The sequence below is a fragment of the Georgenia sp. Z2081 genome, from assembly GCF_055326445.1.
In genome coordinates, this window is sequence record NZ_JBUZNK010000001.1 from 18530 (window position 1) to 133872 (window position 115343).

Annotated in this window: 102 protein-coding genes, 3 tRNA genes and 2 pseudogenes; 39 read left to right on the plus strand and 68 right to left on the minus strand. The window is 72.6% G+C overall.

Annotated elements, in window-relative coordinates:
• Nucleotides 1–119: 119 nt before the first annotated feature.
• The 8 genes from ACZLKG_RS00105 to ACZLKG_RS00140 form a co-directional block, all read right to left on the minus strand.
• Nucleotides 120–1211: a glycine betaine ABC transporter substrate-binding protein gene (locus ACZLKG_RS00105; RefSeq protein ID WP_463647496.1), complete on the minus strand. Its 1092-nt coding sequence runs from the start codon at nt 1209–1211 to the stop codon at nt 120–122.
• 61 nt (nt 1212–1272) lie between these two features.
• Nucleotides 1273–2145: an ABC transporter permease gene (locus ACZLKG_RS00110; protein ID WP_463647497.1), complete on the minus strand. Its 873-nt coding sequence runs from the start codon at nt 2143–2145 to the stop codon at nt 1273–1275.
• Complete coding sequence (locus ACZLKG_RS00115) at nt 2142–3464, minus strand: quaternary amine ABC transporter ATP-binding protein (protein ID WP_463647498.1); 1323 nt, start codon at nt 3462–3464, stop codon at nt 2142–2144. Before ACZLKG_RS00115 ends, ACZLKG_RS00110 begins: the two co-directional genes overlap by 4 nt.
• Before the next feature lie 347 nt (nt 3465–3811).
• The gene (locus tag ACZLKG_RS00120) at nt 3812–4981 is read right to left on the minus strand and encodes a hypothetical protein (protein ID WP_463647499.1); all 1170 of its coding nucleotides are present in this window, start codon (nt 4979–4981) and stop codon (nt 3812–3814) included.
• 128 nt (nt 4982–5109) lie between these two features.
• A complete protein-coding gene (locus tag ACZLKG_RS00125; RefSeq protein ID WP_425707177.1) occupies nt 5110–6027 on the minus strand; it encodes an ABC transporter permease in 918 nt (305 codons plus the stop codon).
• Entirely contained in the window at nt 6024–6809 is a 786-nt protein-coding gene (locus ACZLKG_RS00130) for an ABC transporter ATP-binding protein (RefSeq protein WP_425707178.1), read from the minus strand. The genes ACZLKG_RS00125 and ACZLKG_RS00130 overlap by 4 nt, the downstream gene beginning before the upstream one ends.
• A 222-nt stretch (nt 6810–7031) precedes the next feature.
• Nucleotides 7032–7793: a hypothetical protein gene (locus tag ACZLKG_RS00135; protein WP_463647500.1), complete on the minus strand. Its 762-nt coding sequence runs from the start codon at nt 7791–7793 to the stop codon at nt 7032–7034.
• A 27-nt stretch (nt 7794–7820) separates the two neighbouring features.
• Nucleotides 7821–8702: an ABC transporter ATP-binding protein gene (locus ACZLKG_RS00140; protein ID WP_425707180.1), complete on the minus strand. Its 882-nt coding sequence runs from the start codon at nt 8700–8702 to the stop codon at nt 7821–7823.
• Nucleotides 8703–8842: 140 nt separating this feature from the next.
• Here ACZLKG_RS00140 and ACZLKG_RS00145 point away from each other — a divergent pair, with 140 nt between their 5' ends.
• From ACZLKG_RS00145 to ACZLKG_RS00155, 3 genes are read left to right on the plus strand one after another with little or no spacing between them, the layout of a single operon-like run.
• Nucleotides 8843–10267 carry a sensor histidine kinase gene (locus tag ACZLKG_RS00145; RefSeq protein WP_463647501.1) on the plus strand — a complete coding sequence of 475 codons (1425 nt, stop codon included), beginning with the start codon at nt 8843–8845 and terminating at the stop codon, nt 10265–10267.
• On the plus strand, nt 10264–10917 hold the full coding sequence (locus ACZLKG_RS00150) for a response regulator (RefSeq protein WP_463647502.1): 654 nt from the start codon (nt 10264–10266) through the stop codon (nt 10915–10917). The genes ACZLKG_RS00145 and ACZLKG_RS00150 overlap by 4 nt, the downstream gene beginning before the upstream one ends.
• A 40-nt stretch (nt 10918–10957) precedes the next feature.
• On the plus strand, nt 10958–11437 hold the full coding sequence (locus ACZLKG_RS00155) for a hypothetical protein (RefSeq protein WP_425707183.1): 480 nt from the start codon (nt 10958–10960) through the stop codon (nt 11435–11437).
• A 10-nt stretch (nt 11438–11447) separates the two neighbouring features.
• Here the strand turns inward: ACZLKG_RS00155 and ACZLKG_RS00160 are convergent, their stop codons facing one another.
• From ACZLKG_RS00160 to ACZLKG_RS00190, 7 genes are all read right to left on the minus strand, one after another.
• Nucleotides 11448–12437, minus strand: a complete 990-nt coding sequence (locus tag ACZLKG_RS00160; RefSeq protein ID WP_463647503.1) for an asparaginase — start codon at nt 12435–12437, stop codon at nt 11448–11450.
• A 153-nt stretch (nt 12438–12590) separates the two neighbouring features.
• Nucleotides 12591–13799: an aggregation-promoting factor C-terminal-like domain-containing protein gene (locus tag ACZLKG_RS00165; protein ID WP_463647504.1), complete on the minus strand. Its 1209-nt coding sequence runs from the start codon at nt 13797–13799 to the stop codon at nt 12591–12593.
• Between the two features lie 367 nt (nt 13800–14166).
• Nucleotides 14167–16323, minus strand: a complete 2157-nt coding sequence (gene nrdE, locus ACZLKG_RS00170) for a class 1b ribonucleoside-diphosphate reductase subunit alpha (RefSeq protein ID WP_463647505.1) — start codon at nt 16321–16323, stop codon at nt 14167–14169.
• On the minus strand, nt 16308–16709 hold the full coding sequence (gene nrdI / locus ACZLKG_RS00175; RefSeq protein WP_425707187.1) for a class Ib ribonucleoside-diphosphate reductase assembly flavoprotein NrdI: 402 nt from the start codon (nt 16707–16709) through the stop codon (nt 16308–16310). The genes nrdE and nrdI overlap by 16 nt, the downstream gene beginning before the upstream one ends.
• Before the next feature lie 22 nt (nt 16710–16731).
• Nucleotides 16732–16977, minus strand: a complete 246-nt coding sequence (gene nrdH / locus ACZLKG_RS00180; protein ID WP_425707188.1) for a glutaredoxin-like protein NrdH — start codon at nt 16975–16977, stop codon at nt 16732–16734.
• A gap of 623 nt (nt 16978–17600) precedes the next feature.
• Nucleotides 17601–18296: a response regulator gene (locus ACZLKG_RS00185; protein WP_463647506.1), complete on the minus strand. Its 696-nt coding sequence runs from the start codon at nt 18294–18296 to the stop codon at nt 17601–17603.
• A 4-nt stretch (nt 18297–18300) separates the two neighbouring features.
• Entirely contained in the window at nt 18301–19884 is a 1584-nt protein-coding gene (locus tag ACZLKG_RS00190; protein ID WP_463647507.1) for a sensor histidine kinase, read from the minus strand.
• A 206-nt stretch (nt 19885–20090) separates the two neighbouring features.
• On the opposite strand from ACZLKG_RS00190, the pseudogene ACZLKG_RS00195 reads away from it, so the two are divergent.
• The 7 genes and pseudogenes from ACZLKG_RS00195 to ACZLKG_RS00225 form a co-directional block, all read left to right on the plus strand.
• A pseudogene (locus ACZLKG_RS00195) lies at nt 20091–20741 on the plus strand (ABC transporter ATP-binding protein); the annotation flags it as partial.
• 65 nt (nt 20742–20806) lie between these two features.
• The gene (locus ACZLKG_RS00200; RefSeq protein WP_463647508.1) at nt 20807–21610 is read left to right on the plus strand and encodes an ABC transporter permease; all 804 of its coding nucleotides are present in this window, start codon (nt 20807–20809) and stop codon (nt 21608–21610) included.
• 437 nt (nt 21611–22047) lie between these two features.
• Nucleotides 22048–22497, plus strand: a pseudogene (locus ACZLKG_RS00205) (S-ribosylhomocysteine lyase); the annotation flags it as partial.
• Between the two features lie 92 nt (nt 22498–22589).
• Nucleotides 22590–23354, plus strand: coding sequence for a 5'-methylthioadenosine/S-adenosylhomocysteine nucleosidase (mtnN, locus tag ACZLKG_RS00210; protein WP_425707193.1), 765 nt, complete (start codon nt 22590–22592; stop codon nt 23352–23354).
• A gap of 72 nt (nt 23355–23426) precedes the next feature.
• Complete coding sequence (locus ACZLKG_RS00215; protein WP_463647509.1) at nt 23427–23639, plus strand: hypothetical protein; 213 nt, start codon at nt 23427–23429, stop codon at nt 23637–23639.
• A gap of 186 nt (nt 23640–23825) precedes the next feature.
• Entirely contained in the window at nt 23826–24335 is a 510-nt protein-coding gene (locus ACZLKG_RS00220) for a hypothetical protein (protein WP_425707195.1), read from the plus strand.
• Between the two features lie 2 nt (nt 24336–24337).
• Entirely contained in the window at nt 24338–24550 is a 213-nt protein-coding gene (locus ACZLKG_RS00225; protein ID WP_425707196.1) for a helix-turn-helix transcriptional regulator, read from the plus strand.
• Here the strand turns inward: ACZLKG_RS00225 and ACZLKG_RS00230 are convergent.
• The 6 genes from ACZLKG_RS00230 to ACZLKG_RS00255 all read right to left on the minus strand — a co-directional run bounded on the left by ACZLKG_RS00230 (nt 24461) and on the right by ACZLKG_RS00255 (nt 33862).
• Nucleotides 24461–25678, minus strand: a complete 1218-nt coding sequence (locus ACZLKG_RS00230) for a YihY/virulence factor BrkB family protein (protein WP_463647510.1) — start codon at nt 25676–25678, stop codon at nt 24461–24463. The two genes, ACZLKG_RS00225 and ACZLKG_RS00230, sit on opposite strands and share 90 nt — an antisense overlap.
• Nucleotides 25679–25799: 121 nt before the next feature.
• Entirely contained in the window at nt 25800–27965 is a 2166-nt protein-coding gene (locus ACZLKG_RS00235) for a S9 family peptidase (protein ID WP_425707198.1), read from the minus strand.
• A 168-nt stretch (nt 27966–28133) separates the two neighbouring features.
• Nucleotides 28134–28559 carry a zinc-ribbon domain-containing protein gene (locus tag ACZLKG_RS00240; RefSeq protein WP_425707199.1) on the minus strand — a complete coding sequence of 142 codons (426 nt, stop codon included), beginning with the start codon at nt 28557–28559 and terminating at the stop codon, nt 28134–28136.
• Nucleotides 28560–28667: 108 nt separating this feature from the next.
• Nucleotides 28668–28877, minus strand: a complete 210-nt coding sequence (locus ACZLKG_RS00245; RefSeq protein WP_425707200.1) for a hypothetical protein — start codon at nt 28875–28877, stop codon at nt 28668–28670.
• Nucleotides 28878–29009: 132 nt separating this feature from the next.
• The gene (locus ACZLKG_RS00250; protein WP_425707201.1) at nt 29010–29330 is read right to left on the minus strand and encodes a putative quinol monooxygenase; all 321 of its coding nucleotides are present in this window, start codon (nt 29328–29330) and stop codon (nt 29010–29012) included.
• Nucleotides 29331–29545: 215 nt separating this feature from the next.
• Complete coding sequence (locus ACZLKG_RS00255) at nt 29546–33862, minus strand: phosphodiester glycosidase family protein (RefSeq protein ID WP_463647511.1); 4317 nt, start codon at nt 33860–33862, stop codon at nt 29546–29548.
• Nucleotides 33863–34226: 364 nt separating this feature from the next.
• Between ACZLKG_RS00255 and ACZLKG_RS00260 the strand changes: the two genes are divergently transcribed.
• Together ACZLKG_RS00260 and ACZLKG_RS00265 are read left to right on the plus strand one after the other, a co-directional pair.
• Complete coding sequence (locus ACZLKG_RS00260; RefSeq protein ID WP_425707203.1) at nt 34227–34994, plus strand: electron transfer flavoprotein subunit beta/FixA family protein; 768 nt, start codon at nt 34227–34229, stop codon at nt 34992–34994.
• Nucleotides 34991–35953 carry an electron transfer flavoprotein subunit alpha/FixB family protein gene (locus ACZLKG_RS00265; RefSeq protein ID WP_463647512.1) on the plus strand — a complete coding sequence of 321 codons (963 nt, stop codon included), beginning with the start codon at nt 34991–34993 and terminating at the stop codon, nt 35951–35953. The genes ACZLKG_RS00260 and ACZLKG_RS00265 overlap by 4 nt, the downstream gene beginning before the upstream one ends.
• A gap of 15 nt (nt 35954–35968) precedes the next feature.
• Here the strand turns inward: ACZLKG_RS00265 and ald are convergent, their stop codons facing one another.
• The 13 genes from ald to ACZLKG_RS00330 form a co-directional block, all read right to left on the minus strand.
• Nucleotides 35969–37096 carry an alanine dehydrogenase gene (gene ald / locus ACZLKG_RS00270; protein ID WP_463647513.1) on the minus strand — a complete coding sequence of 376 codons (1128 nt, stop codon included), beginning with the start codon at nt 37094–37096 and terminating at the stop codon, nt 35969–35971.
• A gap of 179 nt (nt 37097–37275) precedes the next feature.
• Nucleotides 37276–37815, minus strand: coding sequence for a DUF4442 domain-containing protein (locus tag ACZLKG_RS00275; RefSeq protein ID WP_425707206.1), 540 nt, complete (start codon nt 37813–37815; stop codon nt 37276–37278).
• A gap of 47 nt (nt 37816–37862) precedes the next feature.
• Nucleotides 37863–39884 carry an ABC1 kinase family protein gene (locus ACZLKG_RS00280; protein WP_425707207.1) on the minus strand — a complete coding sequence of 674 codons (2022 nt, stop codon included), beginning with the start codon at nt 39882–39884 and terminating at the stop codon, nt 37863–37865.
• 128 nt (nt 39885–40012) lie between these two features.
• Nucleotides 40013–41230 (minus strand): N-methyl-L-tryptophan oxidase, encoded by a 1218-nt coding sequence (gene solA, locus ACZLKG_RS00285; RefSeq protein WP_463647514.1) that lies wholly within the window; start codon nt 41228–41230, stop codon nt 40013–40015.
• A gap of 104 nt (nt 41231–41334) precedes the next feature.
• Nucleotides 41335–41664 (minus strand): ankyrin repeat domain-containing protein, encoded by a 330-nt coding sequence (locus tag ACZLKG_RS00290; protein ID WP_463648058.1) that lies wholly within the window; start codon nt 41662–41664, stop codon nt 41335–41337.
• Between the two features lie 194 nt (nt 41665–41858).
• Nucleotides 41859–42452 (minus strand): hypothetical protein, encoded by a 594-nt coding sequence (locus ACZLKG_RS00295; protein WP_425707209.1) that lies wholly within the window; start codon nt 42450–42452, stop codon nt 41859–41861.
• A 90-nt stretch (nt 42453–42542) separates the two neighbouring features.
• Nucleotides 42543–43496, minus strand: a complete 954-nt coding sequence (locus tag ACZLKG_RS00300) for a DUF429 domain-containing protein (protein ID WP_425707210.1) — start codon at nt 43494–43496, stop codon at nt 42543–42545.
• A gap of 165 nt (nt 43497–43661) precedes the next feature.
• Entirely contained in the window at nt 43662–44447 is a 786-nt protein-coding gene (locus ACZLKG_RS00305; protein ID WP_463647515.1) for a class I SAM-dependent methyltransferase, read from the minus strand.
• A 121-nt stretch (nt 44448–44568) separates the two neighbouring features.
• Nucleotides 44569–44652: transfer RNA gene (locus tag ACZLKG_RS00310), tRNA-Leu, on the minus strand.
• A gap of 364 nt (nt 44653–45016) precedes the next feature.
• On the minus strand, nt 45017–47488 hold the full coding sequence (locus ACZLKG_RS00315; RefSeq protein WP_463647516.1) for a phosphoketolase family protein: 2472 nt from the start codon (nt 47486–47488) through the stop codon (nt 45017–45019).
• Between the two features lie 180 nt (nt 47489–47668).
• Entirely contained in the window at nt 47669–48694 is a 1026-nt protein-coding gene (locus tag ACZLKG_RS00320; protein WP_463647517.1) for a DUF5979 domain-containing protein, read from the minus strand.
• A complete protein-coding gene (locus ACZLKG_RS00325) occupies nt 48691–49662 on the minus strand; it encodes an RAD23 family protein (RefSeq protein ID WP_425707214.1) in 972 nt (323 codons plus the stop codon). Before ACZLKG_RS00325 ends, ACZLKG_RS00320 begins: the two co-directional genes overlap by 4 nt.
• A gap of 439 nt (nt 49663–50101) precedes the next feature.
• The gene (locus tag ACZLKG_RS00330) at nt 50102–50983 is read right to left on the minus strand and encodes a helix-turn-helix transcriptional regulator (protein WP_425707215.1); all 882 of its coding nucleotides are present in this window, start codon (nt 50981–50983) and stop codon (nt 50102–50104) included.
• Nucleotides 50984–51245: 262 nt separating this feature from the next.
• On the opposite strand from ACZLKG_RS00330, the gene ACZLKG_RS00335 reads away from it, so the two are divergent.
• From ACZLKG_RS00335 to pknB, 7 genes are read left to right on the plus strand one after another with little or no spacing between them, the layout of a single operon-like run.
• A complete protein-coding gene (locus tag ACZLKG_RS00335; RefSeq protein ID WP_425707216.1) occupies nt 51246–51944 on the plus strand; it encodes an FhaA domain-containing protein in 699 nt (232 codons plus the stop codon).
• Nucleotides 51945–51948: 4 nt separating this feature from the next.
• Nucleotides 51949–52431: an FHA domain-containing protein FhaB/FipA gene (locus tag ACZLKG_RS00340; protein ID WP_425707217.1), complete on the plus strand. Its 483-nt coding sequence runs from the start codon at nt 51949–51951 to the stop codon at nt 52429–52431.
• A gap of 3 nt (nt 52432–52434) precedes the next feature.
• Nucleotides 52435–53742 (plus strand): PP2C family protein-serine/threonine phosphatase, encoded by a 1308-nt coding sequence (locus tag ACZLKG_RS00345; protein WP_425707218.1) that lies wholly within the window; start codon nt 52435–52437, stop codon nt 53740–53742.
• A 13-nt stretch (nt 53743–53755) separates the two neighbouring features.
• The gene (locus ACZLKG_RS00350) at nt 53756–55594 is read left to right on the plus strand and encodes an FtsW/RodA/SpoVE family cell cycle protein (RefSeq protein WP_463647518.1); all 1839 of its coding nucleotides are present in this window, start codon (nt 53756–53758) and stop codon (nt 55592–55594) included.
• Nucleotides 55591–57045, plus strand: a complete 1455-nt coding sequence (locus ACZLKG_RS00355; protein WP_463647519.1) for a peptidoglycan D,D-transpeptidase FtsI family protein — start codon at nt 55591–55593, stop codon at nt 57043–57045. Before ACZLKG_RS00350 ends, ACZLKG_RS00355 begins: the two co-directional genes overlap by 4 nt.
• Nucleotides 57042–58082 (plus strand): serine/threonine-protein kinase, encoded by a 1041-nt coding sequence (locus tag ACZLKG_RS00360; protein ID WP_463647520.1) that lies wholly within the window; start codon nt 57042–57044, stop codon nt 58080–58082. Before ACZLKG_RS00355 ends, ACZLKG_RS00360 begins: the two co-directional genes overlap by 4 nt.
• Nucleotides 58075–60105, plus strand: coding sequence for a Stk1 family PASTA domain-containing Ser/Thr kinase (pknB, locus tag ACZLKG_RS00365; protein ID WP_463647521.1), 2031 nt, complete (start codon nt 58075–58077; stop codon nt 60103–60105). The genes ACZLKG_RS00360 and pknB overlap by 8 nt, the downstream gene beginning before the upstream one ends.
• Before the next feature lie 36 nt (nt 60106–60141).
• Here pknB and ACZLKG_RS00370 read toward each other — a convergent pair whose 3' ends face one another.
• Genes ACZLKG_RS00370 through ACZLKG_RS00385 form a run of 4 tightly spaced genes read right to left on the minus strand, consistent with a single transcriptional unit; the run spans nt 60142 to nt 62452 of the window.
• On the minus strand, nt 60142–60762 hold the full coding sequence (locus ACZLKG_RS00370) for an anthranilate synthase component II (RefSeq protein WP_463647522.1): 621 nt from the start codon (nt 60760–60762) through the stop codon (nt 60142–60144).
• A 3-nt stretch (nt 60763–60765) separates the two neighbouring features.
• Nucleotides 60766–60921: a hypothetical protein gene (locus ACZLKG_RS00375; protein ID WP_425707224.1), complete on the minus strand. Its 156-nt coding sequence runs from the start codon at nt 60919–60921 to the stop codon at nt 60766–60768.
• A complete protein-coding gene (locus ACZLKG_RS00380; RefSeq protein ID WP_425707225.1) occupies nt 60921–61715 on the minus strand; it encodes a class E sortase in 795 nt (264 codons plus the stop codon). The genes ACZLKG_RS00375 and ACZLKG_RS00380 overlap by 1 nt, the downstream gene beginning before the upstream one ends.
• Nucleotides 61712–62452 (minus strand): DUF881 domain-containing protein, encoded by a 741-nt coding sequence (locus ACZLKG_RS00385; protein WP_425707226.1) that lies wholly within the window; start codon nt 62450–62452, stop codon nt 61712–61714. Before ACZLKG_RS00385 ends, ACZLKG_RS00380 begins: the two co-directional genes overlap by 4 nt.
• Nucleotides 62453–62572: 120 nt before the next feature.
• Between ACZLKG_RS00385 and ACZLKG_RS00390 the strand changes: the two genes are divergently transcribed.
• Nucleotides 62573–62848, plus strand: a complete 276-nt coding sequence (locus ACZLKG_RS00390; protein WP_425707227.1) for a cell division protein CrgA — start codon at nt 62573–62575, stop codon at nt 62846–62848.
• 348 nt (nt 62849–63196) lie between these two features.
• On the opposite strand, the gene ACZLKG_RS00395 is transcribed toward ACZLKG_RS00390, so the two are convergent.
• Nucleotides 63197–64168, minus strand: a complete 972-nt coding sequence (locus ACZLKG_RS00395; protein WP_463647523.1) for a rhomboid family intramembrane serine protease — start codon at nt 64166–64168, stop codon at nt 63197–63199.
• Entirely contained in the window at nt 64165–64686 is a 522-nt protein-coding gene (locus tag ACZLKG_RS00400) for a peptidylprolyl isomerase (protein WP_425707229.1), read from the minus strand. The genes ACZLKG_RS00395 and ACZLKG_RS00400 overlap by 4 nt, the downstream gene beginning before the upstream one ends.
• Before the next feature lie 311 nt (nt 64687–64997).
• On the opposite strand from ACZLKG_RS00400, the gene ACZLKG_RS00405 reads away from it, so the two are divergent.
• Nucleotides 64998–65846 (plus strand): hypothetical protein, encoded by an 849-nt coding sequence (locus ACZLKG_RS00405; protein WP_425707230.1) that lies wholly within the window; start codon nt 64998–65000, stop codon nt 65844–65846.
• Nucleotides 65847–65992: 146 nt separating this feature from the next.
• Here ACZLKG_RS00405 and ACZLKG_RS00410 read toward each other — a convergent pair whose 3' ends face one another.
• Complete coding sequence (locus tag ACZLKG_RS00410) at nt 65993–66616, minus strand: NADPH-dependent F420 reductase (RefSeq protein WP_425707231.1); 624 nt, start codon at nt 66614–66616, stop codon at nt 65993–65995.
• Nucleotides 66617–66728: 112 nt separating this feature from the next.
• Here ACZLKG_RS00410 and ACZLKG_RS00415 point away from each other — a divergent pair, with 112 nt between their 5' ends.
• Nucleotides 66729–67754, plus strand: a complete 1026-nt coding sequence (locus ACZLKG_RS00415) for an LLM class flavin-dependent oxidoreductase (RefSeq protein WP_463647524.1) — start codon at nt 66729–66731, stop codon at nt 67752–67754.
• Between the two features lie 20 nt (nt 67755–67774).
• Here ACZLKG_RS00415 and ACZLKG_RS00420 read toward each other — a convergent pair whose 3' ends face one another.
• From ACZLKG_RS00420 to fdxA, 3 genes are all read right to left on the minus strand, one after another.
• On the minus strand, nt 67775–68326 hold the full coding sequence (locus tag ACZLKG_RS00420) for a hypothetical protein (protein WP_463647525.1): 552 nt from the start codon (nt 68324–68326) through the stop codon (nt 67775–67777).
• Between the two features lie 115 nt (nt 68327–68441).
• Nucleotides 68442–68777 (minus strand): cupin domain-containing protein, encoded by a 336-nt coding sequence (locus ACZLKG_RS00425; protein WP_425707234.1) that lies wholly within the window; start codon nt 68775–68777, stop codon nt 68442–68444.
• Nucleotides 68778–68871: 94 nt separating this feature from the next.
• The gene (fdxA, locus tag ACZLKG_RS00430; protein WP_425707235.1) at nt 68872–69228 is read right to left on the minus strand and encodes a ferredoxin; all 357 of its coding nucleotides are present in this window, start codon (nt 69226–69228) and stop codon (nt 68872–68874) included.
• A 38-nt stretch (nt 69229–69266) separates the two neighbouring features.
• Here fdxA and ACZLKG_RS00435 point away from each other — a divergent pair, with 38 nt between their 5' ends.
• From ACZLKG_RS00435 to ACZLKG_RS00450, 4 genes are all read left to right on the plus strand, one after another.
• Nucleotides 69267–69689: a hypothetical protein gene (locus ACZLKG_RS00435; RefSeq protein ID WP_463647526.1), complete on the plus strand. Its 423-nt coding sequence runs from the start codon at nt 69267–69269 to the stop codon at nt 69687–69689.
• Between the two features lie 232 nt (nt 69690–69921).
• Complete coding sequence (locus ACZLKG_RS00440) at nt 69922–70602, plus strand: hypothetical protein (protein WP_463647527.1); 681 nt, start codon at nt 69922–69924, stop codon at nt 70600–70602.
• Nucleotides 70599–70916, plus strand: a complete 318-nt coding sequence (locus ACZLKG_RS00445; protein WP_425707238.1) for a hypothetical protein — start codon at nt 70599–70601, stop codon at nt 70914–70916. Before ACZLKG_RS00440 ends, ACZLKG_RS00445 begins: the two co-directional genes overlap by 4 nt.
• Before the next feature lie 46 nt (nt 70917–70962).
• Entirely contained in the window at nt 70963–71757 is a 795-nt protein-coding gene (locus ACZLKG_RS00450; protein WP_425707239.1) for a hypothetical protein, read from the plus strand.
• A gap of 24 nt (nt 71758–71781) precedes the next feature.
• Here the strand turns inward: ACZLKG_RS00450 and ACZLKG_RS00455 are convergent, their stop codons facing one another.
• Entirely contained in the window at nt 71782–72204 is a 423-nt protein-coding gene (locus ACZLKG_RS00455; protein ID WP_463647528.1) for a VOC family protein, read from the minus strand.
• 204 nt (nt 72205–72408) lie between these two features.
• On the opposite strand from ACZLKG_RS00455, the gene ACZLKG_RS00460 reads away from it, so the two are divergent.
• The gene (locus ACZLKG_RS00460) at nt 72409–72804 is read left to right on the plus strand and encodes a (R)-mandelonitrile lyase (RefSeq protein ID WP_425707241.1); all 396 of its coding nucleotides are present in this window, start codon (nt 72409–72411) and stop codon (nt 72802–72804) included.
• A gap of 6 nt (nt 72805–72810) precedes the next feature.
• On the opposite strand, the gene ACZLKG_RS00465 is transcribed toward ACZLKG_RS00460, so the two are convergent.
• Together ACZLKG_RS00465 and ACZLKG_RS00470 are read right to left on the minus strand one after the other, a co-directional pair.
• Complete coding sequence (locus tag ACZLKG_RS00465; protein ID WP_463647529.1) at nt 72811–73608, minus strand: ABC transporter permease; 798 nt, start codon at nt 73606–73608, stop codon at nt 72811–72813.
• The gene (locus ACZLKG_RS00470; RefSeq protein WP_463647530.1) at nt 73601–74569 is read right to left on the minus strand and encodes an ABC transporter ATP-binding protein; all 969 of its coding nucleotides are present in this window, start codon (nt 74567–74569) and stop codon (nt 73601–73603) included. Before ACZLKG_RS00470 ends, ACZLKG_RS00465 begins: the two co-directional genes overlap by 8 nt.
• Before the next feature lie 94 nt (nt 74570–74663).
• Between ACZLKG_RS00470 and ACZLKG_RS00475 the strand changes: the two genes are divergently transcribed.
• Nucleotides 74664–75461: a TetR/AcrR family transcriptional regulator gene (locus ACZLKG_RS00475; protein WP_425707244.1), complete on the plus strand. Its 798-nt coding sequence runs from the start codon at nt 74664–74666 to the stop codon at nt 75459–75461.
• A gap of 61 nt (nt 75462–75522) precedes the next feature.
• Nucleotides 75523–76665: a winged helix DNA-binding domain-containing protein gene (locus ACZLKG_RS00480; RefSeq protein WP_463647531.1), complete on the plus strand. Its 1143-nt coding sequence runs from the start codon at nt 75523–75525 to the stop codon at nt 76663–76665.
• Nucleotides 76666–76720: 55 nt separating this feature from the next.
• Here ACZLKG_RS00480 and ACZLKG_RS00485 read toward each other — a convergent pair whose 3' ends face one another.
• The 12 genes from ACZLKG_RS00485 to dnaA all read right to left on the minus strand — a co-directional run bounded on the left by ACZLKG_RS00485 (nt 76721) and on the right by dnaA (nt 89709).
• Entirely contained in the window at nt 76721–77584 is an 864-nt protein-coding gene (locus tag ACZLKG_RS00485; protein ID WP_463647532.1) for a class I SAM-dependent methyltransferase, read from the minus strand.
• Between the two features lie 76 nt (nt 77585–77660).
• Nucleotides 77661–77736: transfer RNA gene (locus ACZLKG_RS00490), tRNA-Ala, on the minus strand.
• 99 nt (nt 77737–77835) lie between these two features.
• Nucleotides 77836–78003: a DLW-39 family protein gene (locus tag ACZLKG_RS00495; RefSeq protein ID WP_425707247.1), complete on the minus strand. Its 168-nt coding sequence runs from the start codon at nt 78001–78003 to the stop codon at nt 77836–77838.
• 36 nt (nt 78004–78039) lie between these two features.
• Nucleotides 78040–78113, minus strand: a tRNA-Ile gene (locus ACZLKG_RS00500).
• A gap of 128 nt (nt 78114–78241) precedes the next feature.
• Nucleotides 78242–78742 (minus strand): DUF3566 domain-containing protein, encoded by a 501-nt coding sequence (locus ACZLKG_RS00505; RefSeq protein ID WP_463647533.1) that lies wholly within the window; start codon nt 78740–78742, stop codon nt 78242–78244.
• The gene (gene gyrA / locus ACZLKG_RS00510; protein ID WP_463648059.1) at nt 78739–81294 is read right to left on the minus strand and encodes a DNA gyrase subunit A; all 2556 of its coding nucleotides are present in this window, start codon (nt 81292–81294) and stop codon (nt 78739–78741) included. Before gyrA ends, ACZLKG_RS00505 begins: the two co-directional genes overlap by 4 nt.
• A 157-nt stretch (nt 81295–81451) precedes the next feature.
• The gene (gyrB, locus tag ACZLKG_RS00515) at nt 81452–83575 is read right to left on the minus strand and encodes a DNA topoisomerase (ATP-hydrolyzing) subunit B (RefSeq protein WP_425707249.1); all 2124 of its coding nucleotides are present in this window, start codon (nt 83573–83575) and stop codon (nt 81452–81454) included.
• 216 nt (nt 83576–83791) lie between these two features.
• On the minus strand, nt 83792–84463 hold the full coding sequence (locus tag ACZLKG_RS00520) for a DciA family protein (protein WP_425707250.1): 672 nt from the start codon (nt 84461–84463) through the stop codon (nt 83792–83794).
• A complete protein-coding gene (gene recF / locus ACZLKG_RS00525) occupies nt 84460–85713 on the minus strand; it encodes a DNA replication/repair protein RecF (protein ID WP_463647534.1) in 1254 nt (417 codons plus the stop codon). The genes ACZLKG_RS00520 and recF overlap by 4 nt, the downstream gene beginning before the upstream one ends.
• A complete protein-coding gene (gnd, locus tag ACZLKG_RS00530; protein ID WP_463647535.1) occupies nt 85714–86640 on the minus strand; it encodes a phosphogluconate dehydrogenase (NAD(+)-dependent, decarboxylating) in 927 nt (308 codons plus the stop codon).
• A gap of 25 nt (nt 86641–86665) precedes the next feature.
• Nucleotides 86666–87793 (minus strand): DNA polymerase III subunit beta, encoded by a 1128-nt coding sequence (gene dnaN / locus ACZLKG_RS00535; RefSeq protein WP_425707253.1) that lies wholly within the window; start codon nt 87791–87793, stop codon nt 86666–86668.
• 434 nt (nt 87794–88227) lie between these two features.
• The gene (gene dnaA / locus ACZLKG_RS00540; protein WP_463647536.1) at nt 88228–89709 is read right to left on the minus strand and encodes a chromosomal replication initiator protein DnaA; all 1482 of its coding nucleotides are present in this window, start codon (nt 89707–89709) and stop codon (nt 88228–88230) included.
• Nucleotides 89710–90090: 381 nt separating this feature from the next.
• On the opposite strand from dnaA, the gene rpmH reads away from it, so the two are divergent.
• The 8 genes from rpmH to ACZLKG_RS00580 all read left to right on the plus strand — a co-directional run bounded on the left by rpmH (nt 90091) and on the right by ACZLKG_RS00580 (nt 97784).
• Nucleotides 90091–90228 (plus strand): 50S ribosomal protein L34, encoded by a 138-nt coding sequence (gene rpmH, locus ACZLKG_RS00545; RefSeq protein WP_425707255.1) that lies wholly within the window; start codon nt 90091–90093, stop codon nt 90226–90228.
• Between the two features lie 3 nt (nt 90229–90231).
• Nucleotides 90232–90660, plus strand: a complete 429-nt coding sequence (gene rnpA, locus ACZLKG_RS00550; RefSeq protein ID WP_425707256.1) for a ribonuclease P protein component — start codon at nt 90232–90234, stop codon at nt 90658–90660.
• A 25-nt stretch (nt 90661–90685) separates the two neighbouring features.
• Nucleotides 90686–91117, plus strand: coding sequence for a membrane protein insertion efficiency factor YidD (gene yidD / locus ACZLKG_RS00555; protein ID WP_463648060.1), 432 nt, complete (start codon nt 90686–90688; stop codon nt 91115–91117).
• A complete protein-coding gene (yidC, locus tag ACZLKG_RS00560) occupies nt 91117–92277 on the plus strand; it encodes a membrane protein insertase YidC (protein WP_463647537.1) in 1161 nt (386 codons plus the stop codon). Before yidD ends, yidC begins: the two co-directional genes overlap by 1 nt.
• Before the next feature lie 264 nt (nt 92278–92541).
• On the plus strand, nt 92542–93012 hold the full coding sequence (locus ACZLKG_RS00565; protein WP_425707622.1) for a Jag family protein: 471 nt from the start codon (nt 92542–92544) through the stop codon (nt 93010–93012).
• 103 nt (nt 93013–93115) lie between these two features.
• Nucleotides 93116–93739, plus strand: coding sequence for a 16S rRNA (guanine(527)-N(7))-methyltransferase RsmG (rsmG, locus tag ACZLKG_RS00570; RefSeq protein WP_463648061.1), 624 nt, complete (start codon nt 93116–93118; stop codon nt 93737–93739).
• Between the two features lie 1780 nt (nt 93740–95519).
• A complete protein-coding gene (locus tag ACZLKG_RS00575) occupies nt 95520–96515 on the plus strand; it encodes a ParA family protein (RefSeq protein ID WP_463647538.1) in 996 nt (331 codons plus the stop codon).
• Between the two features lie 3 nt (nt 96516–96518).
• Nucleotides 96519–97784: a ParB/RepB/Spo0J family partition protein gene (locus ACZLKG_RS00580; RefSeq protein ID WP_463647539.1), complete on the plus strand. Its 1266-nt coding sequence runs from the start codon at nt 96519–96521 to the stop codon at nt 97782–97784.
• 29 nt (nt 97785–97813) lie between these two features.
• On the opposite strand, the gene ACZLKG_RS00585 is transcribed toward ACZLKG_RS00580, so the two are convergent.
• From ACZLKG_RS00585 to ACZLKG_RS00620, 8 genes are all read right to left on the minus strand, one after another.
• Nucleotides 97814–98812 carry a D-alanine--D-alanine ligase family protein gene (locus ACZLKG_RS00585; protein ID WP_463647540.1) on the minus strand — a complete coding sequence of 333 codons (999 nt, stop codon included), beginning with the start codon at nt 98810–98812 and terminating at the stop codon, nt 97814–97816.
• 80 nt (nt 98813–98892) lie between these two features.
• Nucleotides 98893–100260: an aminotransferase-like domain-containing protein gene (locus ACZLKG_RS00590; RefSeq protein ID WP_463647541.1), complete on the minus strand. Its 1368-nt coding sequence runs from the start codon at nt 100258–100260 to the stop codon at nt 98893–98895.
• A gap of 88 nt (nt 100261–100348) precedes the next feature.
• Nucleotides 100349–100678 carry a thioredoxin family protein gene (locus tag ACZLKG_RS00595; protein WP_463647542.1) on the minus strand — a complete coding sequence of 110 codons (330 nt, stop codon included), beginning with the start codon at nt 100676–100678 and terminating at the stop codon, nt 100349–100351.
• Nucleotides 100679–100682: 4 nt separating this feature from the next.
• Entirely contained in the window at nt 100683–101732 is a 1050-nt protein-coding gene (gene trxB / locus ACZLKG_RS00600; protein WP_463647543.1) for a thioredoxin-disulfide reductase, read from the minus strand.
• Nucleotides 101733–101821: 89 nt separating this feature from the next.
• Nucleotides 101822–104428 (minus strand): hypothetical protein, encoded by a 2607-nt coding sequence (locus ACZLKG_RS00605; RefSeq protein ID WP_463647544.1) that lies wholly within the window; start codon nt 104426–104428, stop codon nt 101822–101824.
• 207 nt (nt 104429–104635) lie between these two features.
• Complete coding sequence (gene murJ, locus ACZLKG_RS00610; protein ID WP_463647545.1) at nt 104636–107047, minus strand: murein biosynthesis integral membrane protein MurJ; 2412 nt, start codon at nt 107045–107047, stop codon at nt 104636–104638.
• Nucleotides 107044–109542 carry a DUF6049 family protein gene (locus tag ACZLKG_RS00615; protein WP_463647546.1) on the minus strand — a complete coding sequence of 833 codons (2499 nt, stop codon included), beginning with the start codon at nt 109540–109542 and terminating at the stop codon, nt 107044–107046. Before ACZLKG_RS00615 ends, murJ begins: the two co-directional genes overlap by 4 nt.
• Entirely contained in the window at nt 109539–110045 is a 507-nt protein-coding gene (locus tag ACZLKG_RS00620; RefSeq protein WP_463648062.1) for an NUDIX hydrolase, read from the minus strand. The genes ACZLKG_RS00615 and ACZLKG_RS00620 overlap by 4 nt, the downstream gene beginning before the upstream one ends.
• Before the next feature lie 159 nt (nt 110046–110204).
• Between ACZLKG_RS00620 and ACZLKG_RS00625 the strand changes: the two genes are divergently transcribed.
• Nucleotides 110205–111620, plus strand: coding sequence for a CCA tRNA nucleotidyltransferase (locus tag ACZLKG_RS00625; protein WP_463648063.1), 1416 nt, complete (start codon nt 110205–110207; stop codon nt 111618–111620).
• Between the two features lie 91 nt (nt 111621–111711).
• On the opposite strand, the gene ACZLKG_RS00630 is transcribed toward ACZLKG_RS00625, so the two are convergent.
• Nucleotides 111712–112785, minus strand: coding sequence for an inositol-3-phosphate synthase (locus ACZLKG_RS00630; protein WP_463647547.1), 1074 nt, complete (start codon nt 112783–112785; stop codon nt 111712–111714).
• Between the two features lie 171 nt (nt 112786–112956).
• On the opposite strand from ACZLKG_RS00630, the gene ACZLKG_RS00635 reads away from it, so the two are divergent.
• Complete coding sequence (locus tag ACZLKG_RS00635) at nt 112957–115218, plus strand: transglycosylase domain-containing protein (RefSeq protein WP_463647548.1); 2262 nt, start codon at nt 112957–112959, stop codon at nt 115216–115218.
• Nucleotides 115219–115343 lie beyond the last annotated feature (125 nt).

Here is a 115343-nt window from a genome sequence, read left to right on the forward strand (position 1 = left end):
TTTTGGTGTGCGTTTTTGGCGGTTCCTCGCCCCCATCTTTCGGTTCGGGTTCGCCCCCCGCGTCGTGATCGTGCATGCCGGGTCGCGCCCGGCGGGGCCGCTCGAGGAGCGGCGCCCGGTCAGCTCTCGGTCTCGGCGTCCTCGGAGTCGGTCTCGGAGCCGGCACCCTCGGAGTCGGTCTCGGCACCCGCGGCGTCGGACTCGGTCTCGCCGCCGGCCTCGCCGCCGCCGCTGACGACGGAGTCGATGAAGTCGGGGTTGTCCGCGAGCCACTGCTCGACGGCCTCGTCGTTGGAGTTGCCACCCATCTCGTTGAACATGATGTTCTCGAGCTCGGCGAGGTCCTCGTCACCAAACGTGAAGCCTGCGATCCACTCGGCGACCTCCGGGAACTCCGAGGAGAACTCGGCGTTGCCGTACGTGTAGATGTCGTCCGGCTCGCCGAAGGCGCCCTCGGGGTCCTCGAGGTCGCGGATCGGGAACGCGTCGTAGGCCCAGTGCGGGCGCCACAGGGTGACGACCACGTTGTCACCGGAGTCGATCGCGGCGCTCAGCTCGGAGAGCATCGCCGTGGTCGAGGAGATGACGTACTCCATGTCCTCCAGGCCGTAGGTCGGGATGACCTCGTCCGTGGTGATGCGGGTCAGGCCGGCGCCGGGCTCGATGCCGACGATGCGGTTGCCGAACTCGTCCGCGTTGTCCGCGAGCTCGTCGAGGGACTCGATCGGGGCGTCCTCGTTCACGGCCATCGTCAGCGGCGCGTTCTCGTACCACATGCCGAGCTCTTCGAGGTCGTCGCCGTACTGCTCGATGTAGTCCGAGTGGGTGTTCGGCAGCCACGTGTCGAAGTTGAGGTCGTAGTCGCCCTGGGCGAGGCCCGTGAAGACGACGCCGGCCTCGGCGGTCTCGAGCGTGACGTCGTAGCCCTGCTCCTCGAGGATGGCCTGCCACAGGTGGGAGACGGCGATGCCCTCCTCCCAGCCGGAGTGCACGCCGATGGTGATCTCGCCGCCGGCCGAGCCGGCGTCGCCGCCGTCGCCCTCGCCGCTGTCGCCCTCGCCGCCGGCGTCGCCGCCGTCGCCCTCGGACGTGCCGGTGTCGCCGTTGTCGCCGCCGTTGTCACCCTCGTCGTCCCCGCCGCCGCAGGCGGCGAGGGTGAGTGCGAGGGCCGACACGGTGGCCGCTGTCGTCATGAATCGCTTGGTACGCATGTCTCTCCTTGTGTTCTTCGTAGGGTCGTTTCTGCGCGGGGGCGCGTGCTCGTCCGGCGCGTCAGCTACCGGCCATCCGCTTGGCGCGGTTGACCGCGCCGTGCTGGGCCAGCGATGCCGTGAGCCGGTCGAGGTACATGGCCAGGATGACCACGCCGAGCCCGGCCTCGAAGCCGAGACCGATGTCGATGCGCGTCAGCGCCTGGTAGACCTGCTGCCCGAGGCCGGGGGCCCCGACCATGCCGGAGATGACCACCATCGACAGGGCGAGCATGATCACCTGGTTGACGCCGGCCATGATGGTGGGCTGCGCGAGGGGCAGCTGAATCTGACGGAGGATCCGGCCCGGGGTGGAGCCGAACGCCTGGCCCGCCTCGACGACCTCGCTGTCGACCTGCCGGATGCCGAGCTCGGTCATGCGCACGGCGGGCGGCAGCGAGAAGATGATCGTCGCGACGATGCCCGGGACCTCGCCGACGCGGAAGAGCACCACGGCCGGGATGAGGTAGACGAACGCCGGCAGGGTCTGCATGACGTCGAGGAACGGCCGGATCGCCGCGGACGCTCGTGCACTGAGACCTGCCCAGATGCCGAGGGGGATACCGATGAGCACGGCGATGATGCTGGCCACCAGGACGAGGGCGAGCGACATCATGGCGTTCGTCCACTGGTCCATGCTGTAGATCAGCAGGAGGCCGATCAGTGAGCCCAGCGCCAGCTTCCACCCCTTCGCGAGGAAGGCGGCGGCGACGAGGATCGCCATGATCAGCCAGAACGGCGGGCTGCTGAGGGCGGTCATCAAGAGGTCGTAGGCGCCGCCGAAGACGGTCCCGATGAAGCTGAAGACGGCACTGAGCGTGCTGGTCAGCCAGTCGACGGCGGAGTTGGCCCACTCGCCGACCGGGACGCGGAAGAGCAGATCGTCGTCGTTCATCGCGTCTCCGTCTCGGTCGCGGTGGTCGTGGCGGCGTCGGTCGTGGCCGCGTGGGCGCCGCCCGTCGCGGCGTGGGCACCGCCGGCGTCGTCACCCGCCTCGTCCGGTGGGGAGAGGTCCTCCACCGACCCGCCGGCGTCCTCCAGCTCGCTGGGAACCATCGCCTCCAGGAGCGCCACGCGGGGGACGACGCCGAGAAGCCGGTCCTCGTCGTCCGTCACGGCGACGGCGAGGCGCGCCTCGGCGGCCGGTGCGAAGACGTCCGAGATCGGGGTGTCGACGTTGACCGCGCTGGTGTCCGGGTGGATGTACGGCCCGATCCTGTCCTCCTTGCGCCGCTGCGCCTCGAGGAGCTCCTCGTCGTAGACCGACCCGACGAGCCTCTGACGGCGGTCGATGACGTAGGCCGCGGAGACCTGGCTGTCCCGCAGGGTGCGCAGTGCCTCGCCGGGCCCGTAGTTCGCCCAGACCGTCGTCGTCGGCCGGGTCATCACCGAGCCGGCGGTGATGACGCGTGACCGGTCGACGTCGGCGATGAAGCGGGCGACGTACTCGTCCGCGGGGTCCGACAGGATCTTCTCGCCGGTGTCGATCTGGACGATACGGCCGTCGCGCATGACGGCGATGCGGTCGCCCAGGCGGACGGCCTCGTTGAGGTCGTGGGTGATGAAGACGATGGTCTTGCCCAGCCGGGTCTGGAGCTCGACGAGCTGGTCCTGCATCTCGCGCCGGATGAGCGGGTCGAGCGCCGAGAACGCCTCGTCCATGAGGAGGATCTCGGTGTCCGAGGCGAGGGCGCGAGCCAGGCCGACGCGCTGCTGCATGCCGCCGGAGAGCTGGGCGGGGACGGAGTCCTGCCAGCCGCCGAGACCGGTGAGCTCGACGACCTCGCGGGCGCGCTCGAGCCGCTCGGACCTGCCGACGCCCTGGATCTCCAGGCCGTACGCGGCGTTGTCGAGCACGGTGCGGTGCGGGAGGAGCGCGAAGTGCTGGAAGACCATCGAGACCTTGCGGCGGCGGATCGCCCGCAGCTCGGAGCCCGAGGCCTTCGCGATGTCGGTGCCGCCGATCTCGATGCTGCCCGTGGTCGCGGGGTGCAGCCCGTTGAGCGTGCGGATGAGCGTCGACTTGCCCGAGCCGGACAGGCCCATGACGACGAAGATCTCGCCGGGGTCGACGTCGAAGCTGGCGTCGATGACGGCGGCGGTGCCGAGGTGCTTGATCTCGTCGCGGCTGGCGCCCTTCTCGAGGCGCTCGACCGCACGACGGCCCTGTCGTCCGAAGACCTTGTAGACGTTGCGTGCACTGAGTGCGACCATCTGTCCTCCGTGATCCGAGCCTGTCCGCGGTACCTGGGGGGCGGCACGCGGTGGTCCGCTCGGTGCGCACCAGGCCTGTCGTCGTCACGAGCACGCACCTGGCCGACGCCGCTCCCCGCGAGCGGGGAGTCATGCCCAGGCCCGGTCGTCCCGTTTCCGGGCGCGGCCGAGCAGCGCTGTGACCTCACAAGAGTGGGGGTGTCCGGGGATCTTTGCAAACACCGGGATGACTCCAGAAGCTGCCCGAGAACCACGATACCCGCGGGATCACGCGGAAACATCGCCCTGCACGCGGCCCGGGCATCGTTAACCCATTGTGACCGGACGCCCGGATCCGGTGATTCTGCTCACTCGATCGGGGTGTCGGCCAGGGAGATCGAGTTGTCGATGAACTCGTTCGTGTAGAGCACGTCGGGGTCCAGCTCGTCGAACGCGACCGCACCCTCGTCCACGAGCACCGGCAGGTAGGTGTCGACAATCTCCTGCATCCGCGCCGGGTCGAACGCACCGAACGTCCCCGACGCCGGGTCGTCGTGCACGAGGTCCTCCGCCAGCTGCGTGTTCACCGAGTACTCGGCGACGCCCGCCGAGTAGGTCCACGAGAGCTGGTAGGCGTCGACGAGCTCGAGGATGAGGTCGGTCGCCGGCCCCGGGTCCGCGAGGAAGTCGATCTGTGCCTGCTGGAGCACGGGCACGAGCCGCTCGAGGCAGGGCGAGAGCTCCTCGAGCCGATCGGCGCGCACCGCGACGGGCCCCGGGTAGGTCGAGTGTCCCACCTCGGCGAGCAGGGCGCTCGCCACAGGGCGGGACCAGGGCTCGACCTCGTGCTCGTAGACGTAGGGCTCGTTGGTGAGCAGCCCCTGCTGGACAATGCTCGGGTCCGAGACGAAGCGGGCGGGCGTGCCCTCGTAGCTCGTGTCGGAGCGGGCGAGGTCGAAGCCGGTGGTCGAGGCGATGAGCGCGGGCAGCACGGTCCCGCTCGTGACCACCGTGGCGTCGGTCGCGACGATGTCCTCGATCGTCGCCGCCTCGGGGTAGGTCTCGGGGTCCCACATGAGGATCTGCGGGGAGACGGTGAGCTGGGAGGTGACCGCGACCGTCGGCTGCGCCTCGTGGTTGATGATCGCGGAGTCGGTGTTCACCGCTCCGACCGTGATGTCGTTGTCGAGGTACATGAGCGCGGCGACCGACTGGAAGCCGACGTTCGGTCCGCCCGGTCGCACCTCGATCTGCACGCCGGTGTCGACGCCGCCCGCCACGAGCGAACCGGTGACGGACTTGGCCTCGGTGTCGATCTCGTGGTCGTCGCCGACCAGGTGGTACATCGCGCCGTGCTCTGCCTGAGGCTGCCAGTCCTGCTGCATGACCACGGTCGCGGGGCAGACCTCGGCGAGGTCCAGGGCGCTGCCCGCCTCGGCCGCGGTGGCGCCGGGTGCCGGGCCGGCGGCCGCGTCGTCGTCGGTGGAGCCGCCGCCGCAGGCGGCCAGGAGCAGCGCGGTGCCGACGACGGCGACCACGGGACTCGCCCACCGTCGGCGTGCTCGCCCCGGTCGGGGGGCGTCCGACGTCGAGGTCGTACCCCGGTCGTCGGAAGTACGGGCGACGGTGCGGTGATGAGGGGACATGGGGGCTCCGGTTCTGCGGCTCATGCGCGCGGTCCGTACCAGCGGCTGATGACGAGGGAGTCGAGGATCGCGAAGAGCGCGAAGACGACGACGCCGAACAGCGCCGTGAGCGTGATGGCCGTGAACAGGGCGTCCATCTGCAGGCGCAGCGTGTAGGTGCGCAGGAGTCCGCCGATGCCGGCCGGTCCCTGCTGGAAGAAGTAGTCGCCGACCAGCGCGCCGATGACCGACAGTCCCGCGGCGGTGCGCAGGCCCGTGAACATCGACGGGACCGCGGCCGGCAGGGTGAGGTGGCGCAGCCGCTGCCAGCGGTTCGCGCGGTGCAGGGTGAACAGGTCGTGGGCGGCGCTGCCCGCCGAGCGCAGGCCGAACAGGGTCGTGGAGATCATCGGGAACAGCGCGATGATCACGCAGACGATGACGCGCGCCGGAAACCCGTACCCGAACCAGATGCCGATGAGCGGCACGAGCGCGAGGATCGGGATCGTCTGGAGGATGACCGCGTACGGGTAGAGGACCTTCTCCACCCATCCCGCGAGCGACATGAGCACGGCCCACGCCACCCCCACGACGACGGCGAACGCCAGGCCCGCCATCGCGACGACCACCGTGTTCCACAGGGCGTCGAGCATCGGGCCCATGACGCGCTCGTCGGCGAGCGCCCCCGCGTAGACCTCGTGCGGCGGCGGGAGCAGGAAGCGCTGGTCCTCGGGCAGCACCAGGTAGGAGACGAGGTACCAGATCGCGACGATCCCGGCGAGAGCGACCGCGACCGGCCAGACGGCGGAGAGCCAGGCGCCAGGTCCCGCGCCGCGCCTGCGGCCCGGCAGCGTGTCCGCTCCCCCGCCGCCGGACCCGGGCGTCGGCCGGACGACGTCGGCCTCGTCCGCGCGGGGATCCAGGGTGTCGGGGGCCTCCCGTACGACGTGGGTGCTCACGCGTTCGCCTCCAGCGCGGCGGAGACGCGGCCGGCGAATGCGGCGAACTCGGCGTCGTACCGGATCTCCGGGGGGCGCGGGTAGCCCCACGGCACCGGGAGGTCGGCGACGATCCGGCCGGGACGGCCGCTCATGACGACGACGCGGGTCGAGAGGTAGACGGCCTCGGACACGGAGTGGGTGATGAACAGGGCGGCGAACCCCGCGTCGGTGAAGAGGCGCAGGAGCTCGGTCTGCATCGTCAGGCGGGTGATCTCGTCCAGGGCGCCGAAGGGCTCGTCGAACAGCGCGAGGTCCGGGTCGCGCACGAGCGCGCGGGCCAGGGAGACGCGCATCCGCATGCCGCCGGAGAGCTCGCGGGGGAAGCGCTGCTCGGCGCCCGCGAGGCCGACGAGCTCGAGCGCGGCCAGGGCCTGACGGCGTCGTTCGGCCCGGGGCACACCGGTGAGCCGGCCCGCGAGCTCGACGTTGCCGAGCGCGGTGCGCCACTCCAGCAGCGTGGGGTCCTGGAAGACGTAGCTGATCGCGTCCGTGCGGGCGGTCAGCGTCCCGGCGGTGGGCTGCTCGAGCCCGGCGGCGAGGCGCAGGAGCGTGGACTTCCCGCAGCCCGACGGGCCGACGACCGTGACGAGCTCGCCGGGCGAGACGCTGAGGTCGACCCCGGTCAGGGCCTCGGTGCCGGTGGCGAAGGTCTTGCCGACGCCGGCGAGCGTGAGCGCCGCCGCGGACGCACCCGCGCCGGTCGTCGGTCGGGTCGGCTGGGGGGCGGCCTGTGCCGTCATGGCGGGTGCTCTCGGTCGGGATCACGGGGACAGGCGGCCGTCGGTCGGCCAGGGCCGCCCGACCCGGTTCCGCGTCACCCGTGCCCACCTCGATCAGGTGCCGCCCGGGGGCGGCTCGGGATGACGCGGGTCCCTGTCTGCCTGGGTCGAGGTTGTCCACAGCATAGGCTCGATCCCCCATCCTTCGTCGAGCGTGCGGTGGGGCGGTCACGGACAGGCGCCTCAGGTGACGTCCGCGCTGCGCACCCGCCAGAGGCCGACGACCATCGGGAGGACGATCCACAGCCCGACGTTGCTCAGCAGGTGCGGCCAGCTCGCCACCTCGCCCTGGGTGAGGTCGCCGACGGCATGGCTGAACATCACCCACGGACCGATGTCCGCCATGCGCTCGCCGAGCAGCATCTCCACCGTGTTGACGACCTGCGGTCCGGCGAGCGCCACGACGACGGCGAGCGGGGTGCTCAGTGTGGCCGCGCCCCACGCGGAACCGAGCAGCGCGTAGATGACGAGCGCGGCCGTGACCCCGGCGCACGTCCGCGCGAGGTCGGCGCCCGACCCGAGGTCGACCCCGGCGACGGCCGCGACCACGATCGCGACCGCCAGGCACAGGGCGGCCACGGCGAGGGAGACGACGAGCCCGGCGAGCACCTTCGCCGTCAGCACCCGGCCCCGGCGGTGGTCCATGGCGAAGGTGGAGACGATCGACCCCTGGCCCCACTCCGAGGTGATGAGCAGGCTCGTGAGCACGGGCAGGAGGAATGCGGCCGCGAGGGAGCCGGCCCCGAGGACGAGGCTGATCGTGGTCCCCTGCGCGCCCTCCGCGAGGAGGCCGACGACGACGAGGATCGGCGCCGCGCCGAGGGTGACGGCGGTCAGCGCTGCACCGGAGACGGTGTCGATCGACCTGCGCAGCTCGATGTGCAGGCGCCGGCGCATCGACAGGCGGTGGCCCGGGGAGACGGTGGTCGGGGCGATGGAGCTCATGTCGGGTCCTTCCGGGTGGGGCGGCGCTCAGGCCGCGGTGAGGGAGAGGAACGCGTCCTCGAGGGCGGAGCTCGCGGGGGCGAGCAGGGTGAGGGGGATGCCGGCGGCCTGCGCGGCGCGGCCGACCTCGTCGGCGCCGGCGCGGACCTCGACGCCCGCACTCGTGCTCGGCGTCTCGGCGCCGAGCGTCTCGAGCCCGGCGTCGCCCAGCGCGGCGACGAGTGCAGCCCGGTCGGCGGCGTCGACCCGGACCGATCCGGACCCGAGGAGCTCGGCGGCCGTCCCCTCCGCGCGCAGCCGGCCCGCGCCGATGACGACGTAGCGATCGGCCACCGTCTGCACCTCGGCCAGCAGGTGGGAGGACAGCAGGACGGTTCCGCCGTCGTCGGCGAAGTCGCGCAGGACGCCCCGGAACCAGCGGATGCCCTCGGGGTCGAGGCCGTTGAAGGGCTCGTCGAGGACGAGGATCCCGGGGTCGCCGGCCAGCGCCACCGCGAGGCCGAGGCGCTGGCGCATGCCGAGGGAGTACGCGCGCACGCGCCGGTCCGCGGCTCCGGTCAGCCCGACCCGCTCGAGGAGCTCTCCCGCGAGACCGGTCGGGCGATCGACCGTGAGGAGGGCGAGCCGCAGGATCTCGGCGCCGGTCCGACCGCGGTGCAGGGCGCCGGAGTCGAGCAGCTGCCCGACGACGCGGCCAGGGTTGGCGAGCGCCGTGAAGGGCTCCCCGCCGACTCTGGCAGAGCCGCCCGTGGGTCGGGCGAGCGCACAGATCATGCGCATGGTGGTGGACTTGCCCGCACCGTTCGGTCCGAGGAACGCCGTGACGGAGCCGGGCGGGGCGGTGAACGTGAGGTCGTCGACGACGCGGCGGGACCCGTAGGTCTTGGTCAGGTGCTCGGTGGTGATCATGGCGTCAGCCTCGCGAGCACGGCGGGCGGTCGCCTCGGTCGTGCGGTCGGGACCGTCTCCGACGAAGGTCGGGGGTCGATGCGGTCGGGCGCGACCGAAGGTCGGAGGGTCGGACCGGCCGGGCTCCCTAGGCTGGAGCCGTGTCCGCCCCGTCCCGCAGGGTCCCCGACCGGGCACCCGCCCGCGTCCACCGGCGCACGGCCGTCTACCTGCTGTTCGTCGCCGGCGACCACGTGGCGGGCCTCGTCCAGGGTGACCGGGCGCCCTGGCAGGACGTCACAGCCTGGGTGCTGCTGCCCGCCGTCGTGCTCGCCGTGCTGGCGCGCCGCCGATGGCCGGTGCTGCTGCCCGCGCTGGCGATCGTCGGGAAGGTGCTCACCGGGTCCTCGGTCCTGCCGCTGGCCGTGCTCTCCCTCGTGCTGCGCCGCCGGGACACGCTCACCGCGGTGGTGCTCGTGCTCGCGGCGGCCTCGGTCGCCTCCCCGTGGGCGCTCTCACCCGGTGAGCGGGCGGAGACGGTGCCCGGGTCGACCGACCACCTCGTCGACCTCGGTGCCACGGCCCTGCTCGAGGTCCTCGTGCCCGCGCTGGTCGGCGCCTACCTCGCGACCCGCAGGCGGTTGAGCGCCGAGGAGGCCGCGCACTCCGTGCTCGCGGAGCAGGCACGCAGGTCGCGCGAGCAGGAGGCGGTCCTCGCCGAGCGTCGCCGGATCGCGGCGGAGATGCACGACGCCGTCGGCCACCAGCTCGCCCTCATCAACCTGCAGGCCGGCGCGCTCGAGATCGCGCCCGGTGCCGGGGAGCAGGTGATCGAGCGTCACGCCGCGGCCATCCGTGGTGCCGCGTCGTCGGCCGCGCGCGACCTGCGCGCGATCCTCGACGTGCTGGGGGCCGACGACGCGCCGGCGGCGCTCGGCCCTCAGCCCGGTCTCGGCGACCTCGACGCACTCCTCGACGACGCGGCACGAGCCGGCGCGACGGTGCGTCGACGGATCGCGGTCGGTCCAGGCGCTGGGGCTACCGCGCGCGAGACGGGCGACGACGGCAGCACGCGCGAGGCGGATGCGGGACTCGCGCCCACGACCGCCCGCGCGGCCTACCGGATCGTGCAGGAGTCCGTGACGAACGCGCTGCGGCACGCACCGGGGGCCCCGATCGACGTCGAGGTCGGCGCGGACCCCGGTGCCGGCGTGCGTGCCACGATCTCCAACGTGGTCGCCGGGCAGGCAGGCCCCGACGGCGACGATGCGGCCGCCGGGTCCAGCATCCCGGGCCCGGTGCGCGCCGGGCTCGGGCTGCGCGGCCTGGTCGAACGCGCCCGCAGTGTCGGCGGCACGCTGGACGCGGGCCGGCGGACCGCACCCGACGGCGCACAGCTCTGGGTCGTGCACGCCCACCTGCCGTGGCGGGAGGCGGGCGAGGTCGGCGCCGACGCAGGTCGGACGGACACCGCAGCCGTTCCGCCACACGCACCCGCACCCGGACCCGGACCCGGACCCGGACCCGGACCCGGACAGGAATCAACACCGACACCGACACCGACACCGACGGAGGAGTCGTCATGATCCGGGTCCTCGTCGTCGACGACGATGCGCTCGTCCGCTCGAGCCTGGCGATGATCCTCGCCTCGGCCGACGACATCGACGTCGTCGCCGAGGCCGCCGATGGGCGCACGGGGGTCGAGGCCGCGATCGCGCACCGCCCCGACGTCGTGCTCATGGACGTGCGGATGCCCGTGCTCGACGGCATCGCGGCGACGGCGGAGATCCGCCGGGCCGTCCCCTCCGCGCAGGTGTGCGTGCTGACGACCTTCCAGCTCGACGAGTACGTGTTCGGAGCGCTGCGCGCCGGCGCGGCCGGCTTCCTCCTCAAGGACGCCGGTCCGCGACAGATCCTCGACGCGGTCCGTGCGATCGCGGGCGGCGAGGCGATCCTCTCCCCCGCGGCCACGCGCTCGCTCATCGACGCCTACGCCCCGAGCGACGACTCCGCCCAGGTCGCCGACGCCCGCCGGTCGCTCGCGATGCTCACGCCGCGAGAGCGGGAGGTGGCCGACGTCGTCGCGGAGGGTGCGTCGAACGCCGAGATCGCCACCGCGCTGCACATGTCGGAGACGACCGTGAAGTCCCACGTCACGCACATCTTCGGCAAGCTCGGCGTGGACAACCGCGTGAAGGTGGCGATCGCGGTGCGGCTGGCGGGCGGCCGGGGCTGAGCCACGCGTCGGCCGGGTCGGTCTTGTTAGCGTGACCGCCATGAGCGGACCGACACCGATCCTCATGGGCGTATACCGCTACCCAAAGATGCTCACCTCCAGGTCGGAGCCCGCCATCCTGGGGGTGCTGCCGGGGCGGGTGTGGCTCACCGGGCAGGGCGGTGTCTTCTTCGACACGGCCGCCGAGCAGATCAGCGCGAAGGTCAGCAGGACGGTCGGGCACGTCACGCTCGAGGTCGACGGCACCAGGCACATCGTCGCCGGAGTGGGTAGCGCCAAGGGCGGGCCGTTCAGCCCCGAGCAGCTCCAGGAGCTGCAGGACTCGCGGCAGGCGATCGCGGCGGACCCGACGACGCAGTCGTTGATGGCCGGGCGGGCGCTCTATGTCGGCACCGCCGGCAAGGTCGATGGCAGCTACTCCGGCGGGATCAAGTCGCTGGCCGGCGGGGAGATCGGTCAGCAGCGCGACTTCGGCGCGGCCATGCGTGAGCTGCTGACCGCGGTGGGCGTCACGCTCTGACGGTGCGGGTTCACCGTCCGCGCGCGGCGATCTCCTCGGTGATCGTGTCCGCTCCGGCGCCCGACGCGAGGAGCACGTGCAGCAGCAGCCGGGCCTTGCGGGCCGACAGCCGACCCGCCATGAGGGCGCCGCGGGCGATGAGGTCCTGCTCGGAGCCGGGGAACCCGTACAGCCGCGTCGTCGTCCCGCCGCGCAGGGTCCGGGAGGCCACGACGACGGTCACCCCGTCGGCGACGGCCTGCGAGACGAGCTCCGCCGCGGGCTCCGACACGTGGCCCACCCCGGTGCCCGCGACGACCACGCCGCGCGCCCCGGTACCGAGGACGGCCTGCAGGACGGAACCGTCGTCGTCGAAGGGGGACTCGACGAGCGGGACCGCCACCCGTCCCGACGGCGGGACCGCGAGAGCCGGGTGCCGCTCGAACGGCGACCAGCTCGGCCAGAACCGCTCCTCCACGATCACGCCGACCGGACCGGTCCCCGGCGACTCGAACGTCTCCAGTGCCGTCGAGGACACCTTGGTCACGCGCGCGGCGAGGTTGACCGTGTCGTTGAGGCAGACGAGGACACCGAGGCCGCGGGCATCTGGCGAGCCGGCGGTGACCGCGGCCGCGAGCAGGTTGGCGGGACCCTCGGCACCGGCCATCGCGGCCGACCGCATCGCGCCGGTGACGACCAGGGGCGTGTCGTGGGCCCACAGCAGGTCGAGGAGGTAGGCGGTCTCCTCGAGCGTGTCGGTGCCGTGGGTGAGCACGATCCCGTCGACGCCGGCTCGGGCCTGCGCGTCGGCCCAGCCGTGGACGCGCAGGACGTCGTCGAGTGTGAGCGAGGCGGACGGGACGTTCGTCAGCTGGTCGGCCGACACGTCGGCGACCTCGGCGAGCCCGGGTGTCGCGGCGATCAGGTCGGCGCCGGTGAGCGACACGGTCGCGCCCTGCCCCGGCTCGGAGGTGGACATCGCGATGGTCCCGCCCATCGCCCCGAGCGCCAGGTGCGTCATGCCCCCACCCTGGCACGACGTCGGGGGCCGGGTCCGCGATGCACGGACCCGGCCCCCGTCGCCGACGCCCACGACTGAGCGCGGTTCTACCTCACGACTGAGCGCGGTTCTGCCCAACCGTTGAGGGCGGTCGGTACCGACCGCCGAGCGCGGTCAGTACCAGCCGCGGGACTGGATGTGCGACCAGGCCCCGCACGGGGTGCCGTAGCGGCCGGCGATGTAGTCGTTGCCCCAGGCGATCTGGGTGGCCGGGTTCGTGCGCCAGTCGGCGCCGAAGGCCGCCATCTTCGATCCGGGCAGCGCCTGCGGGATGCCGTACGCGCCGCTGGAGGGGTTGTGCGCGCTCGGGTCCCACCGCGACTCGTAGGTGTAGACCTGGTCCAGGCAGGTCCACTGCGAACCGGTCCACCCGCGCTCGGCCGCCATCGCCCGGCCGATCTCGCGCGGCGTACCGCTCGGCTCCGGGTCCGGTGCGGGTGTGGGTGCGGGCGTCGGCGCAGGCGCTGGCCGCCGCAGCCCGAGGGAGTCGGCCGCCTGCCCGGGCTCCCAGCGCCCGACGAACGGCTGGTCGGTCGACCGGCCCCACGGGACGATCTGGTCGGCCGGGCCCGAGCTCACGGCGTTGCGCAGGTAGAAGGACGCGGTGGACGGCCGGTGGACCCCGAAGGAGTCGACGCCGTCGCCGTCCCAGTCCCCGGAGATCGCGGTGTCACCGGCGGAGCCGAAGTGGACGACCTGGTCCGCCCACCCGGAGGTGTTGCTGTTGCGGACGTGCAGCTCGATGCCACGGTGGATGGCGAGGGTGTCGATGCCGTCGCCGTTCCAGTCACCGACCAGGTAGTCGTCGGAGGCCCGCCCGTAAGACAGGGCCACCTGGGCGTGGTGCGGGCGGACGTCGTTCGACATGAGCACCTGCGAGCCGCGGTGCACCGCGAGGGTGTCGATGCCGTCGCCGTCCCAGTCGCCCACGAGGTAGTCGTCGCCCGGCCGGCCGAAGGTGACCTGGTAGTCGGCGGTGGTCGGCGTCGTCGAGTTGGAGATGTGGAAGGTGGTCCCGCGGCGCACGGCGAGCGTGTCCACGCCGTCGCCGTCCCAGTCGCCCACGTAGGCCGCGTCGCCGGCGCTGCCGTACCGGGCGGACCGGTCGCCCGAGGAGGTGCGGAAGTAGAACTGCGTCCCGTCGTCACCGATCGGTCCGCCGTGCATGGGCAGCGCTGTCGCAGCAGGAGCGCGGGCGGCGAGCGCGGCCGCGGCGGGTGCGGCCTGGGCGGTCGGGGCCGCGAAGGCTGCTCCGGCGGCAGCGGGGGCTGTGACGGCCGCGGCGGCTGCGAGCGCGAGCGTCGGCAGGGTCCTGGGGGGCATGTGAACCTCGATGCTGGGGGACAGGGGCTGCCCACCCGGCGCGAGGCGCGCCGCCGTCCCGTCGCGCGTCCGGGGGGACCCAGGCGCGACCGGTCGGATCCGCGGGCTCGCGAACTCTAGGGCGCCCGCCGTTACCCGGTCGAGACCTGCCGCACAGAAGTGAGGCATATCGCCGGAATCGGTAACACCGTCCGCGCACCCGGTACGAGGCCGGTCCACCCCTCGGGCCCGAGCCGCACCGCGCAGGCACCCGTGCCGCCCCACGTGGATCGGCCCCGGTCCGCACATGCGGACCGGGGCCGGGTACGGGGGCGGGCGACACCGGTCGGGCCTCACCCTCGCCGCGTGGCTGCGGCGTCGGAGCAGGTCAGAGCATGCAGGACACGCAGCCCTCGACCTCGGTGCCCTCGAGCGCGAGCTGGCGCAGACGGATGTAGTAGAGCGTCTTGATGCCCTTGCGCCACGCGTAGATCTGCGCCCGGTTGAGGTCGCGAGTGGTGACCGTGTCCTTGAAGAACAGCGTCAGCGACAGGCCCTGGTCGACGTGCTGAGTCGCCTCGGCGTAGGTGTCGATGATCTTCTCGGGGCCGATCTCGTACGCGTCCTCGTAGAACTCGAGGTTGTCGTTCGTCATGTAGGGCGCCGGGTAGTAGACGCGCCCGATCTTGCCCTCCTTGCGGATCTCGACCTTGGAGACGATCGGGTGGATCGACGACGTCGAGTTGTTGATGTAGGAGATCGACCCGGTCGGCGGCACGGCCTGGAGGTTCTGGTTGTACATCCCGTGCTGCTGGACCGACTCCTTGAGCGCCGTCCAGTCCGCCTGCGTGGGGATCGCGACGCCGGCCTCCTCGAACAGCTCGCGGACGCGCTGCGTGCGCGGCTCCCACACCTGGTCGGTGTACTTGTCGAAGTACTTACCCGTGGCGTAGTCGGAGCGCTCGAAGCCGTCGAACGTCACGCCCCGCTCACGAGCGATCGCGTTCGACGCCCGCACGGCGTGGTACGTCACCGTGAGGAAGTAGATGTTGGTGAAGTCCAGCCCCTCCTCGGACCCGTAGTGGATCCGCTCGCGGGCGAGGAAGCCGTGCAGGTTCATCTGCCCCAGGCCGATCGCGTGCGACATGTCGTTGCCGCGCTCGATCGAGGGGACCGAGGAGATGTTCGACGCGTCGGAGACCGCCGTCAGCGCCCGGATCGCGGTGCTGATCGTCTTGCCGAAGTCCGGCGAGTCCATCGTCTTCGCGATGTTGAGCGACCCGAGGTTGCAGGAGATGTCCTTGCCCACCTCGTCGTACGAGAGGTCCTCGTTGAAGGTCGACGGCGAGGAGACCTGGAGGATCTCCGAGCACAGGTTCGACATGCTGATCCGGCCGTCGATCGGGTTGGCGCGGTTGACCGTGTCCTCGAACACGATGTACGGGTAGCCCGACTCGAACTGGATCTCCGCGAGCGTGGTGAAGAACTGGCGCGCGTTGATCTTCGTCTTGCGGATCCTGCCGTCCTCGACCATCTCGCGGTACTTCTCCGAGACCGAGATCTCGGAGAACGGCACCCCGTAGACCCGCTCGACGTCGTACGGCGAGAACAGGTACATGTCCTCGTTCGTCTTGGCCAGATCGAACGTGATGTCCGGGACGACGACGCCGAGGGACAGCGTCTTGATGCGGATCTTCTCGTCCGCGTTCTCCCGCTTGGTGTCGAGGAACCTGAGGATGTCCGGGTGGTGGGCGTTGAGGTACACCGCGCCGGCTCCCTGACGCGCACCGAGCTGGTTCGCGTACGAGAAGGAGTCCTCGAGGAGCTTCATCACGGGGATGACGCCCGAGGACTGGTTCTGGATCTTCTTGATCGGCGCGCCCGACTCGCGGATGTTCGTCAGGGACAGCGCCACGCCGCCGCCGCGCTTGGACAGCTGCAGCGAGGAGTTGATGCCGCGGGCGATCGACTCCATGTTGTCCTCCACCCGCAGGAGGAAGCACGAGACGAGCTCGCCGCGCTGCGCCTTGCCGGCGTTGAGGAACGTCGGCGTGGCGGGCTGGAACCGGCCGGCGAGCATCTCGTCGACCATGTCGCGGGCCGCCTGCTCCTTGCCGGCCGCCAGGGTGAGGGCGACCATGACGACCCGGTCCTCGAACCGCTCGAGGTAGCGGCTGCCGTCGAACGTCTTGAGCGTGTAGGACGTGTAGTACTTGAACGCGCCGAGGAACGTCTCGAACCGGAACTTCCGCGACCACGCCTGGTCCCACAGGCTCTCGAGGAACTCGTGGCTGTACTGCGCGAGCACCTCGCCCTCGTAGTAGCCCTCGGTGACGAGGTGGTCGAGCTTCTCGCGCAGGTCGTGGAAGAAGACCGTGTTCTTGTTGACGTGCTGCAGGAAGTACTGGCGCGCCGCCTGACGGTCGGCGTCGAACTGGATCTTGCCGTCGGCGTCGTAGAGGTTGAGCATCGCGTTGAGCGCGTGGTAGTCGAGCTCCGGCGACGACAGAGCCTCCAACCCGGTGTCGGTCAGCGTGGTGGCCACAGGGCGTTCAGTCCTTCCTTGACCCGGGCGACGTCGTGCGGCGTGCCCAGGAGCTCGAATCGGTACATGTGCGGGACGCGACACTTGGCGGAGACGATGTCCCCCGCCAGTCCGTACGCCGACCCGAAGTTGAGGTTGCCCGCGGAGACGACCCCGCGGATGAGAGAGCGGTTGTGCTCGTCGTTGAGGAAGTGGATGACCTGCTTGGGCACCGCACCCTTCCCGTTCCCGCCCCCGTAGGTGGGGACCACGAGCACGTACTCCTCGTCGACGCGCAGGTGCGGCTCGGTCCGGCGCAGCGGGATCCGCTCCGCCGGCACGCCGAGCTTGTCGACGAACCGGTGGGTGGTGTTGGTGACGGACGAGAAGTAGACGACGCGAGCCACGCCGACCCCCTTCTCGGCCCGGTCAGGCCACCGCCGCGGCGCGCGCGGCGGCGAGGGCCTTGATGCGGTCCGGACGGAAGCCCGACCAGTGGTCGCCGTCGGCCATGACCACGGGCGCCTGCTGGTAGCCGAGGGCCTGGACGGAGGCGAGCGCCTCGGCGTCCTCGGTGACGTCGACGACGTCGAACTCCAGGCCCTGCTTCGTGAGCGCGCGGTAGGTGGCATCGCACTGCACGCACGACGGCTTCGAGTAGACGGTGATGCTCATGGCGAGCCGGTCTCCTTCCGTGGGGCCTGTCCGGGACTGCGCGGACTTCCGCGCGTGTAACTACAAGCGTGTGGTTCGGACGAGGCCGTGTGCGACCTCGGACCATCGACACTACACCTGGGGGTCGCTCCCCGCGACGACCACTAGGTCTTGTGGTGGCGTGTCATCCACAACCTGCTCTGTCCACAACCCGTCCCTCTGCCCTGTGCGTCCCGACCGGGTACCTGTGGAGCGGCGGTGGACGGCCGGGGTCGCCTCGCCGACCGCCCCCGGGGGCACCCGGACCGCGAGTTCTCGCGGTCCCCACAGCCTGCCGCGCACCACTGACATCGGGGCGCGGGCCCGTGGACGGAGCGGGCGACGGCGGCCCCGGGCCTGGGGAAGGACGCGCACCCGGGGCGGATGTCCACCGCCGCCGAGCGTGAACCTCACGGCGTGTCGCCCCCGTGTCGGCGTGTCGTCCACAGGGTGCGCGTCGTCCGGCGTCGGACATCCCGGGCGTGTCGCTCCGACCCGGGGTGGGACATCGCCGCCGTCGCACCGCCGGGGCGGGCCCGCGCCCCGCCAGCGGTCGCCGACCGCACTCTCGGCGGTCACCGACCGCACTCTCGACGGATCTGGCGTCAGTGGGCCTCGCCGGCGTCCTGGACCATGCGCGCCACGTGGACGCGGTTGGCCACGCCGAGCTTGTTGAACACGCGCCCGACGTGGGTCTTGACGGTGGCCACACCGAGGTAGAGCTCGGACGCGATCTCGGCGTTGGACAGGCCGCGGGCGACGGCGCGGGCCACGTCCTGCTCGCGCTCGGTGAGCTCGGCGAACGCGGCACGGGCCTCCTCGGCGGCGCTCTCCCCGTCGTCGACCTCCTCGGGCGCTGCCACGCGGGCCATGAGCTGGGCGGCCACCGACGGCGAGAGCGCGGGCTCTCCGCGGGCGGCCCGGCGCACGGCGGCCACGAGGTCCGCGGGCGGGGTGTCCTTGAGAAGGAACCCCTGGGCGCCGGCCCGCAGCGCGCTGATCACCATGTCGTCGGAGTCGAAGGTGGTCAGCACGATGACCCGGGTCGGCGCGCCGGCGTCGGTGAGCCGCTGCGTGGCCGTCACGCCGTCCATGACGGGCATGCGCACGTCCATGAGCACGACGTCGGGACGGTGCTCCTCGACGAGGCGCTGCGCCACACGCCCGTCGTCGCCCTCGGCGACGATCTCGATCTCCCCGCCGTGCAGCAGCATGCGCAGGCCGGCGCGCACGAGCGGGTCGTCGTCGACGAGGATCACCTTCACGGGCGCTCCGGCGGGCGCGGTCCCTTGCTCGCTCATGGCCCTATCCTCCACCGCGCCCGCGCCAGCCGCCGACGCTCTCGTCCCACGGCAGCCACGCACGCACGGCGAAGATCGTCCGGCCGAACCCGTCGGGCTCGACCCCGTGGTCGAGCGTCCCGCCCGCGAGGTCGGTGCGCTCGGCGAGACCGGCGAGCCCGCTGCCCGATCCGACGACGCCCCCGAGGGACTCGCCGTCGGCGCGCCCGGGGTCGACCTGCCCGGGGAACGGCATCGGGTTCGTCACCGCCACGGTGAGCACCTTGCCGAGGCGACCGGACAGCTCGACGTCGACCACGCCGTCGGGAGCGTGCTTGCGGGCGTTGGTCAACGCCTCCTGCAGGATCCGGTAGGCCGTGCGCGAGACGGTGGGCGACAGGGTGGCCAGGACGTCGTCGACGCCGGTCCCCGAGATGAGAGCCTGCGCCGGGGGCAACGGCACCGCGCCGATGCCGATGACGGACACCCGGACGCGCATGCCCACCTGCCGCGCGTCCGTGAACAGTCCGTCGACCGCGGTCATGGTCGGCTGGGGCGGCTCCCGGTGGCCCGACCCCTCCCGGCCCGTTCTCCCGTTGTCGGCGCGCAGCACGCCGAGGACCTGCCGCAGCTCGGTCAGGGCGAGCTGGGCGTTGGAGCTGATGACGTCGGCGGCCTCGCGCACGGCCTCCGGCGGCAGGTCGGTGCGGTGGCTGAGCGCACCGGAGTGCAGGGCGACGAGCGAGATGCGGTGCGCGAGGACGTCGTGCATCTCCCGCGCGATGCGGTTCCGCTCGGCCGTGCGCGCCCGCTCGGTCGACGCCTCGACGACGGCCTCCGCCCGGCGGGCGCGGGTCTGCAGCTCGGCGAGCAGGGCCCGCCGGGCGCCGATGTAGGACCCGACCGCGAGGCAGAAGCCCACCAGGAGGGCCGAGACGACGATCGACGAGACCACGCCGGTGGTCGAGGCGATGATCGGCTCGGCGTCCTGCGTGCCCGCGATCATCGAGCCGGGCTCGCTCTGCGCGGGGGCCGTCACGTAGGTCTGCGTGACGTAGTCGTAGAACATCCCGCCCACGACCACGACGAGCAGGACGACGCCGAAGAAGACGTACCGCCTCAGCCGCCTCCCCTGCTCGATCGGGCGTGCCGCGTAGCTGACGAGCACGACGATCAGGGCGCCCATGGACGAGAAGGACAGCGTCGAGGCGAGGACCGTCACCGTGAGGGTCACCGTGCGCGGCCACCGCTTGCGCACGTAGAGCAGCCCGAAGCAGAGAAGACCCACGCCGAGCTCCACGACGAACGCTGTCCGGGAGGCGCCCGTGCTCGGGGCCAGCGCGATCCAGACGAACAGCGACCCGAGGATCCCGAGGATCGTCCATCCCCCGGCGAACACGTACGGCGCCGCCCGGCGCCACCACTTCTGCCGGACCTCAGCGCGGGCGGTGTCGGCCACGGGAGGAGCGGCTGGGAGAGGGTCGGGCCGGGGGACGCCAGCCCCGCCGACGCCCGGGTCGTCGCGGCCCGCGTCGGCATCCGCGCCGTCCGCGCCGCCGTCGCGCGGGACACCGCGCGCGCCGGAGAAGTCGGCCGGGGACGAGGTCATGGCGCCACAGTAGGTTCCGCGGGCACCCGCGGCGTCCCGCCTGCGGCCGGGCTCGATCCGCCGTCGGTCTGCCGGCATCCACCCAAGGGTGGACCCGGTCCCTCCCCCGACGTACGCCGACGGTCGTGCAGGACCAGCCTCCCGGCGCCGGGAAGCGACCCGTTCGGTCGATCCGCCGACCCCCTCCGCCAGGCGAACCTGGCGCCATGATCACCACCGACTCGCTGACGAAGCGCTACGGACCGGCCACCGCCGTCGACGACCTCTCGTTCACCGCGCGCCCCGGGCGCGTCACCGGCTTCCTCGGCCCCAACGGGTCGGGCAAGTCCACCACCATGCGGATGCTCGTGGGGCTCGCGACGCCGACCGCCGGCACCGCGACGATCCTCGGCCGCCCCTACACCGACCTGCGCAACCCGGGCAGGCACGTCGGCGTCCTGCTGGACGCCTCGGCCCAGCACAACGGCCGGTCGGGCCGCGAGGTGCTCGCGCTCGGCGCGCTGACGATGGGACTGCCGAGGACCCGCGTCGACGAGGTGCTCGAGACCGTCGGCCTCACGGCCAAGGAGGCCAGGCGCCGCGTCAAGGGCTACTCGCTCGGGATGCGCCAGCGCCTGGGCATCGCCTACGCGCTGCTCGGCGACCCGGAGGTGCTCATCCTCGACGAGCCCGTCAACGGCCTGGACCCGCAGGGCATCCGCTGGATGCGCAACCTCCTGCGCAGCCACGCCGAGGCCGGCGGCACGGTGCTGCTCTCCTCGCACCTCCTCAGCGAGGTCGCGCAGGCCGCCGACGACCTCCTCGTCATCGGCAACGGACGGCTGCTGGCCTCCGGCGCCAAGGACGAGCTGCTCGCCACCACCGACATCGAAGAGCTCTTCTTCTCGACCACAGCCAACGACGACCGCTCGGAGCGTGCCGCATGACCTCCACCGTCCAGACCGCGCCCGCCGCACCTGCTGCGGCATCCCGCCCCACCGACACGCCCGGGATCTCGCTCGGTCGGCTCGTCCGGGTCGAGCTGCGCAAGATGATCGACACCCGCTCGGGCATCGGCCTCCTCGGGGCGATCCTCCTCATCGACCTCGTCGCCGTCGCGATCCTCACGTTCGCGGACGCGACCTCCGAGTTCGGCTTCGAGGGCTACCTCGCGATCCTCATGAACGTGCAGTTCCTGCTCCTGCCGATCGTCGGCGTCATCGCCGCGGCGGGCGAGTGGTCCCAGCGCACCACGCTGCAGACCTTCGCGCTGGAGCCCCGGCGCTCGCGGGTGATCGCGGCCAAGGTTGCCGCCGCGCTCGCCCTCATGGTGCTCATCACCATCGGCACGGTCGCACTCGCCGCCGCGGGCCACGCGGTCTCGCAGGCCACCGGAAACACGACCGAGGGCTGGGGCATCGACCCGCAGATCGCCCTGGGCATGCTCCTCATGCTCACGCTCGTCACCCTCATGGGTGTCGCGTTCGGTCTGCTGCTGCACGCACCGGCGATCGCGATCGTCACCTTCCTGTTCCTGCCGCAGGTCTTCTCGGTCCTGCCGCTGCTCCTGCCGAACCTCGAGGGCTTCTTCAGCTGGATCGACTTCCAGTGGGCCTGGAGCGCACTGTTCGAGGACGGCGGACCGACGGCCGGCGAGTGGGCGCGGATCGCGTCGACCACCGCCATCTGGGTGGTCGCCCCGATGGTCGCCGGCTGGTACCGCACGGTGCGCCGCGAGGCCGCCTGATCCACGTGCGGTGCGTCGCCGGGGGGCTGCGCACCGCACGGACCGGCACGACCGTGCCGGACACGGCGCCTGACCGGGACCACCCGTCGGCGCCCCGCCCGGAGCCCGACCCGTGGAGCGCACCCCGCGGGCCGGGCTCCGGTGCACCTTCGCTCCCGGCCCGCCGCGGCGGGCCGGGAACGGCGCCGACCGGCGTCCCCAGGGGTCGTGCGGTCGGCGGCACCATTCACGCGCGGTGCGGAGTCCTGGGGGACGGCACACCGCGCGGGTCGTCGACGACGACCACGAGGCCCCCGCACCGGGATGGCTACCCGGTGCGGGGGCCTCGACCCGTCGTCCGTGTGGGATGCCCGACCCCGGGGCGGCGGCCCCGGTCGTCGGTCTCCTGGGATGATGGCCGCGTCTCCCCTGGACGAGAGGATCGCGCTGTGCCCCAGATGAACGTCGAGAGCTTCAACCTCGACCACCGCGCCGTGTCGGCCCCGTACGTGCGCGTCGCCGACGTCAACGAGCTGCCCGGCGGCGCCGTCCTGACCAAGTACGACGTCCGTCTCACCCAGCCCAACGTCGGTCACCTCGAGATGCCGGTGGTGCACTCGCTCGAGCACTCGGTCGCCGAGACGGTCCGTGACCACGCGGACGACGTCGTCGACTTCTCCCCGATGGGCTGCCAGACCGGCTTCTACCTGCTGCGCGCGGCCGCGCCCGACCTCCCCGGGACGATGGACGTCCTCGCCGCGACCCTGCGGGCCGTCACCGAGCTCGACGCCGTGCCGGCCGCCAACGAGGTCCAGTGCGGCTGGGGCGCGAGCCACAGCCTCGAGGGGGCGCGGGAGGCCGCGGCCACGATGCTCGCCGCCCGCGCGCAGTGGGGCCAGGTCTACGCCGACCCCGCCGACGATCTCGCCGCCGGCGGACCGGCCGGGGCCACCGCCACCGGTGCCACCGCCGCCGGGACCGACGACGAAGGACGCCGCTGATGTCCCCCATCGACCGCATCCTCGAGGGGCGCGCCGCCGCCCGCGAGGCTCGCGCCGCGAAGAGCTCGATCGACACCGTCGACGCCGTCGTCCTGTGCGCGATGGGCGAGGAGCTCGCCCCGTTCCTCGAGGACGCCACCGACCCCGTGGAGCTCGACGCGCCGGGCGACGCCCGCGCCCTGCGGGCGACCGTCCGTGGGCTCGACCTGGTGCTCGTCCGCACCCGGGTCGGTCTCGTCAACGCGGCCACCGCCACCACGTGGGCGCTGCTCGGCTACGCGCCGCGCGTCGTCGTCTCCGCCGGTGCGGCCGGCGGGCTGCACCCGGACGTCGAGGTGGGCGACGTAGTCGTGGCCACCGAGCTCGTCTACGGCCAGGCCGACGCCACGGCCTTCGGCTACGCCCGCGGCCAGGTCCCGGGCCAGCCCCCGACGTTCTCCGTGCTCCCCGCGCTCGTCGAGGCGGGGCTCGCCGCCGGACGCAGCATGGGCCAGCCGGTCCGCGAGGGGCTCGTGCTCAGCGGGGACGCCTTCGTCACCGCCGCCAACGTCGACTCCTACCGCTCCGCCTTCCCCGAGGCGCTCAGCACGGACATGGAGTCGACGGCGATCGCGCAGGTCGCCACCGATGCCGGCGTGCCCGTCATCTCGGTGCGCGGCATCTCCGACCTGTGCGGACCGGCGGCCGACCAGGACTTCCACCTCGAGGTCGACCACGTGGCCGGGCTCAGCGCCCGGGTGGTGCTCGGCATGCTCGCCGACTGATCGGACCCGGGCGCCACGACCACCCCGCACGCTCCCGGCCCTACGATCGAGCCACCGCGACCAAGGAGAGACATGCCGGACTGGACCTGGATCCTCGTCGTCGTGGGCGTGCTCGCGCTCGCCGTCGTCGTCGCGCGCACCGTCATCGGCCTCGGGCCGCGCGACGAGGCCGCCGTGTCCGCGACCGCCGTGCACCAGGGGACCGAGCCCGCCCCGTCCGGGTCCGCGACGTCGGGCGACGAGGCACCGGACGACGCGACGGCCTCGACCACCTCCGCCGACTGAGCACGGCCGGCTCGACCCATCGCATCGGACGACGCGCCACCAGGAACGCGCGTCAAGGACGCTTGACACACGACGTCAAGGACGTTTGACTGTATGCGTCAAGGTCACTTGACACCGGAGGGTCGGACGACGCGTCGCCCGACCTCGGAGCCCGTCCTGGTCCCGAGCCGTGAAGGAGCCGACGCCATGACCGAGAACGATGTCACCGACGCCGGGGGGCAGGACGCCGCCGCGACCGGGGCCCCGGACGCGCCGTCGCCCGCCGCCGAGCCGCGCCCTCGGGCCGGGTTCGCCCGCTGGGCCGCCGTCGTCGCCCTTACCGTGGCCACGTCCGGAGCCCTCGCCTACGCGGCGACGTTCATCCCGGCCTTCGCGGACACCGGTCGGCCCTGGCTGGTGGCCCTGGTCTTCATGGCGTGCCAGATCGTCCCGATCGGCGCGATCTACTACCTGTGGCTGATCGGACCCACCCTCGAGACCGACCCGCACGCGGAGGAGAGCGTCGAGTCCCGGTGGCTCGAGCGCGCGACCTCGGGGGCCGCCATGGACACGCTCCTCGCGGCGGGCATCGGCACCGTCGCCGTGGTCTTCACGTCGGTCGACTTCCCCGTGGTCTGGGCGCTGAGCGGGGTGGTCGCCCTGCTCATGGGGTCGACGGTGGCCCGCTACGCGATCCTGTCGCGCAGGGGCGGCTGACGGTGCGCAGCTCGGTCGCCGAGCGCCGGGCCGAGCGGGGGATGTCCCAGGCCGAGCTCGCCAGGGAGCTCGGCGTGTCCCGGCAGACGGTCATCTCCATCGAGAAGGGCAGGTTCGATCCGTCGTTACCGCTCGCCTTCCGGCTCGCGCGGGTCTTCGGGTGCGCGATCGAGGACCTGTTCACCCCCGACGACGGGCCCGCCGGCCCCGCCTGACTGCCCGCCGGCCCGATCTGAGAGCTCGCCGGGCCGGTCCGCAGCCGTGGCCGGCAGGTGCGCCTGCTCCCCCGCCCGGTCCGACACCGCGGCCGGCGGGTGGGCCTCCTCGGTCCGGCCGCTGTGCGCGAGGCGCAGCCGCCTCCCCTCTGCCACGAGCCGCTCCCGCCGGGCATGAACCTTGCGCAGCTTGGTGTCGTCCCGCAACGGGAGCTGGAGGGCGACCTCGGCCACCACCCCGCGCCGGAGCTGCCGCACGCGGGCGATCTCGGAGTCCAGGACGGCGCCGAGGAGGATGACCAGGTTCATCACCCACAGCCACAGCAGGAAGATGATGACCCCGGCCAGAGCCCCGTACGTGGCGTTGAAGCGCCCGAAGCTGGTCACGTAGGAGCCGAAGCCCACGGTGGCGATGCCGGCGACGAGGATCGCCAGGGCCGCGCCCGGGCTCATCCAGCCCATCCGTGCGAGACGGGCGTTCGGCGTGAGGTAGTAGAGCAGCGCGATGACCACGATCACCACGAGCAGCAGCACCGGCCATCGCACGACGTTCCAGACCATCACGGCCGTGGAACCGAGCCCGACGAGGTCCCCGACCCAGCGCGCGACGGGACCGCTGACGACCAGCAGCAGGGCCGCCACCCCGACGAGGACCACGAGCACGATCGTCAGGACGTACATCGCCGGGCGGTGCTTCCACAGCGGGCGTCCCTCCTCCATGCCGTAGACGATGTTCATCGCCCGGCTGAAGGCGTACACGTAGTTCGACGCCGTCCACATCGAGACGAGGATGCCGACGACCAGCCCGAGCCCGGCGCCCTGGTTCTCCGTGATCGACGCGACCGGTCCGCGCAGCTGGGCGACCAGCTCGGCGGGCAGCGGCTCCTCGAGCATCGTGAGGATGGCGTTCGTCGTCGTCACGCCCTGGCCGAAGATCCCCAGGACCGAGACGAGGGCGACGAGTGCCGGGAACACCGACAGGACCGCGAAGAACGTCAGCGCCGCCGCCCGGTCGATCAGCTGGTCGTCGATGAACTCGGCGACCGTCCGGCGGGCGACGTACCACCAGGTCGACGGCGTGCCGTCGGCGGGTTCCGGCACCCGGTGCGCGCCCGCTCCCGTCCTCATGTGCTCAGCGTGGCTCAGGAGCGGGCTCGCAGCCGGGACGTCGGGCCGTCGGACCGCCCTCAGGTTCTCGGCGAGCGGGCCCGGCGGGAGGGCCGGACGAGCCCGGCCGGCGGCCGAGCGCTCAGGGCCGTGCGGTGGCCCCCAGCTGGTCGAGGACGAACGCCCACTCCTGGGCCCGCTCGGTCCACCGGTCGTACCGACCCGACCGCCCGCCGTGCCCGGCGACCATCTCGCAGCGCAGGAGCACCGGTCGCTCGGCGGGGTCCGAGGTCGTCACCTCGCGCAGCCGCGCCACCCACTTCGCGGGCTCGACGTACATCACCCGGATGTCGTTGAGCGAGGTGGTGGCGAGGATCGCCGGGTACGCCGCCGCGCGCAGGTTGTCGTACGGCGCGTACGTGGCCATGTAGTCGTAGAACGCCGGGTCGTGCAGCGGGTCGCCCCACTCCTCCCACTCCCCCGTGGTCAGCGGGAGCGAGGGGTCGAGGATCGTCGTCAGCGCGTCGACGAACGGCACCCCGGCGTGGATGACGCGGAACGTCTCCGGGGCGAGGTTCGCCACGGCGCCCATGAGCAGCCCGCCGGCCGAGCGGCCCTGGGCGGCGAGCCGGCCGCGCGCGACGACCCCGGAGTCGAGCAGGTGGTGGGCGGCGTCGACGAAGTCGGTGAAGGTGTTGCGCTTGCGGTCGAGCTTGCCGTCCTCGTACCAGGAGCGGCCGAGCTCGCCGCCGCCTCTGACGTGCGCGACGGCGAACACCACGCCCCGGTCGAGCAGCGGCAGGCGCTCGGCGCTGAAGGCGGGGTCCACCGACACCTCGTAGGAGCCGTACCCGTAGAGCAGCCCGGGCGCGGTGCCGTCGGCCGGGACGTCGGCCCGGTGCACGACCGAGAGCGGGATCCGGGTGCCGTCCTGCGCGATCGCCCATTCGCGGCGCTCGACGTAGCGGCCGGGCTCGTACCCGGGCACGGCCTTCCGCTTGACCACCTCGGACGTGCCGTCCCGCATCGAGTAGGCGGAGACCGTGGGCGGGGTGAGGAACGACTGGGTCTCGAGGAGGAGCTCGTCGGTGCGCCACTCGCGCACGTCGCCCAGCGCCACGGCGGTGAGCTCGCCGTCGACGACGACGTCCCGCGCGGCCCCGTAGGTCGGTGCGCCGCCGGCGGGGCCGGATGCTGAGGTCGGGCCGGCCTCGGCATCGCGGCCGTCCGTGCGGGGCAGGACGCGCAGGGCGGGCAGCCCTCCGGAGCGGAGCTCGACGACGGCGTGGTCGGCGAACGCGTGCGCGAGGAGGATGCGCTCGCCGTCCGCGGAGCGGAGCAGGTCGGTCCAGTCCTCGGGGGACGAGGGGCCGACGGGCGCCGTCGAGAGGGTGAAGTCCTTCTGGTGGAGGTTGTGGACCACGAGGAGGTGGTCACCCGCGACCTCCACCTGGTACTCCAGGCCCGGTCGTCGCGGCGAGACGACCTGCGGGCGGAGCGCACCGCCGTCGAGCGGGACGAGGACCGCCTCGGCCGCCGTGGTCGAGGCGTGGTGGACCACGAGCCAGCGGGCGTCCCGCGAGGTCTCGATCCACGTCCAGTACTTCTCGTCGTCCTCGCGCAGGAGGCGTTCGTCCGACGCGGGGTCGGACCCGACGACGTGGCTCCAGACCTCGTGGGGCCGCCAGGCGTCGTCGGTGCGCACGTAGACCAGGCGCGCGGAGTCCGTCGTCCAGGCCAGCCCGTAGCCGACGCCCCGGACGGCGGAGTCGACGGTCTCCCCCGTGTCGAGGTCGACGACCCGGACGTCGAAGAGCTCGCCGCCGTCGAGGTCGATACCGATCGCGGCGTGCCGGGCGTCGGGGGCGACGACGATCTCGGAGACCTTGAAGAAGGCCCGCCCCTCGGCCTCGGCGTTGCCGTCGAGGACGAGCTGCTCGCCCTCGACCTCGCCGGCGGGGTCCGGGCGGCCGGCCCCGGTGTCGGCCACCCTGTGCCAGGTGGGGTACTGGAGCCCCTCGTGGGTGCGCGTGTAGTACCACCAGCCACGCTGGAGCACCGGCACGTCGGTGTCGGTCTCCTGGGTGCGCTCCCTGATCTCGGCGACGATCCGTTCCTGAAGGTCGGCGAGGTGGGCCGTGCGCGCGTCCGCGTAGGCGTTCTCGGCCTCGAGGTGGGCGACGACCTCCGGGGACTCCTTGTCGCGCATCCAGTCGAAGGGGTCCACGAAGTCGTGACCGTGGTGGGTGCGATGGTGCTCGACGCGCTTCGGGGCGGGCGGCTGCGGGAGATCGGCGGCGGTGCTCACCGCCCGAGGCTACCCACCCCCCGATTCATCGAGCGTGCGGTTTCCGGTCGTCGAGCGTGCGGTTCCTGGTCGTCGAGTGTGCGGTTCCCGGTCGTCGAGTGTGCGGTTCCCGGTCGTCGAGCGTGAGGTTCCTGGTCGTCGAGTGTGCAGACCGAGCAGTGCGACGCGTCAGCCCTGGGGGTGGTAGTTCGCGCCGGGGTACTGCTGCATGCCGGGCTGCTGGCCGCCGTACTGCCCCGGCTGCTGCTGGTAGCCCTGCTGGCCGCCGTACTGCCCCTGCTGCTGGTAGCCCTGCTGGCCGTAGCCGTCGGGCACGGACTGCGCCGGCCCGCCGTACCCCTGCGTGGCGCCGCCGCCCTGCTCGGCCGCCTGCTCGAGCTGCTCGAACTGCTCCTTGCTCAGCGACGTCTGGGTGCCGCAGAAGGTGCACTCCAGGAACCGCTTCCTCGAGACCGGGAACAGCGGGATGAAGAACAGCGTGAACTTCGTGATGAGCAGGAAGAGGTGGTTGGCGGCCGGGTTGTGGCACCGGCTGCAGACGAGGTTGGTGGTCAGGACGTGTCGCCGCTTCGTGCGCGATCCCCAGATGATCATGGCGGAAGACTAGAGCGCGGCACCGCACTCTCCACGCGACCGGTCGGGGAGAGGTTCCCGCGCGCACGGCTGGCGCGCTCGGACGACCGGGCTCTCGCGGTCCAGCCGTCAGCCGTCGCGCTCCCGGCGCTCCCTCGCGAGCCGCATCTCGGCCCAGAGCCCGCTGACCGCGCCGACGATCGCTCCGAGGATCACCCACCGTCCGAGGTCGCCGCGCCACAGCCCCCAGAGCAGGCCGAGGATCGCGCCGACGACGATCGAGATGATCAGCTGGGACCACTGCGGGGGAAGGGGGCGGCTGGCGGGAGCGTCGGGCATGGCTCGACGCTACCCGCCGGAGCAGGCGGGCCCGGTGCGGTCGGTGCCGGGGTGGGAGGGCCGGGCGCGTTCGGTGCCGGCGCGCACCGGCATCAGCCCCCGCATCCCGGTCGTCGCCCGCAGCGTGCCGTGTCAGGGGATCTGGAGCTCGCCCATCTCGTCCCAGCCCTCGCCGTCGACCTGACGGGAGATGATCTGCGGCGTGCTCACCAGGTGCGGGCGCATGGCCTCGAGCCCGGCGGCGAAGTGGGCGCTGCTGACGTGCGGGGCCGCGCCGTCGTCGGTGAATCCCTCGACGAGCACGTACTCCGACGGACGGTCGATGCTGCGCGACCACTCGAAGAAGAGGTTGCCGGGCTCCTGCCGCGTCCGCTCGGTGAACTCCCGGACGATCTCGGGCCAGGCGTCGATGCTCTCCGGCCTGACCTCGTACCTGACGACGATGAAGTACATCGGTGCTCCTTCTACTACTCGGCATTGCCCGGTTCTGATCCGTGCACGAGGGTGGCACGCCCAGCGCGCTCGGGCGTCCCTGTCCGTGCACGCGTCGTGCGAACGTCCGCTCACTCGTGAGGAGGACGTCCGCTCGCTCGTCGAACGCGGACGTGTCCGACGGCGGGGCTCGCCCGGGGTGGTGAGCCCCGCCGTCGGGGGTGGTGCGGGGTGGATCAGCGCTGGATGCCGGGGGTGTCGGTCCCGTCGCCGTCCCAGTCACCGACGAGGATCTCGTCGTCGGGCTCGCCGTAGAGGTGGGTGATCTCGGCGTTCCCGTCGACCAGGTCGTTGCGCAGCAGGTACTCGTTGCCCCGACGCACCGCGAACGTGTCCAGCCCGTCACCGTCCCAGTCACCGACCAGGATCGTGTCCTGGGTCCGGCCGTAGTTGAACACCGTGTCCGCCACGCCGTCGGTCAGCGTGTTGCGCACGTAGTACGTCTTCCCGCGCCGTACCGCCAGGGTGTCGGTCCCGTTGCCGTCCCAGTCCCCGACCAGCACGGTGTCCCCCTCACGGCCGTAGGTCACGATCGTGTCCGCCGGGCCCGGGGTCATCGTGTTGCGCACGTGATAGGCCGCGCCGCGACGCACCGCGAAGGTGTCCGCGCCGTCGCCGTCCCAGTCACCGACCAGGATCGTGTCCCCCGACCGGCCGTAGACCACGACCTCGTCCGCGGACCCGGAACCCAGGCTGTTGCGCACGAAGAACACGTTGCCCCGGCGCAGAGCGAGGGTGTCGGTCCCGTCCCCGTCCCAGTCGCCGACGAAGACCTCGTCCCCGGGCCGACCGAACCGGAACACGTGCTCATGCATCCCACCCCAGTCGTCATCCAGGAAGAACCCGTTCTCCAACGCCGGGGTCGACGAGTACGCCGGCAGGTGGACGTCCACCTCGTGCTCGGCGACCGCGTCGTTGACGGCGAGGGAGACCGTCACCGGCACGTCCGTCTCGCCGGTGGCGTAGCCCGGAGTCTCCCCCTCCTCGACGGTGACGAGCTCACCGTCGACGACGGCGCGACCCGGGATCGCGGTGACGACGCCGGAGGCCGGGTCGACGGTGGCGACGGCGGTCTCGGGGACCTCCGCACCGGCGTCGACAGCGGTCTCGTCGTCGCCGGACCACCGCACGGACACGGGCCAGTCGGCGGGGACCCGGCGCTCGTCCTGGACGATCGTGCCGTCCAGGTCCAGCGGCGAGCCGGCCTCGACGGCCGTGCCGCCCGAGATCTCCAGGGAGTCCACCAGCGGCCGGATCTCGACCTCGGACCACTCGCCGTCGGTGTCGTGCATCCCGGCGGCCGGGTCCAGCCCGATCATCGACCAGCCGGAGAACCCGCCGCGGTCCGGGGTCGAGTTCGGCGACTTCCCGACGTTGCCGTTGGTCAGGTACTCCACGCCGTCACGCGTGGCCATGTCGAACGCGCCCACGCCCGCGCCGACGAACATCGCCGACCGGCCCGAGGCCTCGACCTCACCGAGCCACGTCTCGAGCGTGGCGGCCTCGAGTCGGTCGGCCATCGCCGACGGCGAGCCGGGCAGGAAGTCCCGCGGGGGGTAGTGCGAGAACACCAGCACGCCCGTGATCTCCGGGTCGAGCTGGGCCAGCAGCAGCTGCTGACGCAGCATCACCATCTGACCGAAGTCGTCACCCAGACGACCGGTCGCCGAGTTCAGCGTGATGATCCGCGTCCCCGCCACGTCCCGCACCGTCGACGTCTCACCGAACTCGTCGACGAAGTTGCTGATCGGGCCACCCATGATCTCGTGGTTGCCCGGCACATAGATCCACGGCACCACCGGATCCTCGCCCAGCTCCTCGGTCAGGATCCGACGCGCCAGGTCGAAGTCCTCCGGCGCCGCCTCGTCCGTGAAGTCACCGTTGATGACCAGCAGGTCCGGGTCCGCCGCCACGATCTCCTGCAGACCACGACGCGCGTTCTCCACCTGCGGCGACTCCGGCGCACGCGCCACGAACTGCGCGTCCGACATCACGGCGACCCGCAGGCCGGCGTCGTCGGCCGCGTTCGCGAGCGAGAGCGACGGGTCCTCCCAGACCGGGACCTCGGGCGCATCGGCGATCGGTGCGGCCGTGGCAGTGATGTCGTCCACCCAGACAGTCGTGTCGTAGGTGGTCGCGGAGGCCTCGTAGACCGCGACGTGGCTGAACGTGAGCGGCTGCGCCCAGTCGGTGGGCACCTGGACGGTGATCTCCTGCCACTCCGTGCCGGTGACGGACGGGCCGTAGATGGCCCGGCCCACCCCGTTGGCGTCGACGAAGTAGAAGTAGGTCTCAGGCTCTCCGCGCCCGTCGCCCCGGAACCAACCCGAGACGGACTGGAGCTGGCCGTCGATCGGCTCGAAGTCGTGGTCGTTGGGCGCGAAGTTCATCGTGCGTGTCGCGGTCGAGTCGCTGAACACAGCCTCGCCCTGGATGGCGGCGGTATCCCCCTCGGTCCGGCCCTCGTCGACCATGGTCATCGAGGAGCCGTCGTTGCGGGCACCGTAGTTGTACCAGCCGCCCTCCTCGTCGAAGCTCGTGATCTCGAGGTCGTCGAGCCCGACGAGCACGGCGACCTCGACCGTGATGTCTCCGACTGCGAGCGTGATGTTCGCCGAACCCGAGTCCACGAGGGCGCTGATGTCGAACGTGCTGTCGGTCGCGGGGGTCAGCTCGACGACCTCGTTCGTGCCCTCGACAGTGAGGTCGGCCGGCTCGATCGGAGCGATGTAGCCCTGGGCGTCGTACCCGTAGACCGTCAGTGCCGCCGTCGCGTCGGGGTCGGGCAGCGAGACCACGTTCGACGACACCTCGAGCCGGACGAGCTCACCGAGAACCTCGATGTCGGTCTCGCCGGTGGCGCTGCCGAGCTCGGTCTCGGTCGACACCGAGACGGTCGTGGAACCGCCGGCCGCCGCGGTCAGCAGGCCGTCCTGGTCGACGGAGGCCACCGCCTCGTCGGCGGAGGCCCACGCGTCCGGCGGGGTGTCAACCGGGCGCATCACCTCGTCGTAGCCGAGCGCCACGAGCTGACGGTGCAGACCGGGGAAGACCCGGTTCGCATTGGCTGGGCGCTGCTCGGCACGCACGGTGTAGTCGTGCACGATCCCGGAGCTCGGGCCGACGACGACCCCGATGCCGTTGCCGTCCTCGCGCTCCTCGCCGTCGGAGGGGGTGTTGACGATCTCGTCGTCGGCCTCGCCCGGGCGCTGGGCGTTCATCTGGGTCGAGCCGCCGCCGTCGAGGTTGAGGGCGTTGTACGAGCCGATCTGCTGCATGAACAGGCCGAGCTCGTCGAGGCTCAGGCCCCGCGACACCGCCTGGCGCCCGTCGATGACGACGAGGTAGAGGTGTTCACCGGCCCGGTCCAGGCCCACTGCCGTGCGCGGGTGCACGGTCTGGTCGGTCGCCTCCTGCCGCACGCCACCCTGGAGGATGATGGCGTTGGAGCCGCCGTGACCGCCGAGGGCCAGGACGACCTCGTCCGCGTCGGAGCGGACCGAGTACGTCGCCTGGAGACGGTCGCCGACGGCGAGGGTGCTCAGCCGGTCGGCCAGCTCGCCGGCGGGGGCGACGACGACGCGCATCCCCTCGGGGATCTCGCCCTCGCCGACCGGGGCAGCAGCCTGGGTCACGCGCGACTCACGGTCGATCCACACCTCGACGGCTCCGTCGCGGTCGGCCAGGGAGTTCGCGCGGGCGTATGTTCCCCACCGGTCGGTGAACACCGCGAGGCCCGAGGTGTCCCACGTCGAGGCGTTCACGCCGTGCACGGGAACCTGCCAGCCGGCGTCGGGCGCCACGGCGACGCCCGCCATGAAGACCTCGGTGATGAGGCCCAGGCCCTGGGAGTCGATGACGAGCGCGGCGTTGTCACCCGGGTTCGGCGAGGTCACGATGCCCGCCTCGGGGTCGACACCGATGCCGTTGGCCGACCCGGAGTTGTTGATGTCGAAACCGGACCCGTTGATGCCGGCCACGGCGTCGGCCTCGTCGATCATGTCCGAGATCGTCGAGGTACCGGCGACCTCGCCGGCGTCCATGTAGTCCAGAGAGATCGCCGGGTTCGTCAGGTCGATGTCGAGGATCGCACCGCGCAGCCAGCCGGCCGACTCGAGCCGCTCGAACTCGGTGAGCACCGCACCCGGGGCGATCCGGGTCGCGGTCTGCTCGCTGACGATCGCGGTGCCGTCGTTGGTGACGTCCAGGTAGTCGTCGGCGACCTCCTCGGGCTCGTCGGGGCCCGGGCCGTCCGTGGCGGTCGCCCCGCCGTCGTCGGGAGCCTCGGGCGCGGCGGGCGCCTCGGGCGCCGCCGAGTCGGTCTCGGCGCCCGCGTCGAGCTCCGCGGTGTCGCCCGGCGTGGGCTGGTCGGGGCCCGGCAGGGGCGTGGCACCGGCGGGGGCGAGCAGGGTCGCGGTCACGCTCGTCGAGGCGAGCAGACCGATGAGGGTGGCGGCGACGCGGGAGCGCCGTCGTCCGGGCACAGCTGACATAACCGTCCTTTGGGAGAACCGGGAAGGGGTGGGGCCATCCCACCGCCACCGGGTGGACCGAACCTGTCGCACGGGTGGACCCGAGGTGTCCTGGAAGCGGCGCGCAGGAGAGGTCGTGCACGACCTGTGCACGCAGGTGGGGACGGGCGTGGAGGACGTTCTCGACGGCGGGACGTTCGTCCCTTCCCCGCCCACGACCGTGGCCCCTGGAGCACCTCCCACGGCGACCGGGCACTGCTCCGACGCCGCACGACCTCCCGACGGAGGCGCGGTGTGAGGGAGGATGGGCGGGATGCGCCCGGCCGGGCACGCGCCCCACGCGGTGCGGTCGGCCGGGAGCGCCCCGACCGTGAGGAGTGACCCCGTGAAGATCGTCGTGCTCGTCAAGCACGTCCCGGATCCGGAGGAGCCGGCGGTGCTCGCCGGCGAGGATCGCCGGATCGTCCGCGAGGGCGGGGTGCTCTCGGAGACCGACTCGCGCGCGATCGCGGTGGCCGAGGAGCTGCGGGGCGACGGCGACACGGTGACCGCCCTGACGATGGGGCCCGCGCTCGCGGAGCCCTCCCTGCGCAAGGCGCTGGCCGCCGGCGCCGACGACGCGGTGCACGTGCTCGACGACCGTCTCGCCGGGGCCGACGCGCTGACGACCGCGCGCGTCCTGGCCGCCGCCGTCACCCGCCTGGACGCGGACCTCGTGCTCGCCGGCAACCTCGCCACCGACGGCATGGGCGGCATGGTGCCGGCGATGCTCGCCGAGCTGCTCGGGCTCCCGCACGTCACGCACGTCGAGGACGTCTCCCTCGACGCCGACGTACTGAGCGCGCGGCGCGTGTCCGGCCCGGTCGCGCGGACCGTCAGCGCACCCGTCCCCCTCGTCGCGTCGGTGGTCGAGCAGGCGGCCGAGCCGCGGATCCCGAACTTCATGGGGCTGCGGTCCGCCCGCACCAAGCTCGTCGAGGTCCTCGGCCTGGACGACCTCGGCCTCGACGTGCCGCGGGCGGCGTGGCGCGTGACCGGCGCCGAGCCCGCGGCCGAGCGCACGCGCGCCGAGCTCGTCACCGACACCGACGAGGCGGTCGAGCGCATCGTCGACCTCCTCACCTCCACCGGCACGATCGGAGCCGCCACGTGACCGTCCTCGTCCTCCTCGAGACCGCCGAGGCGGCGGCTACCGCCGACTCCCTGGCGCTCCTCCCGCTCGCCCGCACCCTCGACGCCGGCGAGGTCGTCGCCGTCGGTTCTGCCCCCGCCGCGGACCACGACGCGATCGCTGCCGCGGCCACGGCCGCCGGGGCCGACGTCGTCGCCCTCGCACCGGTGCCCGGCGCCGAGGTGCTCGTCTCCCCGCTCGTCGACGCCCTCGCCGGTGCCGCCGAGCTGCTCGGCGACGTCTCGGTCGTCCTCGTCCCGGCGACGTCGGACGCCCGTGAGGCGGCCGGCCGGCTCGGCGTGCGGCTCGGCGTCGCTCCCCTGTGGGGCGCCGACCGCCTCACCGCCCCCGGCGGCACGCTCACCACCAGGCAGCCGGTCCTGTGGAACCAGTGGACCGTCACCGCCGAGTCCACCGGCGAGGTGGCGATCATCGTCGTCGACCCCACGACCGACCCGCCCGCGGCGACGCCCGGTGCCGGCCGGCGCCTCGAGCTGCCCGCCCCGACCTCACCTGGCGCGCAGGTCCACGAGCGCGAGGTGGCCACCACCGAGGGCGGCCGGCCCTCCATCACGGAGGCCGACGTCGTCGTGGCCGGCGGTCTCGGCGTGGGCTCGGGCGAGCAGTGGCCGGTCGTCGAGGAGCTCGCGGACGCGCTCGGCGCGGCGGTGGGCGCGACGCGGTCGGCCGTGGACGAGGGCTGGGTGCCGTTCGCCGCGCAGATCGGGCAGACCGGTGAGGTGATCTCCCCGCGCGTCTACATCGGGCTCGGGATCTCCGGCGCCATCCAGCACACGTCGGGCATGCAGCGCTCGGGGACGACCATCGTCGTCAACGAGGACGAGGACTCCCCGCTCTTCGAGCTCGCCGACCTCGGCGTGCTGGGCGACCTGCACGAGATCGTCCCCGCCCTGCTGGTGGCCATCCGCGCCCGCGGCTGAGGGCGGGGAGGTCCGCTACTGCGGCCCCCTCCGGTGCCGGTCGTGGTCCTCGGCCGGCGGCAGGTCGTGCGCCTCGGCCACGCCCGCGTGCAGGACCGCGCCGTCGTGGGTGTTGAGCCCCTCGGCCAGGACCGGGTCCGCGGCGCACGCCGCGCGCCACCCGCCGTCACCGGCGAGCGCGCGCACGTAGGGCAGCGTGAGCGAGGTGAGCGCGAACGTCGACGTGCGCGGGAACGCGGCCGGCATGTTCGCCACGGCGTAGACGGTCGATCCGCCGGCCGTGAAGGTCGGGTCGGAGTGCGTCGTGGGCCGGGAGACCTCGAAGCAGCCACCCTGGTCGATGGAGATGTCGACCAGGGCCGCCCCGGGACGCATCGCCTCGACGAGCTCGCGGCTGACGAGCTGCGGCGCGTGGGCGCCAGGGACGAGCACGGTGCCGACCACGAGGTCCGCGCGCAGGACGGCCTCCTCGATCGCCTGGCCGGTGGCGGCGAGGGTCCGCACGCCCGGGCCGAACGCGTCGTCGAGCCGACGCAGCGCGGGGATGTGCTTGTCGAACACCGTCACGGACGCGTGCAGCCCGTGCGCGAACGTGGCCGCACCGGTCCCCGCGACGCCGGCGCCCAGGACGACCACCTCGGCCGGGGCCACCCCGGCGATGCCGCCCATGAGCACCCCGGTGCCGCCACGGGTCGCGTCGAGCAGGTTGGCTCCGACGATCCCTGCCATGCGGCCGGCGATCTGGGACATGGGGGCGAGCAGCGGAAGGCGGCCGTCGTCACTCTGCACGGTCTCGTAGGCGATCGCCGTGGTGCCCGCCTCGAGGAGCCGCTCGGTGAGGGGGCGGTCGGCCGCCAGGTGGAGGTAGGTGAACAGCACCTGATCGCTGCGCAGGAACCCGTACTCGGAGCCGACCGGCTCCTTGACCTTGACGACGAGGTCCGCCGCCCAGGCCTCGGCGGGGTCGTCGGTGAGCGTCGCCCCGGCCGCGGCGTAGTCGTCGTCGGTGAGTCCGGAGGCCACGCCGGCGCCGGCCTGGACGACGACCGCGGCGCCGTCCCCGACGAGCTCCTGCACGCCGGCCGGCGTCAGTCCGACCCGCCCCTCGTGGTCGAGGACCTCGGTCGGGACACCGATCCGCATGCTCACCTCCGTCTCACGGCCGTGCTCGGCTCCCGCCGGGCGCGGGCACCCGCACGGGTGGCGACCAGCGTAGTGCGGATACGCATCCGGCCTGGTCGCAACCACCGCGTCGGCCCCGCGCCGCCCGCCCTTCCCGGTCAGCGCCTTCCGGTCAGCGCCGCCCGGTCAGCGCCACTCGGTCAGCGCCGGACGGCGGCCGCCTCCTCCGCCTCGGACAGGGTCGACGACGGCCTGAGCCGGACGTGCAGCTGCTTGCGCACACGCGCCACCACGGTCCCGTCGGTCGCGACGACATCGGTGGTCAGCCAGTGGAGGTGCGCCCCGCCGTCGGCGGCGCCGGCGCGGATCTCGTCGAGCAGGTCGTCGGTCACGCGGAACTCGGCCTCGACGGCCGTGCGGCCGGGACGGAGGTAGTCGATCTCGCCGCGCTTGTCCCACACCGTGTAGTCGGGGCCGAGCGCGCGGCCCACGAGCAGCATCCAGAACGGGTCGGTCATCGCGTACAGCGAGCCGCCGAACTGGGTGCCGACGTAGTTCGAGGTCAGCGGATTCTTCGAGAGCCGGACCCGCGCCGTCCGCGCGTCCGGGGAGAGATGGGTGATCCGGATGCCCGCGAACAGCATCGGCGGCCAGGCGTTCATCACCCACTTCAGCGCGAACGTCGATCTCAGGCTCCGGTCGAGGTCGGCGTAGGTGGGCAGCTTCGGCAGCGACGGCATGGGACATTCTCCCGCAGCCGCCCCCTCCGGCGCAGATGGGTGACCGGCTATCGCCGTTCGCTCCGACGTCGTGCCTGGTCCTGGTCCCCGAGGAAGACCTGCACGAGCACCCGTGCGCCGAGCGTGAACGCGAACAGCAGGAGCGCCGCTCCCACGACCGGGAGGATGCGGATGCCCTCGGCGAGGTCCGGGCCGCCCGGCGTACTGATCAGGAGGGCGCCCGCCAGTCCCAGGGAGGCGGCGAGCACGGCGACGATGAGCTGCTGGACGATGCCCGTGACGAACGCGCGGTCGTCCTCGTGGCCGAGCACGCGGGTGTTGACGGTGAAGCGGCCTGCCTCGAGGTCCTCCGTGAGCCGGTTGAGGCGTCGGGGCAGGCGCTGGAGCATCGGCAGGACCGCGGCCGCCTGCCCGAGCAGGGCGTCCTTGACCGCCTGCGGGCCGAGCTTCTCGCGGGACAGCGAGCGCCCCTCGGCGCGGGCGGCGGTGACGAGGTCGACGTCGCTGCGCAGGAGGGCGAGGGTGCCCTCGAGCGAGCCGAGCGCGCGGAAGGCACCGGCGAGCTGAGGCGGCACGGTGAACCGGTGACGCAGGACGATGCTCAGCAGGTCGCCGAACACGGCCGAGGTGCCCCCCGCGTCGAGCACCGCCAGCCGGGTGAGCAGCTGACCGATCTCGCGCTCGAGCGCCCGGTCGTCGAGGTGGTCGGGCCGGTCGAGGAGGTCGACGAGGGCGTCGGTCGTGGCGATCGCGTCGCCCCGCTCGACGGCGCCGAGCACGAGCCCGAGCGATCCGCGCGACCCCGAGTCCAGGCGTCCCACCGAGCCGAGGTCGAGGAGCGCGACGGTGTCGTCGGGGCGCAGCATGATGTTGCCGGGGTGCAGGTCGGCGTGGAAGACCCCGGTGACGAGCACCTGGCGCAGGATCGTGCCGACCAGCGCCTGGCTGAGCGCGTCGCGCCGGTCGAGCCGGAGCCGTTCGACGTCGGCGCGCGGCGACGACAGGGGCGACCCCTCGATGCGTTCCATCACCAGCAGGGTCCGCGAGCTGATCTCCGGGTAGGCGCGCGGCACGTGGACCAGGTCCGACGTGGTCGACGCGGCCATCGCCTGCATGTTGGAGAGCTCGACCGTGTAGTCCAGCTCCTCGTCGAGGGAGTCGGCGAACCCGCGGGCGAGCGAGCGCAGTCCGAGGCTGCGGCCCCAGGAGGTCGTGCGGTCGAGCCGGTCCGCGAGCCGCATGACGATGTCCATGTCGCCGGTCACCTGCTGGCGCGCGCCGGGGCGCTGGATCTTGAGGACGACCTCGGAACCGTCGTGCAGGCGCGCCGTGTGGACCTGGGCGACCGAGGCGGCCGCGAGCGGCGCGGTGTCGACGTGCGCGAAGACCTCCTCCAGGGGGCGGCCGAGCGAGGCGTCGACGACGGGGCGGACCTCCTCCCAGGAGAGGGCGGGGACGTCGGAGTGCAGGCGGGACAGCTCCTCGACGACGGTCGCCGGCAGCAGGTCCGGCCGGGTGGAGAGCGTCTGCCCGAGCTTGACGAACGTGACGCCGGCGTCCTCCAGCGCCCGCCGCAGCGCGCGGGCCGACGTGTGGGGAGCGGCGTCGGCGTCGCGCCGCCTGGGCATGCGTGGCCGGAGCCAGGCCACCAGACCGTGCCGGGCCGCGATCTGGACGACCTCCGCGTACCGACGTGCCCGCCGGAAGCGGGCGGGCGTGCCGCGGACGAACGCGATCGGCGAGGGGAGCGCGCCGGTGGGGACGACGGCCTCGAGCACGGCGAGGACCATGATCTCCAGGACGAGGACCCATGCGGTGCCGAGCACGAGGATGATCCCGAGCGGGAGCGGGTCCGCCGTGCTGGTCCAGATCTGGTCGGTGCCGATGTGCAGGCCCTCGAGCACCCGGTCGAGCAGCGCCACCGCCGCCGTGTTACCGATCAGCGCGACGATGATCGTGCGCGGCCAGCCGACCGGCGCCCCGAGCAGGCGCCGGGCCACCACGGCGACGACGATCGCGTTGACCAGCGCCGTCGCGGCGACGAGGAGGTACCCGAGCAGGGACTGCATGTCGGACAGTGTGGCGGACGCGTGGTGCTCGGTGTCACCCGGCCCCGACGCGCGGCTGGTCCGGAGCGAAGTCCGCACCCCCGCGGCGGGCCCGGTAGCGAGGGCCCCGCCCGCGCAGCGGGCCCGGCCTACCGGTCCGCTCGCATGAAGGTCGTGTCCGCGAAGGGGCTCTCCCCCGCCACCTCCTGGGCGAGGAGCTCGCCGATCGCCGGCGCGTGCTTGTGGCCGTGCCCGGAGTCCCCCGCGGCGACGACCAGCCGCTCCCGGCCGGGCAGGCGGCCCACGTGGAACTGCTGGTCCGCCGAGCGCGTGTACATGCAGGCGACGCCGGACACCGGGCTCGGGTCGACGTCCGGGTAGGCGTGCGCGACCGCGTCGGCGAGCGCAGCGGCGTCGCGGCCCAGGTCGATCGACCGGTCGAGCCGGTCGGGATCGGCGTCGGAGAAACCGAGTGCGTCGGTGCCGTCGTCGTCGAGGCCGAGCTTGACGGCGAACCCGCCGTCGGTGCCGGGGAGCTGGGCGCCGTGCCCCCAGACGCAGCGCCCGTCGTCGAGCTCGCGGATGATCACCGGGAACCTCCCGACGTCGAGGATCCCGCCCGGTGCGAGCGCCGCGGGGTCGCGCCCGGTGAACCAGAACATGGGGACGCGGCGCGGCCGCAGCGGCAGGTCGACGAGCCGGTCGGTCCAGGCGCCGGCCGCGACGACCACCTGGCGGACGGTGAGGGTGCCTCCGCCGCCGAGGCGCACGACGACGCCGGCTCTCGCCTCGTCGATGGCCTCCACCCGAGCGCGGACGACCCTTGCTCCGGCGGTGCGTGCGGCGTCGACGGAGGCACGGACCCCGGCCTCGGGCCGTGCGAGGCCGGCGGCCGGGTCGAGGACGGCCACGTGGTCCTCGGGCAGGGCGTGCAGGACGGGGAACCGGTCGCGGGCGTCGGGGGCGCCGATCGTCTCCACCGCCGTGCCGGCGGCCCGGGCGGCGTCGAGGACCCCGGAGACGACGCGGCCGGCCGACGGTCCCGCCATCACGCCGCCGGTGAGCGTGAGCAGCTCGGTGCCGGTGGCGGCCTCGAGGTCGCGCCACAGCTCGCGGGCGCGGCCGGCGATCGGCGTGAGGCCGGGGTGCTCGAGGCAGAGCTCGCGGAAGAGGCGCGTGGTGCCGTGGGTCGAGCCGAGCGCGTGGCCGACGGCGTGCTGCTCGACACCGACCACGTCGATGCCGCGGGCGGCGAGCCGCCACAGCGCCTGGGAGCCCCAGGCACCGAGGCCCACGACGGCGACGTCGGCGCTTGTCGTGGGGGCGGAGGAGGTCGTGGCAACGGAGCTCGTGGGGACTGTGGACACCGGCTGAGTCTGGCACCGTGCGGGACGCGCGTTGTCGGCGAACGGCGCGTCGACCACGATGGGAGACGGGCCGGCAGGCGTCGGACGGGGGCAGACGCGGGGTGTCAGGCGGGCGGGAGCAGGTCCGTTCGTCCGAACATCTCGGCGGTGGCGCGCGCCGTGGGAGTGCCGTGGTCCGGATCGGCGCCGTGCTCGAGAAGGGCGGCGACAACGTCGTCCTCGCCCTTGAAGACCGCGCCTGCCAGCGGGGACTGGCCCCGGTCGTTGAGCCGGTCGACGCCGGCGCCACGATCGGCGAGCGCCCGGACGGCGTCTGCGTGCCCGTGATACGCGGCGAGCATGAGCATGGTGTTGCCTGCCGGATCGGCGAGGTCGACCGGGGCCCCGGCGTCGACGTACGCGGCGAGCCGCTCGGCCTCGCCGCGGCGCGCCATGTCGAACAACTCGTGGGCCAGCTGCGCCGCGCGGTCCTGCTCGTCGGGGTCGTCGTGCTCGTCCTGCTGAGCCGGCTGCTCGTGCTGAACGGGTCGGTGCTGCGAGGTCGGTTCGTCGGCGTCGCGCGGGTCGTCCGTGGCCATCGACCGAGCGTAGCCGCGGCGCCGGCCCGCCCGCCGACGAGAACCTGCGTTCAGCGTCGGCGGCGGAGCCGGTCCATCAACGAGCGCCTGCGCGGAGCCGGTACGGCCTGCCCGGACACCGGGTCACCCGGTCCCGATACGTCGCCGTCGCGGACGTACGGGGTGGTCTCGGTCGATATCAGCGCGTCGTCGAGCGCCACGCCCGTCGTGCGCTGGAGCAGCTCCATCAGCGAGTCCTCGGTCAGCGGCCCGATCCCTGCAGCCGCTTCCGCCGTGTCCGGCTCGCCGTCGTCGAGCTCGATCTGTCCTTCCTGCGAGCGCAGCTCGCGGAGAGGTCCGCCGGGCGCCGTGACCTGCCAGAGGTAGCTGTCCGAGGTGCCGCCGAAGACGGCGAGTCGAACGGTGCGGCCAAGGACCGGGGCCAGGACGGGGGCAAGCCCGAGAACGTCGAGCATGTCGCCGAGGAGCACCGTCCCGCTCGGAACCGCGGCGGCGAAGACCGCACCCGGATAGCCGACTGCCGAGGTGTCCGCCGTGAGGACGAAGTCCGCGAGGACGGTGCCGTCGACAGGTCGCAGTCCGGCGCCGGCGAGCTCGGCCGGTGCGGCACCCTCGACGACGGCGATCGCGCAGTTCCATGACATGGCAGGACGATAGCGCCGGCCGGGGTCAAGCCGCGTCGCGGAGTGCGATCGGGCCTGCGTCTCGGGTCGGACCGCGGCCGGCCGGGCGGGTCAGGCCGGTGGCAGGAGATCGGTGCGACCAAGGATCGGCGAGCGACCGTCACGCGCCGGCCGGGCTGCTTGTCCGACCGCCGCCCGCCACGCGGCTTCTCCCGAGGTCGCGAAGGAGACGGGGGTCCCGTCCACCGTGAAGCCGATCGACTCCTCGCTTATCGGTTCCTTGTTCCCGCCCGGCATCACCGCGGCTGCGTGAGTCGCCGGCGGCCGCGTCGTTCGAGGTCGGGGAGCTGGTGCGTGCGTCGGAGGTGGCGGCGCTACGATGTAGCCGGCGGCGGCACTGCCGTAGACATGGAGCGCAGCCGCATCGATGTCCCACAGCCACGCCAGGTGTGCGCACAGGATCGCGTCGACCTCGTCCTCGACCCTGTTGATGTCGGCCGGCCGAGAGGCTGCTGTCACGATCTCGACGATCTCCTGCCAACGCCGGCTCTCGCGGAGCTTGAGGTTGTCGAGCCCTTCAATACGGTCAACGACCTCGGCAAGGGCTGGTCGTCGGGTCTCGATGGAACCCTTCTTGTACTTCAGCGTCCGACCGAGCTCGAAGAGCCCCACCATCGCCGCGTGCGGGTAGACCTCGAGGCAGAGCGGCCGCGCCGTCGACCCCGGATCCACCTCCCAGCCGTGGCGCTGCGCCAGACGTTCAGCGCGGGGCGGGTTCATGTAGCTCATCGAGCGGTTGCTCGAGTGGCAGCCGGCGTCGTACCGGCCGTAGACCGAGGTCACGAGACGCTCGCAGTCGCGCTGGCCGGTCTCGTTCGTCACGACCAGAGGTGCGTCGACGGCGATGATTTCCCGCCCGTGAGCAACGTGCCGGGCGAGCCAGTCGTCGATCTCGGCATCGGAACCGACCGACCCGGATGCCGTCAACGCGCCGTCGGCATCGAGCACCGCCAGGCCGGTCCTCGCTCGATCGTTCCACGCGAGGTCGATCCCGACGTACGCCATGGTGGTCCACTACGCCTCTCGTGCAGATGTGACGGGGCCTCCGAACCTAGAAGGTCCCGAGGCCCCGTGACAACTGGTGACACTGTGCGCGCAGGAGGTCCTGAACTCCTGCCCTCGTCGACTCACGCACCCACGCGGGGGCGCCGCATGCCTCCGAGCGGGTGCCTATGGCGTGGCGCGGACGATGACCAGCGAGCCGTCGAACGTCGGTTGCCGCCGCAGTGCGCCGTACTTGGTGTCCCACTCGCCCGAATCGATCGCCACACCCAGGGCTGCCACGTACTTCTCGGCCTGCGCAGGATCGACGAAGCTCCAGGCCGAGCATGCCGCGCGCGCCCCGGCACCGAGCAGCTCCTCGGGACGCCCGTAGTACGCCTCGTTGAACCCGTCCGTGCAATCGAGCGGAATCGGCACCAGGTCGACGGCGACCGCGCCACCGAGCCCCTCGGCGAGCTCGGACATCGCAGGGTAGCGACGACGTTCCGTCGAGATGACGTCCGGCGCGTACTCGGCGAGCCAGAATCGGTCGAGCAGGTCAGGGTCGCAGGTCAGGATGACGACAAGGCCGCGGGTGACGCGGCGGATCTCCGCGAGTCCCGCGGCGAGATCACCCCACTGATGGACCGAGAACGTCGTCATCGCCGCGTCGAAAGCATCGTCTGGAAACGGCAACGACTCGGCTACCGCGTCGATCGCAGTGCTGAGCTGGTCCGCTCGCTGGGCGCGCATGCTCGCTGACGGTTCGATCGCCGTCACGTCCCGGTCGACGGGCTCATAGTTCCCGGCCCCTGCGCCGACGTTGAGCACCGTCCGTGCACCGCCGAGCGCATCCCACACGGCCTGCGCGATCCGCGGGTCGGGACGGCGATAGTCACTGTACGACTTCCCGATGACACCGTAATCAGCATCCCCGGCGCTGCCGTCCAGCTTTCTCGACTGCTCCACGGCCATGCACCGATCGTCACACAGGGCTGCGCGCGCACCGTCGTCGTCAAGAGACCGTCAACGAAAAACGGCTGAACCCCCGAGACCAGGGGTTCAGCCGTTCACGATGTCCTGGGACATCACACTGTGCGCGAAGGGGGACTTGAACCCCCACGCCCTTTCGGGCACACGGACCTGAACCGTGCGCGTCTGCCAATTCCGCCACTCGCGCGAGCCGTTGTACTGCGGCAAACAGCGTAGAGCAGGCTATCACCTGCGATCTGCGTGACGCCCGCGGATCCGGGCACCCCGGTGGTGATCCCGCACACCGGCGGCGCCGGTCGACGCGCAGCAGTGACCGGCACACCGGCGCCCACCGAGCCGGTGCGAGGCGTGCCGAGTCACCGAGGCAACTGGGTACGTGCCGAGTCAGTCGACGCGGGGCACTGACTCGATGTGTACCCCGCTGGCTCACCGCGAGACGCCGCAGGAGGGACGCCCAGCAGAACCGAGCTCACCGGCCGGGCCGAATCCCGCTCACTCGCCAGGTGGGGGCCGCTGCGCCCGGCAGAACTGCGCCCACCCGCCGGGAAGGGTCAGTCGTTGTCGCCGCCCGTGTCGTCGGTCGACCCGAGCCGCACCTCCTCGCCGCGGCTGTCCGTGAACGTCCACTCCGCGACCTCCGGGAGGTCCTCGCCGTGCCGGCGGGCGTGCATGCGGGCACGGGTCCTGGTGTCGAGGAGCTCCTGACGCAGCCCGGCGGCGCGCTCGGCGAGGCCGGGGACGCGGTCGATGACGTCGGCCGCGAGGCGGTACCGGTCCAGGTCGTTGAGCATGAGCATGTCGAAGGGCGTCGTCGTGCTGCCCTCCTCCTTGAACCCGCGCACGTGGATGTTGCCGTGGTTGGTGCGGCGGTAGGTCAGGCGATGGACGAGCGCCGGGTATCCGTGGAACGCGAAGATCACCGGCCGGTCGGTGGTGAACAGCGCATCGAAGTCCTTGTGGCTCAAGCCGTGCGGGTGCTCCCGCTCGTCCTGCAGCCGCATGAGGTCGACGACGTTGACCACGCGGATCCTCAGGTTCGGCAGCGCCCGCGCGAGCAGGCCGGCGGCCGCGATGGCCTCCATCGTGGGGATGTCGCCCGCGCACCCGATGACGACGTCGGGCTTCTCGCCGGTCACCTCGGTGCCGGCCCAGTCCCAGATGCCGATGCCGCGGGCGCAGTGCAGCTCGGCCTCGTCCATCGTCAGCCACTGCGGGTTCGGCTGCTTGCCGGCGACGACGACGTTGACGTACCCCTTGCTGCGCAGCACGTGGTTGAAGGTCGACAGCAGCGTGTTGGCGTCCGGCGGCAGGTAGATCCGCGTGACGTCGGCGGTCTTGTTCATGACGACGTCGAGGAACCCCGGGTCCTGGTGGGAGAACCCGTTGTGGTCCTGGCGCCACACGTGGCTCGACAGCAGGTAGTTGAGCGACGGGATCGGCACGCGCCAGGGGATCTCCAGGCTCGCGTCGAGCCACTTGGCGTGCTGGTTGAACATCGAGTCGACGATGTGGACGAACGCCTCGTAGCTGTTGAGCATGCCGTGGCGACCGGTGAGCAGGTAGCCCTCGAGCCAGCCCTGCACCTGGTGCTCGGAGAGCACCTCCATCACGCGCCCGCGGCGGGAGAGGTCGACGTCGGTGTCCACGATCTCGCCCTGCCAGGCCTTCCCGGCGACGTCGACGGTGGCCGAGAGCCGGTTCGACGCCGTCTCGTCCGGCCCGAAGACCCGGAAGTTCGTGCGGTTGCGGTCGACGACGCCGGCGAGCCAGCTCCCCAGCGTGCGCGTGGCCTCGCCCATGGTCCCGCCGGGCGAGGGCACGTCGACGGCGTGCTCGCGGTAGTCGGGCAGGTCGAGGTCCCGCGTCAGGCTGCCGCCGTTCGCGTGCGGGTTGGCGCTCATGCGCCGCTCGCCGGCGGGGTTGTTGCGGGCCACGGCGGAGGTGACCCGCCCGTCCTCGTCGAACAGGTCCGCGGGCCGGTAGCTGCGCATCCAGTCCTCGAGGAGCCGCGTGTACTCGGCGTTGCCGCGCACGTGGTTCATCGGCACCTGGTGGCTGCGCCAGGTCCCCTCGACGGGCAGTCCGTCGATCTCCTTCGGCCCGGTCCACCCCTTCGGGGTGCGGAAGACGATCATCGGCCAGCGCGGGCGACCCTCGAGCGTCCCGGCGGCCGCGGCCGAGCGGATGTCCGCGATCTCGTCGAGCACCCGGGCCAGCAGCGCGGCGAAACGGCGGTGCGTCTCGGCGGGGTCCTCGTCGTCGAACCCGCCCTCGAAGAAGTGCGGGCGGTGACCGTAGCCGATCATCAGCGCCTCGAGCTCCTCGCGCGGGATGCGGTCGAAGAGGGTGGGGTTGGCGATCTTGTAGCCGTTGAGGTGGAGGATCGGCAGGACCGTGCCGTCGACCGTGGGGTCGAGGAACTTGTTGCTGTGCCAGGCGGTGGCGAGCGGGCCGGTCTCGGCCTCGCCGTCGCCGACGACCGCGACGGCGATCGTGCCCGGGTTGTCGAACGCAGCCCCGTAGGCGTGGGACAGGACGTACCCGAGCTCTCCGCCCTCGTGGATCGACCCGGGTGTCTCGGGCGCGACATGGCTGGGGACGCCGCCGGGGAAGGAGAACTGACGGAACAACTCGTTGACGCCGCGCTCGTCGGGTCCGACGTGCGAGTAGACCTCGGAGTACGTGCCCTCGAGCCAGGCGGCCGCCACCAGCGACGGGCCGCCGTGCCCCGGGCCGCTGAGGTAGATCGCATCGAGGTCGCGCTCGATGATCTGGTGGTTGAGGTGGGCGTAGAGGAAGTTCTGGCCCGGCGAGGTGCCCCAGTGGCCGAGCAGCCGCGGCTTGATGTCCGCGTCCTGCAGCGGCCGGCGCAGCAGGGCGTTGCCCATGAGGTAGATCTGGCCGACGGCCAGGTAGTTCGCTGCCCGCCACCACGCGTCGACGGCCTCGACCGTCGCGTCGTCGAGGCGGTAGCTCTCGGTCTCGTTCGAGTCTGTCCCGGCCGTTGCGGCGTGGAGCTCCATGTCACCCAGCCTGGTGCTCCGGGCGCGGTTCCGCCACCCCCGAAGGTCCCGGTCCCGGTGTTGCCCGACGACGACGAACGGGGGCCGACCACCCTGAGGTGGTCGGCCCCCGCCGCCCCGGTCGGCGCCTTCCCGTGCCCACCGGGTCAGGGCTGCCTCCCGCCAGCCGTCCTGCGACACCTACCTGCCGTGCACCAGCACGGCGGTGGCGCCGATGCCGATGAGCAGGGCCGCGATGAGCGCCAGGGGTGCGCCGTCGGCGCCGGTGACCGCCACGGACGTGTCGTCCGCGCCGCCGGTGCCGGTCTCGGTGACCACGCAGGTCGCGCCGAGCGGGAGGTCGTCGTAGACGGCGGACAGGTTGTCCAGGGTGAGCTCGCGCGTGGAGCCGCCCGGGATCGTCACCTCCTGCTCCGCACCGTCGACCACCCGGACGCACTGCAGGTCGACCTCGAAGGTCGAGCCCTGTGGCGCCGGGCCCTCGACGGCCTTGGTGACCACGAGCGAGGTGGCCTCGAAGGTGTTCGTGATGACGACCTCCGCGACCTCGTCGCCCTCACCGATGACGACGGTGCCGTCCTCCGGCGAGATCGACGACGCGTCGGCCCCGCCGTTGAGCGTCTCCGCCACGACGCACGCGGCGCCCTGCGGCAGGTCACCCACCGTCGCGACGTAGTCGTTGTCCGGGCCGAGGACGACCCGTTGGTCGTCGGCGCCGACCACCGACTCGACCTGGAGGTCGGTCGGGCTGCCGGTGCGCGACGTCTCACCGAACTCGCCGGTCTCGCCCTGCTCGCTGACCGTGCCGGCGGAACCCAGCGGGAAGCCGTCGACGCGGACGATCCACCCGCCGTCCTCGGAGAGCGACACGGTGCCGAAGTCACCCATGTGCACGTCGACGCCGGAGATCGTGCACTCGACGTCGGCGAGGATCTCGTCCGGTGCGTAGGCCGCGGCCGGGCCGGAGATCTCCTTGTCGATCTGGATCGAGCCGGTCGGCAGGTGCGCGCCGGCCACGGACGGGGAGCGCTTGTCCCAGGTGCCGACGCAGGCGCCGGCGTCGATGGTGACCTCGATCGTCGTCGTCGCGCCCTCGGGTGCGTGGACGACCGGGGCCTCGACGAGCTGCGGGCGGTACTGCGTGCCTCGCGGCGTGCCCGAGACCAGCATGGCCTCCTCCGGGGAGGGCAGCTGCTCGACGATCACGAGCTCGTCGATGCGCCTGGTGCCGGCGTTGACCGCCCGCAGGACCCAGTCGTCCTCGCCGTCGATGACGGAGTTCGCGACGCAGGGGCTGCGGAAGTAGCTTCCGTCGGCTGCCGCGCCGAGGCCGGGGGCCGCGGTGAGGTTCGGTGTGCAGGTGGCGCACGCCTGAAGGCGGGAGACGACCCGGTCGCCCGGCTCGACGGCCCCGCCGGGTCGGACGTCCTTGGGAGCGTGACCTCGATGCCCGGGGCGATGACGACGAGGGTGTCGCCGGCACCGGCCTCGGCCGTACGGCCGTTGGCGGCCGTGACGGTCGTGGTCATCGTGTTGTTCACCGTGATGCTGCTCGTCGCGGAGCCGGCTGCCTCGTCGGTGGTCCCGATCGTGAAGGCGGCGCTGGTCTGCGTGTCCGCGAGGGTGAGCTCGACGACGGGTCCGGCAGAGGTGTCCCGCTCGGTGGCGCGCTGCTCGACGTCGAGGGTGATGCCCGCGCTCGCGCCGGGCTCGATCTCGCCGGTGCAGGTCAGCCGCAGGCCGGCGACGTCGGCCTCGCTCACGCCGGTCGCGAGCGCGGTGATGTCCGTGCCCGGCGCCAGGTCCACCGGCACCTGGAGGCTGAGGACGATGGTGAAGTTCTGGCCCTCGACCATGCCGACCGCGCCGCACGGCAGGTCGCTGCCGCCCTCGCGCCACGTGACCGCCCGCGGGATCGACGCCTCGCCGGGCGAGATGGCCGCATCGGTGATCGGGAGGCCGGCGAGCTCCGCGGGCAGTTGGTCGACCAGCTGCGCGTCGACGCAGGCTGCCTTGTCGCAGCCCATGACGATCGTGTCGCTGAAGGGCTCGCCGGGGGTGAGCTCGGACGTGCTCACCAACGTGCTGACGGTGAGGTACTGGACCGTCGCCGTGGGCGCGGGCGCGTCGTCTCCGCCCTCCGGGGCCGAGCTGACCGCCGACGGGACGAGCATGAGCACCGACGTGGGCAGGCCGAGGAACGCCCCGAACCGGGCCCGCCTCCTCCGGCGTGCACCGTGCCCGGTGCTTCTGTGACGTGGGCGGCAGGCAGGCGGCGCGCAGCGGACATGCACGCTCCTAGCAGGCAGGAAGCGCATGCCGTGTCCCCGCGCGCGGACGTGCCGGCGCGGCGGGGCGACGTCGGGCTGCCGGGGGGGACGAGCTCGACGGAATGGGGGGCGAACGCTTCTCAGGGGGGCGGGGGCGTGCAGCTGGGGACGACGGCACGGGGACACCAGTTGCTCATCGTGTCGATCTGCATCGGCTTCGGTGCGGGGTGAGCCGGAACGTCCCCCGTGTCACCCCCCCGGGGGGTGTCTCGACCTCACCCAACGGGGTGTTCCGACCTGCTTCCTCGGCGGGACCGGGTCCGGGCTCAGCCCGCCGGCAGGATCAGCCCGCCAGCAGGCCGGCCACCAGCGCCCGTGCCAGGGTCTCCTCGCGCGAGGAGACGCCCAGCTTCCGGCAGAGCGAGCTGCGCTGCGACTTCACCGTGTTCAGGGACACGCTGAGCGTCTCCGCGATGCACGCCAGGCTCGATGTCCGCGAGAGCTCGCGCAGCACGACGAGCTCCCGCACGGTGAGGTCCGGCTGGTCGCTCGCCGGCGGGAGGATCGGCCGGACGCCGTCGGCCGCGTCGCCGAACTCGTCGAGGGAGCGGGTCGGCAGCAGCATGAACGGCGAGCGGAGCCCGTGCACGCGGCTCACCACCGCGGCGCGCTCGGCCACCGTGCGCGCCTCATCGACATGGCCCCCCGCGCGCAGGGCCACCGCCGTGAGTGCGCCCGTCGTCATGCGGTCCACCGGGTCGTCCGGGGCGAGGGACCCCGGGAGCCGACCTGCCGGCCCGGCGTCGCCCCTGGCCAGCATCACCCGTGCTGCGGCCGTGCCGAGCACGATCGTCGTCCCCAGCCCCACGGCGGGGTCGGCGGCGGAGCCGAAGGCGTTGAGCATCCGCTCGGTGCCGGCGAGGCCGAGGTAGAGGTCGGGGGCGAGCTCGACGTCCCAGTCCAGCGCCCGCCGGGGCACCGACCGCACGGCGCCGCGGACCGAGAGGCCGTGATGGCGCCGGAGCGTCGCCGAGATCCGCGACCGTGCCTCGGGCCCGAGATCCTGGAGGTCGTCGACGGCGAGAAAGCCTTCCGTGACATCGGGGATCACCCCGTCCTCGACCCAGTGGACGTCGCCGCGCCCCTGCGCCCAGGCCGCCAGCGCGGAGGACTTGCCGCTCCCCCGCGGACCGGTCAGAGCGACCGCCGCGTGGGACCAGGACAAGGCCGCCACAACGCCCGCGGGCTCGATCTACGGTGTCGGGACTCGAGGCGGCACCGCAATACCCTAGCCGCAACCGTCCCGGCGCATGACACCGTCCCGCATCGCGACCCGCATCGCGTCTCGCCACGTCACGCCGAGTCGTGGGACGGGGCGGCGTCCCGCTCCCGAGCCACGGGTCGTTACCATCTGCGTCAGGTACAGCGAGCGCACACCGTCCGGTCGGGACCGGGCGGACCGGCCGACAGCAAGGAGCACCGCACGGATGGGCATCCTCGACCGCTTCGAGAAGGGTGTGGAGAACGTGGTGTCCACGGTCTTCTCCAAGGCCTTCCGCTCGGAGGTCAAGCCCGTCGAGATCGCCTCCGCGGTGCGGCGGGAGATGGACGAGCGCGCGGCCACGCTGACCCGCGACCGCACGGTCGCCCCGAACGAGTTCCACGTCGAGCTCGCCCCGAACGACCTCGCTCGCGTCCAGGAGTGGGGGCACGACGCGCTGGCCGGAGAGATGACGGCGGCCGCGACCGCGCACGCCACCTCGCAGTCCTACAGCTTCGTCGGACCCGTGGACATCGACTTCGTCGTCAACGACTCGTTGAGCACCGGGCGCATCCAGGTCCGCTCCGCCACGCGGCGCGGCGCCGTGGCGCCCGCGGCCGCCGCGACCGCCTCCGCCGCGCACCCGATCCTCGACATCGACGGACGCCGCTACCTCCTCACCGGCCCGACGACCGTGCTCGGCCGCGGCTCGGAGTCCGACATCGTCCTCGACGACTCCGGCGTGTCCCGCCGGCACCTCGAGATCACCGTGTCGCCGCAGGCCGTCATCGCCACCGACCTGGGGACGACCAACGGCACGTTCGTCGAGGGGCACCGCATCACCGCGGCCACCCTCGTGGACGGCAACACGATCACGATGGGCCGCTCGCGGATCATGTTCTGGACCGGCGAGGACGAGGCCTGATCGCGTGAACGAGCTCGTCGTCACGCTCCTGCGCGTGGGCTACCTGGCCGGTCTGTGGCTGTTCGTCCTGCTCGCCGTCCTCGTCCTGCGCAACGACATCTTCGGGACCCGCGTCTCGCCCCGTCCCACGCGCGGCCGACCCGCGCGCGGCGGTCGGTCCACGGGCGCCCCCGCCCGACCGGCCCCCGGTCGTGACGCCCCGACCCGGCTCGTCGTGACGGAGGGCCCGCTGACCGGCACCTCGGTGCCGCTCACGCGCTCCGCGATCCTCGTGGGACGCGCCGAGTCGTGCACGCTCGTGCTCGAGGACGACTACGCCTCCTCCCGGCACGCCCGCTTCTTCCCGCGCGACGGCAAGTGGTTCCTCGAGGACCTCGGCTCGACCAACGGGACGACCGTCGCCGGCCAACGGATCGGCACCGCCATCCAGGTCCCCGCCGGCCTCCCCGTCCGCATCGGCCAGACCGTCATCGAGCTGAGGCGGTAGCGGATGCCCATCGTCACGCGATTCGCCGCCCGGTCCGACGTCGGCCTGCTGCGGTCGAGCAACCAGGACTCCGGGTACGCCGGCGAGCACCTGCTCGTCCTCGCGGACGGCATGGGCGGGCCCGCGGGCGGCGACATCGCCAGCTCGGTCGCCGTCGCGCACCTCGCCCCGCTCGACGACGAGCACGGCGCCGACGAGCTGCTCGGCCTACTGCGCGGCGCCGTCGCCGACGCCCACGCCGACCTCGTGGCCCGCTCGACTGCGGATCCCGACCTCGCGGGACTGGGCACCACGTGCATCGCCATGCTCCGCACGGGCAGCAAGCTCGCGATGGTGCACATCGGGGACTCCCGGGCGTACCTCCTGCGCGGCGGCGAGCTCACCCAGATCACGACGGACCACACGTTCGTCCAGTACCTGGTCTCCACGGGCCGTCTCACGCTGGAGGAGGCCGAGCGCCATCCGCAGCGCAACATGATCCTCCGCGCCCTGGGGGACACGGACGGCGAGGTCGACCTCGACGAGTCCATGCGGGAGGCCAAGGTCGGCGACCGCTGGCTGCTGTGCTCCGACGGGCTGTTCGGCGTGGTCTCCAAGGACACGATCGCCGAGACCCTGCGGGACACCGACGACCCGGGCGCGGCCGCCCAGGCACTCGTCGACCTCTCCCTGCGCGCGGGCGCGCCCGACAACGTCACGTGCGTCGTCGCCGACTTCCTCTCCTCCGGCGACTCCCCCGGGCTCCCGACCGCCGACCCCCAGATCGTCGGTTCCGCCGCCGAGCGCCCCACGCAGCGCCCGGACGGGGCAGGCCGGTCGGACGCCTCCGCCGGCGGCGCCACCGGGGCCGCGGCGCGCGCGTCCTCCGCCGAGCGTGCGGCCGCACTCCTGGGCGCGGAGTCCGGCGAGCAGGACACGACCCGCAGGCGCCGCCTGCCACGGGTCCTGCTCGGCGTCGTCGCCGGTCTCGTCCTGCTCGCCGCCGGCGCGTTCGCGGGCTGGACCTGGACGCAGCAGCAGTACTACGTCGCGCCCTCGGGCGACCACGTGGCGATCTACCGCGGCATCCCCCAGCACGTCGGCCCGCTGGGCCTCTCCGACCTCCACGAGCGCACCGACCTGCGCATCGACGAGCTCACTCCGCTGGCCCAGCAGCGTCTCGACTCGCCCATCACGCGCGGCTCGCTGTCCGGGGCTCGCGACGTCGTCGAGAACCTGCGTGGTTCCGTCGTACCCGAGGAGTCGCCCAGCGAGTCCCCGAGCGAGTCCGGGAGCGAGTCGCCCAGCGAGTCGCAGAGCGGGGCCGCGTGAGGGGGGCCGTCTGATGGCGGTCGTCCGTCAGCAGTCCGCCCGGTCGGGCCGGTGGCCGGAGCTCGGGCTGCTGGCGCTGGCCGTCGCGATCGTCCTGTTCGGCTACGTCCAGGTCGCCCTCAACACGACCGAGGCGCTCCCGACCGACCTCCTCCAGCGGGGTGGAGCCTTCGCGGGCATGGCGCTCGTCGCCCACCTCGTCGTCCGGTGGCGTGCACCGTACGCCGACCCCGTGATCCTGCCGTCGGTCATCCTCCTCAACGGCATCGGCCTGACGATGATCCACCGCATCGACATCGCCGACGGGACGGCGTCGGTCGACCGGCAGCTCATGTGGACCGCCATCGGCGTCGCACTGGCCCTCGCGGTGCTGCTCCTCGTCCGCGACCACCGCGGGCTGCGCGGCATGACCTACACCTCGATGGTCGTCGGCATCGTCCTGCTCCTCCTGCCGCTCGTGCCCGGTCTCGGCCGCACGATCAACGGCGCGCGCATCTGGATCGGCGTGGGGCCCCTGAGCTTCCAGCCCGCCGAGGTCGCCAAGATCGCGCTGGCCGTGTTCTTCGCCGGCTACCTCGTGGCGAACCGGGACAACCTCGCGTTCGCGGGCCCGAGGTTCCTCGGCATGCACCTGCCCAGGGCCCGGGACCTCGGCCCGATCCTCATCGCCTGGGGCGTCGGGATGGCCGTCCTCGTCCTGCAGCGCGACCTCGGCACCGCGGTGCTGTTCTTCGGGATGTTCGTGGCGCTCATGTACCTGGCGACGGAGCGCATCAGCTGGGTGATCCTCGGCGCGCTGCTCGCGATCGGCGGGGCGGTGCTGGCCGCCTCGCTCTTCCCGCACGTCGGGGCGCGCGTGGACGTCTGGCTCCACGCCCTGGACCCGGAGGTGTACTCCCGGAACCCGGGCGGCTCCGGCCAGCTCGTCCAAGGCCTCTTCGGTCTCGCGTCGGGCGGGCTCATGGGCTCGGGCTGGGGACTGGGCTACCCGCAGCTCGTGCCCTACGCCGAGTCCGACTTCATCATGGCCTCGCTCGGCGAGGAGCTCGGCCTCACCGGGCTCGTCGCCATCCTGCTCGTCTACCTCGTCGTCGTGCAGCGCGGCATGCGCGCGTCGATCGCCGTGCGCGACGGGTTCGGCAAGCTCCTCGCGGCCGGTCTCGCGTTCACGATGGCGCTTCAGGTGTTCGTCGTCGTCGGCGGCGTGACCCGGCTCATCCCGCTCACCGGCCTGACCACCCCGTTCCTCGCCCTCGGCGGGTCCTCCCTCGTGGCGAACTGGGTGATCGTCGCGCTCCTGCTGCGCGTCTCCGACGCCGGACGGCGGCCCGCGCCCGTCGTCGACCCGTCGTCCGTGGCGGCGCTCGGCACCGGCACCACCGCACCTTCCCCCGACGTGGCCCGCGCGCCCGCAGTCGTCGGCGCCTCGGGTGCGACCGCCTCGAGGGGCGGTGCCGCGGACCACGCAGGGGCGGGTGCCGGCCGCCCCACCGACGACGCGCCGACGAGCGTGGGCGGCACGCCGGTGCCCGACGCCGCCCCGGGGGCCCACGGACGGTCGCCGGCCCCGGACCGGCACCGCGACGCGGACGCGCCGTCCGGCTGGACCGCCACGGGTGACGCGTGGGACGAGGAGGACGGAACGACCCTGGGCGACGCCCCGCGCTCGGGCTACCGGCCCGTGCCCGGCGAGCAGCGCCCGACGGCGGCCACGGCCGCCCGGGACGCCACGGCGGCCACGGACGCGGACCCCGGTGCCACCCTGCTCCCCGACGAGGAGCACGACGGGTACGGCGCGCACGACGCGCACGACGACCGACCCGGCCGCGGCGAGCAGGAGGGCAGGCGATGAACCCCCAGATCCGACGCCTCACCGTGGTGATCGCGCTGATGTTCCTCGCGCTCATAGTCTCGGCGACCACCGTCCAGTTCGCCCAGGCGGGCGACCTCAACGCGGACGGCCGCAACGTGCGCACCTTCTACCGGGAGTTCGGCCAGGACCGCGGGCCGATCGTCGTCGAGGGCACGCCCATCGTCACGTCGGAACCCGTCGACGACGCCTACAACTACCTGCGCCGCTACCAGCAGGGGCCGGCGTACGCCCACCTGACCGGGTACTTCTCGGTGGTGCACTCGTCGATGACGGGGCTGGAGCGGTCGGGCAACGAGGTCCTCAACGGCAACGACCCCGGCCTGCTCGTCGCCCGGCTCCAGGCCCTGATCACCGGTAACCAGCCGCGCGGCGGAGCCCTCGACCTGACGATCGATCCCGCGGTCCAGGCAGCCGCGATCGAGGGGCTCGGGGACCAGCGCGGCGCCGTCGTCGCGATCGACCCACGCACCGGCGCGATCCTCGCCATGTACTCCTCGCCGTCCTTCGACCCGAACCCGCTCGCGTCCCACGTGCGCGAGGAGGCCACCAGCGCCTACGACGAGCTGTCGAACGACCCCGACCGCCCGCTGCTCAACCGCGCGATCGGGGGCGACCAGTACGCACCCGGCTCGACCTTCAAGCTCGTCACCGCGGCCGCCATGGTGGAGAACGGCCTGACGGCGGACTCGGTCGTCGAGGCCCCCACCGAATACCAGCTGCCGCAGACGCAGACGTTCATGCACAACCCCGGCGAGCGCGCGTGCGGCGACGGCTCGGGCAGCGCCACCCTGCGCCAGGCGCTCATCGAGAGCTGCAACACCCCGTTCGCGATCGGCGCGGTCGACCTCGGCACCGACGAGATCAACGAGCAGGCCGAGGAGTTCGGCTTCGGCCGCGCGCTCGAGGTCCCGCTGCCGGTCACGCCGTCGCGCTTCCCCGCGGACGCGACCCCGCCCGAGCTCGCCCAGTCGGCGATCGGACAGTTCTCGGTGCGCACGCACCCGCTCCAGATGGCGATGGTGGCGTCCGCGATCGCCAACGACGGCGTCCTCATGACCCCGTACCTGGTCGAGCGCACCCTCACCGCGGACCTCGAGGAGGTCGGCACCCACGACCCGGAGGTCTTCTCCGAGCCGATCTCCTCCCGCACGGCCGAGGAGATGACGTCGATGATGATCGACGTCGTCGAGCAGGGCTACGACACCCCGGGCGCGATCCCGGGGGTGAGCGTGGCCGGCAAGACCGGCTCCGCCGAGATCGACGCGAACACCCCGCCCCACGCCTGGTACACCGGCTTCGCGCCGGCGGACGACCCGCAGGTCGCGGTGGCCGTCATCGTCGAGAACGGCGGGAACGTCGGCTGGGGCGTCGGCGGGGCCCAGCTGGCCGCACCGATCGCGGCGTCCGTGATGGAGGCGGCGCTGCCATGACCACCCCCCACGAGCACCCGCCCGCGCCCGGGCCCGACGACGTCGCACGCACGGGCACCCTGCCGGGCGCTCGGGCGTCCCGGCCGCCCGGCACCCCCTCGGAGGAGCCGGCCGGGCGCCTGGCTGCGGGCGACCTCGTCGTCGGCCGGTACGAGCTGACCGTGCACCTCAACACCGGCGGCTCGGGCGAGGTGTGGGTGGCCCGTGACCAGCGGCTCGGACGGCAGGTCGCCATCAAGTGCCTGCACCCGGACCTCGCCGCGCAGCCGCACTTCCTCGAGCGCTTCCGCAAGGAGTCCCAGAACACGGCGCGGCTGCGGCACGTCAACATCGCCGCGCTGCTGGACCACGGCCGCGCCGACGACGGCGGCGCGTACCTCACGCACGAGCTCGTCGTCGGCGACGACCTCGCCGACCTCCTCACCCGAGAGGGCCCCCTCCCGCCGACGACGCTGATCCGGATCCTCGTCCAGGTCCTCGACGGGCTGCAGGCCGCCCACGCCGCCGGCGTCGTGCACCGGGACGTCAAGCCCGCCAACGTGCTCGTCTCCGCGCGCGGCACCGTGAAGATCACCGACTTCGGCATCTCCCGGGCCGTGGGCCAGGAGACGATGACGTCCGCCGGGATGGTCATGGGGACCCCCGAGTACCTGGCGCCCGAGCTGGCCCGCGGCGCCACGGCGGGGCCGGCGGCCGACCTGTACGCGGTCGGTGTCATCGCCGTCGAGGCGCTGACCGGCGAACGGCCGTTCGGCGGGGCGCGGCCGCTCGACGTTCTGCTGGCCCACGTCAACGACCCCGTGCCGGAGGTGTCCGGGGCACCGCCCGAGCTGGCCGCCGTCGTGCGCGACCTGCTGGCCAAGGACCCGGCCGGCCGACCGGCGTCGGCCTCGGCCGCGGCGGACCGGTTGCGCGACGCGCTGGAAAGTATCCGCAGACCACGACGGCCCGGCGGCGATCCCGTCGGTAGAGTGGACGGCACCGCGCCCGCCGCGGGAGACCGGGCGGAGACCGCGAAGGAGGACGGACGTGAGTGACGACGTGACCGACGAACCCCTCGTCCTGGCGGATCGGTACGAGCTCGGCGGCCTCATCGGACGCGGCGGGATGGCCGAGGTGCACGTCGGGCGGGACACCCGGCTCTCGCGCACGGTGGCGGTCAAGATGCTGCGCGCCGACCTCGCGCGCGACCCCTCGTTCCTCACCAGGTTCCGGCGGGAGGCCCAGTCCTCCGCCGGTCTCAACCACCCGGCGATCGTCTCCGTCTACGACACGGGCGAGCACGTCGAGGCGGCCGGCACGCCCGGCGAGCGTCGCATCCCGTTCATCGTCATGGAGTACGTCGAGGGCCACACGGTGCGCGACCTGCTCGGCGACGGCGACCCGGTGCCGATCAGCGAGGCCGTCGACATCGTCGTCGGCGTGCTCAACGCGCTCGAGTACAGCCACCGCGAGGGCATCGTCCACCGCGACATCAAGCCCGGCAACATCATGATCACGCCGACCGGTGACGTGAAGGTGATGGACTTCGGCATCGCCCGCGCGCTGTCGGACAACTCTGCGACGATGACCCAGCCGCACTCCGTGGTCGGCACCGCCCAGTACCTCTCCCCCGAGCAGGCGCGCGGCGAGGTCGTCGACACCCGGTCGGACCTCTACTCCACGGGCTGTCTGCTGTTCGAGCTCCTCACGGGCCGTCCCCCGTTCTCCGGCGACTCCGCCGTGGCGGTGGCCTACCAGCACGTCCGCGAGACCCCGCCGACGCCGTCCTCGATCGCCTCCGACATCCCCGAGAACCTCGACCGCGTCGTCATGCAGTCGCTCGCCAAGAACCGCGACGAGCGCTACGCCGACGCCGCCCACTTCCGCAGCGACCTGCTCGCCGCCTCCCGCGGCAGCGAGGTCAGCGCGCCGCCGACCACCGCGTGGGCGGCTGCCGGAGCGGGCGCCGCGGCGGCCGCCGCCGCGGGCTCCGCCACCCGGGTCGTCCCCAAGGCGTCGGTCCCGGCCGCCGCTCCCGGCGCCGGCGACCCCGAGCCCTACCGCCGTACACCCCAGCCCGTTGAGGACGAGCCGAAGCGGTCGTGGGCCTGGCTGTGGATCCTGCTCGCCGCCCTGCTCGTCGTCGGCGGCGTCGTCACCTACCTGCTCGTCACCGGCGACGGTCGCGGCGACGAGGAGACCACCCCGGCAGTGACGACGGTCGACGTGCCCGAGCTCGAGGGGCTCGACGAGGCGGCCATCACGGCCGAGCTCGACGAGGCCGAGCTCGTCCCCAACTTCCTCGACCCCGAGAGCTCGGACGACGTCGAGGAGGGCCTGTTCCTCAGCTCGACGCCGGAGCCCGGCACGTCCGTGGAGACGGGGAGCTCCGTCGACGTCGTCCTGTCCTCCGGGCCCGCCGAGGTGACCGTCCCGGACCTCGAGGGAATGGACCGGGCCGAGATCGTCGACGAGCTCGAGGAGGTCGAGCTCGAGGCGACGTTCGGTGAGCCCGAGAACGACGACACGATCGAGGAGGACCTGTTCCTCCGCTCGACCCCCGCACCGGGTGAGTCCGCCCCCCGCGGCAGCTCCGTCGAGATCATCCTGTCCGCCGGCCCGGGGGACGTCCTCGTCCCCGACGTCGCAGGCCGCAGCCAGGAGGAGGCCCGGCAGATCCTCCAGGACGCCGGCCTCAGCGTGGGCAACACCAACACGGTCGACGAGCCCGGGGCGGGGGCCGACCAGGCGCTGCGGACCGAACCCGCGACCGGTACCTCGGTGCCGCGCGACACCGAGGTGACGCTGTTCCTCGCGTCCGGCAACGTCGAGCTCCAGGACCTCGAGGGGCTCCCCCGGGAGGAGGCCGAGTCGATCCTCGACTCCCTCGAGCTCAGCTCGAACTTCACGGAGGAGTTCTCCGACGACGTGCCGGAGGGCGACGTCATCTCGCAGTCGCACAGCGGGCTGATCCCTCAGGACACGCGGGTCGACGTCACGATCTCCCGCGGGCCCGAGGAGACGGAGGAGCCCACGACCACCGATCCGCCGTCGGAGACCCCCACCGACGGGGACTGACCCGCGGCCTCCACGCTCCCGCCGAGCGTGCGGCCCTCAGGCCCGGACGAGCGGGGCGAGCCCCTCGGCCGCGGCGACCGCGCCGGTCTGGCCGGCGAGCTCGAGCCAGTTGGCCAGCAGGCGGTGGCCGCCTCGGGTCATCACCGACTCGGGGTGGTACTGGACGCCGTGCAGCGGCAGCTCCCGGTGGGCGAGCCCCATCACCACGCCGCCGGGCGTGCGCGCCGTGACGACCAGCTCGTCCGGCACCGACTCCGGCACGACGGCCAACGAGTGGTACCTCGCCGCGGTGAACGGGCTGGCGAGCCCGGCGTGGACCCCCGTGCCGTCGTGCTCGACCTCGGAGGTGCGGCCGTGCATGAGCTCCGGCGCGTGCGTGACGACCCCGCCGTAGAGCTCGGCGAGGACCTGGTGCCCGAGGCAGACCCCGAGCATCGGCACGCCCGTGCGAGCACAGTCCTCGACGATCTCGCCGGAGCGGCCGGCCTCCTTCGGGACGCCGGGCCCGGGCGAGACGAGGACGCCGTCGTACCCCGCGACGTCGAGCTCGGCGTCGTCGTTGCGCCGCACGGCGGTCCGGGCACCGAGGTGCTGGAGGTACCCGACGATCGTGTGCACGAAGCTGTCGTAGTTGTCCACGACGAGGATGCGGGCCACGTGTCACTCCACTGTCAGGTCGGCGCTGGGGAGCTGCGACTCTACCCACGGGAAGACCCACAGGAAGAGGGCGACCACGGCGAGGAGGAGCAGGGCCGTCATGAGCACCGCCCGGAACCACCGTGGGCCGGGCAGGGCACGGAACAACGCCGAGTACATCAGTCCTCCTCGAGGAGCTCGGCGGGCAGCCCGTCTGCGCGGTCGACCCAGTGGTCGAGCTCGGTGTAGGTGATCCACCGGTGGGTGGAGTAGTTGAACGGGTGGCAGGTCGTCAAGGTCATCAGGCGCTCGGTGGGCTCGGCGCCGGGGTCCCCCGGCACGGGCGCGACGACCTCGACGTCCCAGGGGCGCACGATCTCGGAGCCCGTCACGCGGTAGACGTAGTAGGTGTCCGCCGTCTCGACGACGATCGGGTCGCCCGCGTCGAGGTCGGCGACCCGCCCGAGCGGCGAGCCGTGGGTCTGCCGGTGCCCGGCGGCCGCGAAGTTCCCCACCTCCCCGGGCATGGCCGTTCCCGGGTAGTGACCGAGGGCGCCGAAGTCCATCACGTCCATGCCGACGCCCTCGATCAGGGGCAGGCCGTGGTCGCTCCCCCACGACGGCACGTGGACGATCCCGAGCGCCTCCATCCCGTCGGGCAGGGTGAGCGCGGCGGGCGAGAACGGGGGCGGCTCGTCGGTCCGCGGGGCCCCGACCGCGGTCGGGGCCTCCCCGATGGCGTCGGCGATGGCAGCGACGGACTGCTCCTGGCGTGCGTGCCCCTCGAGGTCGGTCCACCACAGCTGCCACACGACGTACAGGCCGAGGAGCACGCCGGCCGTGAGCAGCAGCTCGCCGATCACGCCGACGGCGCCCCAGACGGGTGAGCGTCGGCGCCCCGGGCGACGGGACGAGCGCGCCTCGGTGTCCTCCGGGGGCGTCGGGTGCTGCCGGCCGTCGGCCAGGGCCGTCACGAGGACGCCTCGTCGCCCTCGGGCCCGCCGGCCCCGATCGGCTCGGCGAACCGCGTCGTCACCGACGACGACGGCGGGACGTCCAGCCGGTCGTGGACCGTGACCGCATAGCCGAGGCCGATGAGGTCGACCCACTGCCGGTAGATGTCGACCGCCTCGGAGCTCTCCAGCGCGGCGAGCAGCTCGTCGGTATCCCCGACGGCTCCGACGACGAACGGCGGCGAGTAGACGCGCGCACCGACGTAGAGCACGTTGCCGACGCACCGCACGGTCGTCGTGGGCAGGACGCGCTGCCCCTGGACGGTCAGGGCCTCGGCGCCACCCGCACGCAGTGCGTTGATGACGCCCTCCACGTCCTGCTGGTGGACCACGTAGTCGTCGGCGACCCGGTCCGCAGGCATGCCGGAGTCGGGCACGTCGGCGTCGTCGAGCGCGACCTCGATGCCGGGACCGCTCACGGCAGCGGTACCGGCCGCGACGCGCACCTCGTCCGGGGCGGCTCCGGGATCCTCCTCGTGCGGCTCGAGGTAGGGCTCGATCTGCTCGCGGAGCTCGGAGTTCTCGTCCTCGAGGGTCTCCAGGCGTGAGGTCTGCGCGCGGGCGAGCGAGACGAGGTCGGTCGCGGCACGCTCCGGGTCGTCCCCCGCGTCGCGGGCGTTGACGGCGATGACGAGCCCGGCGAGCACCCCGACCGCCGCCACGCGCAGGGAGGCCGGCGGGACCCGGAACCCGGCCATCTCGCCACCTCCCGACATCGCCGCTGCGCTCGAAGACTACGCTAGGCCGAGGTCGCGCCCCGTGCGCGCGCACCCACTTTCCGCACCGCCCCGACGGCGGACCACCACCTGGAGGACGACGTGCCCGTATCGAAGAGGCGCAAGCGCAAGGACGGCACCCCGGTCACCCGCACCAAGGAGCACGAGGAGGAGCTCGCCGCAGCGGCCGCCGCCGAGCCCAGCCCCACGTGGTGGGCACCGACGATGGTCACGCTCATGCTCCTCGGCCTCGTGGTCCTGCTCGTCACCTACCTGACCTCCGCCGCCTACCCGGTGCCCGGGATCGGCAACTGGAACCTCGCGATCGGCTTCGGGATCGCGATGCTGGGGTTCCTCATGACGCTGCGCTGGCGCTGAGAGGCGGTCCCCGACCACGCGACGGCGACCTGCCCGGGCCGCCGTCTCTCCACAGGGATACCCACAGGTGGGGAGGAATGACACGGGTGTCGTTCGCCGGACTCGCGGGCGGACGACGACGAGAACCACAGCCATGTGATTCCCACAGGTTTCCCCACACCTGGGGACGAATGACAGCCGTGTAGTTCCACAGCTGTGAGCATGGGTGTGGACACGGCTGCGCCACGTGTGCCGCGATCGCCCCGCGGATGGACGGTCCTCGCGACCGGCCCGGGCTCGATGGACCTTCACGGTCGGTCACGGGCTCGAGAGGGTCCGCGGTCGGCCCGGGCTCGAGTGGGTCCGGGGTCAGCCCGCGCCGGACAGGTACACCGCGCACGTCGCGACGAGCGCGACGGCGACGCCTGTCGAGGAACCGATCGCAACCGCCGCGGGCCGCCTGCGCCACGTGGACCAGGCCAGGCCGAGCACGATGCCGACCACCATGCCGCCCAGGTGCGCCTCCCAGGAGATGTTCCAGCCGGGGACGAAGCCGATGGCGAGGTTGATGACGAGCAGCACGAGCAGCTGGTTCGTCTGCTGACCCAGGCTGCGCTGGATCGCGAGGACGGCGCCGAACAGACCCATGACGGCACCGGAGAAGCCGACCACACCGGTGACCCAGCCGGCGGAGTCGGGACCGCCGGACAGAAGCAGCACCGCGGTGGACCCGCCCAGCGCGGTGAGCACCATGAGCGCGGCCAGGCGCCAGCGGCCGACGACCGGTTCGAGCGCCTGGCCGGCGATCCACAGCGCGTACATGTTGAACATCAGGTGGGCCAGCCCGCCGTGCAGCACGACGGTGGTGAGCATCCGCCACGGCTCGTGCTCGGTGACCGCCGGCCAGTAGATGAGGTCGCCCTGGAGGCCCGTCGCCCGCTGCAGGAGGTAGACGACGCCGAGCACGCCCATGACCGCGAAGGTCAGGTAGGGGGATCCGGCGCGCACGCGTATCCCGACGGGCCCGGCCCCGCGGGCGGCACCGGGCCTCGGGCGGTTGTCCGGGTGCGGCGGCCCGGGCACGAGGTGCGGCGGCGGCTGCTGCCCGGGCGCGACGTACGCGCCGTAGCGGGGCGCCGGCTCGTACTCACCGCCGCGCTGTCCGCCACTGGCCCCGGGAGGGCTCCCGCCCCCGTAGGGGTCGTGCCCGGCGGGGCTCCCGGCCCCGGCGGGTGGGTTCCCGGTGGGCCCCGGGGAGGTCCCGGAGGGTTCGCCGGTCCCGCCCGGGCCGTCCGGCACGCGCGGGTCGCGCATGTCCTCGGGCCCGGGCGGGGTGGTCACTCGACGATCTCGACGGACTCGATGACGACGGGCTCGACGGGACGGTCGGCCGCGCCGGTGGGCACCGCGCCGATCGCGTCGACGACGCCGCGCGAGGCCTCGTCGGTCACCGTGCCGAAGATCGTGTGCTTGCCCTGGAGCCAGGTGGTGGGCTGGGTGGTGATGAAGAACTGGGACCCGTTGGTCCCCTGGCCGCCGCGCTTTCCGGCGTTCGCCATCGCGAGCACGTACGGCTCGGTGAAGCCCAGCTCGGGGTGGATCTCGTCGTCGAACGTGTAGCCCGGGCCGCCGCTGCCGGTGCCCTCGGGGCAACCGCCCTGGATCATGAAGTTCGGGATGACCCGGTGGAACGTCAGGCCGTCGTAGAACGGACGGGTGACCTTCTCGCCGGTCTCGGGGTCCGAGAACTCCTTGGTGCCGCGCGCGAGCTCGACGAAGTTCTTGACCGTCTTCGGCGCGTGGTTCGGGAAGAGCCGGATCGACACGTCGCCGTGGTTGGTGTGCAGGATGGCGTCCATACCCCGATCTTCGCACGCGTGGGGCCCCCGGCACCTCCCGGTCCCGGCGGGTCGCCGTTCACCTGGTGGGACGCCCGGCCCGTGCCGTGCGCCGCCGCTCACGTGGTGGGACGGCCCCGGCCCGCGCCGTGCGCCGTCGCTCACGTGGTGGGACGCACCATGCGGGCCGGGTCCGTCCCCCGTCTCCGGCGTTCTACTGGCAGCCCACGGCCTGATACGGAACTATGGGGGGCGGGGCGGAACGGCACCCGCCGCGAACGACGAGCAGGTCGGGTCCCGACCGCACGACCGCTACGAATGGAGAAACGCACATGTCGCGCAAGAACAAGCGCACGTCCACGACGGCGGAGAACGGGCAGGCCGATGTCGGCGCGAGGCTCGCCGACCTGGGCACCGCGCTCTCCGAGCAGGCCAAGATCAAGGGCGCCCGTGCGGCCGAGCTCGCGCAGGACGGCGTCGACTGGGCGGCCCCGCGCGTCCAGAAGGCCCTCGACGACGCACGGACCACCGCGGGTCCCTCGCTCGAGCAGGCCCGGAGCAAGGCCGAGTCCGGCTACGCCACGGCCCGCGACAAGGTGAAGGACGACTACGTCCCGCGGGTCCAGAAGGCCATGCACGACGCCGCCGAGGCGGCGAGGTCGGACGCACCGCTCACCGACCGGGCGAAGGACGCGACGAAGGCGGCACGCACCTCGCTCACCGAGAAGCCCGCCAAGAAGAAGGGCGGCGCAGGCAAGGCGCTCGGCTGGGTGCTCGTGGGCACCGCCGTCGCGGGCGCCGGCTACCTCGTGTGGCGCCGCACCCAGCCGGTCGACGACCCGTGGGCGGAGGAGTACTGGGACGACACCACGGTGTCGCGCCCGGCCGACTCCTCGGGCTCGCTCGGCGACAAGGCGAACGCGGCCAAGGACAAGGCGGCCGACCTCGCGGGCAAGGCCAAGGACGCCGCGTCGTCGGCGGCCGGCACCGTGAAGGACAAGGCGGCCGACCTCGCCGACCGCAGCGGCGACGACGCCCAGGTCAGCGACGCCACGGCAGCGCCGGACGACGCGGCCGCGGCCGACGTCCCGGTCGAGGCCGCCGGCACGGGTGTCTCCCCGGAGGACACCCCGGTCTACAACGACACGGCAGACCCGCAGGCGGGCAAGCCCCAGGCCTGATCCCGGTCTCATCGCGCCACCGACGACGGGGGCCGACCGTGCGGTCGGCCCCCGTCGTCGTGCCTGCCGCGCGACCGTGGTCATGCAGCCGTCGTCGGCCGTCGGCCGTCCTCCGGTAGGACCTCGGCGCCCGGGCGGGCGAGGCCTCAGGCCGCGCGTGCCCCTGCGATGACGTCCCTGAGGTCTGCGCGCTCGAGGCGTCGCCCGAACACCGGGCCGGAGGGCTCGAGCAGATGGGCGTCGGCCGCGGCGATCGGCAGCGGGTCGAACCCCGCGCGGTCGACGACGTCCGTGACCCGCCGCACGGCATCGGCGTCGTCCCCGGCGACGGCGAAGGCCCGCCGACCAGGCGCGCCGGTCGGACGGGCGTCGGCCAGCAGGTCCGCGTAGGCCGCATGGTTGAAGGTCTTGACGATCCGAGCCCCCGGGTGCGCGGCGGCGAGCGCGGCGGTCGTGTCGACCTCGTGCGCCGTGGCCGCGTCCGTGTCGTACCAGGAGTTCGTCGCGTCCACGACCACACCGCGGAACGCCTCGACATCCAGGTCGCGCGCCGACGCCATCGGTAGCGCGAGCACGACGACGTCGGCCCGGCGCGCCACCTCCTCGAGCTCGACGAGCTCCGCCTCCGGCAGGACGCTGCCGACGACGAGCGCCACGTGCGGGGCGTCGGGCCGGTCGGTGACGAGCAGGTGATAGCCCGCGTCCGCGAGCAGCCGGCCGATCGCCGTGCCGAGCCGGCCCGCTCCGACGATGCCGATGGTCTCAGTCATGCTGCGGGAACGTCCCGCGGCCCGCGCGCTATTCCGCACGCTGTGCCGCCGGGGCCCGCCGAGCGGCACCAGGGTGCGGAATAGTCGGCGTCCGGGCCGGGTTGCGCGGGTCATGACCATCGAGCTCGGCATCGACACCTTCGGCGACGTGACCTCCCGCGAGGACGGGACGCTGCTGAGCCACGCGCAGACCGTCCGCAACGTCGTCGAGGAGGGTGTGCTCGCCGACGAGGTCGGGCTGGACGCCATCGGCGTCGGTGAGCACCATCGCGACGACTTCGCCGTGTCGTCGCCCGAGATGGTGCTCGCCGCGATCGCCGCCCGCACGACGCGCATCCAGCTGGCGTCCGCCGTGACGGTGCTCAGCTCGGACGACCCGGTGCGCGTGCACGAACGGTTCGCCACCCTCGACGCGCTCAGCTCCGGACGGGCGGAGGTCGTCCTCGGTCGAGGGTCCTTCACCGAGTCCTTCCCGCTGTTCGGGTTCAGGCTCGAGGACTACGAGGCCCTGTTCGAGGAGAAGCTCGAGGTCTTCTCGCGGCTGCGGACCTCGCAGCCCGTGACCTGGCGCGGGACCCACGTCCAGAACCTCGACCAGGTCACCGTCTACCCGCCCGTGGAGAACGGGATGCTGCGGGCGTGGGTGGCGGTCGGCGGGAGCCCGCAGTCGGTGGTCCGCGCGGCGCAGCACGACCTGCCGCTCATGCTGGCGATCATCGGCGGGCCGGTCCCCCGCTTCGCGCCGTTCGCCGACCTCTACCGGCGCGCGCTCGACCAGCTCGGCCGCGGTCCGCAGCGGGTCGGCTACCACTCATACGGGCACGTCGCCGAGACGGACGAGCAGGCCCGCGAGGAGATCTACCCGCACTACGTCGAGCAGGTCGCGCGCATCGGTCGCGAGCGGGGCTGGAGCCCGCCCTCGCGCGCGTCGTTCGAGCACGAGGCCGAGCACGGCGCGATGGCGGTCGGCTCGCCGGAGACCGTGGCCCGCAAGATCGCCGAGGGCGTGCGTGCCCTGGGTGCGGACCGGTTCGACCTCAAGGTGAGCACCGGCCGGCTGCCCCACGAGAAGATCATGGCAAGCATCGAGCTGTACGGCACGAAGGTCGCGCCCATGGTGCGCGACATGCTCGCCTGAGCCCGGACGGCGGGCCCTCGCTACTGGACGGCGGCGCCGGTCTCGGCCGGGTCGATCGGGTCCGCGCAGTAGGAGAGCGGTTCGTCGCCCTGGCCGTGGAAGTGGTGCTCCTCGCCGCCGACACCCAGGATCAGCAGCCGCCCCTCGACGAGTGCCTGCGTGTAGGCCTGACCCGGGGTCGGGCAGCCGATCGAGCCGTCCGACCAGGTGACCTCCTCGAACGAGATCACCTCGATGTCGGCGGGCTCGCTGTCGGTGTCGGTCGCGAGGTCCTCGATCGCGGCCTCGACGTCGGGATCCTGGGCCGAGCCGTCCGAACCTCCGGCGTCACCCGATCCGCCCGGGTCGACGCTGTCCGACGGCGTCTCGTCCGCATCGTTGTCCGTCGGTGCCTCGCCGGTCGGTGCCTCGTCACCGGGGGTCTCGTCGCTCTCGGTCTCGTCCGACGGCTGTTCTGGCGCCGGTGCCTGGGTCGTCGGCTCGTCCGTGTCCTCGCTCCCGCCGTCACTGCACGCACCGAGCGTCAGGAGCGCGGCCGCCGCCACGGCGAGCACTCTGTGGTTCGTCCTCATCGTCGATCACCTCCGGTGGGTCCCACCGTAAGCGGCAGCACCGGTCCCTGCACGGGCCGAGGTACCCACCGGCCGCTGCTGGTCCCGGGCATTGCCCGACGGCGGACCTCGCCGGTCAGTCCCGTTCGCGAGCGACCGTCAGCAGGCAGGCGGAGTCCTCGAGCGCCCGCACGCCGTGCCGGACCGGTGGGATCTCGGCCATAGCGCCGGCCGCCAGCTCAACCTCGTCCTGCCCGGCATGGAGCACCACGCGTCCGCGCAGCACGTGGAGGGTCGCCTCCCCCGGACTGTCGTGCTCCTGGAGCTCCGTGCCCTCGAGGAGGACCATGAGGTGCTGACGCAGCCGGGAGGTCCGGTCCCCGACGACGGCGGTCGACGAGCGGCGCGCCCGTGCCTCGCGGGCGAGCTCCAGCTGCTCGTCGATCAGTGCGTCGAGGTCGATGCGGTCCATCTCGTCTCCCTGGTGTCGGTGTCCCCGACGTCGGGGACCTGTGGGCGCCCCCGCCGTCGGGGAGCTGTGGTGGTGGTGGACTCCGGCGGGGTTGTCACAGACCCCTGCGTCCGGCGCCGGGCGGGGCGCTCGCCACGAGCTCGGTGTCGACGCCCAGCCTGCCGACCCACTGGGCCCCGCCGGGCGCGCCGATCGGCTCGTCGCGGCCGGGCAGCGTGTCGTCGAAGAAGCCGGCGTTCTCCACGAGAAAGGGTTGCAGGGACCGGGGCAGGTCGTCCTCGTAGTAGATGGCCATGACCGGGCAGACCGGCTCGCACGCGCCGCAGTCGATGCACTCCTCGGGGTGGATGTAGAGCATCCGGTCGCCCTCGTAGATGCAGTCCACCGGGCACTCGTCGACGCACCCGCGGTCGAGCACGTCGATGCACGGCTGGGCGATCACGTACGTCATCCGACGACCCTAGTGAGGCCGACGGATACTCTCGAGGCATGTCGACAGGCGGATCGGAACGTCCACGGATCGTCGCGTCGACATCAGCGCTCGGCCCCGAGGTCGGTGACCCGGGGGCCACCGGGGCGCTCTGGCACCTGACGGGCGACGAGCGGGGGCTCGACGCGAACGTCGTCCAGCTGCCGCCGGGCGGTCGGATCGACCTGCACGCCGGTCCGGCGCTCGACGTGCTGTGGCACGTCGTCGCCGGTGCCGGCAGGCTGCTCACCGACGGCGACGGCGACGGCGACGGCGACGGCGACGGCGACGGCGACGGCGACGGGCTCAGGATCGGGCCCGGCGACGTCGTGCACCTCCCCCGCGGCACCGAGCGTGGAGTGGTGGCCGGCGAGGGAGGCCTCCGTTACCTCACCGTCCACGACCGCAAGCCGCCGCTCGGGCTCGGCCCGACGCGGAGCTGAGGACCCGGCAGGAGCCGGGGAGGCCGGCGGCACGGCTGCGCTCGGAACAGGACGGTCTGCCTCAGGTGCACTCGCACGAGAACGGGCCGGTCCGCGAGGGGCGTACTCCCCACCGTCACCGTCTCGTGCCGGCCGCAGGCGCCCTAGCCTCGTACGCGGTACGGCGAGGCTGACGACGCCCCGCTCATCGGACGCACACCGCGTCCGGGTCGACGAGCAGCAAGGTACTTCCATGACACTCGGATCCTCGGTCGGCATCGACGCCGACATCGATCCCATCACCGGCACGGACCATGACCAGTACGTCGCGGTGACGGTCGCCGACGGCGGCCACATCGTCGGTCTCGAGCTGGACCGCGACTGGCGCGTCGACATCGGTCCGGAAGGGCTCGAGCACTCGTTCGTCGAGGCGTACGGCGCAGCGATGACGGAGCTGACCGACGTGGTGCTCGCCCGGTCGTCCCAGATGTTCGACGCTTTCGAGGAGAACCTCGCCGGCGCACGCTCGGGCACGAGCCTGACCCCGATGAGCGAGGACGAACGGCACGAGGCGCTGAGGACGCTACGGGAGTCGGCCGCGGAGAGGGCCGGCTATGCCGAACGACTCACCCAGCTGAAGACGGAGGTCCGCAGCCACACCACCACGGACGGTCGACTGACCGTGGAGTCCCGGGACGGTCTGCCGCTGGCCGTCCACGTGCACGACCGCTGGGGCGAGGGGCGGGACGCCACATGGTGCGCACGGGCGCTGTACGGCCTCATCGAGACGGCCCGGGCCGCGCAGGAGGCCGAGATGCAGCACCTCGCGGCCGAGTTCCCGGCGACCCACCGCCTGCTCGAGCTCTCGCAGAACCAGGAACGGTCCGCCGACCGCGGCCGGACCACCGCCGACGACGGGAAGGACCCCTCATGAACGTCATGGTCAACACCGACGACCTCCGGAAGGACGCCAAGATCTGGCGAGGGTTCGCCGACGACCCGTTCGGCACCACCGCCTCCGAGGTCGACGGATTCACGATCCCGGACTCGGCCTTCACGGAGATCGGCGTCCGTGCCGGCGTGCCGGCCGCCTACGAGACGCTGCGACAGCGCGTCAAGGACCTGACCGCCGAGGGCAAGAAGTCGTTCACGGAGATGGCCGACACGCTCGACGACGCCGCCGACATGTACGACGAGACGGACCGGGAGATGCACATCCAGTTCGAGCACGTCGACGTCGACGTGTGACGGCCGACGACCACCGACGACGATCTGCGAGAGGACCAGGACACATATGACAACAGCAGCTGAGGTCAGGGCAGCCTGGACGAGTGCGAGCGAGACGCTCAGGGAGGCCCGCGACCGCTGCCAGCCGACCATCGACTCGTGCCCCTTCGAGTACCGCCCGTACCCGGAGCGGCCGATCGCACCGACGAAGGAACAGATCGAAGAGCTCTTCCGGAAGATCGAGGAGCTCATGGAGATGCTCGGCGATCCTGACGCGATCCGCGACCTTGCCACCGACTGGCAGCAGTGGGGCACCGACATGGGGACGAACTCGGACGTCCTCGAGGCCGACTCGCTTCCGACCACACTGTCCTGGGGAGAGGGCGGGATCCCCTACCGTGCCGCGACCGAGACCAATCGGAACGCTGTCGGGACCACGCTCAAGGACACCGGCCACAAGATCCAGGAGGTCCTCGACGCGATCGCGGAGGACATCGACGACCTTCACCTGCAGATTCTCACCCTCGTCATCTCGCTCGGACTGACCGCCGGTGGCGTGGTCGTTGCCCTCATCGGCGTGGCGGGCGCCATCGTCGGAGTCGTCGCGGCGGCCCCGACCGGTGGACTGAGCCTGGCCGCCTCGATCATCGGGCTCGTGGCTGCGCTCGGCGGGTTCGTCATGTCCGCGGCGGGCATCCTCAGTGCGGTTCCCACCGCGATCGAGATCGTCCGGACGGCGGAGTCCCTCGGCGCAGGTGCCAAGCAGGATCTTGAGGACGTCGACACGCACACCATCACCCCGTCCGAGCCCCTCAAGAACGGTGAGTGGCCGCAGGTGATCGGGACCGACGGATACCAGTAGCCGCCGCGCGCCCGGGACGCGCTCCTACGGTGTCGGCTCCCCCGGCACGTTGAGCGCCCACATCACGCCGAACCGGTCGAACATCTGCCCGTAGTGGTCGCCCCACGGGGCGAGCTCGAAGGGCATCTGGACCTCCCCGCCGGCCTCGAGCATCGCCGCACCCACGCGCTTCGCCTCCTCGACCGTGGCGAACGTCAGGAGGAACGAGTAGGCGGAGCCCCGGATCGGGTACTCGTCGTCGTCGACGGCGTCCGAGCCCGCCAGGACGCCCGCGTCCGTGGTGAGGACGGCGTGCGCGACGGCGTCGGGGGGCATGTCCATGCCGGGCATCGGCATGTCCCCGTAGGTGATGATCTCGAGCTCACCGCCGAACAGGTCGCGGTAGTGCTCGAACGCCTCGCGGGTCTGTCCCCGGAACGCGATGTAGGTGGCGATGCTCGTGACCATGGGTGATCTCCGTCGATCGGGCCGCTGACGGCGGACGCCGCCGGGGGAAGTGTGGCGGCTCCGGGCCTGTGGGCGCCACCCCCTGGGCGCGTCGCTCCTCCACCCGTCGATGACACCCCTCCCGCGACGAGCAGCACCTCGCTAGCCTGGTCCTGACGGTGGGGCGCACCGGCGGCCCCGGGGAGCCGACGAGAGGGCACGACCATGGACATCCGCTCGAACGCCGCGGCGGTCCGCGGGCCCGAGGACCGCTTCACCGGCGACGTGTGGCTGACCCCCATCACCACCGGTGACACGCCGTCGAAGGTGCACTCCGCCGTCGTGCGGTTCGCGCCCGGCGCACGCACCGCGTGGCACATGCACCCGGTGGGGCAGACGATCTACATCACCGAGGGCCTGTGTCTCGTCCAGGTGGCCCAGGGCCAGGTCCAGGTGTTCCGCGAGGGCGACGTGGTCCGGTTCCACGGCGGGCTGTGGCACTGGCACGGCGCCGGCCGGCACACGTTCATGAGCCACATCGCCGTCACTGACGGACCCGAGGAGGGGGCGGAGACCATGTGGGGCGCGCTCGTGGCCGACACGGACTACAACCAGCACTGAGCCGGGTCAGTCGCGTCGGACCAGCGCCCGGACGGTGACCGCCAGCCCGACCACGCACCACACGAGCAGCACCAGGAGGTCGCGGCCGCTCGCGTCGTAGGACTCGGAGAGCAGGCCGGCCCGGACGAGGTCCCCGGCCGGCTGGACCGGGAGCACGGCGTGCACGTCCTGGAACCACCCGGGCAGGCGCTCCGCGGGGAACGTGATCGGTGAGAAGAGCAGGACGAAGAACACGAGCACCTGGCTGATCACCTGGGCGAGCATCGGTGGGAGCACCACGGCGACCGCGTATCCCACGGCCGTCGCCGTCAGCGCGGTGAGCATCGAGGCCAGGACCAGCACGGGCCAGTCGATCGAGTAGTCGAGGTCGAAGCGCAGCTGCGCGACGACGACGGCGACGGCGACGCCCGGCAGCGCCACGAGCAGCCACACGGCCAGGTCGGCCAGGAGGACGAGCACGCGTGGCACCGGCAGCGCCCGCTGGTAGGTGAATGTGCCGTTCGACTTCGCCTGCGCCACGCCCTGCGGCACGATGACGAGCCCGACGGTCAGCAGCAGGACGGTCGGTGCCCCGGTCGAGAGGAACGCCGCGGCACCGCCGTCGACGTCGGGGATCAGCAGACCGAACCCGATGATGATGCCGGCCGCGAGGAGCGCCTGGACGACGACGATGAGCGGCAGCATCGGCCCCATCTGTGCCAAGGTCCAGCGCAGCAGGGTGGTGAGGACGGTCCAGCTGCCGGTGCGCGGCGGGATCTCGGCAGGCCTGCCGGCGGGACGCTCGGTGAGGGCGGTGTCAGACATGGTGGTCCTCCGTGGTGGTCGCGGCGTCGGACGTGAGGGCGAGGTAGGCGTCCTCGAGCGTGACCGGTGCGAGCGAGTAGCCGTCGATCCGGTCCTCGTCGCGCAGCCCGGTCGCCCAGGCCACCGCACGCTCGGCGTCGCTCGCCCGGATCGTCAGCAGGAGCCGACGTCCGACGAGGACCCGCCGCGTGTAGGGGATCGCGGGAGCGGATCCTGTCGGGTCCGCACCGCCCGGGACGAGCGCGAGCTCGAGACGCAGGCTGGAGTCCTCGCTCCCGCGGATCCGTGCCGGCGTCCCGCTCCCGACCACGCGCCCGCGGTCGAGCACGACGAGCTCGTCGACCACCCGCTCGGCCTCGACCACGTTGTGGGTGACGAGCAGGACGCCGACCCCCTGGTCGCCGATCCGCCGGACCGTCTCCCAGAGACGTCGACGGCGGGAGGCGTCGACGTCGTTGGTGGGCTCGTCGAGGATGAGCAGCGGGACCGGCGCGACGGCGGCCATCGCGAAGGCCGTCAGTCGACGCACGCCTCCGGACAGCCCGGTGCCGTCGGTCGCGGTGCGCCGGGTGTACCACTCGTGGAGGTCGAGCTCGTCGGCGAGGGCGTCGGCCGCGGCCCGCGCCTCCCGCGGCGCCATCCCCCGCAGGCGTCCGGCGATCTCGATGGCGGAGCGCGGGCTCAGGCCGTCGAGCGGCGCCTGACCCTGGCCCTGGAGCGCGACGGCGCGGCGGGCCGTCGCGGGGTGCGCGACGGCGTCGACGCCCGCCACGCGGATCGTTCCTGCGTCGGGCCGCAGGAGCCCGACCACCTGGGAGACGAGGGTCGTCTTGCCCGCACCGTTGTGGCCGAGGAGGCCGACGACCTCGCCGGGACGGACGCGCAGGCTGACGGCGTCGTTCGCCACCACCTTCCCGAATCGCCTCGTGAGGTTGTCGAGCTCGAGCACGGCGTCGCTCATGGCTTCCTCCATGGGTCGAACACATTCACATACCGTCAGTATTGCGATACTTACGGTATCTACGTACCGTCGGTACGTCAATTAGGTTGGGCGCATGACGAGCGAGGAAGCGGCGGGCTCCGCAGGACGCAGGACGCGCGCGGCGCAGCAGGAGGCCACGCGGCACAACCTGGTCCTCTCGGCGCTCGCGAACTTCACCGAGGACGGTTACCACGGGGCGAGCCTGGACAAGATCGCCGCCGACGCCGGCTACTCCAAGGGCGCGGTCTACTCGAACTTCGCCGGCAAGGCCGAGCTGTTCCTCGCGGTCATGGACCACAACATCGCCTTCGCCGACGAGGCCGCGTGGGACCCGCTCGAGCACCCCGGCCGGCACGGCCTCGAGGACCCGCCCTCTCCCGCGGACCCGGCAGGCCGGCGCCGACCGGACGAGCCGGCGGCGGCCGAGGCGGTGCGGGCGTTCGGGCTGGCCACCCTGGAGTTCATCGGCGCGACGGCCCGCGACCCCGCGATGCGAGGGGCCATCTCCGAGCGGCTGGACCTCATGGTGACCATCTTCGATCGGTACGTCGCCGACCGGCGCCCGCCGCAGGAGGAGCTCACCACCGAGGAGGTCGCCACGCTGCTCACGGCGCTCGACCAGGGCGCGGCGGTCCTCGATCTCGGTGGTATCAGCATCGATCCCGCGGTCCTGCGCGAGGGACTGTCCCGGCTGATGGATCCGTGGGGATCGGGGACCTCCGACGGAACCGCCCGCGTGCAGCCGCCGCGCTCGCACGACGTCGCCGTCGTCAGCCGCCTCATCGCCGAGGTGCGGGAGGCCGAGGAGCGGCAGCGTGCGCACCGGGAAGGGGACGACGACCCGGGAGGCTCGGGCCGGGACGACGCGTGAGGGCGCCGGCCGACACCGGCCGGAGCCGCCCGGGTCGGCACCGGGCGGTAGCGTGCGCGCCATGACGACACGCGTCGCCCGGGACCGAGCTCGCCGGATCCGGTTCGACGCCCACCTGCTGGGGGGCTCCACGCTGAGCCCCACCGAGGTCGTCGACCGGGCCGTCGCCCTGCAGGGTCAGGACCTGCCCGCCGTGCTCCGGGCGATCGCGATCCGGTCCCGTCCGGGCACCACGCTCGACGACGTGCGGGCCGCGTTCGACGCGGGTGAGATCGTCCGCTCCTGGCCCATGCGCGGGACACTCTTCGCGACGACGCCGGAGCACCTGGCCACCCTCCTGTCGCTCACGGCTGAACGGATCCAGCGGGCGGACGGTCCCCGCCGGGAGGCGCTCGGCCTCGACGCGCACGTGATGAACGCGGCGCGGGAGGTCCTCCTCGACGCCTTGGCAGAGCGTCCGCACACCCGCGCGGAGGTCCTCGAGATGTGGAACGCCGCGGGGATCGCCACCGAGTCGGGACGCGGGTACCACCTCATCGCCCACCTCGCGATCGACGGACACGCGCACTGGGGCGCGTTCACGGACGACGGGGCGGAGCAGCTGTTCACGCTCTCCTCCACCGCTCCCTCCACCGGGAGTGCGGTCACGTCTTCGTCCGCGCTCGACGGGCCCGCCGACCGCGCCGATCCCGACCGAACGCTCGCCCGGATCCTGCGCGGCTACGTGGCGGCCCGCGGACCCGTCACCGCGGCCGACCTCGCCTGGTGGACGAAGCTCCCCAAGACCCACGTCCTGCGGGCAGCCACGCTGGTGGACGATCTCGTCGAGGTCGACGTCGCGGGCGCGACGGCCTGGGTCCTGGCCGAGATGCTCGACGGCGACCGCGACGGCGACGCTCGGACCGCCCGGCCGACGGGCCCCACCGGAGACGTCACGCTCGTCCCCGCGTTCGACGAGTGGCTGCTGGGATACCAGGACCGCTCGCTCGTCGCGAGCCCGGCCATGCTCGACGCCGTGGTCCCCGGCCGCAACGGGGTCTTCCGACCCACGATCCTCGTCGACGGCGTGGTCGTGGGCACGTGGCGGATCCCTGCGTCGCGCGGGTCGCGCCCCGCCGCGCCGGTCGTGGAGCTGGTCGAGCGCGTCCCGGCGCGCACGAGGAAGTCCGTCGACGCTGCGCTCTCCGCCTGGCCCCACCGGTAACCGCAGCGCCCGTCACGACCGGACGTGGGCGGAACGGTCGGGCACACCACCGCGGTCAGGCCCCCGGCGCGCGCAGCACGAGGACGACGGTCTGCTCGTCGTCGGACCATGGATCGTCGTCCGCGTCGTCGACGTCGTCGGGCGCGAGCCCGGCGCAGGGAGCACGCTCGGGGAGCAGGCCGTGCGAGCGGCCGTGCTCGGCGGCCCGTTCTTCCTGGTCGCGGTGGAGCTCGACGAGAAGCACGCCGCCGGGGCCGAGCCACTGCGCGGCCTGCGTGACGAGTGCTCGCACGTGGTCGAGGCCGTCGGGGCCACCCAGCAGCGCCGCGTGCGGCTCGTGGTCGCGCGCCTCGTGCGGAAGGAGGTCGACCGCGTCGTCGGGGACGTAGGGCGGGACCGCGGCGACGACATCGACCCGGCCGCGCAGAGTCGCCGGGAGGCCCTGCAGGACGTCACCGCGGTGGATACCGGCGTCGGGTCCGAGGTTGGTCCGGGCGTGCTCGAGCGCGACGGGCGATGAGTCCACGGCATGGATCTCTGCGGACGGCAGAGCCTCCCGTACGGCGCTGGCCATCGGTGCCACCCCGGAGAAGGCCTCGACGATCACGGGTGGACGGGCACAGGCCCGGGTGGACAGGACCTCTCGGGCAGCGTGCAGGGCTGCCGCGACGAGGCGGCGCGTGCGGCAGCGGGGGACGAAGACACCAGGGCCGACCGAGAGTCGCAGACCGCCGAACCGCACGTGGCCGACCACGTGCTCGAGCGGCTCACCGACGAGGCGTCGGGCCAGCATGCGATCGAGCTCTGCCGGGTGCTCCGCGCTGCCCCGCAGGATCTCGGCCTCCTCCTCGGCGAACACGGAGCCGGCGGCGCGCAGCGCGTCGACGACGGCATCCCTCTCGCCCCGCAGCGCGGTCATCGGTGCATGGTGTCATCCCCGAGGGACAGGCTGGTGAGCGGACCGTCCGGTCACCGGCTGCTCTGCCGGCGGGACGTGGTGGAGCCACGGGGACTCGAACCCCGAACCCCCTGCTTGCAAAGCAGGTGCGCTACCAGTTGCGCCATGGCCCCTCGTGGCCGGTGGAACCGGCCGGCCGACTCGTCGTCGGGCCGTGCGACGAGACTACTCGTCGCGGATGCCGCCGGTCGGAACCGGCGGATGGTGCTCGGTCAGCCCTCGGTCGCCCCGGACTGCGGGTTGGGGCCGGGGCCCTCGGCGGGGTGGGGGTCGTCCGTGACCTCGGCCCAGATGGCCCGCTCCTCGCGGTCCTGCTGCACCTTGATCCAGACGGCGTACCCGGCCACCGCGGCCGCAAGAACGATCAGAACCTTCTTCATGGACGTCCTCCGGTGCCTCGAGCGTGGGTGGGACAGTGGGCCTGAATGGACTCGAACCATCGACCTCTTCCTTATCAGGGAAGCGCTCTAACCGACTGAGCTACAGGCCCGTGCCCGGCTGAGCGGGCTCGACGCGCACGGCGCGCCGACGTGCGAGTCTAGCCCACTCGCGAGCCGCCACCCAACTCGCCGACGGTTCGTCGGTGGTGAGTTCCCGCACGCTCGGCGACCGGGGGCGTCAGTCGTCTGTGAAGGTGACCGACAGGCCGCCGACCAGCGCCGCCACGAGGTTGTAGAGGAATGCCGCCAGCGCACCGAGCACGGTGAGCAGGAGGACGTCGAGCACCGCGATGATCGCGGCGAGCGACATGACGCGGTCGAACTCGAGCAGCTGCATGAGCTCGAGGAAGCTGGCCGATCCGATCGTGGCCAGGAGCTCCTCGATCTCCGAGAAGACGTACATCTGGTCGAGCACGAACCACACGGTGGCCACGGCGACCACGAGCATGATGCCCGCGGCGATCGACAGCAGGAACGACAGGCGCATCGCCGACCACGGGTCGATCCGGGCCAGCGTGAGACGCGCGGTGCGCGCCCCGGCGAACCGCCCGGCAGGCCGTCCTCCCCCTCCGGAGGCCCGGGCGGCGCCACCACCCGTCCGGGCGGACGCCTGGTCCTCGGGCGGAGGTGGTGGAGTGGTGCGGGACCGGCCTCCGTCGCGGGTCGATGCCTCGCTCACGCGTTACCTCCGTCGTCGTCGGCGCCGACCCCCGGCACCTGCTCGCCAGACGCTACCCGCTCGTCGGCCGCGTCCGGGGACGGTGTGCCGGCGCCGGCGCTCTCGCCCGCGGCCTCCTCGATGCGCTCGACCTCCTCGGCGACCTCCCGCTCGGCGTTCTTCGCCACTGCGATGATCCGGTCCCCGTCGTCGACGCGCGCGAACGAGACGCCCTGGGTGTTGCGTCCGGTCAGGCGGACCTCGTCCACCCGGGAGCGCACCACCTTGCCGCCGGCCATGATGACGAGCACCTCGTCCTCGTCGGTGACGGTGAGCGTGGCCACCAGGTCGCCGCGCGCCTCGACGAGGTTGGCCACCTTGATGCCCAGCCCGCCACGGCCCTGGACGCGGTACTCGTCGACCTCGGTGCGCTTGGCGTAGCCGCCCTCGGTGACGACGAAGGCCTGGTCGCCCGGGTGGACGACCTCCATCGACAGCAGGTGGTCGCCGTCGCGGAATTTCATGCCCGTGACTCCGGACGTCGCGCGGCCGGTCGCCCGCAGCGCCTCGTCGGTGGCTGTGAAGCGCAGCGACTGGCCCTTCTTGGACACGAGCAGCACGTCGTCGCCCTCGTTCACCAGGCGCGCGGCGATCACCCGGTCGGGCTCGCCGTCGCCGTCCTCCCGCAGGTTGATGGCGATGAGGCCGCCCTGGCGGGCCGACTCGTAGTCGGACAGTCGGGTCTTCTTCACCAGGCCGCGCTCGGTGGCGAGGACGAGGTAGTCGGCAGCCTGGTAGTCGGCGATGTCGACCACCGACGCGATCGACTCCCCCGGCTGGAACGCCAGCAGGTTGGCGACGTGCTGACCCTTGGAGTCCCGTCCGCCCTCGGGCAGCTCGTAGCCCTTGGCGCGGTAGACCCGCCCGAGCGTGGTGAAGAACAGCTGCCAGTTGTGCGTGGACGTCACCCCGAAGTGCTCGACGACGTCGTCCTCCCGCAGCTGCGCCCCGCGCACGCCCTTGCCGCCGCGTCGCTGTGCCCGGTAGGAGTCGGTGCGGGTGCGCTTGACGTACCCGCCCCGCGTGATCGTCACGACCACGTCCTCCCGGGGGATGAGGTCCTCGACCGTCATCTCGCCGTCGAACGGGAGGATCGTCGTGCGGCGTTCGTCGCCGTAGCGCTCGACCGTGGCCGCCAGCTCCTCGGAGACGATCGTCCGCTGCCGCTCGGGTCGCGCGATGATGTCCTGCAGGTCCTCGATCTTCGCGGCCAGCGCGGCGTGCTCGTCGAGGATCTTCTGGCGCTCGAGGGCTGCGAGCCGGCGCAGCTGGAGGGCGAGGATCGCATCCGCCTGATCGGTGTCGATCTCGAGCAGCTCCATCAGGCCGGTGCGCGCGTCGTCCGCGGTTGGCGAGCGACGGATGAGCGCGATGACCTCGTCGAGCGCGTCGAGCGCCTTGAGGTAGCCGGTGAGGATGTGCATGCGCTTCTGCGCCTCGCCGAGCTCGTACTGCGCGCGACGCCGCACGACCTCCAGCTGGTGGGTCACCCAGTGGCGCACGAACCCGTCGAGGGACAGCGTGCGGGGCACGCCGTCGACGAGGGCGAGCATGTTCGCCGGGAAGTTCGTCTGCAGCTGCGTGTGCTTGTAGAGGTTGTTGAGGACGACCTTCGCGACGGCGTCGCGCTTGAGGACCACGACGAGCCGCGTGCCGGTGCGCGAGGAGGTCTCGTCGCGCACGTCGGCGATGCCGGGGGCGCGGCCGTCGCTGACCGACTCGGCGATCTTCTCCAGCAGGCGGTCGGGGTTGACCTGGTAGGGCAGCTCGGTGGCGACGAGGCACGTGCGGCCGTCGAGCTCCTCGACCTCGACGACGGCACGCTGGACGATCGAGCCGCGGCCCGTGCGGTAGGCCTCCTCGATGCCGCGCGTGCCGAGGATCGTGGCGCCGGTCGGGAAGTCCGGGCCCTTGATGCGCTGCATGAGCTCGCCGAGGAGCTGCTCCTTGGAGGCCTCCGGGTTCTCCAGGTACCACTGGATGCCGGCCGCGACCTCGCGCATGTTGTGCGGCGGGATGCGGGTGGCCATGCCGACGGCGATGCCCTCGGAGCCGTTGACGAGCAGGTTGGGGTACCGCGCCGGCAGGACGACCGGTTCGGAGTCCCGGCCGTCGTAGTTCGCCTGGAAGTCGACGGTGTCCGAGGTGATGTCGCGGACCATCTCCATGGCCAGCGGCGCCATGCGCACCTCGGTGTACCGGTGGGCGGCCGCACCCTGGTCACCGGGCGAGCCGAAGTTCCCCTGGCCGGCGGCGAGCGGGTAGCGCATGGTCCACGACTGGACGAGGCGGACGAGCGTGTCGTAGATGGCGCCGTCACCGTGCGGGTGGAACGTCCCCATGACGTCTCCGACGACGCGCGTGGACTTGCTGAACGCGGACTCGGGACGGTAGCCGCCGTTGTACATGGCGTAGATGACCCGGCGGTGGACCGGCTTGAGGCCGTCGCGCACGTCGGGCAGGGCGCGCCCGACGATGACGCTCATCGCGTAGTCGAGGTACGAGCGTTGCATCTCGTCCTGCAGGTCGACCTGCGTCACGCCGGAATGCTCGGGTGTCTCGCTCACTGGTGTCCTTCGGTCGGCTGGTGTGCCAGAGGGTGGCGGGCCGCGACGGCGGTGCGCGGCCGTGTGCCGGGGCCCGCCCGGTGGTGGGCGGGCCCGCGGCGGTTCAGATGTCGAGGAAGCGGACGTCGTGGGCGTTGCGCTGGATGAACCCGCGGCGCTGCTCCACGTCCTCCCCCATGAGGATCGCGAAGATCTCGTCGGCGGCCGCGGCCTCCCCCAGGGTGATCTGCTTGAGGGTGCGGGTGTCCGGGTTCATCGTGGTCTCCCACAGCTCAGAGTCGTTCATCTCGCCGAGACCCTTGTACCGCTGGATCGGCCCGTCCTTCTCCTTGGGCAGGCGCTTGCCGTTGGCCAGGCCGTCGGCCACCACGGCGTCGCGCTCCTTGTCCGAGTACACGTACTCGTGCGCGGCGTTCGTCCACTTGATGCGGAACAGGGGCGGCTGCGCGAGGTAGATGTGCCCGCCCTCGAGCAGGGGGCGCATGTAGCGGAACACGAGGGTGAGCAGGAGGGTCGCGATGTGCTGGCCGTCGACGTCGGCGTCGGCCATGAGCACGATCTTGTGGTACCGCAGCTTGTCGAGGTCGAACTCCTCGCCGACCCCGACCCCGAACGCGGTGATGAGGTTGCGGATCGTCTCCGAGCCCAGGGCCCGGTCGAGGCGCGCCTTCTCGACGTTGAGGATCTTGCCGCGGATCGGCATGATCGCCTGGATCCTGGGGTCCCGGCCGCCGACCGCGGACCCGCCCGCCGAGTCACCCTCGACGATGAAGATCTCGCACTCGCGCGGGTCCTTGCTCGAGCAGTCCTTCAGCTTGCCCGGCATGGAGGCCGACTCCAGGACCGTCTTGCGGCGGGTGGCCTCCCGCGCCTTGCGCGCGGCGACGCGTGCGGCCGCGGCCGACTGGGCCTTGCGGATGACGTCCCGGCCCTCGTTGGGGTGCTGGTCGAGCCAGTCCGTGACCTGGGAGTACACCTGGGACTGCACGTAGGTGCGGGCCTCGGTGTTGCCGAGCTTGGTCTTCGTCTGCCCCTCGAACTGGGGCTCGCCGAGCTTGATCGAGATGACGGCGGTCAGCCCCTCCCGGACGTCGTCGCCCGTGAGGTTGTCGTCCTTGTCCTTCAGCAGCCCGTGGTCGCGCGCATACTTGTTGACGACCGACGTCATCGCGGACCGGAAGCCCTCCTCGTGGGTACCGCCCTCGGTGGTGTTGATCGTGTTGGCGTAGGTGTGGACGGACTCGCTGTAGCCGCTCGTCCACTGCATCGCGAGCTCGAGGGAGATCCGCTTCTCGCGGTCCTCGGACTCGAAGGCGATGACCTCAGGATGCACGACGTCGACCCGCTTGGCCGAGTTGAGGTGCTTGACGTAGTCGACCAGGCCGTCGTCGTACCGGTACGTGATCGTGCGGAAGCCGGGGACCGGGTCGTCGGCCGTGCCCTCGTCGTCGCCCGTGACCTCGTCCCCGGAGTCGACCGCCTCGGGGCGCTCGTCGGTCAGGGTGAGCTGCAGGCCCTTGTTGAGGAAGGCGTACTGCTGGAGCCGCGAGCGCAGCGTCTCGTAGTCGTGGTCGACGGTCTCGAAGATGTCGGCGTTGGGCCAGTACCTGACGGTGGTCCCGCTGGCGTCGGTCGCCTCGCCCTTCTCGAGCGGGCCGGTCGGCACCCCGTCGACGAACGACATCCGCCAGACGGAACCGTCCCTGCGCACCTCGACCTCGAGCCGGTGGGAGAGCGCGTTGACGACCGAGACGCCGACGCCGTGCAGCCCGCCCGAGACGGCGTACCCGCCGCCGCCGAACTTGCCGCCGGCGTGCAGCACCGTCAGGACGACCTCGACGGCGGGCTTGCCCTCGGTCGGGTGCAGGTCGACCGGGATGCCTCGCCCGTCGTCGACCACCGTCACCGACCCGTCGCCACCCAGGGTGACGGCGATGTTGCCGGCGTGACCGGCCAGGGCCTCGTCCACCGAGTTGTCGACGACCTCGTAGACGAGATGGTGCAGCCCGCGGGGCCCGGTGGAGCCGATGTACATACCCGGTCGCTTGCGGACGGCCTCCAGACCCTCGAGGACCTGGATGTTCTGGGCCCCGTACTGCCCGCCGGAGCCCGTGGCACCGGTGCTCGCGTCCGGTGCGGGGCCGGGCGTCGACGGGGCGCCTGGTGCAGCTGCGTCCGTCCCGTCTAAGGCGTGCTCGGGGGAGGTTGCGCTGCGATCTGCTGCCACGGTCGACGGTTCTCCTCGGCTCTCGGGCGACGACGGGGAGGCTGACCGCCCCCTCGTCGCCACGTGTCCGGCCCCGGGGCGCGATGCCCCGGACTGCGCCGGACGGGTCGTGAGATTCTACCGTGGACAGCCCTTCCCGCCCAATCATCCACAGGCTGTGTCCACAGCCTGTGGGGTGGTGTCACCCACGTGCGATCCGCGGCGTGCTGCCCGACGTCAGCCGTAGGTGTCCCGGGGCCCTCGACCCCCGCGGACGGCGAACCGCCCGTGCTTCCAGCTGGGTCCGCCGGGGCCCAGGACGGTGATCGAGGAGACGGTGCCGGCGCCCGTCTCCTCCTCGATGCGGCGCTCGAGCTGGGGAAGCAGGAGCCGCACCTGGGTCGCCCACGCCGTCGAGGAGGTGCGCAGCACGAGCTCGCCGTCGGCGAAGGTCTCGACGGCGCAGTGGTCGGCGACCTGGTCACCGACGATCTCGCGCCAGCGCGAGACCACCGAGGCCAGGGACAGCTCGCGGCCCCAGCCCCGCCGCCGCACGAGCTGCGCACCGATCCGGCCCAACGGCTGCGGGTCTCGCCTCGACGGCGACGAGCCCGACCCGGCCCAGCCGAGGCCCGGGCCCGGCCGCCACGGCGAGCGGCGCCGTCCGGGGGTCCCGTCCGCGGCGTCGTCCTGGCCCCCTGCGCCGCTGACTGCGCTGCCCCCGGGGACGATGTCCTCCCCGGCGTCGTCGAGCGCGTCCGTGTCCTCCCGGCTCCTGATGTGCCGGGGCGCCGGCGTGGTGCGCAGCCCCTTGTCCCAGGCGGCGGCACGCGCACGGGCGAGCACCGCGTGGGCGAGCGCGTCCGGCGAGGCGGGCGGGTCGTCGTCGAGCTCGTCGTCGTTCGTCATCGGGCCCCTCGCACGGTCGCGGTCCCGTCCGCGACGTCGATCCGCGTACCCCCCAGCTCCCCCGGCACGTCCTCGTCGACGGCGGCCGTGAGCAGCACCTGCTCGGCCTCGGCGACCATGCCGGCGAGGCGGCTGCGCCGGCGCGAGTCGAGCTCGGCGAAGACGTCGTCGAGGACGAGGACCGGGTCTCCCCCACCACTCTCCCGGGCGGCGTCGCGCAGCACCCGCCAGGCGCCGAGCCGCAGCGCGAGGGCGTAGGACCACGACTCGCCGTGGCTGGCATACCCGCGTGCCGGCAACGGGCCCAGGGCCAGCGCGAGGTCGTCACGGTGCGGACCGACGAGACACACGCCCCGCTCGACCTCCTTCGGGCGGGCCTCCTCCAGCGCGGCGAGCAGCCGGTCGGCGACGGCCGTCCGGTCCGTGAGGCCCTCCTCGACGTCCTCGGCGCCGCGCCGCGCCAGGCGTCCGGCGTCGTCGTCGATCGTCTCGGGTCCCGTGACACCGGCGAGCACGGCGGCGTCCGGCTCCGGCCCGCCCTCGGCGCCGACGAGCGAGTACCGGCCGTCGATGCGGGCCTCACCCTGTCCACCGGAGACGTCCTCGTAGGCGGCGGCCACGTGCGGTCGCAGGCGCGCGACGAGATCGGCACGAGCCGCGACGATCTCCGCCCCCGCCTCCGCGAGCTGGGCGTCCCACACGTCCAGGGTCGACAGGTCGACGCTCCTCCCCGCGCGCGCCGCGGCGCCGGCCGACTTCAGCAGCGCGACCCGCTGCCGCAGGACGCGCTCGTAGCGCTGGCGCACCTCCGACAGGCGGGGCCGCAGCTGGACGAGGAGGTCGTCGAGGAACCGGCGCCGACCGGACGGGTCGCCGCGCACGAGCTCGAGGTCCTCCGGGGCGAAGACGACGAGGCGCAGGTGCCCGAGCAGGTCGCGCGGCCGGGCGGGGTGACGATCGAGCCGGGCGCGGTTGGCCCGGCCCGCGATGATCTCGACCTCGAGGAGCGTGTCCCGTTCGTCGTCGCGCACCTTGGCGCGGACGACGGCGCCGGGCGTCCCGCGGCGCACGAGCGCCGTGTCCGCGGCGACCCGGTGGGAGCTGAACGTGGCCAGGTAGCCCACCGCCTCGACGATGTTCGTCTTGCCCTGGCCGTTCGGGCCGACGAACGCAGTGACACCCGGCTGAAGGGTGAGCACGAGCTCGCGGTAGGAGCGGAAGTCGCTCAGCGCGAGGTCCGTGACCCGCACCTAGCTCGCCGCGGGACCCACCGGGGGCTCACCGGCAGGGTCCTCGGCGGGCCTGGTGGCGTGCGCACCGAACTGGTTGCGCATGGCCGCGACCATCCGCATCGCCGGGGAGTCCTCCTGGCGCGAGGTGAACCGGGCGAACAGCGACGCCGAGATCGCCGGGACCGGGACCGCGGCGTCGATGGCCGCGTCGATCGTCCACCGCCCCTCGCCGGAGTCCTCCACGTATCCGCGGATGGCGTCGAGGTCGGGGTCGTCCTCCAGGGCGAGCACCATGAGATCCAGCAGCCAGGAACGCACCACGGTGCCGCGGCGCCAGGCGTTGAGCACCGCACCGGGGTCGTCGACGAGGTCCTCGTGGGCGTGCATGAGCTCGTAGCCCTCGGCGTAGGCCTGCATGAGGCCGTACTCGATGCCGTTGTGCACCATCTTCGTGAAGTGGCCGGCGCCGACCGGTCCGGCGTGCACGAAGCCCTCCTCACGCGGACCCTCGGGGCGCAGCGCCTCGTAGATCGGCATGAGCCGCTCGACGTCCTCCGTCGAGCCGCCCACCATGAGTCCGTAGCCGACGTCCTTGCCCCAGACGCCGCCCGAGACGCCGGTGTCGACGTAGTGGATGCCGCGCTCGGCCAGCCTCGCGGCGTTCGCACGGTCCTCCTCGAAGTGGGAGTTGCCGCCCTCGACGACGAGATCACCCTCGGACAGCACCTCGGACAGCTCGTCGAGGGTCGCCCGCGTCGGGTCGCCCGCGGGGACCATCACCCACACGGCCCGAGGGGCCGGCAGCGCATCGACGAGCGCGGCGAGCGAGTCGACGTCGGACAGCGCCGGGTCCCGGTCGTACCCGATGACGGTGTGCCCCGCCGCGCGGAGCCGCTCGGCCATGTTGCCGCCCATGCGGCCCATGCCGATCATCCCGAGGTGCATGGCTACTCCTTGACCGGCCGGCTGCTCAGCCGGCGAAGCGGATGGGCATCAGCAGGTAGCGGAACTCGCTCGAGTCCTCGCCGTCGGGCTCGTCCTGGCCCGTGAGCGTGGCCGGCTTCGACGGATGCGTGAAGGACAGTCGGGCCAGCGGTCGCGTGAGCGCGCCCAGCCCGTCCAGCAGGTAGACCGGGTTGAACGCCGTGGTGATCGGTTCGCCGACCAGCGTCGCCTCGAGCGCCTCGGACGCCTGCGCGTCGTCGCCCTGACCGGCCTCGAGCACGACCTGTCCCTCGGTGAACGAGAGCCGGATCGGGGTGTTGCGCTCCGCGACGAGGCTCACGCGCTTCGCGGCGGCGATGAGCTCGGCCGCGTCGACAACGGCGTGGGTGGGCGTCTCGTCGGGGAACAGGCGGCGCACGGGCGGGTAGTCACCGTCGACCAGCAGCGAGGTGGTCCGCCTGCCGCCGGCCTCGAACCCGATCAGCGAGCCGGCGCCGGAGGTGTCCAGGTCGACCTCGACCGCACCGGCCGAGGTGAGGGACTTCGCGACGTCGGAGAGCGTGCGGGCCCGCACCAGCGCGACGGCGGAGACGTCGTCGCCGGCCGGGTGCCACGGCAGCTCACGCATCGCGAGCCGGTACCGGTCGGTGGCGAGCAGGGTGATGGAGTCGCCCTCGATCTCGACACGCACGCCGGTCAGCAGCGGCAGCGTCTCGTCGCGGGAGGCGGCGGTGGTCACCTGGGCGACGGCCTGCGCGAGGACGTCGGCGTCGATGGTGCCGGCCTTGTCCGGCATGGCCGGGAGCGCCGGGTACTCCTCGACGGGCATGGAGGTCAGCGTGAAGCGCGAGGCGCCGCAGGTCAGGGTCACCCGGGTGCCGTCGACCTCGACGTCGACCGGCCGCGCGGGAAGGGCGCGGCAGATGTCCGCGAGCAGGCGTCCGACGACCAGCACCGTGCCCGCCGTCTCGACCTCGGCCTCGACGACGGAGCGCGCCGAGATCTCGTAGTCGAACGTCGCGAGCGTCAGCTGGCCGTCGGCGGCCTCGATGCGCACGCCGGCCAGGACGGGGACGGGAGGACGCGCCGGCAGCGAGCGCGCCGTCCAGGACACGGCCTCGGCCAGGACGTCGCGGTCAACCCTGAACTTCACGGTAGATCACTTTCTCTCAAGACTTCCGCGCTCTCCATGGACGGGGTGCGGCGCACGGCACACCTTACGTGCTCGAGCGCGTGCAGCGGTCGGCGGGAGGAGCTCTCCGGGAACGGGACGGTCGTCGTGGGTCGGGCAGGGGCACCAGGGCATGGGCTGATGAACCACAAAGTCCGAGATCTAGGGTTCGTCATCGTCATAGCACCTGTGGATCCTGGGGATTCTCGTCGTCGGGCCAGGTCAGAGGCTTGTCATTCATGTGGATCGTCCTGCGGAGGACGTCGTGGACGAATGACACGGTCCGTGGATGTCATTCGTCCGTCCACGGAGCGCGGTCGGTCGTCCCCAGCTCGTCCACGATCGTGACCGCGGTCGTCCACCGACGAACCACAGACCGGTCCACACCGTCCGTGAGCGCACGACCGAGGCCGAGGTCACCCTTCGCGCGCCCGGTTCTTGATGCGGGCCGTGAGCTCGGAGACCTGGTTGTAGACCTGGCGCTTCTCCGCCATGAGGTCCTTGATCTTGCGGTTCGCGTGCATGACCGTCGTGTGGTCGCGGCCGCCGAACAGCTGCCCGATCTTCGGCAGCGACAGCGGGGTGAGCTCGCGGCAGAGGTACATGGCGATCTGGCGGGCGGTGACCAGGACGCGGGAGCGGTCCGCCGACGTGAGGGCGTCCAGCGAGATCGAGAAGTAGTCCGCCGTCTGCGCCATGATCAGGCTCGGCGTGATCTCCTCGCTCTCCGGGTCCGTGATGATGTCCTTGAGGACCATCTCGGCGAGCGGCCGGTCGACGTGCTGCCGGTTGAGGTTGGCGAAGGCCGTCACCCGGATGAGCGCGCCCTCGAGCTCGCGGATATTGGTCGAGATGCGCGAGGCGATGTACTCCAGGACCTCCGGCGCGGCGTCGAGCCGGTCGTTCTCGGCCTTCTTGCGAAGGATGGCGATCCGGGTCTCGAGGTCGGGCGGCTGGACGTCGGTGAGCAGACCCCACTCGAAGCGGGACACGAGCCGCTGCTCGAAGCCGCTCAGCTGCTTCGGAGCGACGTCCGAGGTGATGACCACCTGCTTGGAGTCGTTGTGCAGCGTGTTGAACGTGTGGAAGAACTCCTCGACCGTCTGCTCCTTGCCGCCGAGGAACTGGATGTCGTCGATGAGCAGGACGTCGACGTTGCGGTACCGGCGCTGGAACGACTCCGCCTTGTCGTCCCGGATGGAGTTGATGAAGTCGTTGGTGAACTCCTCGGAGTTCACGTACCGCACCCGGATCCCCGGGTAGAGGTTGCGCGCGTAGTGGCCGATCGAGTGCAGGAGGTGGGTCTTGCCCAGGCCCGAGCCGCCGTAGATGAACAGCGGGTTGTAGGCCTTCGCCGGCGACTCCGCGACGGCGGTCGCCGCGGCGTGGGCGAACCGGTTGGACGACCCGGACACGAACGTCTCGAAGGTGAACTTCGGGTTGAGCCGGGAGGCCTGGTCACCGTTGTCCTCGACCGACGACGTGCCGCGGCTCTGCGACGAACGGTCGGGCGCGCTGCGGGCGGGCGTCTCCTCGGGCGCCGGGGCCGTCCCGGTGGACGGCGGGCGAGCAGGGGTCGCCGCGCTCGGTGGGACGGGGAGCTCGGTCACCACGGGGCGTTGCGGCGTCGGCTCGTCGAGCAAGGAGGGGTCGACGGTCACCGCGAACCGCACCGTGCTGCCGTGGACCCGGGACATCGCGGCGACGATCTGCTCGCGCGCCTGCATCTCGAGGTAGTCCTTGGCGAGGTCGGACCCGACGGCGAGCAGCAGCGTGTCGTCGATGATCCCCAGCGCGCGCGCCTGACGGACGAAGGCCAGCTGGGCCGGGCGGATGTCCCCGCTGTCCGAGAGCTGAGAGACCGCGAGCTGCCATGCCTCGGCGATGGATGTCGCCACGCCCACCCCACTCCTTGCGCGCCTGTCGCCCGACCGGTGCCGGGCGGGTCCCTTACTGTGTCACGGAACGGCCACATCCACATACTTGTCCACAGTTGTGCGCATCTGCTCCCGGCCCGGCGGCCGCACTCTCGTGCGGTTCGTGCGCTCCGGCCACCTGCCGCTCGGACGCATCGGTGGATGACGACGTTCCACAGGTCACGCCCGTCCGCCGTTGACCACGATGCGGCGACGCCCGTAACCTGAGGCGTCCACTGCTGTGGACACCACTCATTCCTGGGCCCGTGGTCGGGCCCGTGCGCGCGCCTGTCCCAGGCCTGTGCGCGGGGGTCGGATCCTCCAGGGCCAGTCAGTTTCTCGAGCAACGTCAGGGGTAGAGCCGTGAGCAAGCGGACTTTCCAGCCGAACAACCGCCGCCGGTCGAAGGTGCACGGCTTCCGTCTGCGGATGCGCACCCGCGCAGGCCGCGCCATCCTCTCGGCGCGCCGTTCCAAGGGTCGCGCGAAGCTCTCCGCCTGAGCCGTGCTCCCGGCGCACCACCGGATGCGCCGCGGGCAGGACTTCACCGCGACCGTCCGGAAGGGCGTGCGGGCCGGCACCGACCGGCTCGTCGTCCACAGACGGCCGACCGCCGACGAGGACGCAGTCCTCGTCGGCTTCGTCGTCTCCAAGGGTGTGGGCGGCGCGGTCGTGCGCACCAGGGTCAAGAGGAGGCTGCGCCACCTGATGTCGGAGCGTCTGGCCTCGATCGAGCGCGGCACGCACGTGGTCGTGCGGGCGCTCCCGCGGGCCGCGCAGGCGACCTCCGCGCAGCTCGGCGCCGACCTGGACCGGGCGCTCAGGTCGACCGCACGCAAGCTGGAGCGGCGGCGTCCCCCGGCAGCGTCGCGCGGGTCCGAGTCGTCTGCGCCGCGCGCGTCCGCGGCGCCGTCGCCGGCGACCGATGGATGAGTCCGCCGGGCGGCGGATCGGACCGCTGACCTGGCTGCTGCTCAAGCTGGTGCGGGGTTATCAGCTGGTCGTGTCCCCCTGGTTTCCGCCCACGTGCCGGTACTACCCCTCGTGCTCGGCGTTCGCCGTCGGGGCCCTGCGCACGCACGGAGCGGGCAAAGGACTGCTGCTCGCGGTGTGGCGTGTGCTGCGGTGCAATCCCTGGTCGAAGGGCGGGGTGGACCACGTGCCGGAGCGCGGGGCCTGGGTGGGACGGCGGGTCCCCCTGCCTGATCCGACGGAGCCAGGTCCGACGCAGCCCGGTCCGGCGAGTGCGGGTGAGGAGACTCACCACACCCCGGAGGGTGCCCCCGAGCACCCGATGACGACCGGCACCGCCGGTGCGTCTACCCTCAGGGAGACCGAACGAGGGGCGGGCGACAGCTCGCCGCAGGACCACAGGGAGCAACCGAGCTGATGGGCTTCTTCGACACCATTCTCGCGCCGATCAGGTGGGCGGTTGCCTGGGTGATGGTGCTCATCCACGACGGCGCCGTCGCCATCGGTCTGCCCGAGGGCCCCGGGTGGGCCTGGATCATCTCGATCGTCGGCCTCACGGTCGTGGTCCGCATTCTCATCATCCCGCTGTTCTTCCGGCAGATCCGCGCCTCGCGAGCGATGCAGCTCGTGCAGCCGGAGCTGAAGAAGCTGCAGGACAAGTACAAGAACAAGAAGGACCCGGCGTCGCGGCAGCGCTTCCAGGAGGAGATGCAGGCGCTCTACAAGGACGCCGGCACGTCCCCGTTCGCGTCCTGTCTCCCCCTGCTGCTGCAGATGCCGATCTTCTTCGGCCTGTTCTCGGTGCTCAACTCGCTCGACAACATCGCCGCCGGCACCGCGGACGCGATCGGCCCGCTCACCCAGGAACGCGCGGTCGAGGCCGAGAACTCGCTCCTGTTCGGCGCGCCGATCTCCTCGACGTTCATGCAGACGTTCGGGGACGGCGCCGCGAACCTCGATGCGGACGTCACCGCGGTCCGGATCGTCACGGTCATCCTCATCATCGCGATGTCGCTCTCCACGTTCTTCACGCAGCGCCAGCTGACGATGAAGAACATGCCGCCCGCGGCGATGGAGAGCCCGATGTTCCGGCAGCAGCAGATCCTGCTGTACATCCTCCCCGTCGTCTTCGCCGTCACGGGCGTCAACTTCCCGATCGGTGTCCTCATCTACTGGTTCATCTCGAACCTGTGGTCGATGGGTCAGCAGTTCTACACGATCAAGCGTCAGCCCACGCCGGGGTCCGACGCGCACAAGGCCATGCTCGAGAAGAAGAACGCCAAGCGTGCGAAGAAGGGTCTCCCACCGCTCGAGGAGGAGACGCCGACGCTGCGGCGCAGCCCCACGGCCGGCCAGCGCCAGCCGCAGCCCAAGCGCGGGAGCGAGGCTGCCGGCACGACGGCGGAGACCACCGCGGACTCCGACGAGGACGAGTTCGAGGTCCGCGGCAAGGACGGCCTGACCGCGGCGGAACGCGCACAGAAGCGGTACGAGCGGCGGCAGGCGGAGCGCCGGCTCGCCGCGGAGAAGCGCAGGAAGCGCGAGGGCGGATCCGCCGGCGGGTCCAAGAAGAATTGATATCTCGCGACCGCGAGGGAGTCGCTCCCACCGCGGACGCACCACCTGGCACGCGCCCGGATCGGGCGTCGGACGAAGGAGCACACCGTGACCAACGACCTCACCACCGAGAACAACGCTGCCGGCACCGTCGCCGACCAGGAGCCCCGGGAGGACGGCGCGGCTCAGGAGCCGCCGAAGCCCGCCGAGGCGGTCGACGCGGCAGGGCGGGACTCGACGTCCGCGGCCGGCGACGGTCAGCACGAGGCCGCACCGTCCGCACGCGTGAGCCGTCTCGAGGAGGAGGGCGACGTCGCAGCCGACTACCTCGAGGAGCTGCTCGACATCGCGGACCTCGACGGGGACATCGACATCGAGGTGGACCACGGCCGCGCGTCCGTGTCGATCGTGTCCGAGGAGGACGGTGACCGGTACCTGTCGCGCCTCGTCGGTGACGACGGCGGTGTCCTCGACGCCGTGCAGGAGCTCACCCGGCTCGCGGTCCAGGCCAAGCTCGGCGAGCGCTCCCGGATCATGGTGGACATCGCCGGCTACCGCGAGGGGCGGCGCGCGACCCTCACGGCCCTCGCCGAGGAGGCGATCGAGAAGGTCCGCGCCAGCAGCGAGGACGTGTCGCTCGACCCGATGAACCCGTTCGAGCGAAAGATCGTGCACGACGCCGTGTCGGCCGCCGGTCTCGTCTCGGACTCCGAGGGCGTCGAGCCGCGCAGGCACGTGGTCATCCGTCCCGCCTGACATGGACCGGCCAGGAGAGGAGAACGGCCGGGAGGCGGGCACAGAGCCGCGCCCGGACCACTCCCCCGTCGGCTCCGCGGAGGAGGTGAGCCGCGGCGTGGAGATGCTCGAGGTGCCCGGCTCAGGCGTCGCCGAGCTCTTCGATCTCGCATGGTCGCCGGCGCAGCACTTCGCCCGGATGCTCGCGGAGGAGGGTGAGCTGCGCGGACTTATCGGCCCCCGCGAGCTCCCCCGCCTGTGGAGCCGGCACATCGTGAACTCGGCGGCGGTGGCGTTCTACGTCCGGGACGAGGACTCGGTGGTCGACGTGGGCTCGGGTGCCGGGTTCCCGGGGATCGTCGTCGCGCTGCTCAGGCCCGGCGCGACGGTGCACCTGGTCGAGCCCATGGAGCGTCGCGTGGACTGGCTCCACGACGTCGTCGACGAGCTCGGCCTGGACAACGTGGACATCCATCGTGCGCGCGCCGACGAGCTCCACGGCGTCCTCAAGGCCTCGGTCGTGACCGCACGGGCGGTCGCCGCTCTGGACAAGCTCGCGCGATGGACGATGCCCCTCGTGACCGGCGGGGGTCGGCTCGTCGCACTCAAGGGTGAACGGGCGAGCGCCGAGGTCGCGAAGGCCAACAAGGTCCTGCGCAAGCTGGGCGCCACGAGCACCACTGTGGAGACGGTGGTGCCGGTTCCCGGTGGCGAGACGGCCACCCTGGTGCTGGTCAACAAGCGTTGAGTTAGGTTCGTCCCCCGCCGTCGTCGAAGGGCGAGCGACCGGGCTGCTCCTCTACCCTGCGCGCCGCTCCGGCGCCCGTGGGCGTCGTCCGCGGGCGGGTTGTGCGGTGGTCGCTGCGACCGAGGACCTCGACGTGAGTGTGGTGGCGGTCGATCGTCGCTCGCGCGGTCGAGGACAGCACCGGTGGCTCGGTTGTTTCCGGGTTCGGTGCCGGGACGCACAGCAGGTGAGCGGCCCGGTGACGTGCGGATCTCCCGCGGGAGGCGTTGATCGAGGACTCCCTATAGATGCATAAGCATCAAAACTGTCGTTCGCGCTCTCTCGTGAAGGCTGAGTGGCTTCGCGATCTAGCCATCCCGTAGATCCCCCGTGGTCGAGGCCGGTGGCCGGGCGCGGTGGCTGGTCGTTGGTGGCCGGTGGGCCTGAAGAGCGGCGATGGACGGCGGCCGGTCGCGTGGGCTGCCGTTCGGGCGTCGGCTCCTGGACGCCAGCGCCTGGACGGCACGTTGCCGGGTATCCGGCGGCTTCGGGCTTCGCCTGGACCGACAGTTCTGGGCCGCTGTGCCCGTCGAGTCGTCGGCGCTACTCGAGCTCGGTGCAGATGATGATCATCGCGGAACGGCCGCGGGGTTGAGGGGCAGGATCGTTGGGGCGTGAGAAGGCCTCCGCGATGGGATCGCTCGAGGTGGTGACTTCCCTGCAACTACCTGCACCAGTCGCTCGCATTGGCGTCGTTGAGCCTGCGGTCCGTTGTTTCACGTGGAACCTCTGAGTGCCGGATGTCCCTGTGAAGGTGTCGGTCTGGGAAGCGTTCCAGCGCGGTGATGCATGTGGCGCCTACCGGGTGTTGCTTCCGTTGGCTGTCCTCTTGGCCATCCATGGAGGCGCAGGGATAGATCACGTCCGATCCCCGCTGGTGCCGAGAGTGTCAGGTGGATGGAAGCTGAGCGTGCACGGGCGCTTCGAGAAGGACCTGCGTTTCACGTGGAACCGTGTACTCGTCGAGGTGTCATGTGCGTGACGGCCCGGAGTGCGTTCGCGTTCCCGTGGCCATAGCGGACTGAGGAGCTTCCGACACCACGCTGCACGGGCCCGCATACATGAAGCGGTGACGACGCCGAGCACGTTTCACGTGCAACCGACAACAGCCGCGCATGCGGGAGTCCAACATTCGTGAGGACCAAGACGTGCAGAGTCCGTCTCATGCAGGTGCGGCGACAGTGTGAACGGCACATCGCTTCCCGTGAGCAATACAGGCGGACGTGTCACGGGCTCGCACCCGAGGTTCCACGTGAAACAACATGGCCGCACCGACCGCGGACATACCCCATGAGCAACGACGGCCGGCCCACGGTGATTCTGACATCGCCCGCCCCAGCCCAACGCGCACAAGGAGGGAGCTGTGCCGTTGCGCGCGCTCCGCGGAGCAAGCGGACGGCTAGGAAAGCGCAACGGATCGTGCGACGAGCGAAAAGTGCTCTGTCAGGTGTGAGGTGGGTGCCCATATAGGTGTTGAACCACGCGGCCCGAGTCCCAGCGGCGGTGCCACTACTGCCATCGACATCTCCGTCCCGGCCTACAACGCGTGCGGGAAGGCGGGAAACGCCGCATGTCACAGAACATCTCGTTCCACGTGAAACCTGGAGAGCGACGAGCTGGCGGGACAGGTCGGTCGGCCAGCGTTGAACACCTGCCAGGAGCGCGCGGACGGGGACCCGCACCGGTCATGCTCGGCTTAGACTCGCTCCGACGTATTTCCCACGAGCTGGAGACCCGACGCATGGGCGATCGCACGACAGACAAGGCCGCCGAGGTCGCTGACCACAGTTCCGCGGTGCCGGAGGACGATCAGGACGACGCGCTGTCCCACACGGCGTTCGACGACGACGAGACGACGCCGCTCGCTCAGGAACTGGCAGAGCAAGCCGCGCGCCGCCGGAGACTGTTCGGCAAAGACATGCCCAAGCCCACACAAATGCGGACTATAACCGTCGCTAATCAGAAGGGCGGAGTCGGGAAGACCACAAGCGCCGTCAACCTCGCCGCAGCGCTGTCCGAGGGGGGGCTGCGAGTACTTCTGGTGGACAACGACCCGCAGGGCAACGCCTCCACGGCGCTCGGCGCGGAACATGCACCGGGTACACAGTCGTTGTACGACGTCCTCATGGGGGATCTGACGATCGCGGACGTCGTCGTTCCTGCCGAGCTGTTGCCGGGTGTGGAGTTGGTGCCGTCGACCATCGACCTCTCGGGGGCGGAGATCGAGCTGGTCTCCGAGGAGAACCGCGAGAGGCGATTGGCGGACGCCTTGGCGGAGTATGTTCGTCACCGCGAAACTGCAGGTCAGGAGCCCGTTGACTACATTTTGGTCGACTGCCCACCGAGCCTCGGCCTGCTGACGATCAACGCGTTCGTCGCGGCTCGGGAGGTCCTCATCCCCATCCAGTGCGAGTACTACGCGCTGGAGGGCCTCACCCAGCTCGTGCGCAGCATCGGTCTGATCACCGAGCACCTCAACCCCGAGCTCGTGGTCTCGACGATCCTGCTGACGATGTACGACAAGCGCACGAACCTCTCGCGCGAGGTGGCGCACGAGGTGCGTACCCACTTCCCGGACCAGGTCCTGAAGACGGCGGTGCCACGGTCCGTGCGGATCTCTGAGGCTCCGAGCTTCGGCCAGACGATCATCACGTACGACCCGACGTCGTCGGGGGCGCTCACCTACCGTGAGGCCGCGCTCGAGATCGCTGTGCGTGGCGCAGCACCGAAGGAGTAGGACATGGCGGAGAAGCGGCGTGGTCTTGGTCGGGGGATCGGTGCGTTGATCCCGAGCGGACCACCGGCAGGTGCCCGGAGTGCTCGTCCGGCGGATATCTTCTTCGACCGTTCATCTCACGAGTCCGATCGAACGAAGACGCAGGTCACGACCTCGCCTGAGAGTGAAGTGGACGGTTCGGCACCTGTTGCGGAAGCCGGTGCGGTTGAGCAGGCACAGGGTGGAAGCACCAGACCTGCCGGTGCGGTACAGGGGGACGCCGCGTCCGATGCGACCTCGACCACGGCCGGCGTCGACAGCGCGGGAGCTTCAACCGTGACGCCCGAAGCCGAGGGACACGAAGGTTCGTGGAACCAGGCGCCCACCACCGGTGACGAGGATCCTCCCGCGGAGGTGCCGGCCGCCCACGACGGTGGACTTCGCCCGGTGCCCGGCGCGACCTACGCCGAGGTTCCCGTCGCCTCGATCGTCCCCAACTCGCGGCAGCCACGGCAGGTGTTCGACGAGGAGGACCTCGACGAGCTGTCGGCCTCCATCCGCGAGCTCGGGGTCCTGCAGCCGGTCGTCGTCCGGCCGATCCCCGAGTCCGACCCTCGGCGCAGCGACACCGTCCGGTACGAGCTGGTCATGGGAGAGCGCCGGCTCCGGGCCTCGATCCAGGCGGACCTCACGGAGATCCCGGCCGTCGTCCGGTCCACGGACGACACGGACCTTCTGCGTGACGCGCTCCTGGAGAACCTGCACCGCGCACAGCTCAATCCGCTCGAGGAGGCGGCCGCCTACCAGCAGCTGCTCGACGACTTCGGCGGCACCCACGACGAGCTCGCACGCCGCATCGCGCGCTCTCGTCCTCAGATCTCCAACACGCTGCGGCTGCTCAAGCTCCCGGCGCTGGTGCAGCGCCGTGTGGCGGCGGGCGTGCTGTCCGCCGGGCACGCGCGGGCCCTGCTCGGCCTCGAGGACGGCGCGGCGATGGAGCGCCTCGCCCAGCGGATCGTCGCCGAGGGCCTGTCGGTGCGCGCGACCGAGGAGGCCGTGACCATGGGGGAGGGCGCGGCCCGTCCCGAGCTGCGTCGCCGGCGTGCGCCCTCCGCGCACTCCGAGCAGCTCGACAGGCTGGCCGACCGGCTGTCGGACCGGTTCGACACGCGGGTCAAGGTGGTGATGGGGCAGCGCAAGGGGCGCATCACGGTGGACTTCGCCTCCGTGGAGGACCTCGACCGCATCCTCACGAGTCTCGTGCCGGGCGAGCAGATCAACGCGGACTGACGCGCTGCCCCCTGCCCACCGGGGCGGTACTACGCCTCCGGCCCGCGTTCGACGGCGCGGCGGGCGAGGGCGAGGTAGAGCTCCTCGGGGGTGGTCGGCCCCTGCGCCGCCGCCTGCGGGAACAGGGACGTCTCGGTGAGCCCGGGGGCCACGTTGATGTCGATGACCCAGGGGCGGCCGTCGCCGTCGACGATCATGTCGACCCGCGACAGGTCGCGCAGCCCCAGGGCCGTGTGCACGGTGGTGGCGGTGCGGGCGACCTCGGCCGCGACGTCGGCGGAGAGCCGCGCGGGGGTGAAGAACTCGGCACGTCCCGGGTTGTACCGGGCGTCGAAGTCGTACGGCCCGTCGGAGGTGGCGATCTCCACCGGCGGGAGCGCGACGGGCCCGTCCCCGAGGTCGACGACCGAGACGGCGACCTCCGTCCCGTCCACGGCGCGCTCGATGAGCGCCTCCGGTCCGTAGGCGAAGCAGGCCACCATCGCGCCCGGGAGCTGGGCGCGATCCTCCACGAGGGTGACACCCAGGGCGGAGCCGCCGTCGACGGGCTTGACGACGAGCGGCAGGCCGAGCCGGTGGACCACGTCGTCGAGGACGCGGCGGGGGCCCACCTCGCGGAAGAGGGACTGGGGGAGCGCGACGTAGGACGGCGTGGCGACGCCGGCGGCGCCGACGACGGCCTTGGACACGGGCTTGTCCGAGGCGAGGCGCGCTCCGGCCGAGGTGGAGCCGACGAACGGCAGGCCGAGCAGCACGAGCAGGTCCTGCAGGGAGCCGTCCTCACCCTCGGCGCCGTGGACCACCGGCCACACGACGTCGGGTTCGAGCCGGCCGAGCCGGTCGATGAGCGAGGCGTCGAGGTCGAGGATCTCGACCGTGGCCCCGGCCGAGCGCAGCGCCCCGCCCACGCGACGCCCGGAACGGATCGAGACGTCGCGCTCGTGGGTGAGGCCTCCGCTCACCACGGCGACGGTGAGGTCCTCCCTGCCGGAGGTGCGGGGCGAGTCTCCGGCGGCCGCGTCGTCCATCTGCTGCTCCTCGTCGTCATGTGGTCACTGGGACCGGCATCGGTGTCGGGTGGTGGGTGCCCGGGCTGGCCCGGACCTGGTCAGCTGGCGTCGGGGCCGGGCACGTCGACCGTGCCCGTGCCGCCGGCAGGGATGTCGTTCGCCGTGCCGAACATCTCGACGAGCTCCGCCTCCGCGCGGACGACCTCCGCCAGTCGGCGCACCCCCTCGCGGATGCGGTCCGGCGTCGGGAAGCAGTAGGACAGTCGGACGTGGTCCTGGCCGGTGCCGTCCGCGAAGAAGGCCGTGCCGGAGGTGTAGGCGACCCGGTTGGTCACCGCCCGCGGCAGCATCGCCTTGGCGTCGAGCCCGGGCGGCAGCGTGAGCCACGTGTAGAAGCCGCCCGTCGGGACCGTCCAGGACAGGTGGGGAAGGTGCTCGCTCAGGGCGCCGAGCATCGCGTCCCGACGCTCGCGGTACATCTCGCGGAACGACTTCACCTGCCCGTACCAGTCGAACTCCTGGAGGTAGCGGGTGACGATCATCTCGTTGATGACCGACGGCGAGAGGATCGCGGACTCCGCGGCCAGCACGAGCTTCTCCCGCACGGCGAGCGGCGCGTACGCCCAGCCGACCCGCAGGCCGGGAGCGAAGGTCTTCGAGAAGGAGCCCAGGTGGACGACGGCGTCCTCGTCGTAGGACTTCAGCGCCGGCAGCGGGTCGGAGTCGAAGCCGAGCAGCCCGTACGGGTCGTCCTCCATGATGAGCACCCCGTACCTGCGGGCGATCTCGACGATGCGGGGGCGCCGCTCGAGGGACAGAGTGACGCCGGCGGGGTTGTGGAAGTTCGGCACCGTGTACAGCAGCTTGACGGTGCGGCCGGCCCGGGCGAGCTCGCCGAGGATGCGCTCGAGCTCCTCGGGGATCAGGCCGTGGTCGTCCATCGGGACGTGCACGACGTCGGCCTGGTAGCTCCGGAAGACCCCGAGGGCGCCGACGTAGCTGGGCGCCTCGGCGACGATGACGTCGCCCGGGTCGATGAAGATGCCGGTGACGAGGTCGAGCGCCTGCTGGGAGCCGGTCGTCACCACCACGTCGTCCGGGTGCGCGTGCATCGCGGAGTAGCGCATGACCTCGACGATCTGCTCGCGCAGCTCCTCCTCGCCCTGGCCGCCGCCGTACTGCAGGGCACGCGTACCGGCCTCGGCCACCATCGACCCGATCATGTCGCCGAGCCGCCCCAGGGGCAGGTCCGCGATGTTGGGCATGCCGCCGGCGAGGGAGACGACCTCCGGACGGTTCGCGACGGCGAACAGCGACCGGACCTCCGAGGCACGCAGGTGGTGGGCGCGTCCCGCGTAGTTCTTCAGCCACGGGTCGAGCCGGGTGCCGGCGGCCGCGGCAGCGGGGGCGGCCGCGCGCGGCTCCTGCTGCTCGACCTGGCCGTCCTGGCTGTCCGTGGTGCTCATCGCCTGCTCCTCGTGGCTCGGTGCGCTGGTGCGCGGAGAGGCCAGTCTGCCACCGCGCACCCGCCGCCCCGGGAGGAGCCGGGCGTGGTCAGCCGGGTATCGAGCCCAGCGCCTCGTCGATCGCGGCGAGCAGGCGCGGCTTGGTCTGGGCGCCGACGAGGACGCCCGCGCCCTCCTCGCCGATCCGCAGGTGGTAGGTCGGGATCGTACGCACGCCCCAGCGCTCGGCGATGCCCGGATGCTCGGCGGTGTCGACCGACACCACCGTGACGTCGGGGCGCATGCCGGCGACCTCCTCGAGGACGGGTGCCATCAGACGGCACGGGCCGCACCACTCGGCCCAGAAGTCGACGACGACGAGCCCGCCGGAGCCGAGGACCTCCTCGAGGCCCTCGGCGTCGACGGGCGTGACGTGCACGGTCTCAGCCGGTGACGGGCGTGGGCGACCCGACCGCCTGCGCGGCCGGCTCCGCGTCCGTGACGACGGCCGCCTCGACCTCGGGTGCGCCCGGAGACACGGTGCCGTGGGCGAGGTCCGCGAGGTACCGCTCGGCGTCCAGGGCGGCCGAGCAGCCGGTGCCTGCGGCCGTGATCGCCTGGCGGTAGACGTGGTCGACGGCGTCGCCGCAGGCGAAGACGCCCGGCAGGTTGGTGGCGGTCGTCGGGTGCTCGACGACGATGTAGCCGTCCTTGTCGAGCTCGACCTGCCCGGCGACGACGCCGGTGCGCGGCAGGTGGCCGATCGCGACGAACATGCCGGTCACCGGCAGCTCGCGCTCCTCGCCGCTCGCGGTGTCGCGCAGCGTGAGGGACTCCAGGCGCTGCTCGCCGTTGATGGCGGCCACCTCCGAGCTCCAGGCCATCTGGATCTTCGGGTCGGCGAGCACGCGGTCGGCCATGACCTTCGAGGCCCGCAGCTCGTCGCGGCGGTGGATCATCGTCACCTTGTCGGCGAACTTGGTGAGGAACAGGGCCTCGGTCGCGGCCGAGTCGCCGCCGCCGACCACGGCGATGTGCTGCTGCTTGAAGAAGAAGCCGTCGCAGGTGGCGCAGTAGGACACCCCTCGGCCCGACATCTCGTCCTCCTTGTCGAGACCGATGTGCTTGTACGCACTGCCGAGCGCGAGGATCACCGACCGCGCCCGGTAGGTCGCGTCGTCGGTGGTGAGGACCTTGATGTCGCCGGTGAGGTCGGCGGAGACGACGTCCTCGTAGAGGACCTCGGCGCCGAACCGCTCGGCCTGCGCCTGCATCTTCTCCATGAGGTCGGGACCCATGACGCCCTCGGGGAACCCGGGGAAGTTCTCGACCTCGGTGGTCGTCATCAGCGCACCGCCGGCGTCGATCTGCCCGGCGATGACGAGGGGGCTGAGGTCGGCGCGCGCGGCGTAGATCGCGGCCGTCCAGCCGGCGGGGCCGGAGCCCACCACCACGACGTCGTGGATCTTCTCGGCGGCGGTGGTGTCGGTCATGGACTCTCCTGGGACGTATTCGGTGGGTGCTGCCGGGTGAACAGCGGGCCGCGGCGGGTTGTTCCGGGCCACCTCGGCGGTGTGCCCTGCTACTGGACGGTGATCTCGGCGATCTCCGCCCGGTTGGCGCCGTCGGTGCCCGCGGTCGGCAGCTCGGTGATCCAGACGATGAGGTGGGCGGTCGTGACCGGCGAGTCCCACGTGAACGTGGTCTCCCCGGCCTCGAGGGGGCCCTCGGCGAGCAGCTCGCCCTCGCCGGGCGTGGCCGGGTCGGAGATGCGGATCTCCACGTTGCCGCCCTCGCCGTCGGCGAAGGTGTCGATCGTCAGTCCGCCGACGGTACTGATCTCCTCGAGCCAGACGAGCAGCCCGGTGCCGGACTTCACGCCGAAGTCGGGCGACTGGTAGGACAGCGAGCGCCAGTAGGTGTCGACGTCGCCGTCGGCGGCCAGCTCGGCGGTGTCGGCGTTGTCCGTCCCGCCGCCCTCGGGGTCGACGAGCTCGGTGCGCGAGAGCACGGGGGCCGGCAGGTCGGAGGCCTGAGCGGTCGGCTCGTCCGTCGCACTCTCCTCGACCGGGTCGGGCGTCACCACGGGTGGATCCTCGCTGGGCAGCTCGACGGCCGTGGTCGGCGTGAGGAGCGTGCGGACGGCCAGCCAGGCGCCGATCACGACGACGAGGAGGAACAGGACGACGACCCACGGCATCGGGTCGATCGTGTGGCGGCTCACCTCGCGCCCGGGGACGCGGTCGTCCATGAGCGAGCGGTCGTCCTGACCGTCCAGGCTGCCGGTGGGGCGGTAGCCCACGGGCGGCGCCTGCCCCGAGCGCTGGTCGGCACCCGCGGCCGACGACCGGCCTCGGGCGTCGGTCGGCACGCGGCGGACGGGCTCGTCGATCGCGGGGTGCGAACCCGGTCCGGTGGTGCCGTAGGGGACGTCGAGCGGTTGCTCGCCGGCCTCCTCCTCGGTCAGGCGCCCGGGGTTCGACAGCCGTTCCTGGATCGAGCTGCGTGCGCGTCCGACCGACCGTCCGATCGACGACGACGCGCCCCCGATTCCCGCTGCCGCCGCCGCAGCCGCGGCGGAGGCCCTCGAGCCGATCGACGAGGCACGTCCCCCGGTGGCTCCGCCGGTGCCTGCCGCGGCACCGTCGGGTGCGCCCGGACGACCGGGGCCGCCCGTGTGCTGACCGCGCGCTGCCGGGCCACCGGTGGAGGGGCCGGCCGCCGCTCCGAGGGACGAGCTGCCGGCGACGGCGGTGTCGCTGCCGGCGGCACGGCGAGCGCGACCGCGTCCGTCCGGGGCCGTCCCGGCACCGGCGCCCTCGTCGGACGTAGGGCCGTGGGGGTCCGGCACGGGGAGGTGCGCCACCGCCACGCGGGCATGACGTACGGGCGGGCGAGCGCCGCCGACCACGCGGCGCGTGACGGCGTCGAACCGGGCGGATGCCCTGGTGGGGACGATGCCCGCCAGCGGGTCGGCGTCGTTCGTACGCTCGGTCCGTGCGGCCCCGACCGTCGGACGCTCACCCGGGCCGGCCGCCGCGGTCGGGCTCGGCGCCGAGGTGCGTTCCGCCTCGGTGGGAGCATCGGTCTCCGTCTCGTCGCGCGCCGGTCGCGCGGCGCTGCTCGACCCCTCCGCGGCGCGCCCGGCCGTCCCGGAGCTGTCTCGACCGCGTTCCTGGTCGCCGGAGCCGGTGGTGCTCGACGACGCCGGGGCTCGCTCTGCCGAGACGGCGTCCCCGGTCCGGGCCTCGGCCCCGTAGGCACCGGCGGCGAGCGTCCCGGCCGCGGCTGCGCCCAGCCCTACCGCGCCGGCGGACGCGGCAGTGGCGGAGGACGTGCCGGACGCCACCGCCTCGGCGGTGCCGTCTGCGGGCGGGATCGACGGCGGTGGGATCTGACGACGAAGCCGCCCGCCGAGCGTCGACCGCGGGCGCGGCTCCGCGGTCTGGGCGGGACGTTCGTCGTCGACGGCGGAGATCTCCTCGGTGGAGTCGCTCGGCGCGGGAGGCGGAGGCGGGGGGGCGGAGTGTCCCCCTGCCGAGCGTCGGACCTGGCGCGGCGGCGGATCGATGTCGCCCCACGGGGCCAGGGTGTGGAACAGGTCGCCGGCGCTGGAGGGCCCCGCACCTTCGTCGAGCGTGCGTACGCAGAGGTCGTCGAGGTCGTGCGGGACGCGGTCGAGCAGCGCACCCGGCGCGGGCGGGGCCGAGCCGTCGTCGGTGGTCGCGGATCGGCCGGTCAGGGCGAGGTAGAGGAGCTCGACGAGGTCGCTCGCGTCCTTCCTGGACGCGCGGGCAGGGGTCAGGACGAGGTTCTCGCCGAGCGCGTTGGCCACGCCCGCCCCCGTGACGAGGACCTCGCCGTCGTCGGTGACGTGCACGGACCGCGCGTCGAGGGCGAGGTGCCGGACCCCGTGCCGTCGGGCGGCGTCGAGCGCAGCGGCCGCCTCCCCGACGATGGCGCGGGCCTGCTCGGGCGGGATCGGCCCGTGCCCGGCGTAGTCGGCGAGGGTGGTGCCGCGGGCCGGTTCGCCGACGACGTACGCGGTGCCCTCGTCCGTCGCGACCTCGTAGATGCTGCGCAGCCGGTCGTCCTCGACGAGGGACGCCCGTCGGGCGGCGTCGAGTGCCTCGTCCGTGCTGGGCTGCGCGGGGTCCAGCAGCAGGACCTCGACCTCGCGGTCGAGCACCGTGTCGTGAGCCGCGTACCGGGTGGCGCCCGCGGAGGCGGTCTCGAGGGCATGGCCCAGCGCGTAACGGCCCGCGAGGAGCGGGCCGGTTGCGGAGCCCCGGTGCGTGTCCAGGTGTCCCCCTCGGTCGTGGACGGCGGTGCAGCGGTACGGCGGTGCGTGGTCGTGCGCGAGTCTAGTTGCCCGGGGTGCGCCTCTCGGGTCGGCTCACCGGCGCGGTGGCTCCGCGTGGCCGTCGGCCGAGTCCGGCGTGCCGGACGGCGGCGGGGGAGGTGGCGGCGGCGTCCGACCCGCGACCTCCTCCCGACCCGGCCGTGCCTGGCGGGCGTGGCGCGGGGTGTGCGCGGGGTCCCGGTCGGCGCGCACGGGGCGCTGCGGACGCTGGGGGCGATCGGCGCGCTCGGTCACCGGCCGGACGGGGCGGACCACGGTCTGGTCGGGCGGGCCGTCGAGCCCGTCGAGGTGCGCGAGCGGGTCGAGCTCGGCCGCGGTGGGGGCGGGAGGTGCATGCCTGCCGGTCGGGCGTACGGCGTCCCGGCCCTCCGGCGGGCCAGCGGGGCGGGCACGGGACGTGCCGGGCGCGGTTCCGGCGTCGCTCGAGCCGCCGGAGGGAGGCGGCTGAGCCACCTCCGGACGGCTGCGGCGCCCGGGGTTCCAGACCGGCTCCCACGCGGACTCGATGTGCGGTGCCCACGGCAGGTCCCGCGAGGCGTCGACCGCCGCATCGGCCACGCGCTCGTCCTCGGCGGCCGGCCTGCCCCAGAGGGGACCCGCGCCGGCGTCGTCGGGGACCGGACCGGCGGGTCCCCCGCCCACGGGCCTGTCGTCGTCGGGACCGCCGTCGGGCCCGCCGCCGTCGGGCCCGTCACCAGGACCACCGTGCCGAGGACCGCCGTCCGGCGCGCCCGTCCGCAGGCCGGGATTGAGCACCGTGGCCAGCCACGTGAGGACCACGCGCAGCGGCCCGGGGAGCCTGCGCGCGAGAGACGCGACCATGGTGCCGAGCGGACGGGCCACCACCTCGAGCTCGCCGACACCCAGCGCGCGCAGGGCGACGAAGTACCCCACCACCATGAGGAGCCCGACGACCACGACGCGCAGGAGCGCACCGGGGACGTCGAGGTCGGACTCCTCCGTCCCGAGCAGTGTGAGCAGGCCCCAGCCGAGCAGGAGCGGGCCGGCGGCGGCCACCGACATCCGGACGTGCGAGCGCACCACGCGGCCCCCGTCGGTGCGGCCCAGCCGAGGCCGCAGGCCGAGGAAGGACAGCCCGGCGCCGAAGATGTTCGACACCGCCATCGCGACGCAGGCGCCGACGAGCACCCACCGCGGGGGCAGCAGGAGCGACGCGAACGCGCCGCCGACCACGATGACGGTGAGTGGGAGCTGGAGGAAGAACAGCCGCCGGGCGTCCTCGAACGCGTAGTACACCCGCTGGATGACGGTGAAGGCGCCGACCCCCACGAGGCCGAGCAGCATGGCGACGAGCACCAGAGCGATCGACTCCACCTCGACGAACGCGGCGGCCGGCGTGATGACGCGGACGATCGGCAGGGCGAGCACCATGAGCCCACCCGCGCAGAACAGGGTGAACAGCCCGACCACCCGCAGGCCGAGGGAGAGGTCGGCGCGCACGGCGTCGAGGTCCTGGTGCGCCGCGGAGGTGGACATGCGGGTGAACAGCGCGGTGATGAGCGAGACGACGATGAGCGAGGTCGGCAGCGAGTACAGGAAGTAGGCGTTGGTGTACGCGGCGTTGCCGGCCACGTCGATGGCGTAGTCGCCCGCCGCGGAGGCCGCGGCGGCCACGTTGGAGATCGCGAGCGTCGCGAGCTGACCCACCAGGAGGGCGGCGAAGACCCACATCGCCGTCGACGTCGCGGAGCCGAGCCCGCGGCCCCGGAACCCGAACTTCGGCCGCAACCTCACGCCGGCGCGGCGCAGCGGCCACATCAGGACGAGCGCCTGGGCCGCGACCCCGGCGGTGGCCACGCCCGCGAGCAGGATCGTGCGGTCCTGCGTCCACCCCTCGGCGCCGACCGCGGTGAGGTCGGCGACCGACCCGTGCAGCCCGAGGAACACGAGCAGGCCCGCGATGGCCACGACGTTGTTGAGCACCGGTGCCCACGTGTACGGGCCGAAGATGCCGCGCGCGTTGAGCACCTGCCCGAGCAGCGTGTACATCCCGTAGAAGAACAGCTGGGGGATGCACCAGTACGCGAACGCCACGGACAGCGAGTACCAGGGGTCCTCCATCCCGAAGGCGAACAGCCGCACGAGCAGCGGTGCGGCGAGCGTGAGCGCGACCGTCAGCCCGGCCAGGCCCAGCGTGATCGCCGTGAGCAGGCGGGAGACGTAGTCGTCGCCCCCGTCCTCGTCCTTGGTCATTGCCCGGACGATCTGGGGGACGAGGACCGCGTTGAGGACGCCGCCGGCGACGAGGAGGTAGATGAGGTTGGGGAGCCGGTTGGCCACGTCGAACGCGTTCGACGCCCCCGTGTTCGCGCCGAGCACCGCGACCAGGAGCACGGGCCCCTTGACCAGGCCGAGCACGCGGGAGACGAGGGTGCCGGCGAACATCGTCACCGAGGAACCGGCGAGCCCCCTCCTGCCGCTCATCGTTCGTCGTTCCTCTCGTCGTGGTCCTCGGAGGTGGCCCGGGGCGGGTCCTCCGTGCGGTGCGTATCGTCCCCGGCGCGAGGGCCATCGTCGACGACGGCGGGCTGCTCCCCCGTGACGTGGACGGTCGGCGCGCCGGGATCGCCGGCGATGACGGGCGTGGCGTCACCGGTCGGAACCCGGACCCCGCGCCGGATCCGGCGCACGAGCCCGACGACGACGAGCAGGGCGAGCACGACGCCGGCGATCGTCACGGCCGTGCCCTCCCAGCCCGCGCGGACGCGGACGACGATCGTGGCGGCCGAGCCGATCTGGTCGCCGTCGGGCGTCACCAGCCGGATCCGTACCGGCAGGTCGCCGGACCCGATGGCCGAGACGGGGACGAGCGCGGTCTCCTGCCCGCCGGCCGGGACGACGATCTCGACACCCTCGGGCGCCTCGAGCCTGGGATCGTCCGGATCGACGACGACGGTCACGCGCGCGTCGAAGTCGCCGTCGTTCGCCACCCGCACCGGCAGCTCTGCCGTCGAGGCGATGAGGTTGATCGGGGAGGTGGGGGTCGGCCGCACGGCGTGCGTGGCCGCGGACAGGGAGTCGTGCCAGCCCGTGACGAGTGCGTCCCGCCCGGCGGCGTCGTCTCGCCAGCCGGCGGAGACGGCGGTGCGCACGGCGAGCGCGGCGCCGGCCACCGCGGGGGGCGGCGTGTCGGTCATCGTGGCGACCGCGGCGGCGAGCTGCTCGGTCTCCTCGGCGCGCGCGAGCCCGGCGGCGTCGACCTCGCCCGGCGCGACGCTCCGGTCGGGCAGGGAGAGGGGGTCGTCCGACGTCGACGGGGTGTCCATGAGGTCGCCGAGGGAGATGAGATCGACCCAGGGTGCGTCGGCGAGTGCGCGGGAGACGTCGCCGACGACCGACGGTTCGACCGGTGAGGACCGGTCGTAGGTGAGCAGGAGCGGGCGCGGGTCGCTGGGGCGCTCGCGGAAGACGACGGCGAGGTCGGCGAGTAGCAGCTGGCGCGACTGCACCGCGGACAGCTCGACCGGCGACCCGGTCGACCACGGCATGAGGGTGCCCTCGAGCAGCGAGCTGGTCCTCTCCTCGGCGACCAGCGCGGGGGCGGTGAGGCCGCGCGAGCTCCCGAGCTCGACGTCGGCCCGGCCGGAGACGGTGTACGTGAGGTCGGCGGCGGGCGCGAGGACGGGTCCGGGCAGGACGGTGACGCTCGTCGAGCCGTCGTGCGCCAGCTCGACGGTGGGGGTGTCGACCTCCTCTCCGGCGGGCCAGGCGAGGGAGGGGACGATGTGCCCGGTGAGCACCCCGATGCGGTCGACCCCGTCGTTCGTGAGCCGCTGGGCGAGGTCCGTCCGCTCGAGGTGGGCGAGGGCGGCGAGGTCGGCGTCGCCGGCGGGCAGCGCGAGCAGCCGGTCGTCCTCGGCGAGCTCCGTGAGTGCCGTGCCGGACGGCGTCCCGGCACCGTCGAGGAGGACCGGGTCCAGCGCGAGGCTCGCCCCTGTGCCGGCGACGGCCTGGGCGAGGGCGAGCACCGCTGACGGCGCGTCCTCCTCGGAGGTGGCGTCCGGATCGGTGGACGTCGAGGCGTCGCTCGGCGCCTCCCCGGACGGCACCTCACCTGGCGCCGCCCGGTCGGACGGGCTCTCCGTGGCCGGCGGCCCGTCGGTGGGCGCCTCCGACCCGCCGCCTGTCGGCGCCTCGGAGGCCGGTGGCGCCTCGGAGCTCGTCGCCGCCGAATCGTCCGGTGCGCCGGCCGTATCGGGGCCGAGCCCGGGCACGAGCGCGGGGTCGTCGACGGAGCCGGCCGTCGCAGGGACGAGGAGGCCGACCGGCAACGGCTCGAGGGACTCGGCGGGCGCGCCCCACACCACGACGGAGCGCACCACCTCCTCGACCTCGCCGGCGTCGGTGAGGACGACCTCCAGGCCGCGCGGACCCCACTCGTCGCGGCCGGCGACCAGCCCGAGATCCTCGGCGGGGACCTCGAGCTCGACCGTCCTGCTCTCGCCCGCCGCCACGGTCCCGTCGAGCTCGACCTCCGTCCGGCTCGCGTACCCCGAGGGTCCCTCGCCGGACTGCCAGGCCGCGAGCACGGACCGGGAGAGGGGGATGGTGGGGTCGAGCGCCAGCGCGAGGGTGCCGTCCTCGACGTCGGTGGTCGGGGTGAGCGTGACGGTGACCGTGAGGTCGTCCTCGGGGTCGAGGACCGCCGGGGCCACGTCGTCCAGGGCGAGCGGCTCGGCCGGCTCCTCGGCGTCGACAGGGTTGGTGCGGGCGGTCGACGAGGGAGCGCTCGTGGTCGTGGTCGTGGTCGGGGCGGTCGCGGACGGCCGGTCACCGGCCGGGGGAGCGGTCGCGTCCGGCTGGGGTCCGTGCGCGGCCGGGACGCCACCTGCCGCGGGGGTCCCCGACAGGCACAGCGCCGCCAGGGCCGAGGTGAGAAGTGCCGCCGCGGCCCGCCCCCGCGTGGCTCTCGAGATCATGCCCGGCCGGCCAGCACGTCCCGGGCTGTGGCGACCACGCGCCGCTCGTTGGGGTAGGCCAGGCGTGCCGCGACCTTGTCCAGACGCACCCACGCCACCTGCTCCGCCTCCTGGTCGGGGTCGTTCTCGATGGTCAGGGTGCCGCCGGTGGCCTCGAGGAGGAAGTGGTGCACCACCTTGTGGACGCGCCGGTCGGTGCCGGCGAACCAGTAGTCGATGGTGCCCAGGTGGCGCAGGACGCGGCCGTCGATGCCGGTCTCCTCGGCGATCTCACGCACAGCGGCCTGCTCGGCGGTCTCGACGCCCTCGAGGTGGCCCTTCGGCAGGCACCACTCGAGGCGGCCGCCCCGGTTGCGGCGTGCGATGACGGCGACGTACGCGACGCCGTCGGCGACCTTGACGACGATGCCCCCGGCGGAGGTCTCGTCGACCACGGGCAGGCGCGAGGAGCGCGAGCCCGGGGTCCGCACCCGCAACGGGCGCGGGGCCCGTGGCTGGGGGATCGGGGCGGCAGGCATGCAGTCCACTGTAAGAGACTCCGTGCCGGACCGAAGGAGGGCGGGCCGAGCCGGCAGGACCGCTCGGGTCCGGAACGGCGGCCGTGGCACCCTTGGTCGGTGCCGGACGACCTGCCTGACGACCTCGCCCTGAAGGTGCGCGCCATGAAGGTGCTCGCCGACCTCCCGCGGCCCGTGCTCGACCTCGCCGCGGCGTTCGTCGACGCCGGCGAGGAGATCGCTCTCGTCGGCGGCCCCGTGCGGGACGCGTTCCTCGAGGTGCCGCCGAAGGACATCGACCTCGCCACCTCGGCGACGCCGGCGGTCTCCGAGCGCCTGCTGCGCGCCTGGGGCGCGCGCACGTGGGACATGGGACGCGAGTTCGGCACGATCGGCGGCGCGCGCGACGGCCTCGAGGTCGAGGTGACGACCTACCGCACCGACGAGTACGAGGTGGGGTCGCGCAAGCCCGTCGTCGCGTTCGGTGACTCCCTCGAGGGCGACCTGTCCCGCCGCGACTTCACGGTCAACGCCATGGCCGTGCGGCTGCCCGGGCTCGCGCTCGTCGACCCCCACGACGGCCTCGGCGACCTGGCCCGCGGCGTGCTGCGCACCCCGGTCACCGCGGAGCAGTCCTTCGACGACGACCCGCTGCGGATCATGCGGGCCGCACGGTTCGCCGCGCAGCTGGGGTTCGACGTCGTCGGCGACGTGCGCGAGGCGATGACGGCGATGGCCTCCCGGCTGGAGATCGTCTCGGCCGAGCGCGTGCGCGCCGAGCTCGAGCGCCTGCTGGTCGGCGCCCACCCGGGGGCCGGTCTCCGGCTGCTCGTCGACACGGGCGTGGCCGAGGTCGTGCTCCCCGAGCTGGCCCTGCTGCGCGAGACCGTCGACGAGCACGGGCGGCACAAGGACGTCTACGAGCACACGCTCACCGTTCTCGACCAGGCCGTCGACCTCGAGACCGGACCGGACGGCCCCGTGCCCGGACCGGACCTCGTGCTGCGGCTCGCGGCGGTGATGCACGACGTCGGCAAGCCGGCCACGCGGCGCTTCGAGCCCGGCGGCGGGGTCAGCTTCCACCACCACGAGCTCGTCGGGGCGAAGCTGACCTCGCGGCGGATGCGGGCGCTCACGTTCGACAAGCAGACGACGAAGGACGTCGCCCGCCTCGTCGAGCTGCACCTGCGGTTCCACGGGTACGGCGACGGCGCCTGGACGGACTCGGCCGTGCGCCGGTACGTCACCGACGCCGGTCCGATGCTCGAGCGGCTCCACCGCCTCACCCGGGCGGACTCCACGACCCGCAACCGGCGCAAGGCCGCGCGCCTGTCGGCGGCCTACGACGATCTCGAGAGACGCATCGAGGAGCTCGCCGAGGCCGAGGAGCTGGCGGCGATCCGCCCGGACCTCGACGGCTCGCGGATCATGGAGCTCCTCGGGATCTCACCGGGTCCGCTGGTGGGCCGGGCCTACCAGCACCTGCTCGCGCTGCGCATGGAGGAGGGGCCGCTCGGCGACGAGCGGGCCGAGGCCGAGCTGCTGGCCTGGTGGGCCGAGCAGCCCGAGTCCTCGGCCTGAGGGTTCGTCACGGCAGCGGGACGGCGTGGTCGCCGAACCGTTCGTCGACGATGGCCGGCACCAGCTGCGGGGCCGGGCGCGCGTCGCGCCCCTACCGCTCGATCTCGCCGCGGATGAACGCCTCGACGTCGGCCCGGGCGGCGGTGTCCTCGCGCTGCTCGGGCGGGGACTTCATGAGGTAGGCGCTCGCCGCGAGCAGCGGGCCGCCGACGCCGCGGTCCAGGCCCAGCTTCGCGAGGCGCACGGCGTCGATGACGATGCCCGCCGAGTTGGGGGAGTCCCACACCTCGAGCTTGTACTCCAGCGACATCGGGGCGTCGCCGAAGCCGCGGCCCTCGAGGCGCACGTAGGCCCACTTGCGGTCGTCCAGCCACGCCACGTGGTCCGACGGTCCGATATGGATGTCGCGGGCCGGCAGGTGACCCGCGATGTTCGACGTCACCGCCTGGGTCTTGGACACCCGCTTGGACTCGAGCCGCTCGCGCTCGAGCATGTTGCGGAAGTCCATGTTCCCGCCCACGTTGAGCTGGAACGTGCGGTCGAGCCGGACGCCCCGCTCCTCGAGGAGCCGGGCCAGCACGCGGTGCGTGATCGTGGCACCCACCTGGGACTTCACGTCGTCACCGACGATCGGCAGACCCGCGTCGACGAACCGCTGCGCCCAGTCGGGGTCCGAGGCGAGGAACACCGGCAGGGCGTTGACGACCGCGCAGCCCGCGTCGAGGGCGGCCTGCGCGTAGTGGCGGGCCGCCTCCTCGGAGCCCACCGGCAGGTAGCAGACCAGGACCTCGGCACCGCTCTCGCGCAGGGCGGCCGCCACGTCGACCGGGGTGGCGTCGGACTCCTTGATCGTCTCCCGGTAGTACCGGCCCAGGCCGTCGAGCGTGGGTCCGCGCAGCACCTCCACGCCCGTGGGTGGGACGTCGGCGAGTCGGATCGTGTTGTTCTCGGAGGCGCCGATCGCCTCGGCGAGGTCGGCACCGACCTTGCGGGAGTCGACGTCGAACGCGGCGACGATCTCGACGTCGCGCACGTGGATCCCGCCGAGCTCGACGTGCATGAGGCCGGGCACGGTGTCCCGGGGGTCGGCGTCCGCGTAGTACCGCACGCCCTGGATGAGGGAGGAGGCGCAGTTGCCCACCCCGACGACTGCTACCCGCACCACGTCTCGACTCCTCCGTCGCTTGTCTCCGACCGCCACCGTAACCGGCGCGGGCAGCGGCACCGCGCCTCTTTCCGCCCGGCGCCGGGCGTGTGATCGGGCACAGCCGCGAGCGGCGCTGCGAGCCGGAGCTCCATACTGTGGAGCTCACGTCGCGACGAAAGGTTGACGCGGATGGCCAAGGACTCCACGGGCACCGGGACCACCGACCCCGGGACGAAGGGGCGCGTGCCTCTCTGGCGACGCCTGCTGTTCTGGATGGTCGGCCTGTTCGTCGCCGGCGTGGCCGGCGCCGCGGGCCTGTTCGTCGCCGCGTACGCCTCGATCGACGTGCCGGCACCCGACGACTTCGCCCTCGCGGAGGGCACCACCGTCTACTTCGCGGACGGCGAGACGGTGATGGGCCGGTTCGCCGAGTACGACAGGAGCTCGATCTCGCTCGACGACGTCCCGGACCACGTGAGCCAGGCCGTCATCGCCTCCGAGGACCGGCGGTTCTACGAGAACCCCGGGGTCGACTGGCGCGGCATCGCCCGTGCCCTGTGGAACAACGTCCAGGGCGAGGCCCGTCAGGGCGGCTCCTCGCTCACGCAGCAGTACGTCGAGCGGTACTACACCGGCACCACGACCTCCTACGTGGGCAAGTTCCGGGAGACGATCCTCGCGCTGCGGATCGACCAGGAGCAGTCGAAGGACGAGATCCTCGAGAACTACATGAACACCATCTACTTCGGTCGCGGCACGTACGGCGTGCAGGAGGCCTCGATGGCGTACTTCGGGCACGGTGCGTCGGAGATGACGCTCTCGGAGTCGGCGCTGCTCGCAGGCATCATCCCCAGCCCGTCGGCGTGGGACCCGGGGGTGGATCCCGAGCGCGCCGAGCAGCGCTTCGAGCGCGTCCTGGACCTCATGCTCGAGGACGGGTGGATCACGGCGGAGGAGCGCGCGGACGCAGAGTTCCCGGAGGTGATCGAGCCCGAGGAGAACGAGACCTACGCCGGGCCGAACGGCTACCTCCTCGCGATGGTCCGCGACGAGCTCGTGGCCCAGGGCGATCTCACGCTCGAGGAGATCGACACCGGCGGGTACGACATCGTCACGACCATCGACCAGCGCAGCCAGCAGGCCGCGGTCGACGCCGTGGGCAACCTGCCCGAGGACCGTCCCGAGAACAACAACGTGGGTCTGGTGTCGGTGCGGCCGGAGTCGGGCGCGATCGTCGCGCTGTACGGCGGCCCGGACTACGTCACCGACGCCCGGAACAATGCCACGCAGGACCGGGCGCAGGCCGGCTCGACGGCGAAACCCTTCACCCTGGTGGCCGCCATCGAGGACGGCGTCTCCCTGGAGGAGCGGTTCCCGTCCTACACGCCGATGGAGATCGAGGGCTACGACGTCCCGGTCAACAACTACGACCAGCACAACCGCGGCCCCATCACGCTGCGGGAGGCGACCGCCCAGTCGGTCAACACCACCTACGCGCTCGTCAACCAGCAGGTCGGGCCGGAGTCCATGGTGGACGTCGCGACCAGGGCCGGGTGGTCCGAGGAGACGCCGGGACTGGTGGCGAGCGCGTCCAACGTCCTCGGGCCGGCCTCCCCGACGGTGCTCGACAGCGCGCAGGCGTACAACACGTTCGCCGCCCGCGGCGTGCGGCACGAGCCGTACATCGTCGAGGAGGTGCTCGACCGGGACGACAACCGGATCTACACCGGCGGCGACGAGGGCGTGCGCGCCTTCGAGGAGGCCGTCGTCGACGAGGCCACCTACGCGATGGAGGCCGTCCTCGAGCCCGGCGGTACCGGAGCCACGGCGGGCGAGATCGGCCGCCCGGCGGCGGGCAAGACCGGCTCGTCCAACGCCTACCGCTCGGCCTGGTTCGCCGGGTGGGTGCCGCAGCTGACGACCGTGGTGAGCATGTACCAGGTCGGCGAGGACGGCACCGAGGAAGAGCTCACCGGGTTCGGCGGCGTCGACCTCGTCGCGGGCGGCACCTTCCCCGCGCAGGTCTGGCGCGACTACATGCAGGTGGCGACGGAGGGCATGCCCGTCGTCGAGCTGCCCGAGCGCCCGGACCCCGAGGACCTGCCCGGGGCCCCGGACCGGCAGACCCAGGTCCCGACCCAGGCGCCGGTGCCCACGGAGGAGCCGACGACCGAGGAGGAGACGACCGAGGAGGAGACGACCGAGGAGGAGACGACCGAGGAGGAGACGACCGAGGAGGAGACGACCGAGGAGGAGACGACCGAGGAGGAGACCACCGAGGAGGAGACCACCGAGGACCCGACGACGCCGGAACCCACCGAGGACCCGACGACCGAGGCGCCGCCGTCGACGCCACCGCCCGGCCAGGGTGGCCAGGGCGGCGGGAACGGCGGCCCCGGTCAGGGCGGGGCCGGCAACGGTCGTGGCCCCGGCCAGGCCGGCGGAGGCTGATCCCGCTCGGCTCCCCGCGGGTGGTGACGCGTCCCGCGCGTCGTGACGCGCGCGCCCGGGCGACCGGGCGCGGTCGGGCCCGGTTCGGCGGAGGCGGCGGGGTGCCGTCGGGCGCTGCTCCGCTG

Coding starts and splice junctions, on each gene's coding strand:
- ACZLKG_RS00105 (WP_463647496.1), bottom strand. CDS start 1,211: ATGCGTACCAAGCGATTCATGACGACAGCGGCCACCGTGTCGGCCCTC.
- ACZLKG_RS00110 (WP_463647497.1), bottom strand. CDS start 2,145: ATGAACGACGACGATCTGCTCTTCCGCGTCCCGGTCGGCGAGTGGGCC.
- ACZLKG_RS00115 (WP_463647498.1), bottom strand. CDS start 3,464: ATGGTCGCACTCAGTGCACGCAACGTCTACAAGGTCTTCGGACGACAG.
- ACZLKG_RS00130 (WP_425707178.1), bottom strand. CDS start 6,809: ATGACGGCACAGGCCGCCCCCCAGCCGACCCGACCGACGACCGGCGCG.
- ACZLKG_RS00135 (WP_463647500.1), bottom strand. CDS start 7,793: ATGAGCTCCATCGCCCCGACCACCGTCTCCCCGGGCCACCGCCTGTCG.
- ACZLKG_RS00140 (WP_425707180.1), bottom strand. CDS start 8,702: ATGATCACCACCGAGCACCTGACCAAGACCTACGGGTCCCGCCGCGTC.
- ACZLKG_RS00150 (WP_463647502.1), top strand. CDS start 10,264: ATGATCCGGGTCCTCGTCGTCGACGACGATGCGCTCGTCCGCTCGAGC.
- ACZLKG_RS00155 (WP_425707183.1), top strand. CDS start 10,958: ATGAGCGGACCGACACCGATCCTCATGGGCGTATACCGCTACCCAAAG.
- ACZLKG_RS00160 (WP_463647503.1), bottom strand. CDS start 12,437: ATGACGCACCTGGCGCTCGGGGCGATGGGCGGGACCATCGCGATGTCC.
- ACZLKG_RS00165 (WP_463647504.1), bottom strand. CDS start 13,799: ATGCCCCCCAGGACCCTGCCGACGCTCGCGCTCGCAGCCGCCGCGGCC.
- nrdH (WP_425707188.1), bottom strand. CDS start 16,977: ATGAGCATCACCGTCTACTCGAAGCCGTCGTGCGTGCAGTGCGATGCC.
- ACZLKG_RS00185 (WP_463647506.1), bottom strand. CDS start 18,296: ATGAGCGAGCAAGGGACCGCGCCCGCCGGAGCGCCCGTGAAGGTGATC.
- ACZLKG_RS00190 (WP_463647507.1), bottom strand. CDS start 19,884: ATGACCTCGTCCCCGGCCGACTTCTCCGGCGCGCGCGGTGTCCCGCGC.
- ACZLKG_RS00200 (WP_463647508.1), top strand. CDS start 20,807: ATGACCTCCACCGTCCAGACCGCGCCCGCCGCACCTGCTGCGGCATCC.
- mtnN (WP_425707193.1), top strand. CDS start 22,590: ATGTCCCCCATCGACCGCATCCTCGAGGGGCGCGCCGCCGCCCGCGAG.
- ACZLKG_RS00215 (WP_463647509.1), top strand. CDS start 23,427: ATGCCGGACTGGACCTGGATCCTCGTCGTCGTGGGCGTGCTCGCGCTC.
- ACZLKG_RS00220 (WP_425707195.1), top strand. CDS start 23,826: ATGACCGAGAACGATGTCACCGACGCCGGGGGGCAGGACGCCGCCGCG.
- ACZLKG_RS00230 (WP_463647510.1), bottom strand. CDS start 25,678: ATGAGGACGGGAGCGGGCGCGCACCGGGTGCCGGAACCCGCCGACGGC.
- ACZLKG_RS00240 (WP_425707199.1), bottom strand. CDS start 28,559: ATGATCATCTGGGGATCGCGCACGAAGCGGCGACACGTCCTGACCACC.
- ACZLKG_RS00245 (WP_425707200.1), bottom strand. CDS start 28,877: ATGCCCGACGCTCCCGCCAGCCGCCCCCTTCCCCCGCAGTGGTCCCAG.
- ACZLKG_RS00250 (WP_425707201.1), bottom strand. CDS start 29,330: ATGTACTTCATCGTCGTCAGGTACGAGGTCAGGCCGGAGAGCATCGAC.
- ACZLKG_RS00255 (WP_463647511.1), bottom strand. CDS start 33,862: ATGTCAGCTGTGCCCGGACGACGGCGCTCCCGCGTCGCCGCCACCCTC.
- ald (WP_463647513.1), bottom strand. CDS start 37,096: ATGCGGATCGGTGTCCCGACCGAGGTCCTCGACCACGAGGGGCGGGTC.
- ACZLKG_RS00275 (WP_425707206.1), bottom strand. CDS start 37,815: ATGCCGTCGCTGCCGAAGCTGCCCACCTACGCCGACCTCGACCGGAGC.
- ACZLKG_RS00280 (WP_425707207.1), bottom strand. CDS start 39,884: ATGCAGTCCCTGCTCGGGTACCTCCTCGTCGCCGCGACGGCGCTGGTC.
- ACZLKG_RS00290 (WP_463648058.1), bottom strand. CDS start 41,664: ATGGCGCGCCGCGGCGAGGCCGAGCGGCTCGCCGCGTACGTCGACGCC.
- ACZLKG_RS00295 (WP_425707209.1), bottom strand. CDS start 42,452: ATGTCATGGAACTGCGCGATCGCCGTCGTCGAGGGTGCCGCACCGGCC.
- ACZLKG_RS00300 (WP_425707210.1), bottom strand. CDS start 43,496: ATGGCGTACGTCGGGATCGACCTCGCGTGGAACGATCGAGCGAGGACC.
- ACZLKG_RS00305 (WP_463647515.1), bottom strand. CDS start 44,447: ATGGCCGTGGAGCAGTCGAGAAAGCTGGACGGCAGCGCCGGGGATGCT.
- ACZLKG_RS00315 (WP_463647516.1), bottom strand. CDS start 47,488: ATGGAGCTCCACGCCGCAACGGCCGGGACAGACTCGAACGAGACCGAG.
- ACZLKG_RS00325 (WP_425707214.1), bottom strand. CDS start 49,662: ATGCTCGTCCCGTCGGCGGTCAGCTCGGCCCCGGAGGGCGGAGACGAC.
- ACZLKG_RS00335 (WP_425707216.1), top strand. CDS start 51,246: ATGGGCATCCTCGACCGCTTCGAGAAGGGTGTGGAGAACGTGGTGTCC.
- ACZLKG_RS00345 (WP_425707218.1), top strand. CDS start 52,435: ATGCCCATCGTCACGCGATTCGCCGCCCGGTCCGACGTCGGCCTGCTG.
- ACZLKG_RS00350 (WP_463647518.1), top strand. CDS start 53,756: ATGGCGGTCGTCCGTCAGCAGTCCGCCCGGTCGGGCCGGTGGCCGGAG.
- ACZLKG_RS00355 (WP_463647519.1), top strand. CDS start 55,591: ATGAACCCCCAGATCCGACGCCTCACCGTGGTGATCGCGCTGATGTTC.
- ACZLKG_RS00360 (WP_463647520.1), top strand. CDS start 57,042: ATGACCACCCCCCACGAGCACCCGCCCGCGCCCGGGCCCGACGACGTC.
- ACZLKG_RS00375 (WP_425707224.1), bottom strand. CDS start 60,921: ATGTACTCGGCGTTGTTCCGTGCCCTGCCCGGCCCACGGTGGTTCCGG.
- ACZLKG_RS00385 (WP_425707226.1), bottom strand. CDS start 62,452: ATGGCCGGGTTCCGGGTCCCGCCGGCCTCCCTGCGCGTGGCGGCGGTC.
- ACZLKG_RS00400 (WP_425707229.1), bottom strand. CDS start 64,686: ATGGACGCCATCCTGCACACCAACCACGGCGACGTGTCGATCCGGCTC.
- ACZLKG_RS00405 (WP_425707230.1), top strand. CDS start 64,998: ATGTCGCGCAAGAACAAGCGCACGTCCACGACGGCGGAGAACGGGCAG.
- ACZLKG_RS00410 (WP_425707231.1), bottom strand. CDS start 66,616: ATGACTGAGACCATCGGCATCGTCGGAGCGGGCCGGCTCGGCACGGCG.
- ACZLKG_RS00415 (WP_463647524.1), top strand. CDS start 66,729: ATGACCATCGAGCTCGGCATCGACACCTTCGGCGACGTGACCTCCCGC.
- ACZLKG_RS00420 (WP_463647525.1), bottom strand. CDS start 68,326: ATGAGGACGAACCACAGAGTGCTCGCCGTGGCGGCGGCCGCGCTCCTG.
- ACZLKG_RS00425 (WP_425707234.1), bottom strand. CDS start 68,777: ATGGACCGCATCGACCTCGACGCACTGATCGACGAGCAGCTGGAGCTC.
- fdxA (WP_425707235.1), bottom strand. CDS start 69,228: ATGACGTACGTGATCGCCCAGCCGTGCATCGACGTGCTCGACCGCGGG.
- ACZLKG_RS00435 (WP_463647526.1), top strand. CDS start 69,267: ATGTCGACAGGCGGATCGGAACGTCCACGGATCGTCGCGTCGACATCA.
- ACZLKG_RS00440 (WP_463647527.1), top strand. CDS start 69,922: ATGACACTCGGATCCTCGGTCGGCATCGACGCCGACATCGATCCCATC.
- ACZLKG_RS00445 (WP_425707238.1), top strand. CDS start 70,599: ATGAACGTCATGGTCAACACCGACGACCTCCGGAAGGACGCCAAGATC.
- ACZLKG_RS00450 (WP_425707239.1), top strand. CDS start 70,963: ATGACAACAGCAGCTGAGGTCAGGGCAGCCTGGACGAGTGCGAGCGAG.
- ACZLKG_RS00455 (WP_463647528.1), bottom strand. CDS start 72,204: ATGGTCACGAGCATCGCCACCTACATCGCGTTCCGGGGACAGACCCGC.
- ACZLKG_RS00460 (WP_425707241.1), top strand. CDS start 72,409: ATGGACATCCGCTCGAACGCCGCGGCGGTCCGCGGGCCCGAGGACCGC.
- ACZLKG_RS00465 (WP_463647529.1), bottom strand. CDS start 73,608: ATGTCTGACACCGCCCTCACCGAGCGTCCCGCCGGCAGGCCTGCCGAG.
- ACZLKG_RS00470 (WP_463647530.1), bottom strand. CDS start 74,569: ATGAGCGACGCCGTGCTCGAGCTCGACAACCTCACGAGGCGATTCGGG.
- ACZLKG_RS00475 (WP_425707244.1), top strand. CDS start 74,664: ATGACGAGCGAGGAAGCGGCGGGCTCCGCAGGACGCAGGACGCGCGCG.
- ACZLKG_RS00480 (WP_463647531.1), top strand. CDS start 75,523: ATGACGACACGCGTCGCCCGGGACCGAGCTCGCCGGATCCGGTTCGAC.
- ACZLKG_RS00485 (WP_463647532.1), bottom strand. CDS start 77,584: ATGACCGCGCTGCGGGGCGAGAGGGATGCCGTCGTCGACGCGCTGCGC.
- ACZLKG_RS00495 (WP_425707247.1), bottom strand. CDS start 78,003: ATGAAGAAGGTTCTGATCGTTCTTGCGGCCGCGGTGGCCGGGTACGCC.
- gyrA (WP_463648059.1), bottom strand. CDS start 81,294: ATGCAACGCTCGTACCTCGACTACGCGATGAGCGTCATCGTCGGGCGC.
- ACZLKG_RS00520 (WP_425707250.1), bottom strand. CDS start 84,463: ATGACGAACGACGACGAGCTCGACGACGACCCGCCCGCCTCGCCGGAC.
- gnd (WP_463647535.1), bottom strand. CDS start 86,640: ATGCACCTCGGGATGATCGGCATGGGCCGCATGGGCGGCAACATGGCC.
- yidC (WP_463647537.1), top strand. CDS start 91,117: ATGGGCTTCTTCGACACCATTCTCGCGCCGATCAGGTGGGCGGTTGCC.
- rsmG (WP_463648061.1), top strand. CDS start 93,116: ATGCTCGAGGTGCCCGGCTCAGGCGTCGCCGAGCTCTTCGATCTCGCA.
- ACZLKG_RS00575 (WP_463647538.1), top strand. CDS start 95,520: ATGGGCGATCGCACGACAGACAAGGCCGCCGAGGTCGCTGACCACAGT.
- ACZLKG_RS00580 (WP_463647539.1), top strand. CDS start 96,519: ATGGCGGAGAAGCGGCGTGGTCTTGGTCGGGGGATCGGTGCGTTGATC.
- ACZLKG_RS00585 (WP_463647540.1), bottom strand. CDS start 98,812: ATGGACGACGCGGCCGCCGGAGACTCGCCCCGCACCTCCGGCAGGGAG.
- ACZLKG_RS00590 (WP_463647541.1), bottom strand. CDS start 100,260: ATGAGCACCACGGACAGCCAGGACGGCCAGGTCGAGCAGCAGGAGCCG.
- trxB (WP_463647543.1), bottom strand. CDS start 101,732: ATGACCGACACCACCGCCGCCGAGAAGATCCACGACGTCGTGGTGGTG.
- murJ (WP_463647545.1), bottom strand. CDS start 107,047: ATGAGCGGCAGGAGGGGGCTCGCCGGTTCCTCGGTGACGATGTTCGCC.
- ACZLKG_RS00615 (WP_463647546.1), bottom strand. CDS start 109,542: ATGATCTCGAGAGCCACGCGGGGGCGGGCCGCGGCGGCACTTCTCACC.
- ACZLKG_RS00625 (WP_463648063.1), top strand. CDS start 110,205: ATGAAGGTGCTCGCCGACCTCCCGCGGCCCGTGCTCGACCTCGCCGCG.
- ACZLKG_RS00635 (WP_463647548.1), top strand. CDS start 112,957: ATGGCCAAGGACTCCACGGGCACCGGGACCACCGACCCCGGGACGAAG.